Source organism: Rhodococcus sp. DN22, from assembly GCF_036669995.1.
GTDB lineage: Bacteria > Actinomycetota > Actinomycetes > Mycobacteriales > Mycobacteriaceae > Rhodococcus_F > Rhodococcus_F erythropolis.
This window is the reverse complement of the sequence record NZ_CP133326.1, coordinates 343771-459113: the sequence shown is the minus strand read 5'-3', so window position 1 is coordinate 459113 and position 115343 is coordinate 343771. Positions and strand designations below refer to the sequence as shown.

The window sequence follows — 115343 nt, the reverse complement described above, 5'->3', positions numbered from 1 at the left end:
GCGAGCCAGAGTCTCGTCGGAGGTCTTCTCACCGCGGATGATCTCCACCAGCGGCATCTTGTCGACGGGCGAGAAGAAGTGGATGCCGATGAAGTCTTCCTGACGCTTCACGCCGGTGGCGAGACCCGTGATGGGCAGCGTCGAGGTGTTCGAGCCCAGCAGCGCCTTGGGATCGACGATGTCCTCGATCTCCTGGAACACCTTGTGCTTGAGTTCCTGACTCTCGAAGACTGCTTCGATGACGAAGTCGACGCCGGCAAAATCGGCCGGGTCAGCCGTCGGGGTGATCTTGGCGAGGAGTGCGTCGGACTTCTCCTGCGTGGTCTTGCCGCGCGAGAGTGCCTTGGCCTCAATGCCTTCGGCGTACGCCTTGCCCTTGTTGGCAGCCTCGATGCTGACGTCCTTGAGGACGACGTCGAAGCCGGCCTTCGCGGAGACGTACGCGATGCCCGCGCCCATCATGCCCGCGCCGAGGACGCCGACCTTCTTGATGGTGGACTTCTCGATGCCTGCCGGACGTGAACCGCCGCCGTTGATCGACTGCAGGTCGAAGAAGAACGCCTGAATCATGTTCTTCGCGACGCGGCCGGTCACCAGCGAGGTGAAGTAGCGAGCCTCGATGAGGAGCGCGTTGTCGATGTCGACCTGCGAGCCTTCGACGGCTGCGGCCATGATGGCGCGCGGAGCCGGCATCGGAGCACCCTTGAGCTGCTTACGCAGGTTCGCGGGGAACGCCGGAAGGTTGGCAGCGAATGCCGGGGTGGACGGGGTTCCGCCAGGGATCTTGTAGCCCTTGACATCCCACGGCTGAACGCCGCCTTCGGGGTTGGCCTTGATCCACGCCTTCGCAGCCGGAACCAGTTCTTCTACCGAGCCGACGACCTCGTCGATGAGGCCGACTTCCTTGGCCTGAACGGGTCCACGCTGCTGCCCCTGGAGCAGGACGCCCATGAGCGCGTTCTGCAGACCGAGCATCCGCACGGTGCGCACGACGCCGCCGCCGCCGGGCAGCAGGCCGAGGGTGACCTCGGGCAGGCCGATCTTGACGCCCTTGACGTCTGCCGCGATGCGGTGGTGGGTCGCGAGAGCGATCTCGAGGCCGCCGCCGAGCGCCGCGCCGTTGATGGCGGCGACTACCGGCTTGCCGAGAGTTTCGAGGCGACGCAGGTCTGCCTTGATCTCGACGCTGTGGTTGTAGATCTCCTCGGCCTGCTCGGGGCCGACCTTGATCATGTTCTTGAGGTCGCCACCGGCGAAGAAGGTCTTCTTGCCTGAGGTGATGACGGCACCGGTGATGGAGTCCTTCTCGGCGACCAGACGGTCGACGGTGGCCTTCATCGACGCGATGTACGCGTCGTTCATGGTGTTTGCGCCCTGGTTGGGATCGTTGATGGTGAGCACGACGATGCCGTCGGCGTCCTGGTCCCAGTTGATGATGTTCTGATCAGTCACTTTGCTTGACTCCTGGTAAGCCTCGTTGGAAGGACGGACGCCGCGTCAGACGCGCTCGATGATGGTGGCAACGCCCATACCGCCGCCGATGCACAGGGTGATGAGGGCGCGCTTGCCGCCACGACGCTCGAGCTCGTCGACCATCGTTCCGGTGATCATCGCGCCGGTTGCACCGAGCGGGTGACCCATGGCGATCGCGCCACCGTTGACGTTGAGCTTCTCGTCCGGGATGTTCAGGTCCTTCTGGAACTTCAGGACGACGGAAGCGAATGCCTCGTTGATCTCGAAGAGGTCGATGTCGTCGACCGTCAGGCCGGCAGCTGCCAGAACCTTCTTCGACGCCGGCGTCGGGCCGGTGAGCATGATGGTGGAGTCGGCGCCGCTGGTGGCGGTGGCGACGACGCGAGCGCGCGGCGTCAGACCCATGTCCTTGCCGGCCTGCTCGCTACCGACGAGCACGAGGGCAGCGCCGTCGACGATTCCCGAGCTGTTGCCGCCGTGGTGAACGTGGTTGATCTTCTCGACCCAGTGGTACTTCTGCAGCGATACGGCGTCGAATCCGCCGATTTCACCGATCACACCGAACGCGGAAGCCAGGCCGGCAAGGTTCTCTGCCGTGGTGCCCGGACGCATGTGCTCGTCGTTGTCGAGGATGGTGATGCCGTTGATGTCCTTGACCGGCACTACCGACTTGGCGAAGTATCCGCCGGTCCACGCCTTGGCGGCGAGGTCCTGCGAGCGCACGGCGTATGCATCGACGTCGTCACGCGAGAAGCCCTCGATGGTGGCGATGAGGTCTGCGCCGACGCCCTGCGGCACGAAGTAATTGTCGTAGTTGGTGGCGGGGTCGAGCGCCCACGGTCCACCGTCGGATCCCATCGGAACGCGGGACATCGACTCGACGCCACCGGCGATCACCAGTTCGTCCCAGCCGGACCGAACCTTCTGAGCTGCCATGTTCACGGCTTCGAGTCCGGAAGCGCAGAAACGGTTGAGCTGAACGCCGCCGACGGTGTCCGGCAGTCCCGCATCGTTGACTGCAACGCGGGCGATGTCCATTCCCTGATCGCCAACGGGGGTGACGACGCCCAGGATGAGGTCGGAGATCCGATCCTCGTCGAGGTCGGGAAAGCGCACGCGCAGTTCCTGGATCAGACCCGTGACCAGCGAGATCGGCTTGACCGAGTGCAACGACCCGGTCTTCTTGCCGCGGCCTCGCGGGGTACGGATGGCTTCATAAATGAATGCCTCTGTGGTCACTGTGAGGTGTTCCTTCCGTGTAATTCGTCGAACCGGTCTGCAGATCGTCCGCGCCGCCTTCGGTGGTGGCGCATGGCCGAGGTACAGACCTCAGCCCTTTCACTGTAGAACGTGTTCCAAATTCATGGGAAGGACCGAAGCGATCCTGCTAGGTGACCGAGGTGATCCGACGCGCGAACGCCTGCCCGCTTCGGTTCATTTCGATAGCGCCCCCGGAAGCACTCACGGCACGATGCGATACGGCAACATCATGTCGTGATCTTCGTGATCGAGTAGATGGCAATGCCACACGTATCCCTGGAGCCGACCGGTGTTACTCGCGTCGTGGTTGCTCATGCCGTGATGCCCGTTTCCCTGATGCGCCTGATCACCGCCCGTCATCCCACCGCCCGTCATCACAGCGCTCGGAAGACGATCGAACATCGCGTCGGGATCGAAACCCAGCTCATCCTCGGTGGGGAATCGCACGATGATCCGGGTGACAGTGCCGCCGTCCACCCTGACGGTGTCCTTCATCCCCGCTTCCCACGGCGCCGGCGCGATCATCGGCCCCGCCTCGAACCCGTCGGGCGACGGAGTCCACTTGTTGCCGATCACCGGCTGCGGATGGCGGATCAAGTACTCCAGCGTCCGCATCGGTGTCCTGCCGAGAATCCGGAAATTCACCAGGTGCAGGTGTATCGGATGCGGGTCCGGCGTGGTGTTGACGATGTTCCACTGCTCGACGGTGCCTTGCCGCGGCCTCTCGACGTCCGTGGTGCTGAACGTCAGGTTGTTCAGCGTCATCTGAGCCGGTGGATTCCGCAGTTCCAGTTGCTGGCTCACAGTCACCGTGCGAATTACCGTCGGCTGCTCCAACGGGGCGAGAACGTCACGTTGTCGGCGCCCACCGCGCAGTTGCGACGGAACACCACCGGTGAATCCGCGCCTGGAGTCGCCGCGGAACCGGCAGAACAGCGGCATAGTCACTTCACCGATGACAGCAGCGGGCAGCGGGGGCGCCTCGTCGTTGCGAAGCTCCACCGTCGAACCCTCCGACAGTCCGGTGAAATCGACGAGGAGGTCGTACCGCTCCCCCGGTGCGCAGCGGAAGGCATTGACCGCGACGGGTGCGTCGAGCATTCCGGCGTCGTTGCCGATGACCCAGAACGTCATCATGTTCGAGAAGTGAAGATTCCACACACTTGCCGACGACGCATTGACGATGCGGAAGCGGTAAAGGCCCCGAGCCACAGACAGTTCCGGCCACACCTTGCCGTTGACCAAGCCAACGTCGCCCACCGCGCCGCCTTCCCACGATCCTTCCGGGATCAAGATGGTGGATCGGCCGTTCTGGGCGCCTGTCGGCGTGAAGATCTTCTCCTGCAGGATCAACGGGATCTCGAATTCCTCGGCCGGCAACCCCAACGGATTTCCCAGTTTGCCGGTGTCGAATTCATCCCTGATCAGATAGTTGCCGATCAGACCGGCGTAGACGTTGAGCCGGGTGATGCCCATCGCGTGATCGTGATACCAGAGGTGGGCGGCTTCCTGACCGTGCGAAAAGTGATGCATCGCAGCCTGTCCCGGCATCACCAGCAGTTCCGGGTGGCCGTCGCTCTCAGGTGAAGTGACTCCACCGTGCAAGTGCAACGACGTCGGCGGGTTCGCACGAAAGTCGGCCTGCATTCCGTGCAGCGTCATATCCATGTCCGCTGCCAACGGATGTCCGGTCAGATCGTTCTCGAACGTCAACATGATCGGCTCGCCGGAATGCGCCTCGACGGTCGGGCCCAGATAACCGCCACCGATCTCTCCGCTGCGGTACGACAGTGCCGGGGACGATGGAAAGTCCCGATGAAAGGCATGTTGCCCCACTTGCGCTGTCAGCGTGATCTCGTTTCCGGAAAGCGTCGACAACGAGGGTAGTTGGTCACAAAACGGCTCGAACTCCGGCGAATGAAAAATCAACGGCGACTCGATGTCCGCGCTCCCGGTTGGAACAGCACTTGCCTTTGTACCCAATGCAACCGCCACCGTGCCGACTGCCGACCCCTTCAGAACCGACCTTCTCGAAACCCCGATACCCATACATACCCCTCCCCATCGAAACGGGTTGCGTTCTCCGGCAAGGAAAACGCAACCCGTCTCTCCACTTCGATCTCGGAAAATCCCCCGTCTACTTTCCGTCGATCGCCTCCAGCACAGAATCGATCAGTGACTGCGGAAGTTTCGACGGCGGAGAGATTTCCAGTTCTCCCGGAGCGCCCGGCATCGTCCAGACAGTTCTGTGCCGAGCGATCGCGAGCTTCTCCCGTGATCCGTCCTGATTGACCTTGAAGTACTCGAACTCGAGGTCGATCCCCCTCTCGTAGAGGGCAGCCAAGGACATCGTGACCAGGACGTCGTCGAACGGCATGACCTCGCGCAGATGCTCAACCCTGGTGTGCACACAACGCAGTTCCCCGAGAGCGCCTCTGGCCGCCATGGCCTCACGCTGAGAACGGGCGAGGAACTTGTCCCGAACCCTCGACTGCCAGATGTAATAGTTGCCGAAGTAGATGTTGCCCACGACGTTTCCGTCGTGCATCGTCGTCGAGAACACCTCGGATTCGAGCAGGTACGGATTGCGCGGCACCATCGGAGCCGAGCGGATCAAGGAACCACGATCGACGTCCTTCGGTTGTGTGGGGACAGCGATGTTCTTCGCCCCCGTCGGAATCGTCATCGGCTCGATGAAATCGTGGAAGTACTGCGGCATCGGCCGTGCCGCCACCACACCGTGGGAGAGGATTTCCACCCACGTCGTCTGCATCGCACTCCATCCGATGTGTGTGCGCGTCTCGCCGTCGACCCGGCACCATTCGACATGCAGATTGGTGGTTGCCCGATCCGGACCGGTGAGCTCGGTGATCCAGATGGTCCCCTCGACAATGTCGTCGGTGTACAGGTTCGCATCGATGAACACCTCGGAGTTGTTGGTCACCATGCCCCAACGACCCGTCGCCATGTCCTCCACGATCTGCTTCGAGATCGGTCCGGTTCCCCTCTCTCGCAAAGCGCCCAACCACAGCGCGAAGCTCGCGAACCCCACTGATCCACCGACGTTGCACGCGTCCCGGAACCCGACGGGGAACCGGATCGACACCGCCGGATAGCCGCTTCGGGCCACCACATGCACGTCGGAGCCGTAGGCCATCGGATCGAACTGCGCGAGAGACTTCGCCGACAACGGGCCGGTGTCGAACTGTGGTGCCGGGTCCTGCGCCGGCTCTTCTGCATCCTCCTCGTCCGAAACACGCTCTTCGGCATCCGCCTCATCGGTCACGAAAGCGAGAATCCGCTCCTCGTTGTCCGTCAACAGAGCCGGAAAGGTCAGAACCACCACGCTTCCCTCTGCGCCGCCGCGGAAGGTCACTGCGTCTTCCTCCCTGGCGCCCATCGCCAGAGAAACCGACATCTGCCCCGTGGCCTTTCGGATCGCCTCGGCCGCCGCCCACAGCCTGGTTCCCGCACGATCGAGTGATTCGCCGCCTGCGATCAACTCGTCGAGCAGCGGAATCCGCGCCGAACCCAGAAGCGCCTTCCACTGCACGACGGTTCGGGAGCGAATCGGTTCGATGTCACACCCCTGAGGCCAGTCGCCGGCCGAACTGAGTGACTTGCTGCCGTCGTGCGAGAGCGAGACATCCACAGAGGGTGGAATATCACCGACAACGACGGGCTTTCCGGTTTCCTGCCATTCGATGGCAAAGGCATTACTCATTTGATCACCACATCCTCATCGAGATGAATGTTCACGGCCGCCTCGGCGATCGGTTTCTCCTGCTCGTGGCGTTCCGACTTGGTCAACTCGTGAATCCCCGGGGTGTGCGCGACCACAACCCGCGGGCTCTTCACTCCCAACGCCCGGCTGTGTTGCGCGAGCTTGTCGAGAATGATCTGTGCGTCGCGCGCAGTCGGATCCGCGATTTCCTCAGCCGTAGGACGGCTTTCGTCGTGGGAGAGAATCTGGGAGCGATATCCCTCGAGTTGCATCACCACTCGTCCGTCCTTCACCACCGCCACGTCGGCTTGCATGTGGGTCTCTGTCTGCACCTTGTCGTAGGCGTACGCGGTGAACGAACGAGCCTCGAATCGTCCGTCGTACATGTCGATTCGCGCAATGTTGACCGGAAGGCAGATCTCCCGCGGAACCATGATCTGGCCCGATTGGAGCAGGGAATCGAGGAAGTAAGGATCACCGAGGAGGTGCTGCTTACGGTCGGCTCGCGAAATAGCGCTGAAGAGAATGTGCTCGGAATCGAGGCTCGAGATCTCTTCGAGTCGGCGGAAATCGCCCTCCTGGAACAGCAACCACGAGTAGAGGTCGTCTAACGGATCGATGTCGAGCACAGGTCGCGGCAACTCCTTCTCGAACTCCGGCAGTGATTCGTCCAGCCCGAAGATGAAGTCGGCCGAGAAATGGGGCCGCCCGTACCCGGTCCGTTCGGTGCCGATCGTGACATGCACCCGCGTTCCTGCGGCATCACGATCCTGCTCCACGACGCTTGCCTTGATCTCGACTCTGGTGCCCTCGACGGTGTCGACGACGATCGGTCGATCCAGTTTGATGTCGTCGATGCGGACGCGACCCAGGGTCACGCGTCCCGTGACATACGCCGCCGCCTGCGACATCGCCTCGAGCCCGAACACCGTCGGAAGCAGCGCCGATCCCTTCCAGACATGATCGAGGACAAAGGGATCCGCCGAGGTGGACAACGTCGTCCGGGTCACCAGTTCTACCTGCGGCTCGAATGTCACGACTTGGTCGATGTAGCGCGACACCGCCGGCAGAGCCGGTGCTGCCGGCGCCCAGGTGTCGAGACCGCCGAGTCGACTGGTCACGACAATACGACTCGCCTCGGGTCCGCTGTCGACCAGGCGAAGGAAATGATCCACTCCCGCAGCCGTCGAAATCGGCATGACACCCATCTTCGCGAGGTGGTTGACACTGCCCATGCGGGCGCCCATCCCGGTCTCTCCCCACACGCTGTACGCGAGCGAGAACGTCCGAGTCTTCGGGTGCCCGGCGGCATACCGCACCACCATTTCGTCGAGAAGCTCGTTTCCGTATGCATACCAGCTGTTTCCGGGCATACCTGTGAATCCGATGATGGAAGAGAAGCCCACGAACAGCTTCAAGTCACGATCAGCGAGCGCTTCGACGAAGTTGGCTGCGCCCAGGACCTTAGGTGCAACCTCCTTGAAAGCCGCAGCGCTGTCGACTCTCTCGAACCGCCGCGGAACATTTGCCCCCGCACCGTGGACAAACCCGGTGATCGGCCCCACCTCGACCTCGATCTGGGCGACGACGCCGGCCACCGCCGCGGCATCCGTGACGTTGCAGCGATAGTAGTGAGCGCTCAAACCGGCAGACGTGAAGTCCGCAAGAGTGGAGGCGATTTCGTCGCCCGCTTGTCGCTGAGAGCTTCCGATCAGCACCAGTTCGGCGCCGGTCTTTCGACCGAGGGCCAGAGCACATTGGGCCATGATGCCTTTCGCGCCACCGGTCACGACCACGACATCCGAACTTCCCAATCCGCTTTCGCGGACGGTGTAGTCGTTGGAGGCGAGAACCCGCGGTTGCAGTGCCGTGCGTCCCATCTCGGCGTCGTAAGTCGCGAACACATAGGGTGCAACCGAATCCAACTCGGAGACGACAGTGGCTGCTACCTCCGCGTCCGCAGTCGAGCCGTCGAATCCTATGACGCGCACATCCAGTTCGGGACGCTCGTGATGCACCGAAGCGGTGAAAGCCGCCACACTCGGCACCGGCGCTGGATTGCTCAACTCGACATCGGTGAACTGAACCACTGCCAATGTGGTTCGCGCGCCTCCACTTTGCTGCGCCGGAACTATCTTGTACATGTGTTCGATCCCACGGCGCAAGCCGCTTTCGGTGACGGAATCATCGGTCACGCGCGGCATTACGGCAACCACGTGGTGTGCATTCGCAGTAGTGCTGTCGGAGAATGTGCGAATGTCGACCTGAGCGCCACGACCTCGAAGTTCGGATTCCAACCTTCCGACCAAACCGGCGTCGTCACCGATGACGACAAACGTCGTGTCCGTGAGGTCTCGGACTCCGTGCAACGCTGTCTCGCTCCGAACCTTTTCCAGGGTGTAATCGCGAACCCAGGTGAAGCTGTCGGCTGATATACCCTTTGCCTTCGCCGGCAGCGCCCGCGCAGCCGGCTGCTGCTGCCCCGACTTCTCCTTCGCGGACCGATCGAGCACTTCGATCAGTTCACCCAGGCTGACGTTGACGAGTTCGGCCGGATCCAGGTCACCCTGAACACCCAATCGTGTTGCCACCGTCGCGATTGCATCGGCGGCCTTGATCGAGTCCATGTTCAGGTCGTCCAGGAGGTGGAGATCGACGTCGAGAGACTCCACCGGAAATCCGGTGTCCTCCGCGATTACCTCGAGCAGTATTCGCGACACGTCCGACTGCGCCGAACTCGCTGCTGGAACGGCAGAACCGGGATGCGGTGATGCCGCAAGGATCAGCGATGCTGCTTCTCCGATGGTGGCGTTGGCCAACTCGGCAGGGTCGAGGTCGACAACCTCGAACTGATGTGCAACCTTCGAAATAGCCTCTGCCGCACTGATCGAGTCGAGATTCAGATCATCGAGCAGACGCAGATCCGTCGTGATCGACTCGGCGGGGAATCCCGTCGTATCGGCGAGGATCCTGATCAGCTCACTTTCCACGGACCCAGCGCCCGCGACAGCCGGCTCTTCGACTACCGGAGCCGAAACCGGCGAAGGAGCTTTCGCTGCTACAGATTCGTGGCCGTTGGTGACTGCCCGCGAAGTCGGAGCAGATGGAACAGATGGAGAAGATGGAGAAGTCGCTCCACTGCCTACATCCGCGCGAATGACGTCGACGAGGAAGGTCCCGCGTCGGCTCAGGTAATCGGCCAGCGCCGCAGCCGGATCCCCGCCGGACGTACCAAGTGCGAGCGGTTCGGGAGCAGAGGTAACCGTCAGCTTCGCCTCGGCCAGGTTCTCGATGAATACCTTCTGATCGGCAGGAACGAATTCGCGCACGAACCGGCCGTCGAAAAGTTCGTTCCAGCGGACCTGAGCGCCGTGTACGTACATCGCGGCCAGTGCGACGTTGAAGTCCTCGTCGCGTCCGGACTTGGACGCAACGGGGAAGCAGCGCACGCCGTCGGTCCCATTGATCGCCTTGGTGAGCCCGGTCAGCACACGGCCGGGTCCGACCTCGACGAGCAGGTCCACTTCCTGCGAGATCCCACTTACCGTCTTGACCCAGTCAACCGGTGAGACAACCTGTTTGGTGACCAATTCGCGAAGTGCCAGTGGCGTCTGTACGCGTTCCCCTTCGACACAGGAATACACGGGGCAAGTCAACGAATCGACTTGCTCCTCAACGGGCGCAGTGGACTTCAGCTCCCGTTCGGCCTCGTTCATCATCTCGGAGTGGAAAGCATTCGACACGGCAAGCGCCTGAGCCGACACTCCGCGGGTCTTCGCGATGGCAACCACATCGTCGACCGCGTCTTTGGTACCCGAAACCACACTCTGCGTGGGCGTATTCAGATTCGCGACGGTCGCGTAACCCTTTGCCTCCGCGATGATCGCCTCAGCCGTCGATCGGTCGCAGGTCAGGCTCGCCATTGCGCCGTTTCCACCACCACTGACAGCCATGGCCGCACCCTTCGCCGCAGCCAAGGTGACCAGCGTCTTCTGGTCGTAAGCTCCGGCCGCGTAGAGCGCAGTCAACTCCCCGAGACTGTGGCCGGCGACAGCACTGGGTGTGACACCCAATCGGCGGAGGTACTCGAACCAGAGCAGCGACGCCAAGGCGACGGCGGGCTGGGTGAACTGTGTCTGGGCGAGGTCCCGCTTCCACTTCGCCAATTCCGCAGCGTCTGCGCTCTTGACCGGGTTCCGCAGAATCCGCGGCGTGATCGCCTCCGCTCCAACTCCCTCCAACCAGCCGTCCGCCTTGGTCGCCAGTTCGCGCGCCCACTCGAAGCGCTCGATCAGCACGCGAGCCATCTCGAGTTGTTGGGATCCCTGTCCAGGGAACAGGAATCCGATGTCGTGGCGGACGCTGTTCGAAATCGAGATCTCGTTGCTCACCACCTTGACCTGGCCGGAAGCTGGAGCGGAGTTCTCGCAGATCACGGCAAGCTGACGCATGCGTTCGGCCAACTGCGCGGGACGTCCGGCCACCACTGCGGCACGGAAGGGCGCGGTCGGCGAGATCACTCGCGAGAGTTTCGCCGAAAAGTCCAGCAGCTCCGCAACACTCAACGGAACCGCCAGATCTGCAACATCCCGCGCTCGGGTCGCCAAGTCCACCGCGGAATCTGCAGAGAGTACAAATACCTCGGTGTCCTGATACGACGCCATCATCGTGCGGACGTCTTGCGAGGGTGTCAGCTTGCTGGACGGTGCATCAGCCGATTCGATCGCGACGTGGCAGTTGATACCGCCGAAACCCATGGCTTGCGCACCGGCACGCATCTTCTCCGACGGATCTCTGATCTCGCCGTTGACAAGCGGAAAGAGTGCCGGTGCTTCGGTTCCGAACGCCGGGTTCGGGTCGGTGCAACCGGCGAGCGGCGGAAGGATTCGTTGATTGACGGCCATGGTCGCCTTGATCAGCGCAAGGATGCCCGACGCCGCCTTCGTGTGCCCGATCAGCGACTTCAGTGAGGTCATGCCGATGCTACGAGCCTCGACTGGTCCGTCCGTCTGCGCGGCCTGCTGGACGCCGGCCAATTCGACAGGGTCCCCGACGGGAGTACCAGTTCCGTGTCCTTCGACAAAGGCAACCTCGCTGGCCGCGAATCCCGCTCCCGAATATGCGCGACGGATCATTTCGGCCTGAGTTTCGGCGCGGGGCTTGGTAATTCCCCCCTTGCCATCGGTAGAGATGCCCCAGCCGCGAATCGTCGCGTACACGTAGTCGCCGTCCGCCCTGGCGTCCTCGAGTCGTTTCAAGGCCACGAATCCGCAACCTTCACCCGGGATGAATCCGCTTCGGCTTGCGTCGTACACGTTCATGTCGCCGCGTGTCAGTGCACCCAAACGGGCGAATCCCACCAGTTCCAAAGGATCCAGGCTGACGTCGACTCCACCTGCCAATACGAAGTCGGCCGCGCCGGACGCCAGCTTTTCGGCTGCAGTCGCCACCGCGAGCATTCCGGACGCGCACGCACCGTCCACGACGTACCCGCCGCCGTTGAAGTCGAGGTAATTGCAGATACGGCCGGCGATCGTATTCGACAACATGCCGGCCAGAGTGTCTTCACTCGGCTCCACCAACGGGCCTTTGTAGACCTCTTCCATCGTCTCGGCGAGAGCATCGGCGACGGAACTGTCCAACTGGCGCGCTTCGGCTGCCACAGCGAGTGCGCGCTTGACGTAAGGCCAACGCAAACGCATCGACCACATCCGGGATTCTTCACCGGTGAGGGAGTTGCCGACGATTGCGGCGCTGCGTCCAGTTGGCACCGATCCTCGGCTGTAGCCCGCGTCCGCCAAAGCCCCGAGTGCTGTTTCCAGCGCCAACCAGTGTGTGAGATCTGTCGACTTGAAGGTTCGCTCCGGTATCCGGCGACCTACCCAGTCGAATTCGAAACCATCCATGAACGCGCCGCGGTCGGCGTATGTCTTGTCGACGTCGTCAGGGCTCGCGCTCCAGTAGTCGTCGAGCGACATCCGCGACTCGGGAAACTTTCGGAATTGCATCCGTCGCGCGAGGACGTTCTCCCAAAATCCTTGCAGATCATGGGCACCGGGAGACCACATGCTCATCCCGACTATCGCGATCGCGGGATTAGTTGAATCTTCAGTCATCTTACACTTCCTATTTTCGCGCGCATCCACGGGAGACTCAATCGACCGAAGACTAACCACGCGTTCAGCCGTGTGTAAAACGCAGATTCACCTCAAGGCATAAACAAATAACAAAGGTCGTTCAGCTCCGTGAACATGTGTCAGCAATTTAACAGCAATCGATAGTTAGCTGTAACTCGGAGTTACTTATTTGCTTCGTCGCCGGTCAAGCAGTGGTTTGAACATCCGTACCGGACACCGGTTTCACGGCCACCGTTTTCTCGAGATCGGCAAATGCTCAGTTGAGTGCGCACCGAAATGCCGCAATGCCGAATATGTGGCCAATTCGCCGAATGTCCCAAATTGGTCGATCACCGCAAAACAAACATCCGACAACTATCAATCTGAACATTCGTGACACACCGAGAATTAGCAACAGCACGCGAATGTCGATCAGACAACAAGAAATTCCAGATATTCTTCGGCGACCATCGTCCGAATCGATGTTTCGTTACACCGGAATTGGGCGAACGAATGTGCCAGCAAACCGGCCACACACAATTCAGCTTTGCCGGGCCGAGTCGGTGCCCTTTGGACACGTGCGCACACAAAAGGAACGGCACTTATAACAATTCGATCACACAGTGGTGCCGCGGCATTCCGACAGCCGTTTCACGCGCACGGACCGAGTCGGCAACTCAGCTTTCGAGGCGGCGTGCCCCGAGGACGTCCTTGAGGAGTTCCTTTGCAACGTCCTCGGGATCACGTCTGGCAGTCGGATCAGCGGGCTCAGCCGCCTCCGCGAACATCTCGTCCTCGTCCTCCGGCGTTGCAGGCGGAGGAGTTGCCTCGTAGTCGACCTCAGGAGCAGGGGCCGGTCCAGGGTCTTCCGGATAGTCGGGGGCCTCAGGCGGCGGAATGTCGTCCGAATCTCCGCGCTGGGGCTGCGGGGCCTTGGGCTGCTGCGCTGCACGCTCCTGACTGGGGCGCGAGAAGCGGGGCGCAGCGGCCGGGCGGCTCGCAGCTTCTGTCGCCTTCGGTGCGCTCGATGCTGCCGGCGCTGTGGGCGCACCTTCTTGATACTCGACTTGCCAAGTGCCACCGAACATCTCGGCAAGGACCTCGCAGATGACCGCCGCGTTGTGCGGTTGCGTCACACGAGCACCCAGGACCGGCGAGCCGTGAGCGATGACCACAACATGCCCACGCACGTCGTGAACCGTCGCAGCGGACAGCATGGCCGGAAGAACCTTGTTTCGTTCACCGACCTTGTTGCGCAAGGTGTTCCACGATTCACGGAGGGTCTCGACTGTGGGGCCCGCCGAGACCGGCGCAGCTTCTGCAGCCGCCGGCTCCTCGTACTCGGGCTCGGGCTCGTAGTCGGGTTCCGGCTCGGCAAGCCCGATCAGCTCTTCCGCTTCGACCGGAGCAGGAGCCGGTGGTTCAACCACAGGAGCTTCAACTATTGGAGCTTCGGCAACCGGAGCTTCAACCACTGGTGCTTCAAACACTGGTGCTTCAACCACCGGAGCTTCAACCACTGGAGCTTCCGCAACCGGCGGTTCCACGATCTCGACGGTGGGAGGCTCGACCGCGGGAACTGCCGCTACCGGAGGTTCGACGACAGGAGCCTCGACGACCGGCGGCGCCGCCGGAGCAGGGGCAGCTGGTTCCGGCCGTGCCTCAGGCTCGGCCTTGCGTTGAGAGGGCCGTTGGAACTTGGAAGCAATCTCCGGTTCGAGCGGCGGCACGGTCGGTGCCGGCGTTGCTGCCGCGCGAGGGGCAGCGGCAGCCGCGACTCCGGCAGCCGGAATACCTTGTTCCAGGCGCTCGAGCCGCTGCAACACAGCCGACTCGGTGTCGGAGGCCGAAGGAAGCAGCATTCTCGCGCACATCACTTCGAGCAGCAGCCGCGGCGCCGTCGCCCCACGCATTTCACTGAGACCAGCGTGGACGGTTTCGGCGAAACGGGTGAGCGTGGCCGGGCCGACTCGCTGAATCTGTTCACGCATCGTGACCAGCTCGGCCTCCGGCGCATCGACCAACCCTCGTTCGCTGGCATCGGAGACTGCCTGCATCAAAATGAGATCGCGTAGACGTTCGAGGAGATCGAGCGCGAATCGGCGTGGATCGTGACCGGCGTCCATCACCCGATCGACAGTGCCGAACAAGGCGGCTCCGTCACTGGCAGACAGGGCGTCTACTGCTTCGTCGATGAGCGCGACGTCGGTGACTCCGAGAAGAGAGAGCGCCCGCGGATACGTGACACCTTCTTCGCCGGCTCCCGCGAGCAACTGATCGAGGACACTCAACGAGTCGCGAGGCGAACCGCCGCCAGCCTTGATGACCAGGGGATAAACAGCAGGCTCGACCGGTACGCCTTCCTGGGCGCAGATCTTTTCCAGGAGTCCGCGCATGGTCGACGGCGCCAACAGGCGGAACGGGTAGTGGTGTGTACGAGAACGGATGGTCGGGAGAACCTTTTCCGGTTCCGTCGTCGCAAAGATGAAGATGAGGTGCTCCGGCGGCTCTTCGACGATCTTGAGCAGCGCGTTGAAGCCCGCCGCCGTCACCATGTGTGCCTCGTCGATGATGAAGACGCGGTAGCGAGAAGCGGCGGGGGCGTGGAACGCCTTGTCTCGGAGTTCTCGGGTGTCGTCGACGCCACCGTGACTTGCGGCGTCGAGTTCCGTCACGTCCAGGTTGCCTGTGCCGCCCGGGCCAAGCGAAACGCACGAGTCGCATACATCGCACGGCGTCGACGTCGGTCCCTGCTCACAGTTCAGCGAACGCGCCAGGATTCGCGCCGACGACGTCTTTCCACAGCCGCGCGGGCCGGAAAACAGATAGGCATGGTTGATGCGTCCGGTGTCGAGGGCCGTGCTGAGCGGTGCGGTGACATGCTCCTGCCCCACCACCTCGGCGAAGGACGCGGGTCGATACTTCCGGTACAGGGCCACGCGCAAAAGACTACCGGCGACCCACGACAGGTGATCCGGTGCGGGTGCAACGCCGACTTCTCCCGAAACATGTTCGCAACACAATCGCAGTGCGGAGGAAACCGCACGCACCCATCGTGGGTTCCGTGCACGCGGGCTGGTCCGCATGCGTGAGGAGAAAACTGTGCCCGCCACCATCGATGCCGGAGCAACTGCCTGGTTGCTCGTCAGTACTGCACTCGTACTTCTGATGACGCCAGGACTCGCGCTCTTCTACGGCGGCATGGTCCGCTCGACCGGCGTACTCAACATGATCATGATGAGCTTCGTCTCCATCGCACTCGTCACGGTCGCGTGGTTGTTCGTGGGCTACAGCCTCGTGTTCGGCGACGATCACGGTGGCATCATCGGCGGACTCGAACACATCGGCATGGCGGGCATCGACCCGTCGACCGTGCACGGGAATGTCCCGGAAGTGTTGTTCGCAACCTTCCAATTGACGTTCGCAATCCTTACTGCAGCACTCATCAGTGGTGCGATCGCCGACCGCGCGAAGTTCTCCGCCTGGATGATCTTCGTCCCCATCTGGTCCTTGCTCGTCTATGTCCCCGTCGCTCACTGGGTGTGGAATCCGCAGGGATGGCTCGCCCAGATGGGCGCACTCGACTACGCCGGTGGCCTCGTGGTCGAAATCGTGTCCGGAGCGTCAGGCCTGGCATTGGCACTGGTCCTCGGCCAGCGGATGGGATTCAAGGCCGAGTCGATGCGTCCGCACAATCTGCCGTTCGTCCTGCTCGGCGTCGGTCTGCTCTGGTTCGGTTGGTTCGGATTCAACGCCGGGTCGGCCCTTGCGGCCGACGGTATGGCCTCGCAGATCTTCCTCAACACACTCGTCGCCGGCTGTACCGGACTACTCGGCTGGCTGTTCGTCGAGCAGAACCGTGACGGACACCCCACGACGTTCGGCGCAGCTTCAGGCGTCGTCGCCGGTCTGGTCGCGATCACCCCGTCGTGCGGAACGGTGAACATGTTCGGTGCGCTCGTCATCGGTCTGATCGCGGGCATCGTCTGCTCGTACGCCGTGGGATGGAAGCACAAGCTCGGCTACGACGACTCCCTCGACGTCGTCGGCGTGCACCTCGTCGGCGGAATCGTCGGCTCGTTGCTGATCGGACTCCTCGCGACGGCCGTGATGACGGGCGGTCCGGAAGGTTTGTTCTTCGGCGGTGGATTCGCGCAGCTGGGCAAGCAGTTCGTCGGTGTCGTCGTGGTCGCGCTCTATGCCTTCGGTGTGACCTACGGTCTCGGAAAGCTCATCGACAAGACCTTCGGCTTCCGTATTTCGCGTGAAGACGAGGCCCGCGGAATCGACGTTGCCCTGCACGCGGAGTCCGCCTACGAGCACGGAGTCCTCGGCCACGGTCCGATCGGCGGACAGAACCCGAGCCCGTTCCTCCAGCGTCAGCGTGAGGAACGGGAGAACCGCGAGCGGGACTGACCGCCGTCACCGGTTCGCGATTTCCTCCATCAGGATCGGAACGCCGACATTGCAGGAGTGAATCCCGACGACGGTGGTCAGTTTCAGCACCTCGAGAATCTCCTTCGGGGTCACTCCCATGTCGAGCGCAGCGCGAATATGGCGTCGTACGCCGGGTGCGTACATGTGTGTGCTCGCCGCATCGACGGCTATGCACAGCAACTGGATCACCTGAGGTGACAGCACCCCACTGTTCCAGGGCTGCATCGCTGTCTTCATGTACAGCTCGGTCCACTCGGGATCCAGCTCCGAAAGTCCGTCCCACAACGGATTCCAGCCACCCGAATCCTTCATAGCCTGGGTCACGGGAAAAGCTTCACTTGCTCGAACGTCAGTCATCGATCTCCTCAGACAATCGAAAATGCTTGATTCAATTCACGTTTGAGAATCTTTCCGGTTGCCGTCATCGGTAGCGACGGCACGAACTCGATGCGGCGCGGATATTTGTAGGCGGCCATCTGTTCCCGCGACCATTCCACGAGATCCGATTCTGAGATCTCTTCACTCGGCTCTCGGATCACGTAGGCGACAATTTCTTCGCCGAGGCTCGTGTCCGGCACCCCGACGACAGCGACGAGTGAGACGGCTGGGTGGGTGAGCAGAACCTCTTCGATTTCGCGCGGGTAGACGTTGAATCCTCCCCGCACGATCATGTCCTTCGCGCGGTCGACGATGTAGTAATTTCCGTCGGTATCGACCCGTGCCAGATCCCCGGTGCGAAACCATCCGTCGCACATTACTTCCGCCGTCGCCTCGGGTCGGTTGAAATAGCCCTTCATGACGTTGTGCCCGCGAATGGCCAACTCACCCACTTCATCGGGGCCGGTGATCGTACGCCAAGAGTCATCGACAAGCCGCGCTTCGACGCCCCAGATCGGCACGCCGATCGAACCGGGCCGGGGGTCGCTCTCCGGGTCACTGAACAAGGCCAACGGAGAGGTCTCGGACAACCCGTACCCTTCGAGGATCTGAACACCGAAGCGTTCCCTGAACTGTGTCAAGATTTCGACGGGAAGCGCTGCACCACCGGAGATCGCGCACCGCATGTTCTGTGCAACGGTCTCGATATCCACCCCGAATTTCACTACCTCGTCCAGCACGCCGAGCAGTCCCCAATACATGGTCGGGACGCCCGCGAAGACCGAGATCTTTTCGCGTTCCATGATCTCGAGTGCCGCGGTCGCATCGAAGCGCGGCATCAACACCAAGGTGGCACCGACGCAGATTCCCGCATTCATGGTCACTGTCTGGCCGAACGAGTGGAACAACGGCAAAGTCAGGAGATAACGCTCATGCATGGACGGAACGCTCTCGAACAACCGGTTGGTCGACAGTGCATTCAAGACCATGTTGCAGTGAGTGAGTTCGGCGCCCTTGGGCTTTCCGGTCGTGCCGCTGGTGTAGAGAATGACCGCGGTGTCCGTCGGTTCACGAACAACCGCGGCTGCAGGCGTTTCCGTGCCGGACACGGATGCCAGTGCTTCGCCTAGAGTCTCGACTCCGAGGATCGACGACGGTGCACCCGGTTCGGCGCTGATCACGATCAGGGCCGAACAGGTCTCGCTCTGCTCGAACCCGGCGATGGCGTACTCGGCGATCGGTAATTCGGGACTTCCCTCGAAACAGAAGTACAGCTTCGCTTCCGAATCAGCCAGGTGATAGGCAATTTCGCGCCCCTTGAGCAGGATGTTCAGAGGAACGACGACGCCACCGGCCTTGAGAATGCCGTAGTAGACGATCGGGAACTCGAGAACGTTCGGGCAGGACAACGCCACCTTGTCACCTGGCTCGACACCCCGCGAGACGAGCAGATGGGCGATGCGATTCGCGTACGCGTCGAACTGCGCATACGTCAGCCTCGCTTCTCCGAGAACCAGCGCATCCCGTTCCGGGTATCGCCGGGCCGAGTCTTCCAGCAGAGCAGCAAGATCAAGCATGACTGTGTTCCTCCTGCGCATCGGAATCCGTGGCATGAGACGAGGCAGCGTGCGACACCGACTCGAGCAGTTCCCGCACCAACGATTCCGCCCGCGGCCAATACCCGTATCCGGACGCCGGATTGAGATGTCCGACCTCACCCAAATCCAGCAACCGACTCCCCCATCCTTCAGCCAAACCCACAACTCGGCGATACCCGGCGAGCGGATCGTTCCGACTCGCCGCGACCGTGCTCGGAAAAGGCAGACGCTGACGCGGTATCGGTAGCCACCCGTTCCGATCGAGCTCTTCGAGAGACGGATAGGACTCGGGTAGAGGAAGTTCGAGATCCGCCGGCGTGACCAGAAGTGCGCCGGCAACATCTCGATGATGCGCCCTCGCCCAGTGGGCAACTGTCATGACTCCGGCGCTGTGCGCGACCAGGACCACCGGGCTGGAAACACTAGTCAACACCTCGTCCAATGCCGCAACCCTGGCATCGCGACTGAGCTTGTCGGTCTCGAGGGGAGGAACCGTCAGAACGTTGTCGAGCCTGCGCGCGAGGTGAGTCTGCCAATGATCCTCGACATGATCGCGCAGGCCGGGAACTATTACTACCGTGGGTGATTCATCCATCAGGAACTCCGAACATCTGCTACTTCAGTGGCGCCGGGGATCTCGGGCCGATTCTGCAACGTAGCCAGCCGCCTCATCCCGGCGGGATAGGCACGCTTGCCGGCTACCAACGCGAGGGCCGCGACGACATAGACGAAGGGCGAAAGCTGTAGAGCGCCGAGAAGACCCAGGTGATCGGCGAGGATGCCGACCACGAAGGGACCGAGCGCCAGCCCAAGAAGGTTGTTGGCAACGGTGAGCGTTCCCATGGCCGACGCTCGAATCGAGTGATGGGTAAGGTTCGCGACCATAGCTGCCGTCGGCCCCGACGAACCGGCGGAGAAGAATGCACCGATACCGAGCAATACGAGTTGCGCTGTCCCCGTATCCAACCGGAGCCCGATACTCAGCGTCACCAACGAGATGGCGCAGTAGACGATGGCGGTGGTCCATTTCCGCGCCGAATCGTCGCGGCTGAATCTATCTGTGATGAACCCGCACACCACCATCCCACTTCCGACCAGGAGGACGAACACGGAAGCTGTGACGCCGGCCTTGTCCGGGGCCAAATCGTAGTAGCGATTGAAGAAGCTCGGCAACCACGCCAGAAGTACAGCGGCGGTGAACATCTGGAGACCACCACCGATGTAGGCGAACAACACGGCGGGATTGGTGAACAGCGAGGACACCGGCGCACGAAAACCGTCGTGTCTCACCGCTTCCCCGGCGGCATCCGGCGCGGCCTCGACGGCGTAAGCGGTGAGCTTCTTCTCGGTGACGAGGGCACGGAACAGCGCAACCAGAATCAGACCGAAGATCGCCATGGCGGCAAAAGACCACCGCCAACTGAACTGGACTGCGATGAACCCACCGATTGCCACACCGATGACCGAACCGAACGATCCACCGGCCATGAAGGCACCGGCAAGAGCTGCGTGCACGCGGGGCGCAAACACACTGAGGACCACGGCGATACCCACGCTGCCGTACGCCGCTTCACCGACACCGACCAGGAACCGGGCGCCCAACATCTGTTCGTAGGTCTGAGCGATTGCGCACAGCAACGTCGCGACACTCCACAACACCGCCATCAAGATCAAGCTCTTGACGCGGCCCCAGCGGTCCGCGAGCAGCGACAACGGGAACGTCAACAGCCCGACCATCAATGCCACCACGCTGCTCAGGGAGGCGAGGTGCGAATCGGAGAGATCCCAGTCCGCTTTCAGGATCGGGAAGACTGCACTGAGCACCTGCCTCGACATGTAGTCCGAGAGCAGAAGACCGAAAGCCAGGGCGAAAACGATCCACGGGTATAACTTTCGTCGTCCGCCGATTCCGAGCGCGGTGTCCACACGTGGCGTGGCGGGAGCTTGCAGTCCCATGACTCTCCTAGAAGTACTCGAGGTAGACGGGGGGATTCGGGGGTACGAACCGTCGCGGTTCGTACCCCCGGAACTGTTGTACGAGAGGGTGCGAACTCAGGCGTGCTGCGTGAATCCCAGCTGGCCGATCCGGCGGTTGGGCGCGTAACCCAGCTTCGCCAACGTCTCGTCGGTGTCGGCATACGTCTCACCGATCCGGTAGATGTCCCGAGCTTCCTTCGCGGTAGCCACCTCGCGGCCCAATTCGCCTGCAATGCGCACCAACTGCTCGATCTGCTGCACCGACGTCATCTTCTCGCCCTTGCGGCCCCAGATGGTGTCCTCGTTGCCGCAACGAGCGTGCAAGCCCATCGCGATGGCCATCGTGTTCACCGGCAGGACGCTACGCATCAGCGTTTCCAGCGTCAGGCACGCACCGTCGGGAACACGCTGGACGAAGTTCATCATGTTGTACGGGTTGGGGCCGTCGAAGCCGCCGCCGATTGCCACCCATGTGAGGTTGACCGGGCCGGTGTAGATGCCGCGTCGGATCAACCGCTCCACCGTTTCGAGCTGCGGGATACTGGACAACTGGAAATGCGGCTGGATTCCGGCGGCCTGCAACCGGCGCAGGTGCTCTGCCACCCACTCCGGACCGGCGGGCACAGTCATTTCCCGATACGTGTCCGCCAATTCCGGACGCTGCATCGACGTACCCGCGATGTCGTCGTCGGTCATCAGTTCCATGATGTTCATCTGGCTGGTGTTGATCGCGATCGTCACCTGATCGGGAGCCGGCTCCAATTCCGCAAGCATGTGACGCACGTCGTCGGACAACCACTTCGCATCGGCGCCTTCCCCCTCCGGGGCAAACGAAATCGAGCCGCCGACCTGCAGAATCATCTCGGGAACGGCCTCACGCAAGCGGCCGAGAAGCTCGTTGAACTTCGACAGTCGCTTCGAGCCCTTGCCGTCGAGTTCACGCACGTGGATGTGGAGAACGGTGGCACCGGCGTTGAAGCAGTCGACGGCTTGCTGGACGTGCTCGTCCATCGACAGCGGGAGGTCTTCTGCAAAATCGTCCGGCTCCCACTCCGGTCCGTAGGGAGCGACGGTGATGACAAGCTTGTCCTGGGTTTCGGGGAACAGTGAATCGTCGTGGAAATGCATAGCGTGACTCCGATCGAGTGAATGAATTATCTTCGGGGCTGGGAAGAGGGATCAGAACGGTGCGTCGCCGATGATTCCGGCGCGTTCCATCTTTCGAACCGCGGGCCAGTAGTCCTGCACCGCGTAATGCTGTGTCGAACGGTTGTCCCAGATCGCGACGCTGTTCTCGGTCCAGCGCCACCGAACCTGGTACTCGGGAATCTGAGCCTGGCTCGCCAGGTAAGTGAGCAAATTCCCGGCGCCGGGGGCGTAATCGATTCCGTAGCGGACGTTCTCGGGCGTGTGATAGTTCACGAGGTGTGTGGCGAACGAATTGACGAAAAGAATCTTCTCGCCGGTCTCCGGATGTGTTCGTACCACGGGATGTTCGGCGTCGGGAAAGCGTTCCTTCAGCTGGTGCCGCTGATCGATCGGCATCCGAGCGCCGAAGGTCGACTCGATACTGTGCCTGGCACGCAGGTCCTTGATCTGCTCCTTGACCCGCGCCGGCAGATTCTCGTAGGCGAGTGCCATGTTCACCCAAATCGTGTCGCCGCCGACCGGAGGTGTTTCCACACAACGCAATACACATCCCATGGGCGGGTTCACGCGCCAGGTGGCGTCGCAGTGATACGCATTCTCGAAATGCTCCGGCGGGCTGTCCAGGTCTTTGTAGATGCGGACCAGGCCCGGGTGGTCGGGGTCGCTGCCCAGGGCCGGATGATCCTCGAGTTCACCGAATCGCTGGGCAAGCTCTACGTGCTCGGCTTTGGAGAAGTTCTGGTCGCGAAAGAACAGAACCTTGTGTTCGAGCAGCAATCCCTTGATTTGGGCAAAGAGTGCAGCATCTCGCGCGACCTCGCCGAGATCCACCCCGGACAACTCTGCCCCGATCGAACAGGTCAATTTCTCGACGCGGATCGTGCTGGTCGACGAGGGAAGGTTTTCTGTCAACGTTGCGGTGTTGGTCATGACAATTCCTCTGGGAAGTGCTGTTTCGGTTCAGACGGAGAAGACGGAGGAACCGATACTGCGACCGGACTCCATGTCGTGGTGCGCACGCACCGCATCTTCGAGGGGGTATCGCTGGTTGATCTCGATCTTGATTCGCCCGGATTCGACGTGTGAGAACAGTTCGCCCGCCAATTCGGCACGTTCCTCGGGATCTGCGATGTAATCGGCAAGTGCCGGACGTGTGAGGAAGAGAGATCCCTTGACGGCCAACTGCATTGCCTGAATCGGCGGAGTCGGCCCGGACGCCGTTCCGAAGCACACCAGCAGCCCGCGCCTGGCAAGGCAATCGAGCGAGATGTCGAACGTGGATTGCCCGATACTGTCGTAGACAACCGGCACGCCGACGCCCCCGGTGATCTCCTTGACACGCGCTACGACGTCCTCGCGGGTGTAGATGACGACTTCATCGCACCCGTGAGCACGGGCAACGCTCGCCTTCTCGTCGCTCGACACCGTTCCGATCACTTTGATTCCCAACAGTTTTGCCCACTGGGTGAAGATCAGTCCAACCCCGCCCGCCGCAGCATGCAGCAACACGGTGTCTCCCGCTTTCAACGGGTAGATGCGACGCAGAAGGTAGGCGGCGGTCAGTCCTCGCATGGTCATGGCGGCCGCGGTGTCGAAGGCGATGCCGTCGGGTAGCGCGATCAGGTCGGACGACGCCATGATCCGCTCGGTGGCGTACGCACCCAGCGGACTGCCGGTGTAGGTCACACGGTCCCCCACTGCAAAATCGACTACTCCCTCGCCAATCTCTTCGACCACACCGGCGCCCTCAACGCCCATCCCGGCAGGCAATTGCGCAGGATAGAGGCCACTTCGAAAGTAGGTGTCGGCGAAGTTCAACCCCACCGCTTCATGACGAACCCGAACCTCTCCGGTACCCGGTCGTCCTACCTCGATCTCTTCCCAACGCATGACGGACGGTGTGCCGATCTCGTGGAACCGAATGGCGTTTGCCATCAATGCTCTCCAATTCTGTGGGCGGGCTCGACTCGATTACGGTCGAGCTGTATTCGTACGCAACAACTTCCAGAAGTCGGTGCTCAACTTCGCGGTCGTGCCGAACTGATGTGAACAAAACTATGTGAGATCCGGCTCACATGCTTAACTTGACGAGACACACAACACAACATTTCGGGACATCGAGTAAAGGGGGCCCTATGAAGCCACTCGCCCGCTACGCGTCACTGAACCGATACGTCGACCTGTGCCGAACAGTGGACGTGGACGCTGTGGCCCTCATGAGAAGTGTCGGCCTGAGCCCGGCAAGCCTGGCGAACCCCGACCAATGGGTACCGGCCGCCTCCATCGCATCGCTCCTGGAGCGATCGGCAGCGGAGTCCGGACACGAAGACTTCGGGCTTCTACTCGCCGGCCTGCGTCGACTGTCCAATCTCGGTCCCCTCAGCTTGGTCATCAGGGAAGAACCAGACGTCAGGAGCGCGCTCGACGTATTGATGCGATACGAGCACACGTACAACGAGTCATTACGCATTCGACTGAACGAGGTCAACGGACTCGCCACCCTGCGAATCTCGCTCGAGGTCGGCGAACCGGTCGACACCAGACAGAGCGTCGAACTCGCAGTCGGCGCGACGCTGCAGATCCTGCGAAGTTTCCTGGGTTCTCGATGGCATCCGGTCAGCGTGGGATTCACGCACAATGCCCCGAAAGATACGAGCACGCATCGACGAATCCTCGGCGACACCGTGGAATTCGATCACGAATTCACCGGAATCGTTTTCTTCGCCGCCGACCTGGATGCGGCAAACCAACTGTCCGACGAGTTGCTCCGGCCGTACGCTCGCCAGTTCCTCGACTCACTTCCCGCATCGGAAACCTCCGACACCCTCAGCCGCACCAAGGAATTGATCGAAGTTCTGCTTCCGACCGGCCGCTGCTCTGTCGAGCAGGTGGCACGAAGCCTCGGGTTCGACCGGCGGACACTGCACCGTCATCTCGCCGAATCCGGAGATACGTTCACGGCCGTTCTCAATTCGGTCCGAAGCACCCTCGCGGAACGATTTGTCGCCAACCCTCGCTATTCATTGACCGAAGTGGCGGTCCACCTGGGGTTTTCGACGCAGGGTAGTTTCTCGCGCTGGTTTCGCACTCAGTTCTCGACGAGCCCGAGCGCATGGCGGACTCAACGCTCGATCAGCTGACCAGCACGACTCCGACGTAGGCGATCGTCGCCACCCACACGGTGGAAATCGCGGCCAGAACGAATGGTCGTGCGCCCACTCCACGAATGACGCTCAGCCGCACCCCCAGCCCGAGAGCGAACATCGCAGCAGCCAACAGCGCCGTCTGCACGGTCTTCGCCAATCCGAGAAGCTCATTTGGCAACATTCCGGTGGAGCGCAAACCCATGCAGCCGATGAATGCCACGACGAACAACGGAATCAGCGGGGGCCGCTTGGTGGCGGTGTTGTCGACCATCGTGCGTTGCCGAATGCTCAGAAACGCCATGACCGGCGCCAACATCAATACGCGCGCAAGTTTGACCACGGTCGCGACACCCAACGCGGTGGCGCCGAGAGCGCTGCCGGCAGCCACTACTTGTGCCACTTCGTGGATCGACCCACCGGCCCACATGCCCGCCTCGATCTCGTTCATACCGAAAGCATCGGCCAGCAAGGGGATCGTCGGAATCATCAGAGTTCCGAAGATCACCACCAGCGCTACAGCGGTCAGCAACTCTTCCTCTCGCGCATTCACCACACCGTCCGCAGCAGCCACAGCGGCTGCGCCACAGATCGAGAAGCCGCAGGCAATCAGAATCCTCTGCGACCAACTCAATCCCAGAAGCTTTCCGGCATACATGGTCCCGGCGATACCGAGGAACACTATCGCCACCACAACGGCGATCACTCCCCAACCCAAACCGACGATGTCGGAGAACATCAATTGCAGCCCGAGCAGAGCGATACCCACCCGAAGTAGCCGTTTCGCCGAGAATGCCAGGCCAGGTTGGAATTTCGCCGGCAAAGAGACGGTATTCGCCAACACCGCACCCGCCACGATCGCAATCAGCAACGGACTCACGGCGGAGGTGAACTGACCGGCTATCAGCGCGACCGTGGCACCCAAGGCGCACAACGCAACTCCGGGCACCAATGCAGCGACACTCGACCACCGTCGTACTTCTGACGAAGGGGCGACTGCGGGTTTCTCGGCCACGGACTTCACATCACGGTTCACTCATCCAGCGTCCTTGAGCCACCATCGCTCCGGTAGGGCGATTTCTACCATCACGACATATCAGATCGATATGGAATAGATGCTGGGTATAGCCTGTCTGCATGACCAGAAGGTGGCCCGACCTCACCACACTCGAGCTACTCGTCGGCATCGATGATCACGGAAGCCTCAGTGCTGCAAGCCGTCTGGCTCACATCGCACAACCGAATGCCAGCCGCGCCGTCAAAGCCCTCGAGCGGCAGCTCGGGATGCCACTCATACACCGAAGGTCGACGGGGGCGACTTTGACTCCGCAGGGGACCGTCATCGTCCACTGGGCGCGCCGCGTCCTCGCCAACTCGAGGCAGCTTCTCGACGTCGCCGAAGGGATGCGGACCGAACGATCCGCGGAATTGACCGTGTGTGCCAGCATGACCGTCGCCGAACATCTGATCCCGGCCTGGCTCGGCGTCTTTCGATCACTGCATCCTGGTGTCACCGTCCACCTTCAGGTCTACAACTCGGCACGCGTACTCGAAGCCGTCGAAGTAGGAATGTGTGACCTCGGATTCGTCGAGTCACCGACCGTTCCGAAGAGCCTGCCCAGCGTCACCGTCGCGCGTGACTCGCTGGTCGTGGTCGTTCATCCGGATCATCCATGGGCGCGTCGACGAAAGCCGCTGACCGTCGCCGAACTGGCAGCGACACCGCTGCTGGTGCGTGAGCCCGGATCGGGAACCAGAACGACTCTCGACCTGGCGTTACACGAATACGAGCGCGGTGCACCGTTGTTGGAACTGGGTAGTTCGGCCGCGATTCGAACCAGCGTGCTCGGTGGCGTCGGCCCGGCGGTACTGAGCACGCTGGCCGTCGAGGACCAGGTGAAGCAGGGAGAACTTCGGGTCGTAGCCGTCGAAGGCTTGGAACTCGACCGATCCCTGCGTGCAGTGTGGCGCCCGCCGCGTCAGCTCGAGGGCCCCGCAGGCGACCTGATGAAAGTAGTGCGTGCGAGCGGGTCCCGGAAATCCTGAAAGCGGCTTACTTCTTGTCGGCCTTCGCTGCGGCCTTTGCGGCCTTCTTGAACTCGCGGACCTCGAGCAAAGACTGTTCGTCGACCACGTCTGCAATCGAGCGCCTCGAGCCCTCGAGCCCGTAGTCGCCGGCCGCTTGGCGCCAACCTTTCGGCTCGACGCCGATCTGTTTTCCGAGCAACGCCAGGAAGATCCGGGCTTTTTGATCCCCGTAACCGGGTAGGGCTTTGAGCCGCTTCAGCACTTCCTTGCCGTCGGGATTTCCCGAAGTCCAGATCGCCGCGGTGTCGCCGTCGTAGTTCTCGACGATGAACTGGCACATGAGCTGGATACGCTCGCCCATCGACTTGGGGAATCGGTGCACAGCCGGAGGCTCGGCACAGATGGCGATGAACTCGTCGGTGTCCATGTCGGCGATACGCCTGACGTCGATACCGCTGAGCCGATCCGCCAGCTTCTTCGGACCTAGGAAGGCCGTTTCCATCGGAACCTGTTGATCGAGAAGCATTCCGATCAACAACGCCAACGGGTCCTCGGCCAGGAGGGCATCCGCTTCGGGGTCACCGACAAGGTTCAGTTGAAGTGCCATGAGTCCGATACTGCCACGTCAGGCGGCAGTTGTGACCGGCGCCGACGCATCCGGAGCCGGAATCTTCCACTTCTTCCAGCCGAACAGAACCAACGTCGAGACCGCGGCAAGCGTGAAGACCCAGAGGTAGACGCCGACGGTCGGAATCCGCAGATACTCGGGCGGCACGAACATGAACAGGCCCATTCCGACAAAGCGATCCGTACCCGGAATGACCGACGGGTCCCACCAGGTGTGAGACCAGTTCAAGACTGGGAGCAGGAAAACGAACGGCGCCACCCACGCCCAGCGCTTCTTCGACACCATCGCGTAGTGCGCGGCGAGGACGACCAGCGGGACGAACCACACCCAGTGATGACCCCACGAGAACGGCGAGACAGTGGTCGCAGTCAACCCCGTCATGGTGAGGCCGAGCAATTTCTGGCCGTGCCGGTGAGCAATCCACGCGGCACCGAGTCCGAGGCATACTGCCAGCGCACTGAAGACGAGGACCAGGACCCGCGACGGCGTCGGAGTGTGAGTGAGCTGAGCAATCAGACCGGACACTGACTGGTTGCTCGGAGCATCCGTCGGTCCGACGCGTTCGCTGTCGACAAGAGTGCCGGTCCAGTACTTGTACGCATCGTTGTAGATCACGACGAAACCAATCGCGACGGTCGCCGCGAACGTCACGACGGCCGTCACCAACGCACGCCATTGACGAGTGATGAAGAGGTACGCCCAGAAGAAGGCCGGAGTGAGCTTCACGCCGGCGGCGATGCCTGCCCCGATTCCTCGGAGCCGACTCTTCTCGTCCCGACCGAGGTCCCACACGATCAAGAGCAGCAGGAAGATGTTGATCTGCCCGAGCCAGAGCGTCGTACGTATCGGTTCCATGAACAGAAAGATCGTGGTGGCCAACGCACTGACGGCGTACGCCTTCACGTCGAGCCGATAACCGAGGTACTTCCAGCACAACACGATCACTGCGAACAACGCAGCGATGTTCAAACCCGTCCACACGACAATCGCCTGTTTGAACGAGAGCACCGCCCACACCGTGAACAGCAAAGCCGCAAACGGGGTGTACGTGAACATCATCCCTTCCAGGACTGGCCCGTCGTACAACGGAAGGCCCTGAACCACAACGCTGCCGCCGTGGCGGTAGACGTCGAGATCGAGGAAATTTTCGAAGATCCCCCAGTACCGCGTATTCATCGGCACGGCGAAAAGAACCATCAGCACGGACGCGACTGCCAGAACACCGAGCACAGAGAATCCGAGAACACCGACACGGAGACTGCGTCGCGGTATGTCAGCTTCGATGACCGACTCTGATTTCGCGGTGTGCGCCTCGAAAGAGGGCCCATCCGAAGCGTTGATCGCGCCCGTCACTACAACCTCCGGGATTTACACCCTATGTCGGGAATTGATGCTCCGAACGGTACAAGACGAGACCGAAAAGTACCGACCGGGCACGCCGCTTAGAGAACTCAGATCTCGGAGAGACGCGATTCGGTGGCTGCGAGCAGGACACACGTCGCCACGCCGTCCATGGCAACTTCGAGTTCAGCCGTGGACGGGAAGCTCGGGGCCAACCGGATGTTCCGGTCATCCGGATCCGTGCTGTACGGGAAAGCCGATCCGGCAGCGGTGAGCGCGATACCCGCGTTCTTCGCCAGTTCGATGACGCGCTTGGCCGTGCCGTCGACCACGTCGAGGCTGATGAAGTATCCGCCCTTCGGCTCGGTCCAGGACGCGACCTTCGAAGCACCGAGACGATCCTCGAGGATCCGCAGTACGAGCTCGAACTTGGGTGCGAGGAACGCGCGATGCTTCTCCATGTGCGCACGAACGCCGTCGGCATTGCCGAAGAAACGCAGGTGGCGAAGCTGATTGACCTTGTCCGGTCCGATGCTCTTCTTACCCAGGAACTTCTGGTACCAGGCAAGGTTTTCCGCCGAGCTACCGAAGAAGCTCACACCAGCGCCGGCGAAAGTGATCTTGGACGTCGACGCGAACACGAGCGGACGGTTGGGGTGACCGGCCTCCGCTGCCATCGAGAGAATGTCGTAGGAAGGCGCAGTCTCGCCGACAAGTGGATGCACGGCATACGCGTTGTCCCAGTACAGGCGGAAGTCCGGCGCGGCCGTCGGCATCGACGCGAGCGTCCGGACAATTTCTTCGGAGTACACGGCACCGGTGGGGTTCGCGTAGACCGGAACCGCCCACATGCCCTTGATCTGCGGATCTGACGCAACAAGTTCGGCGATCTTGACGACATCCGGGCCGTCGTGGTTCATCGGCACCGCAATCATCTCGATGCCGAGGGACTCGGTGATCGCGAAGTGGCGGTCGTAGCCCGGTGCGGGGCAGAGAAACTTGATCTTCTCTTCCTGTGCCCACGGCCGGGCCGAATCCGGAGTGCCGTGCAGCAGTGAGAACACGACGTTGTCGTGCATGATCTCGAGGCTCGCGTTGTTGCCGGCGAGAAGGTTCGCAACGGGGATACCCAGCAGCTCACCGAAGATGGCGCGCAGTTCCGGCAGACCGGTGAGTCCACCGTAGTTGCGGCAGTCGGTGCCGCTTCCGTCACGGAAGTCACCGTCGCCGGGCAGCGTCAGCAGTGCTGAGGAAAGGTCGAGTTGTTCCGGGGAAGGCTTACCGCGGGTCAGATCGAGTGCGAGCTTCTGCGCCTGGAGCTGCGTGTACTTCGCGCTCTGGCTCTCATGCTCGGAGGTGAGTTCTTCATGGCTCATCAACCCGATCTGGGTTTGGATAGGCATCCGGAGCGGCCTTTCACCGACGAGGCGGGGTCGGGTATGTGAAAAAAATAGAGGACCCCGCGCACCCGGCAGAGCCCGTTGACCCTTGCTGCCTTCCGGCCCTGGGGGAGTTCACAGGATGCGCGCCGCGCGGGATCCAATGAACAGTGTAGACGGCTTTCGTCGGCCGCTGCACACCACCTACCGGGGTGGAGATGCAAACCCTGAGATCCACCGGTTCTTCGCAGGTCAGGTACCCGTTTAACGCTTCACGCCTGCAATTGGGTATGCTGCTCCACGGAGGATTCGCCTAGTGGCCTATGGCGCTCGCCTGGAACGCGGGTTGGGTTAACGCCCTCAGGGGTTCAAATCCCCTATCCTCCGCCAAAGGAACCCCTGTGAACTGCTGAGAAGCGGTTCGCAGGGGTTCTTTTTGCCCGGGCTCAGGCACGTCGCAAGAACGAACCGCCGTCGAAGGGTAGGTCGTCGTCGACTGACGCGCGGTCGGCTCGTTTCACCACGTGAGGTTCAGGTGCGGCCGGCGCCTGATCGAACGCGTCCACTGCATTGAAAGCATTCATTGCCCTGGCGACGCGAGGGTCACGGAGGAGTGGGGCGCGTAGTTCTTGCGCGGCAGACGCTGCTGACGCAGAAGCGGTTCGGTGGGCCGCTGCGATCGAGGCGGAGAGCGCAGCCGCGCCGGCCCGGAGACCGCTCTCGGTGAGTTGCAAGTCAGTGATCGCGCCGTACGCGTCGACCTCGACGCTGACTGCACCACCTCCAGCATCTGCGCGGGCGCGAACCTTCCCGACCTCGGCGTCGACTTGGCGAGCGAGGACAGTCAACTCGGGAAACGAGGACGCGGGCCCGGTCAAGGTTGATCGATCTGCACGGGCGCGTTCGGACGATCCGATGCATCGGGTCGGGGGAAACACGGCGACGACCCGGTCAAACTTGCTCCCCGCGCGTACTCCTCCAGAACCATTCGATATCCATCCGGCAAGATTGTCTCGGTGCTCGTCGAGTCCCCAGCGGAGTCGTACGTTCGAAACTTCCAGCCGCGCTCAGTCCACAGATTGCGAATCGGATCACCGAAACCTGGGATGTCGGCGGTTTCAGTTGAGGTGAGGAAGTACGTCACGCCGTAGTCCACGGATGTGTCCTTCGACAGATTGCTGTCATTGCACGGGACGGTGCCACCCGGATCGAGGGTGACCTTCTGGTTCAGTTCGGAATACCGCGTCAAGTAGGCGCCCGGCGGCAGTACCGTGATCGTGTCCGTCATGTATTCGATCACCTTGGCCTGTGCCTGCATGAGGGTCAGATTCAAGTTGGCTTCCATCACTTTCCCGTTCTCCGTCGTCGTACACGCCGACAGCAGGGTCGTACACGCCGACAGCAGGATTGCCACCGCGATACTGCTCATGCCGAGTGCTTTACGGCGTCGCGTTGCGTTGGTCATGGCGCTCCTAGTCCGGCGATCACGTGGCCCATCCCGGCAAGAGCCGGGTTGGTGCGTTCCCAATACTCGCTGTGTGCGACTGGGCTGGGGAGCTCGCCCAACAGACCCGCGTCGATCCCGGTTCCGGGTGCTGACTCGACGACGGTGGCACCGAATCCGATCAGCGGAAGATCATTCGCGGGGATCGCTCCGTGCGAGAGACCGCCGAACACGTCCCCGATCATCGGAACCGGATCATTTGCCGCGGCGGCGGCGTACACGTGGCCACCGACATGTTCCGGGGCTTCCCACGAAGAACAGATCATTCGCGTCCATTGATCGTCCGTCCGAGGCGCCGCAGCGCCGATCACGGTCGATCCGTAAATGTGTCCGATGACCGTGTTGCATTAATGCGTGCCGTCGTGGGATGCACGCAGTCCGTCTTGGAATCGATCCAGCGATCCCGCGCCGCCGTCGGCGTACCCGTCGAGCCCTGCTTGTGGAATCGTTTGCGGCGCTTCATATCCACACCAGGCCATCATCGAAGTCGACCCGAAAGTTCCGGCCTTTCCAACGCCTTTTGCCCCGAATCCAACCGCCGCCCGCTTGCAGTATTTCGTTCCCCACCCAAGCCCCCCGGCTTCGAATCGACATGCGAAAAGCAGCGTAGCAGCGCATCGACTGCTTCAGAACCACGAAAATTCGTTTGACAGACTCACGAACTCGAAGCCAGACTTTCCGTCCAACCCAACAATCGGGAGTACGCGTGCTTGCCGGCCAGACCAATCTGCTCGCGGATTGCAGCAGTTGCTTCGGCCTGTGCTGCGTCGCACTCCCCTTTTCCAAGTCCTCCGACTTCGCGACCAACAAGAATGCCGGCGACCCCTGCAAGAACCTGCAGCAGGATTTCCGTTGCGGCATTCACACCGGATTGCGAAAGAAGGGCTTCACCGGTTGCACCGTGTACGACTGTTTCGGTGCGGGACAGAAGGTTTCACAGCAGACCTACGACGGCATCAGCTGGCATGATGCCCCGGAGACCGCGTCAGACATGTTCGAAACGTTCCCTGTCGTACGCCAGTTGCACGAACTGCTCTGGTATCTCGCCGAAGCCCGCTCGCTGAAGCAAACCCACTCGATACGAAAGAAACTCGACGCTGCACTCGCAGAGACGGAAAGCCTGACCAACGGCACGCCTTCGCAGATTCAAGCCGTCGACGTCTCAGCACACCGAGCGACTGTCAACACACTGCTCTTGCAGACGAGTGACCTTGTGCGCTCACCTGTCTCGGGCAAGAAGGGTCGCAAACTCGACCACCGCGGCGCAGACCTCATCGGCGCCAAACTTCGTGGTTCCGACCTACGTGGGGCCAACTTTCGCGGGAGTTATCTGATCGGTGCAGACCTCCGCGGCTGCGAACTCGATCGCGCCGATCTGATCGGTGCAGACTTGCGCGGCACCGACATTCGCGGCGCAAAACTCCGCGGCAGTATCTTTCTCACTCAGTTCCAGATCAACGCGGCGGTTGGCGATTCGGCTACCACACTCCCCGATTCACTGACCCGCCCCAGCCACTGGGCCTGAGCCCGACTGTCAACTCCGTCGACTGTCAACTCCGTCGACTGTCGGCGACTGTCAACTCCGTCGACGGAGAACGACCTTGTTAGCTTCCGGATCGACGGACACCCACGGCGGGTCACCGTCGGTTCCGTCCTCACGATGCATCAACGCACTCTGCCGCTGTTCGAATTCATGATGCTTGGACCCCTGAAACAGGGCAGCAACCTCTTCGAAGCCCGCAGCCGAGACCGGACGAGTCGTGCGCCCCCTGGTCCACGGCAGGGCCCGGCCACCGGTGAGCCGGTTCCAGAGAGTCTCGGCGAACGCGAACAGGACCAGCAGCACGAGCAAGCCTGGCAGCGTCAACGCGAACAGAGTGCCCATGAAAGAAGTCTAGCGACGAACGCCCCAGGTTCCCTCAACTTTTGATCAGCCACCTTGTTGTGGCCATGCGGTGGATGATCTGCCAGAATGCAAGCTGTTACGACTAGTAACACCTTCGGGGGGAGGATTTCACGTGAGCTTGATACTTGCAGCTACCGACCGTTCGGAGCTTGCCCAGACACTCGGGGCCGAATTAGTACATTTTGGTCATCAAACACAGCTCGTCCGCACCGGGCGCCGCCTACTCGACGACCTGGACACCGACAGTTTCGATATCGCCGTGATCGATCTCTTGTTGCCGGACATCGACGGCTACGAGATTGCACGACAGATCCGCTTGCGCAGTTCGATGCCGATCATGATGTTGGTGGATACCCACGAGGACATCGACGAAGCACCACATGGCGCTGTCTCGGACTTCGTACTGAACCCGATCGATTCTCACGCGCTCGATCTTCGGGTCACCGCGATCCTTCGTGAAACCGCGCATCCCGCCGCCGGAAAACACCAACGTCACGGTGACCTGCTCCTCGATCGACGTGCGATGACGGCGACGATGGGCGGAAAGCTGCTCGTCCTCAGCCGGACCGAATGGCGGGTACTCCTGGAACTGTCGACCGAGCCTGGGCGCGTGTACTCGCGTGATCATCTGATCCGAAACGTCTGGGGTTCCGACCACGAAAAGACACGTGTGGTCGACGCGACCATTCTCAGCTTGCGGTCCAAACTCGAATCCAATCCCGCGAAACCGAAGTACATCAAAACCATCCGGGGGTTCGGATATCGCTTCGGCCCGGTCGAATGAACTCGCCTTCGTGTCGGTGGCGCTCGATAGGCTCTTGTCATGGGTTGGTACACACCACAATCGGTCGCCCCGGATCTCTCCGACATCCTGGTGTGTGGCTGGACGGCGTGCGCAGAAGGTGAACACCTGCTCGTGCCCGATGCTTGCATGGACGTGCTGTGGATACGTGGCGTCGGCATACGCGTCTGTGGCCCCGAAACCGCTGCATGGTCATTCACTCTTCCGCCCGGAACACGCTCCGTGGGTGTTCGATTCCGCCCTGGATCGGCATCGCCGATGTTGCGAACCTCGGCGTCCGAGCTTCGAGATTCTCGCGCTGACCTCAGCGCTGTAACCGACGCACGCACGGAACGAATACTGTTGAACCGCTTGGAAAATTCCGAAGACCACGAACAAGTCTCGATCCTCGAAAGCGCTGTCCGGAGTTGGGCAAGTTCGAGTTTCCGTCACGATCCGGTGATCAACCACGTCCGCACCGCACTGTCCGAACATTCGTGGAATGTCACCACTCTCGCCGACGCGGCGGCACTGACTTCGCGCCAACTCCAGCGTCGATGCAACGACGCCTTCGGATACGGCCCTGCAACCCTGCGCTCGATCCTGCGCCTCCAGCGCTTCATGGCGCTCGCTCGCAGTCGACCCGCGCTGGGCCTCGCTGAATCCGCAGCCCACTGCGGATTCAGCGATCAGGCCCACTTGACGCGTGAATGCCGCCGAATCTCTTCGCTGACCCCGGCAGCTCTACTGCGAACCCAAGCCCCCGACTGGCACGGGTCGGATACCGTTGTCGCGCTGGCAGAGGGAGACGCGGTCGCATGATCGCTACCGCGCTCCCCCGCCGTCACTTCTGACTGAAAAGCGTCCTGGCAGACCACAGCCCGCCGAGGGAGAGCACTGCGACCGTCATGTAGTAGTAGCTCGGAGCGTCGAGCGAGCCTGTTGTACTGATCAACCAGGTCAAGACCAACGGCGCGATTCCGCCGAGCAAGGTCACGCCGAGGTTGTACGACAAAGACATCCCGGTAGCCCGGATCTCCGCCGGGAACAGCGAACTCATCAAGGCAGGCAAGGGGCCGAAGGCAAACGCCATGATGACGCCCAGGGCCGAAACAACCAGGACGAGCGTCAGAGTCGAGGGGTGATCGACCATCAGTTTGAAGAGCGGCCAGGCCAGGACGATTGCCGCAACGGCGGCCCAGGTCATAACTCTCGCAGGTCCGACCCGGTCTGCAAGATGACCGATCAACGGCACGGTGATCAAGGTGACCAGTCCGGCGACGATTCCGCCGAGGTAGCCGGCAGAGGCGGATACTCCGAGGTTCTTCACGGCAAACGTCGGCATGTACAAGATGAGGTAGATCGAGATCGTCGCGACGCCGACTACTGCGGCGCCGGTCAGCACCCGGCCGAGATGCCTGGTCAGCGTCGTCTTCAGCGGTGCCTTTTCCGGGACGCTCGTCTTGAAATCGTCCGTTTCATCGAGCTTGGCGCGGATGTAGAGACCGACCGGCCCGACGATGATGCCGAAGAAGAACGGAACGCGCCAGCCCCATGAGTAAAGCGCTTCATGCGAGAGATGGGTATTGAGCACGTAACCGAACAACGACGCCAGGAAAACCGAAGCACCCTGGCTGGCAACCTGCCAGGAAGAGTAGAACGCCTTCTTGTGCGGTGCAGTTTCCACGAGGAAGGTTGTAGCAGTACCGAATTCACCGCCAGCGGAGAATCCTTGAATGAGTCGCGAAACCAGGATGACGACGCCGGCCCACGGCCCGATCATCGAGGTCGTCGGCGCCACCGCCATGATGAGCGTGCCGATCATCATCAGCATCATCGTCAACGTCAAGGCGTTCTTGCGCCCGCGACGGTCGGCATAGCTTCCGAGAACCATCCCGCCAAGCGGCCGGATGACGTACGAGATCGCGAACGTCGCGAACGTCAGTATCAAGCCGAGAGTGTTGTCGCCGCCGGGAAAGAAGTTATGGGCGATGACCACTGCAAATGATGCGTAGACGATGACGTCGAACCATTCGAGCGCAGCGCCGAGCGAACTGCTGATCACCGCCTTGCGAGCAGCGGCCAGGCGTTCCGGGGTGACTGCTCCGGAGGTTGGCGTAGTTGCCGTGGACATGGTTTTCCTTAGGGGGGTGAGGGTGGGTCAGGCGCGGGCGTGAGCGATGACGTTCCGAACGAACTGCTCGCACTGTGCCAATTGGTCAAGTGTCACGTACTCGTCAGGTGCATGCGCCTGAGTGATGCTTCCCGGCCCACACACAACAGTGGGGACACCGATACTCGCGAACATCCCGGCCTCGGTGGCGTACGCGACCTTTTCGTCCGAGGGCCGACCACCCCATTGTTCGACCAGTGCGGCCGCCGAAGCATTCGCATCCGTCTCCAGGGGAGGAACCGAGGCCGACACGTGCATCGTCACGGAGGCTGACGGGTTTTCTTCCTGCATCAGGTTTTCGATCCGATTCGCCTCGGAGGCAAAGCGTTCGAGCAAATCTGCGGTGCCAGCTGAGCTGATGCTCCTGAATTCGAAAGTGATGGAGCAATCCTCGGGGACAGTGTTCACTGCGATCCCGCCGGATACGAGATTGACCGAACACGTCGTCCAGGCCACGTCGAATGCGTCGTCGTACGGGCCGGACGCACGGAGCTCGTCGGCCGCGCTTCTGACGAATCGAATCAACTCCGCGCCGTATTCGATCGCGTTGACTCCTCGCGGAGTAAGCGACGAGTGCGCCGAAACACCATGCAGATCAACACGTATGACGTTCATCGACTTGTGTGCGCGAATGACCCGCATCTCCGACGGCTCTCCGACGACGCACACATCAGGGCGCAGGTTCCGGAAAACAACCTCCTCGACCAACCCGGCCGCACCGATGCAGCCGACTTCCTCGTCGTAGGAGAATGCAAAGTGAATCGGCTTCGCCAGCGGCCGAGCAACGATGTCGGGGATCGCCGCGACAACGATCCCGATGAACGACTTCATGTCGCACGTGCCGCGTCCGTACAGACTTCCGTCGCGAATTTCGGGAGTGAAAGGATGGCTGCTCCAGTCTTGATCGTCGACCGGCACTACATCTGTATGGCCGGAAAACATCACTCCACGGGCAGTGCTTCCGTCAGGAGGCGTGAATGTTGCCAACAGGTTCAGCTTGGACCCCTCGTCGTCGGAAACGAGTATCGGCTCGACCCCGTGGCGACGTAGTTCCGCCGCGATGAGATCGATCAACGGTCGATTGCTCACGGCACTCGTCGTATCGATTCCGATGAGGCGCTGCACCCAGTCGAGACTTCTCTCGGTTGGAACAGCGGACAACGTGGTGGACGACATCTGGGTTCTCCTTTCACAGCACGAACGCGGTGGGCACTTGCCACCGCGTTCTGCCCTTCGAGCATGAATGAAGTGATCCCAGACACAATGAAGATGCACGATACTTGCAACATGATCGAAGAAACGCAGGATTCCGCCGTGCTCGACGACGTCGACCTCGCCCTGATCAATTGCCTGCAACTCGACCCGCGAGCGTCGTGGCGCACGGTTGGTGACGCGCTCAAAGTTGATCCGGTTACCGTCGCGCGCCGCTGGCAACGGCTACAGGACTCCGGCACCGCCTGGGTCTCCGCGAGGGCAACCGGCCACGGCCGTCCGGAATCGTGTCTGGCTTTCGTGGAAGTCGACTGTACGACTTCGAACGCCTTGGCGATTGCGGAACGTCTTGCCCGCTGGCCGCAGGTTCTGAGCGTCGAACACACAAGCGGCCCAGGCGACTTGACTCTTCTCGTCGAGGTCAGAGACATGGCTTTCCTGTCGCGTTTCCTGCTTCGCTCACTCGCGTCGGTGCCCGGGATCGTCAGTTCGCGTGCACACCTCGTCACCGAGGTCTTTGCGATCGGAGATGACTGGAAATTGCAGGTACTCGATGCCACGCAGCGGGCGGTGATGACAGACCGGCCTGTGCGCTACAAATATGCTCCGACGGATCAGCGCCATCACGGGAAGACTTTCGACGCGGTCGACCGCCAATTGATATTGAAGCTGGGCGAGGACGGTCGATCCTCGATTGCAGAGCTCACGGTCGGTACCGGCCTGAGCGAAAGTACGGTCAGGCGGCGACTTGCCGAACTGACGTCGCGCAACCAAATCGTGTTCCGCTGCGACGTGTCTCTACCGCTGTCCGGCTGGCCCCTCGTGACCTGGGTGTGGGGATATGTCGATCCCACGGACCGGTCGACGATTCGTGCTCTGGTGGAGAGAGTGCCTGGAACACGAGTGTGCATGCGGATATCCGGTGGACGCGCCAACACACTGCTCGCGATCGCCGCACACTCCCTTCGCGAAACTCCCATTACCGAAGTACAACTCGCACAAGAGGCACCGGGCCTGGTGGTGCTGAACAGGTCAGTGGTGCTGCGATCGATGAAGAGGGTGGGCCGACTTCTCGATGACGAAGGCAAGAGCGCCGGGGTCGTACCGATGGACATCTGGGCGGAAGCCCCGGAGATCGAGTGAATGTCCGAAATAATCAATCATGACGCGCCGCGGTGGAGAAGGATTGCTGTCATGACTTCAACAGAGATCTCCCCCGCCCAGCGTTATCGGGATCTGGCCGCCGGATTCACGGCGCGGATCGACGCCGTACCCGCCGACCGCTGGGACAACGATTCCCCCTGCGAGGGCTGGACCGCCCGCGACGTGGTGAGACACGTGCTCGACAGCGAACGAGACATGGTCAAGGTAGTCGGCCTGGAATTGGCACCCGGTCCGTCGGTCGACGACGACCCGTCGGCAGCCTGGGCGGCCGTCCGAGATTCGATGCAGGCCATTCTGGACGATCCGGCAAAGTCCACCCTCGAATACGACGGGCACTTCGGCCGGACCAACCTCGGGGCCACGGTCGAGGGGTTCTTGTGTTTCGATCTGGTCATCCACGGTTGGGATCTCGCAGCCGCGACCGGCACCGATACGACGATGCGTGACACGGACGTGGAGTGGGTGTCGGAGATCGCCGCGGGCCTCGGCGAGTCGATCCGCATGAGCGGTGTGTGCGGCCCGGAAATACAGGTTCCGGACAACGCTGACAAAGCGACGAAACTCCTTGCCTTCCTCGGCCGGAAGGCGTGAAAAAGTACCCCTGACGTGGGCATTACTTCCATACACATGTAATGTCGCGGTATGCCGGAACGCCGAAAATCCTCCACGAGTCCAGACCTGCTTGCGGCGGCATTGTTCGATGTCGCCGCGGAATCCGGACTGGAAAATGCCAGCGTTCGCGAGGTCGCAAAACGGGCGGGTGTCTCGATCGGCGCAGTGCAACATCATTTCTCGACCAAGGACGAGATGTTCGCATTCGCACTGCGAACACTCGTCGATCGATTGTTGACCAGACTGGCCGAATCGTCCGCCGACGCGGACCCGCATACCGCCCTGTTCCAGGCGCTCTCGCAACTCCTGCCCCTCGACGAGCAACGCACGCGTGAGGCGCATGTGCTCGCCGCGTTTGCCGTGCGCGCCGCAACCAGTGAGTCACTCTCCGAAATCCGCCGGACAACCCTGTTCACAATCCGCACCGGCATCTCGACAGTTCTGATCGGGATCGGAACTCCGGAAGCGGAAACCAGAGCGGCACTTCTACTTTCAACCGTCAATGGATTGGCCCTCGACGCACTCGGAAGCCCCGCCATGTATCCGCCGCAGTACCTCGATCACGCTTTGGAAACCCAGATCCGCCTCACCCTGCACGACGCCGAGAACCCGCTCGCCTCCGTCGGGCTCGCCAGCTGACGTGGCAGGAGCAGGACGCTTCGCGCCGAGCCCGTCCGGCGATCTCCATCTGGGAAACCTCCGTACCGCCCTCTTGGCCTGGCTGTTCGCCCGCACCAGCGGGCGCGACTTCCTCATTCGCGTCGAGGATCTCGACCGTGTCCGACCCGGCTCGATGGAGCGACAACTCGACGATCTACGCAGGCTCGGCCTCACATGGGACGGCCCAGTCGTCTTACAATCGCACCGTCTTCCCTTGTACCACAACGCTATCGAACTATTACGCGAGCGCCACCTGACCTATCCCTGCTTCTGCACACGCAAGGAGATCCTGCAGGCACCGTCCGCTCCCCATGCTCCCGATGGCGCCTATCCCGGCACGTGCCGGAACCTGTCGGCGGCCGAACGCGCCGAGAAATCGGCAAGCGGCCGATCCCCCGCGCTGAGGCTACGGGCCGACATCGATTCGTTCACCGTGCACGACGAACTGTTCGGCGAGGTGACGGGGCAAGTCGACGACGTCGTCCTGCTCCGCGGAGACGGCGTACCCGCCTACAACCTCGCCGTTGTCGTCGACGACGGTGCGCAGAACATCGATCAGGTGGTCCGCGGCGACGACCTCCTGACCTCGGCGCCGCGTCAGGCGCACCTTGCTCAACTGCTCGACATCGAACCGCCGTCGTACGCCCACGTTCCTCTCGCGTTGAACGGTGAAGGCAAACGACTCGCGAAGCGCGACGGCGCAGTGACTCTGGCCGATCAACTCGAGGCCGGACGCAGTGCCGAACAGGTCCTGACAATGATCGCGTCGAGCATCGGTCTCGCTGAACCCGGCGAAGTTGTCACACCACCCCAATTGGCGGATCGATTCGACTCTCGCAAGATCCCCCGAACCCCGTGGATTTTCCCGGCGAAGTAAGTGAAGTTTCAATCGACACCTCGTCGGGACAAAAGCTCGATTGTCCGATATGACAAAGCCGTCCGCAATAGCTATTCGTTGGCAATTCTCGATTAGTGAAGTACGGTCAAGACTGGCGAAGGAAATTCAGGGCGAGTAGTCCCTGCAAAACTACGCCCGGGATCTGAACCTGGGATCCGACCGCAGTACCCACTTGCAGCATCCACGCTGACACGCACGTGCGGCACGGGCGACTCAGGACGAAAAGGAATACGCATGGTCCGCGAGCTTCGCGAGGCACTCGACGACCATCAATTCGAGGTGTTGTATCAACCCCAGGTCAATCTGAACTCGTCAGCAATTATCAGCTATGAAGCACTTCTGCGGTGGCGCCATCCGCTTCGAGGGTTGATCGAACCCCAAGATTTCATGCGCTCCGCCGAATCCTCTGGGCTCATCATTCCCATCGGGCTGCAGGCTCTGGACATGATCTGTGCCCAAACAGCGTCGTGGCCTGAGCACATGATGGTCGCGGTCAACTTTTCACCTCGCCAACTCGCTACCCCGCACGCCGCCCACGAGATCCTCGGAGCGCTGGACAGTTCAGAAACCCCACTGAGCAGAATCATCGTGGAAGTCACCGAACTCGGCGTCGTGGGTCGGCATGCCGCCGAGACCCTTCACGTCTTGCATAACGAGGGAATTCGAATCGCGCTGGATGATTTCGGGGCGGGCTTCGCGTCTTTCTCCGCGTTGTCGGAATTGCCGCTCGACATTCTCAAGATCGACCAATCCTTGACCTGGGCCGTCAGCGCAGCGGGTCGTGCTGGAGACCGGGCCTTCATGGTCATGGAGTCAATCGCCGACATCGCTCGGAAACTCGGGCTTGATTCGATCGCCGAGGGCGTCGAAACCGCGGAACACGCAGCCAACGTCTTGCAGGCCGGCTGCGACATGGGCCAGGGCTATTACTTCGGGAAGCCACTTCCTGCGTCGTCCATAGTCACTCCCGTGTGAGCGCCATTGCGATGGTAAGTATCAATAGGAAGAACCGAAGATCCCAAACCCGAGTATCACCAAGAAAAACGCAAGGAAAACCGCTCCGATCGCAATACCGGCGATAGCAAGTCCGCGGCCTTCCTGACCCGTCTGCTTGATCTGATTCAGAGCGACAATTCCCAGGATAATCCCAACTATTCCGCCGATGCTCCAGGCGCAGCCACCTACAAGCGATACAACCAGCGATGCAATGGCAAGCCCATTGGTGCCGACTGGCCGCATCGGCGGGATGTATCCACCAGCGAATTGGTTCGGTTGACCGTACGCATTCGGCGGTTGACCGTATTGAGGCTGTCCGTATTGAGCTTGTCCGTATTGTCCGGGTTGCTGATATTGATTCGGCTGATATTGATTCGGCGGTCCGAAATTCTGCGGCGGCAAGTATGGATTGGGTTCACCAATTCCACCCGGCTGAGGCGTATTACCGGTCGGGTTGTACGACGGCGGCGGATAACCCGGGTACTGCTCGTTGGGAGTGGTATATCCGGGAACTTCAGGTGAAGACTGCGTTTCGGACGGGGACACGCCGTACCCCTCAGGCGGCAGGCTCGGAAATTCTCCGTATCCAGGTTTTGCCTGGTAATCGCTCGAAGAATCGTCGTTGTTGCCCCCGGAACTCGTCATACAACGCAGCCTAAACCACAGGTGACCTCCGAATCCAAGTGAGCAGATGTCATCCACATCGCTCTTTGATGCCAGTAGGGTGATATCCACTGTCACACTCGAGCGCGATATTTACGACTGAGGGGAACACATGACAACCGGCGGGTACGACCCCAACCAGAATCCAGAAGGAGGGAAGCAATTCCCACCCCAGGATCCATATGGCCAGCAGGGAACACCTCCTCCCGGAAGTTACCCACCTCCCGCCGGCCCTCCGCAGGGGGGCAGCTACCCGCCTCCTCCGCAGGGCGGGAACTTCCCGCCGCCTCAAGGTGGTAACTACCCGCCGCCTGGTGGATACCCACCGCCACCGCAGGGCGGCAACTTTCCTCCGCCGCCACAGTTCAACGACCAGGGTGCGTACGGCGGAGGAAATCGACTGCCCTCTGGCGCCGAAGCCGGTGGGCTCGGTATTCGATTCGGCGCTCGCGTCATCGACGGCATCATCGTCGGAATCGTCGCCATCATCCTGACGATACTGGTCAGCGATGCGGGGAATGTTCTTGTCAGCGGACTCTTCTCGGGAATTCTGACCTTCGCTTACTTCGTCGCTCTGGAAGTTACTCAGGGTCGGACTCTGGGAAAGATGATCCTGGGCCTTTCTGTACACGGTCCGGGTGGCGCACCTCGCCCTTCAGTCCAGCAGTCTGCGATTCGCAACGCCTTCACGTTGCTCTCGATCATTCCGATCATCGGCGGAATCCTCGCGCTGGTCGCCTACATCGTCATCGCGGTCACCATCAACAACAGCCCCACCAAGCAGGGCAAGCATGACGAGCTCGCTGGTGGAACTCAGGTCGTCAAGGGCTGACCACTAGCTAGCGACACGCCTAGAAGGCCCTGCGGTTCCACGTGAAACCGCAGGGCCTTCGGTGTGTTCTGCGCAACTGGACGGTCGCCAACTCGCATCCGAGCGCCTTGTGGTGCTTGGATGACGGACGTGACAGCTCAGGATCAGCAAGACGAATCGACCCACGAAACCAAATTTGCGCACGTCAGCCGGGGTTATTACCCGACAATCGTCGCGCTCTTCACCGCAACGCTGCTGATCTCGAACGTGGCGGCGACCAAGGGGGTCGCCTTCTTTGCGGATTCCGACTTCTCGCTCGGTCCCTTGCAGATTCTGCCCATAATCACCGATGGTGGATTCTTCTTGTTCCCGCTTGCCTACGTCCTCGGTGACGTACTCAGCGAGGTGTACGGCTTCAAAGCGACCCGACGCGCGATCTACCTGGGCTTCGGCGCACTGATTCTTGCCGCCGCGTGCTTCTGGATCGCTGTGCAACTCCCGTCGGCAGAGTTCTACGAGAACCAGGCCGCCCTCGAAACCGTGGTCGGCGTCATTCCCCGGCTGCTGGTCGCAGGATTGGCCGCCTACCTCGTCGGCCAGCTGCTGAACTCCCTGGTCCTGGTCATGATGAAAAAGCGCATGCAGGAGAAGCACCTGTGGGCGCGCCTGATCGGCTCGACCGTCGTCGGCGAATTCGCCGACACCCTCATATTCTGTTCCATCGCAGCCGGTGTCATCGGCATCAGTACGTGGGAAGACTTCATCAACTACGTGCTGGTCGGCTTCCTGTGGAAGACGCTTGTCGAGGTTCTGGTCATGCCGATCACCTACCGCGTCATCGCCTACGTGAAGAAGCGCGAACCGACCTACGTCTGAGGTGCAGGCGTCTTCGCCGCATAGAACTTTCCGAGCATGTCCGCTTTGAAGTCGTGGAAGTATCCGCCTTCGATGCTGGCTCGGATGTCGTCGACCAACTTCACGGTGAATCGCTCGTTGTGGATGGTGCACAGCGTCGACGCGAGCATTTCCTTCGCCTTGAAGAGGTGATGGATGTACGCGCGGGTGTAATTGGCGCACGTGTAGCAGTCGCACTCGTCGTCGATAGGCGTGAAGTCACGACGGAATCGGCTGGTGTTGATGTTGAACCTGCCGGAGCGGACGTAAATCGCAGCATTGCGAGCAACACGCGACGGGTTGACGCAGTCGAAAGTGTCCGCGCCGTTCTCGATTGCGACGAAGAAGTCGTCCGGTTCACTGATGCCGAGCATATGACGCGGCTTGTTCTCGGGTAGTTCCTCGTTGCACCAGCGCACGATCGTGCCGAGGTTCTGCTTCTCCAAGGCACCGCCGATGCCGTAACCGTCGAAGCCGTATCCGTTCTCGCCTTCGATCGACTCGAGGCCACGGCAGGCCTGACGACGCAGATCCTCGTACTGCGCGCCTTGGATCACGCCGAAGAGTGCCTGGTAGGGCTTCTCGGCGCGTTCGGCGGTGAGCTTCTCGTGCTCGTTGATGCAGCGGATCGCCCACGCCTGCGTGCGCTCGACCGATCGCTCCTGATAGCCGCGGGTGTTGAGCAACGTGGTGAGCTCGTCGAACGCGAACATGATGTCGGCGCCCAGTTGATGCTGAATCTGCATCGACACCTCGGGGGTGAAGCGATGCTTGCTGCCGTCGAGGTGCGATTTGAACGTCACGCCCTCGTCGTCGACCGTCGCGAGACGCTCCTTGCCCTTTGCGATGACGTCGTCGGACTGCACGCCGACGGCTTCCATCGCGAGCACCTTCTTGAACCCGACGCCAAGGGACATCACCTGGAAGCCACCGCTGTCGGTGAAGGTGGGCCCGTCCCAATTCATGAACTTGCCCAACCCGCCGGCCTCGTCGACGATGTCGGGTCCCGGCTGCAGGTACAGGTGGTACGCATTAGCGAGCAACGACTGCGCACCGAGTTCCTTCATGGACTCGGGCAGCACGGCCTTGACCGTGGCCTTGGTTCCGACGGCCACGAACGACGGCGTCGCGATATCGCCGTGCGGTGTGTGGATGGTGCCGGTTCGTCCGAGTCGGTCCTCGAGCCTGGTCCCTATCGTGAAGATCGACTCGGGACGCTTCGAAGGAGACGCGTCAGACTGAGGCTGTACTGCAGAATTCACGTGCCAATCCTGTCATAACTGCGAATACTGCCGCCGCGGCATGCTCGCGACGAGCACCTTCGACAGTTCTACTGCGCCGCCAGAACAGTGGTGTCCGAAGGTTGTCGTCGGCCCACTCCGGTCCACGTGAGACCCGCTCGCGTCAGGACGTCTCGGTCGAGCAGATTTCGGGTGTCGATCACTCGAGGAGTGCCCATCGCTGCGGCGATCCGCGGCCAATCGAGCGTGCGGAACTCCGGCCACTCGGTCAGCACCACGGCGGCGTCGGCTTGTGCGACTGCGGCATACGCGTCGGCGACCAGTTCGATACCCTCCAGTTCCGGATACGATATCGACGTGGGGAGTGCGGGATCGAACCCGACCAACTCTGCGCCCGCCTGCCGCAGTAGAGCGGCGATCATCAAGGCTGGAGAATCACGAAGATCATTGGTGCCGGCTTTGAAGGTCAAACCGAGCAGTGCCACGCGAGTGCGGGTGAGTGAGCCGTTTCGATTGCCCGTCACAGCCAAACGAATCTTGTCCACCATCCGCTGACGTTGACGGGTATTGGTATCGATCGACGCCCGCATGAGACGGAACTCGAAATCAGCAGCATCTGCCACCTGGAGCAACGCTTGGGTGTCCTTCGGCAGACACGATCCACCCCACCCTGGGCCAGGATTGAGAAACTCACGACCGATCCTACGGTCGTAGCTCATACCTTCGGTCACATCCAGAATGTCTGCACCGAGTCGCTCGCACAGTTCAGCCACCGCGTTGACGTACGACAACTTCATCGCCAGAAATCCGTTGGCCGCGTACTTCACCAGTTCGGCACTGGCCGAATCGGTGAGCACAGTCGGCGCGCCGAGCCTGGAGTAAAGCGCCGCGACGCGTTCTGCCGCGTCCTGTGCCTCCCCACCCACGACGATTCGATCGGGGTTGAGGAAGTCGCGAACCGCGGTGCCTTCTCGCAGAAACTCTGGATTACTGGTGACCGCGACATCGGATCGACCCAACAACTCCGCAGTTCGCACGGCAGTGCCGACTGGGACGGTGGATTTGTTCACGATCACACAACCGGACGGGAGCGTATCGCGGATTTCGTCCAGTACCGCCTCCACAGCTCGCAGATCCGCAACGCCGCCGACGCCCATCGGCGTTGGCACACAGAGGAATACAACCTCGACGCCTTCCGCATGTTGTTCGACTGCGACTGCTGCGCCGACAGTGAATGCCAGACGCCCGGCAGCAAGGCCTTCCGCCACCAGGTCCGACAGGCCGGGCTCGAGGATGTCCACCTTCCCATCCTGTAACCGCCGAATCTTCTCCTCGTCGACATCGGCGCAGATCACATGATGTCCGAGTGACGCCAGGCACGCACCCGTCGTCAGCCCCACATACCCCGTACCGACGACAGCTATCCGTCGCGCAAACACTTAGCCTCCACTGAAATCGGCCATCCCCCGGACCGCAATAATGTTGCGGTCAAATTGCCCGCACGGGCCGCACTGACGCTATTCTCTAGCATACATCGAGAAGCTTTACGTCCAACCTGGTAGACAGACCAAGCATACTCAATTCAGCAATCAACCAGTGACCACAACACCGAAACCGGACATACATGAAAAAGCGGCTAGCTGGCACGCACAGCAAACTTCACGCAAGAAGGCGGCCATGACACGTCGCATCGGTTATGCACCCGGCGTCTACGACATGTTCCACATCGGGCACCTCAACATCCTCAGCCACGCAGCGAGCCAATGCGACTACCTGATTGCAGGAGTTGTATCCGATGAGATGGCACGCCTGGCCAAAGGTCGTGACCCGGTGATTCCGCTAGCCGAGCGGATCGCGATCGTGGCGAGCATCAACTGCGTCGACGAGGCTGTCGCCGAAACCAAGCCGCACAAGATCGACACCTGGCGCGACGTGGGATTCGATGCGATCTTCAAGGGGGATGACTGGCGAGGAACGCCGAAAGGCCTTGCGCTGGAGCAGGAATTTGCCGCAGTCGGCGTCGAGGTGGTCTATTTTCCCTACACGCTCGACACCTCCAGCACCTTGCTGCGCGCAGCTCTGGAAAAGTCCGTCAAATCGCGACAAACCGGGACTCGGTAGCGCATGAATCAAAGAAAACAGCACGAAGCGGGCAGCAATCGATGAGAACAGCACATGTGATTCACAAGTCCGCCTCGGCGCCTCGAATGGTCGGAGTGTCAGCACTGCTGGTGATAGCTGCGCTGACGGGGTGTTCCAGCCCAGCTTCCGATACATCGAACGGTGACAGCGTCACGCCGCCAGGCGTCACCGTGGGCACGCCACCGCCGCCGGGTATCACCGACGACCGCGCCGAGGACATCTCCACGCTGCCACCAGTGCCGGTCGACCACCCGAGCCCACTGGCCAACGGTCTCGAGGTCACCGCGGTGACTACCGAACCGCTCGAACTCACGGCCAACGGTCCAGGTGAGATCGCGGGCAGCGGCTTGAGCGTGACGCTCGACTTCGTGAACAAGTCCACCACGGACATTTCGCTGGACAGTCTGACCGTCAACGCCTACTACGGCGACCGACTGCCGGCGGCACCCGGCGCGACCGACACAGCCACGCCGGCCAGCGGACTGCTTCCTCCTGGCGACCACCAACAGGGTGTCTACGTGTTCCAGGTACCGGAGGACGGGATCGACACCGCCGTATTCGAAGTGGGCCACAGCGATTCCCAGAACGTCATCGCCGTCGCTCGCTGATGGCGGCCGAGGTGGTCGCGCATACCGCGCTGTCCAGGCGCAGCGTGTTCCGTGCTGCGACACTTCTCGGATTGGGCCTTGCGAGCGGATCGGCGACGAGTGCCTGCAGTAATTCCAGCATCTCGGCCCAATCGCCGTCTCACCAATTCCTCTCCCGCGGTAGGTATTTCATCGCGCAACGGGGGGCAAGCGACGAGGCACCCGAGCACACGCTCGCCGCATATTCGCGAATCGCCGACCGCGGCGCCGAGGCAATCAGCGTCGCCGTCCACCGCACCAGAGACGGAATCCTCGTCTGTCATGAGGACCCGACGTTGAGCCGAACAAGCGGTCAGAACATCGCAATTGCGGACGTCACTCACGACGAACTGAGCAATCATCCCGTCGATCTCACCCGCTGGGTAGGTCCGGACTGGGGGATGCACCCGATTCCCACATTCTCAGAGGTGCTCGAAAGACTCGGCAAGCGGGCTGTCCTGTTTGTCGAATCCAAGGACCCGGAAGCCACCACCGACGTGATCGGCGCTGTCACCGCGAAACAGCTGGGCGGCACCACCGTCTTCACACAACCGTTCACTGCCAGAGAAGGCGAGTCCGCTGCGCGCAAAGCAGGGCTGACCATCTGCACCTATTTCAGCTCACATGCAACCGGTGCCGAAATCGACGAGGCCGCAGACGGATCGGACGCAATCGGAATCTTCGCAGGCGTCCGCAGGGAGAACGAGCGGCAACAAACTTCGATCCAAGGCGCCGTGGCGACAGGCAAACCGGTAATCGCATGGTCGGTAAAGCGCCGCTCCCAACTCCCCTACCTTGCTGAGGCTGGGGTCCGAGGGTTTCTGTCCTCTTCGTGGAGTTATGTGGCCGGGCCCTCCGAACCTAGTCCGCACGACACCTTTTCCACTGGGCGGATCGCACCAGGCGACCTGGCGGGTAACAATTCATCGTCTGCGGCACCTGAATGGGGACCGAACGGTTCGATTCTGTTGGCAACCGGCGCATCACCCCAATCCATATCCATGGGATCGATGTGCCCGGTGCGCGCTGCCCCGTACGTCATCACCGTCGAAGCGCAGTTCGGCGCGGCGCCTCCGCTCGCCTCCGATCATCTGGCAGTCGTCATCGGACGCGACGACGATTCCGCCTATCGACTCGGCGCGGTCTCGCCCGGAACCACCCAAGGTCAGCTCGTCGTCCTGCGGTCCACCGGTGACCTGGAATTGCGCAGCATTCCGGAGGGCAACGCACTCTCCATTTTGCAGTCGTCCGTGGCCGGGAACAAACCAGTCGTCGGTCAATGGCTGACGCTACGGATCATCGTGAAACCAGATTCCGTTACTGCAGAGTGTGATTCAGGACAGGAGCCGGAGCCGACAACGGTCAGCGCGCCTCGCACAGCTTTCGGGGGTTACTTCACATTGGCACGCAACTATTCCGGTGCCAACGCCCAGGCGTCATTTCGCAACATCAGCGTCGCATACCGCTGACAAACTCCCCGAAGTACAACACCGCGCGCCTCCTGGCAGTACAGGGGCGCGCGGTGTTGTATGCACGTCTACTCCGGTCGAGCGACCTCGAAGTTGTCGAACCGGGCCACTACCGGCTCGGTGGACGATCCCGAAATGTACACCGCCAACCCCGTCGAACCCAGAGCTTGCAGTTCCGGAGTGGAATCGGTGACGGATCTGGTCCACTGCACCGGCTCTGGCATTTCCTCGTCCCACACCTTTACCTGCAGGGTAGACGGTGACGCACCGAGAACCTGGGCACGGACCCGCAGATGCTTACCTGCCGTGTACGTCAGGCCAGGCAACGTCACGACCGAACCGAGTACCGTTTCGGTACCCGCCACCACTTTGGTCAACGACACCTGTACCGAACCGTCAGCGAGAATCCTTACCCGCGAACGGTAATCGCCGGAAGCCCCACTCCGCAGCACGGTCGACAGATACCCGCCGCCGCCGGTCGGCATCACTTCGAGCCACATCGAATGCGACACGTCTACATCACCGGACGCTACCGCGGGCAACAACATCGTCGCCGAACGGCCAGCGGGTACTGTCACTTTGGCCGAACCCGACTCGACTGAAGCTTTGGCTCCACCACCGGTCACCGACCAGACGCCACCGACCTCTGCTTCGCCGAGACCCGAGACCGTTTCCCTGTCGAAATTGTCTTTGGCTACCTCGCCGTCAGCCGGGACAACCGCGTCCTTGACGGTAACCGGATGTGTTGCAGTGCTTTTCGCACCGGAATTGTCCACGACGGTCAAGGTCACGGCGTACGTACCGGCGACAGCATAACTATGGTCGATCTTCGCGTCGGCACCTGTAATAGTGGCACCTGTCGCGTCGTCACCGAAGTTCCACTCGTACGAAACGATTGTCCCGTCCGGATCTGCCGAAGTGCTGCCGTCGAAGGCGACTGCCAGATCCGTCACGGTTTCCGTGAACGCCGCGACCGGCGGCTGATTCGCTACCACGCCCTGGCCACGTTGCCAATGCGCCTGCACCGCATCCGAACTCAATGCCGAGTTGTAGACCGCGACCTCGTCGAGCGCGCCTGAAAAGTTGGAACTGAGAGGTGCCGAGGGCCAACCTCCCAGACTGTCGCCGCCGACCCGCCAATATCCCGCGGTGCGGTACTCGGCTTGAACGGTATCGGCACGTTCTGCCACCTGCTCACCGTCGACATACAGGCGCATCCCGGTCGATCCCAGTACACCGACGACGTGATGCCACTTGCCGTCGTTGTACGACCGTGGACTAGCCACCGTCCGGAATCCGTTCGCGTTCGCACCGAGTAACAGCTGACCCGAATTGCTCATGTACACATGACGATCGCTGGAGGCGCTGTTGTTGGTGTTCACGCTGCCGAAACCGATGATCTTCCCTCCCCAACGGGTGGTCGTGTTGAACCACGCCTCGGCGCTGAACGACTGAGGCCCGAACTGTGCGGACCCACCCGTCTTCGATCCGGCCGTGAACGACGTGGAAGGGTTCGGATCACCGACGATCGCACCACCGACATTGCGCTGGGCTGATTTGAGAGTCAGATCGGCATCACCGGCCCAATCCGACGCGAGAGTCCCCGATGCCTCCCCCAGACGCCAGTAATGAACGGCGCCGTCGCGGGCAACCAACTCCTGGTACACACTTGGCGGCGACGCGATTCCGGCCGGCACTGTGGCTGTCGCCGTCGGCCCGACCATGGTGTTGCCGAATGCGTCCGTGACCCGAACCCGGTATGTCTGGGTCGATCCCGGCGGCGCCGAGGTATCCGTGGCACCCATCCGGCCCCGGTTCCACCACTGTGCATCGTTGGCGGTCGTAGCCGCCACCGTCGCAGTCGAAAGTTGGGCACCTCGAAGCAATTCGTAGGTCAAGTGACTGTTGTCGCGGTCCCAAGCCGCCGTCCACGTCGCGCGGACCGCACCAGGACCGACTCCGGTCATCGCAGGCAACAACTCGTTGTAACCGTTCGGCGCTTCCTTGTTCGGCGCCTGATCCTTGATCGCGAACCGAACAAGCCCCTCCTGCGGCACACCGTTGACCTTCGGAAACTCGCCACCGAGGACGATGTAGCGATCGTTTCCGGCGATCGACCAACCCGCCTGCTTCTGGCCTGTGAACGTTCCGGGAGCCAATGTCGGCAACCAGTGCAACAACTCCGGTGCCGGTTTGCCGAGGAAGTTGCCACTCGAATTGATCGGGCCGGACGCATTCGTACGAAATGCCAACGACCACTGGTAACTCCACGGTTCGGTCTGCGGAAGGCCGCCGATTTGACTGCAGTCGTGCGGATGTCCGGCTACGTACATCACGTCGCCGATCGTGACGTTGGAATACGTGTCGCCTCGGCAGCCGCTGACCCAGCGTAGATTTCCGGTCGCGACATCGGAAGCGAAAACGCTCTCCAGGTTTCCCGACCCGTACGAATAGCCGGTCCCGTACACGGTGCCGGCATCGCTGCTGAGGCTGTAAATCGCGGAGTTGATACCGGAATTCCGCACAACTGTGTTGGTAGGAAACGAGATAGTGGCGCCAGATGTGGCATCGAGAGAGCCGACGCCGACGTTGTTCGCACCGTTGAGCGTCGTGAAGCGACCGCCGACCACTACCTTGTTGCTACCTGGTGGTGCCGTGATGGCCATTACCTCGGCGTTGGCCTTCGGCGCCCACGGCAAAGCTGCACCGGTTGCCACATTGAATGCCGCCAGCCGCTGACGCGCTTGTCCGCCAACGGTATTGAAGATTCCGCCGACGTACAGCGTGTCGCCTTGAACTTCGAGAGCGCGCACACCCGCGTCAAGTGCCGAAGTGAAGATGTTGAGCACCGTGCCGTTATCCGCGTCAACAGCAGCCAGCCGATACCGGTTGACACCACTGACATTGGTGAAATCCCCACCAACGAAGACGGTTTTGCCGTCAGCGGACGCTTCGAGGGCGCGCCCCTGACCGTTGAGTGCCGGAGCCCACGGCTTGAGTTCGCCGGTATCGAGGTCGTATGCCAGCGCGTTCGACCTCGGAACGAGATTGGTACCCGGAGCCGCACCAGCAGGCCTGGCGTTGGCGAATTTCCCCGTCACGTACACCGTGTTGCCTACGACGATCTGCGCCCAAACGACCCCGTCCACCTGAACGGTGGGTAATGCATCCGCGGACACCGTCCGCGGAATTGTGGGGACAGTCGGCGCGGTATCGGCAGTTGCTGTACCGATGCCCAGCGATCCCACCACCGCTAGAACTGTCCCCACCGAAACGAACGCGTTGACCAAACCACGCCACTTCTTCCGGTGATCCTGATATCCGTCGGCGCGCATACCGGCGATGTCGACCATTCGTACTCCTGGTTGCAATAAGGAACGCACCCGGAATCTTCCCCCCCGTTATGCGCTGAGTTCACCGACGAACACGCTGTCAGCAACCCACAGGCTACTTCGTTTTTCGGGGATTGCGAACCCGTACGAGAGCGCCGGTAGAAAGCCAAACATTCCGCGGCCAGTCACCAACGGACGTTTTGGGCGCGAGGATCGCACAATCTCGGATTCCCGACGTGCCGAACCTGTTGTTCTTGATCGTCAGACCGATCGCACCCTTCCCCTTTTCATCGACATTGATCGTGCATTGACCACCGGACAGAATGTTGTCGTTGATCTGGATGTTCACACCCCGCGCATAGTTTTGCGTGATCATCGCCGCGGCGTTGTACGCACCCTCCAAACGACTGTTGTGCACGGAGATATTGCTGCCACCCTCGATTTGCACATTGTCGTCGTGGGTTTGGTTGTCCCACTGCTTAGGCCAGGGCGAATAGTGCAAATTGTCGTGTAACCAGCTGTAACCGAAATCGACGTTGTCCCCGAAAATCACCACCGAGTCGACAACGCCCGAGATGTCGAGCCGCCTGGCGTAAAAGTTTCGACCCTTGATTCCGTCGACGTACGGTGACAGCGTCGACGGCCGCAGGGTCGTGTCCTCGATCCTGAAATTTCGATGGTCTCCGTAAGCCGCGACCAGTGATTCATTGATTTGCCCCGGATTACGTCCGCGAATGATGGACCGGCGGATCGTCACATTACTGGCCTCGATCCGGACAAAACCACGGATATCCAGATTTTCGATCACCGTACCCGGTGTCCGAATCGTCAGGTCGCCGTTGTGCACTCGTAGCGGTGTTCCTGCAGGTAATCCGAAGGTTGTCGGCACCGCAGCCTCGACTTCCGCCGGCATACCTACGTTCAAACCACCGGCCGCAAGCAGTGCGGCAAAAGCAAGACCCATTGCACGAAGGGACCGTTTAGGGCGAGCACTCCACAACATTGAAGAACTTCCATTCTCCCCCAGCGTTGCGCCATTGACGCGTTTCAGCAAACATGTAGCGCTATCATATTCCTGGTGATCAGCAGTGAACGTAACAATTCGACCATTGATTCTGTTTCCGGAAATCACGCGTCCAACCTATCGGCTGTTGTGGCCGTTTTGACATACCGACGCCCCGATGACCTGATGGAGTTGCTTCCCGAATTGCTGCACCATTGCCGTCAGGCATCCGTCGGGTACGGTATTCGACCACCAACCGTGCTTGTCGTCGACAACGATCCGGCTGGTGGTGCGCGTGAGACCGCAAACCGGTTCGGCACCGGCGTCACCTACGTACACGAACCGACTCCCGGTATCGTTGCTGCCCGCAACCGCGCTCTCGCCGAATCGGTCGACGTCGATCTCCTCGTGTTCATCGACGACGACGAACGTCCCACATCCGACTGGCTGACAGCCCTGCTCGAAACCCGCAGACGCACCGGTGCCGGCGGAGTTGTCGGCCCGGTCGTGTCGGCATTTGCGGCACCACTCGACCCCTGGATCGCCGACGGTGGTTTCTTCGATCGCCGACGCCTACCCACCGGCACCGAAGTGCGTGTGGCCGCGACAAACAACCTGCTCCTCGATCTGCGTCTGGTCCGCTCGATTTCGTTGCAGTTCGACGAAAGATTCAGCGCAAGCGGCGGATCCGACAGCTTGTTCACGCGCCGATACACCGGAGCCGGTTTTACGCTGGTGTGGTGTGACGAGGCAGTGGTGACCGATGTCGTTCCAGCAGAACGGGCCACCCGCGACTGGGTAATACGTCGACGCTATCGAATCGGAAACTCTTGGGCTCGTACGGAACTGGCACTCATTTCGGGCAGTGCGGAGACCGTTCGGTTACGCGGAGCGCTGCTACTGGCCGGGGCGACCCGAGTGGCGGGCGGAACTGCTCGCGCGACGCTCGGCGTGCTGGGTCGCAGCCCGCGTAATCGCGCACACGGGATCCGAATCGCCGCTCGGGGCGCGGGAATCGTCGCGGGCGCCTTCGGCCGGACCTACCTCGAGTACCGCCGTCCGATCGGCGCCTGAGTACCAATGAACCTCGCGGACAAGGCCGCAAGGGGCGGCGGCGTCACGCTTGCGTTCCAGGCGGTGAAATTCATCGTTCAGACCGCGTCGTTGATCCTGTTGGCCCGGCTGCTGACGCCGGAAGACTTCGGTATCGTCGCGATGGTCGTCGCCATTACGGGCGCTGCAGATCTGATCCGCGACTTCGGCCTCTCACTCGCCGCCGTGCAGGCCAAGCAGTTGAGCGACGCTGAACGGACCAACCTGTTCTGGGCTAATACCGGCATCGGGTTCGTCTGTTGCGTGGTCGTCTCGACCGCGGCGCCACTGATCGTATGGATCTACGACAAGCCCGAGCTCCTACCTATCGTCTTTGCCGTTGCCGGCGTATTCATCGTCAGCGGCGCGGCCACCCAGTTCCGCGCTGAACTCATGCGCAGTCTGCGCTTCACAGCACTGTCCACCACGGATGTTCTGGCAAATGCCATCGGAGTCGGCACAGCAGTGGTGCTTGCGCTTTCGGGCGCCGGATACTGGGCGATTGTCGCGCAGTTGATCATGGTTGCTGTTGCCACGCTGTTTCTCAGTGCCGTGATCTGTCGGTGGCGCCCGGGGCTTCCACGCCGAGGCGTATCGATCAAACGGTTCTTCCGTTTCGGTGGCGGACTACTCGGCACCCAACTGCTCGGGTATGCCACCAAGAACATCGACAGCATTGCCATCGGCGCGATGTACGGGCCAACCACGCTCGGGTTGTACAACCGCGCATACCAACTGCTGATGACTCCGCTCAACCAGATCAACGCCCCACTCACCAACGTCGCACTCCCCATCCTGTCCAAAGTTCAGGACAACCCGGTGATCTACGGGCGGTACCTGGCCAGAGCACAATTGATCGGCGGGTACTTCACCGCTTCGGTTCTCGCGGTCAGCGCCGGCGTCGCAGAGCCGCTGATCACCGTCGCCTTCGGTGAACAGTGGCCTGCCGTTGCCCCGATTTTCGCGCTCCTTGCAATCGGTGGCGTATTCCGCTCGGTCGCCCAAATCTGTTACTGGGTCTATCTGTCTCATGGACTGACCGGCGCGCAATTGCGCTTGTATCTGTTTCTCCGACCTGCGGTCATCGTGATCACGCTTGCCGGTCTCCCGTGGGGCGCTGTCGGAGTCGCGGCAGCATCGTCGATCGGCTTTCTCGTGGACTGGCTGGTCACTCTGTGGCACGTGCACCGCGTGGCCGGTGTCGACAGCATGATGTTGCTGCGGAACTCCTTGCGCGCGATCCTCCTGTTCGGCGCACCGGCCGGACTGCTCGCATTTGTCGGATCTCACCTGTTTGTCGCACCATCCGCGTCCTTGGCAGCCGGCATATTCTCCGCCCTGGTCGGAGCTACCCTCTCCGCAACGCTCTTTCCCACTGTCCGAAGCGATTTGACCACTATGCTCGACTTCGCGAGAAGAGCCGTTGGCCGTCCTCCTCGTCCTCCGAAGGAACCTGTCGACCGAAATTCACCGCTCGGCTCTGGCGGACGAGACGACCGCAGGCTCGCGTCCACAGATTCGGCGAGCACGATGACGCTGTGGAACTACCTGACTATCGTCAAGAACCGATGGCGCATTTTCATGACGGTATTGGTGATGACACTGGCTGTCGCCTTTTCCACGATAGCCTTGACGCCACACACCTACATCGCCAGATCTGAGGCAGCCCTGCAACTCGGCGTCGTCGGCACTCCGCGCCAGATAAGTGATCGCTATCCCCAAGCGCTGTCGCTCACCCGTTCCTTTGCCGCACTCGCCACGTCCACCGCCGTCCTCGAACCGGTGATCGGGCGCCTAGGGCTCGACACCTCCGCCGAATCTCTGGCCCGCGACATCGAAGTCACCATCCCGACCGATACCGTCACCATGCAATTCACAGTCCGGGCAAACACGGCCGACGGCTCGGCACAGATCGCCGACGCCGTCGCCGAGCAGCTGGCCGATCTCACCGGTCGGATGATTCAAATAGAACAGCCGGACATGCTGGGGCTCACCGTCACGCGGGCACCCGTACCTGAATTCGCGTCTACGCCGCGCCGCGGCTTGATCCTGCTGACCGGCGCCGCGACCGGGCTGATGCTCGCGGTGATCGCCGCCGTCTCGTGGGATTGGCAATTGAGTCGCCGACGCACCGGCACTGACCGGTGGCGTGCACAACTAGGCGGTTGACTCCACCCGCTGCTTCGTGTGCCCACGCCGCGAACCATGCTCGGGAAGAGGGGCAAACACGGCGAACATCAACGGAAGTACGGTCACAGCAAGAAGAAATGCTCGGTCGACGAACCCGAACGAAACTTCCAATGTGGATGAAGCGAATAGAGCCACCAACAGCGTTGCCGGTTGGAAAATGCCACGCGCACTCCATTGCGATGCCGCCCATGCGATCGTCACGAACATCGCCGCCACGAGGAACAGGAAGATCAATCCGCCCGTTGCGAGTGTGTGTACGAACTGGTTGTGCCCGTGGAACGCAAAGCCGCCGAGGCTCCCGACGTGTTGCGGCAGAACTGAATACCAATTCGATCCGGAACCGAACCAGGGCGTGTTCCCCCAGGCATCGAGACTGTGACGCCAGATTGCACCGCGGTTGGTCAACGCATCGTCTGCCGGAGTGGACAGCGGCCACCAAATCATCACCGCCCCGGTCGCTCCCACCAGCCCCCAGGACATTGGTCTGCGCAGCACAGACGGTGTGACCGTCATCAGCACCCACATGCCGCATGCGAGAGCAGCCGCGGCCAACGACGATCGCGAGGACGTCCACACGATCGCAAACAGGACGACGGCGATGCCCGCCGCACGCACCATGCGACGTGGAATCAGCATCACTGACGGCAGGCCGAGAACCAGGTACTGCCCGAGATTGTTACCGTCGGTGAAAATTCCGATCAAAATACCGAGCGGCAAAATCTCTTTCGTCGGTGCCACTGCGGTACCTGCACTCGAAATGAAAATTCCACTTTCCGGCAGGAAGACCCCCAACGCAATGCACATCACTGCCGTCAGGACAACGAGGTACCCGAGCACGGCGAGCTTCCTCAATTGTGGCCGCAGGATCCAGATCGCGACCACCAGTACCGGATAGAGCATTCCGCCGCGCGTCGGGACATGATCGATGTACAGATCTCTGACCACCACGTACACCCATGGGGCAAGCATGAGGACCAACGGCATGCGCCGATCGGTAGGCAACGCCGCTGTGCCACGGAGAATGACGAACGCACACAGGGCAAATACGAGCAGCAGTAGCAGCACTTCCAGCTTGACTGCCAACGGGTTCATCGGCAACGCGTCACCCACCGTCGCCCGCCGTTTCACTCCTGTCAGCGACTGCACCAGCCGTGGCGTCGTGTACATCGCCCACACGAGAACGATCAGCGTGACCGTGACGTCCGGCCGAAAATGCCTGGAGGTCACGAGCACTCCCGGATTTGTTCGCAGCGAACCACCAGTGCGCCCAGGGATTCACTAGGTTTAGGATACGGTCGCATGACACCTCGAATCGGCAACGACGGCCAGTCCGGCGAAGACGCGTTGAGAGTCTTGCTGTCCACTCGCGGGCCATTCAAGACGACCAACCCATACGTCGTACAACTGGCCGACTCGATTCGAACCTGCGGCGCAAGTGTCCGGTATTTCAGTTGGCAAACAGCCCTTTTCGGCAGTTACGACATCTTGCACATCCATTGGCCCGAAATAATGATTCGCCGTGACGGCGCCCTCGCGCGGGCGGCCGCCCAAGTCCGATTCATCCTGTTGATGCTGCGCCTGCGGCTCACCGGTACACCTATCGTCCGTACGGCACACAATGTTCGAGCACACGAAACCGGTAGCCGCACGGAGACCGCACTCTTGCGGTGGTGCGATCGACAGACCCGAACCTGGATAGTGCTCAACGAATTGTCCCCTGTACCAACAGGAACCGAACGGGTACTCATTCCTCACGGCGACTACTCCAACTGGTTTGCGGGATACCCGAAATCTGAACCCATTGCCGGCCGGGTCATTTCGTTCGGATTGATCCGACCATACAAAGGAACCGAGTCGCTGCTCGAGTCCTTCGCCCACGTCACCACTACCGGCGCAAGCCTGCGTATCGTCGGCAAGCCGAGCACCGACGAACTCCGCGCCGTCGTAGAATCTGCGGCGCGCAAAAGCAGCCGAATCACTGCTGCCCTCGACTATGTCGAGGACAGCACCTTGGCGTTGGAAATCACAGCAGCGCAATTGGTTGTCCTTCCGTATCAAAACATGCACAACTCGGGCGCACTGCTGCTCGCGCTTTCACTCGAACGCCCCGTGCTCGTTCCGGATACCGAAATAACCCGGGCACTGGCCGACGAGGTCGGGCCCGGCTGGATCCACCTCTATCAGGGCCCCCTCACCACGGCGACACTTGATACCGCGCTCGCCGCCCCGTCGCCTGCCGAATCCCCTGACCTGTCCGCCAGGAAATGGCCACAACTCGGCCGCGCGCATATCCGCGCCTACCGAGACGCCGGCCGAAGAACTCATCCGCCGTACGGCGGTCAACGTCTACCGTCCTGAAGTCGTTTCCTACTCCGCATCAGAACTCGCGCAAGTCCCGAGCGCCGTTGTACAAGAACAACGCCGGCGAGAATTCCTCCCGCCGATGACAGCCTGTCGACCGCCGCAGCGAGGTCACGACGCGTGGTCTGCCCACGCCGCGCCACCAAAACCGTGACCTCGGCAGCGGCGGCCAATGTTGCACCGTCCGCTACGGGTATTGCTGCACCACCAACCGCAAGGAGCATCTTGTAGCGCGTCGACTCGACCTTGAGAAAGGGTTTCAGTCGCGTACTCACCAACAACTCCGCGGCATTTCCCTCAGCTCTGCCTGCGGCGACAAAATCCAACCCGGACCTCACCTGTAGCGTCTGACCGAAGTCTGCTGACCCCACCAGGATCTCCGCGAGACCAGGAGCCGATTCGGCGCCGAGCATGCCCGCTACGGAGGCCGATCGTAAATCACCGTCGACCAACAGAATTCGATCCCGTGCCCGAGCCATGACCAACGCGAGGTCGACGGCGACTGCCCGCGCGTCGTCGCTCGCAGTCACCGGAACTACGGCGACTGACTTCACGCCCCCTCGTTTCCCACACGCCGCTGCGATGTTGGTGTGCAGCACCAAGGTCCCGGCAGCACTCTCCGATCCACGAGGGTCGACGGGTGCCACCGACCGTTTACCGTCGAATGTGATGGCTGCAAGTACCGGAGTCGACGACACGTTTTCGACGTCGGACACCGACCGAACAGGTCTGGTCACCGATTCCCAGATTCCCACGATCGCCACTGCCACAAGCAAACCGCCCAGCGCGCCGAGCAATTCGAATATCGCCCGATTTACGGTCGACTGCTTCTCTGAGGCAACCGCGGGAGATACCGACGACATTCTCATTGCGGGGTTGTCCTCTTCACCGCGGGGCGAGAGTGTGCGGACCGCTTCGTCAAGGCGTCAGATCACCGTATTGGCCGTCATCGCCGCGCGCAGACTGGACGTGTCTGTGACTGTCACGTTCATCACCGTGGTATTCGACGGCACGTCCACCTGGATCCGGCCGGCAAGGTTCCGGGCCGTTGTCTGGAGGTCAAGTTCCTCGATCACCGGATCGAGAACGATCGGTGACTTCACGATCTGAGCGAACGAAGGCATGACGCTCTGCGCGAACGAGCTTCCCGCCGTGTAGTCGCTCGCCGTCTTGGCACGGTCGACAGCAAAATAGACGACTGCAGTCGAGCGGTGATCAACCGTGATCGTTCCCGAGTAGACCGCACCACCGATCGCACCGAGCAATACACCCGCAATCAGCAGCAGCCATCTCGCACGAGCGAGATTCCATACGCTTTCCACTCATTCTTCTCTTTCTTCCGAGTTTCGGAGACCAAGTGGACATTGCCTCACGATGAAGACTAGCCTTTCCGCAACTATATGGTTACATCCGCTTTCGCGGCAGATGGCACCGACGGTCGACTCTGAGTTGGACATTCCGGGGGGAATACTTGGCTTACATCGGGGCGCCAGCCCACCGCGCGCTCGTAGCTCATCCGGGTGCCGAACTGTACGGCTCGGACCGAATAGTGCTGGAATCGGTAACTGCCCTGACAACTACGGGCTGGGACGTGACCGTGATGCTGGGGTCCCCTGGACCGTTGGCAGCACGTGTGGAGGAAGCCGGCGCCGACGCCGTGATCATGCCGATACCAGTTCTGCGCAAGTCGAAGATGTCGCCGACCGGCCTGCTCTCGCTTGCTGTGGAGGCAGCCCGCTCGACGCCGTCCATCGTGCGGACGCTGCGACGCTTCTCGCCCGACGTCGTGTACGTCAGCACTGTGACCATCCCCTGGCTGGCCGTGGTCGCGAAGCTCCTCGGCTACCCAGTGATCTTCCATGTGCACGAAGCTGAAGACACTGCATCCAAGCCGATCCGAATGGGGCTGAGCGCCCAACTGTTGTTGTCGCAGCGGGTCATCGCGAACAGCAATGCCTGCCGTGAACTGATCCTGCGTGACATCCCGACGCTGGGGCGCCGGATTCGCGTGATCTACAACGGCGTCGCCGGCCCGAGTACCGAGCCGACTGCCCCCAGGCTGAGCCTGACCGGGCCGACTCGACTCGTTTTGGTCGGGCGCATCGCCCCACGCAAGGGCACAGACGTTGCGGTCGAAGCACTCGCAATCCTCGTTCGACGCGGGGTGGATGTGACACTCGATCTGGTCGGAGGCGTCTTTGCCGGCTACGAGTGGTTCGAAGACGATCTCAGCCGTATCGCTGCTGCCTCGGATGTCAGCGACCGCATCCGATACCTCGGCGTGGTCGAACAGGTATGGGAAACAATGGATTCCGCAGATATTGCCCTGGTGCCGTCGAGAGCCGAACCGTTCGGCAATGTTGCGGTCGAAGCCCAGCTTTTTGCAAGGCCCGTGTTGGCCTCTGCAGTTCAGGGCCTCACCGAGATCATCGAAGACGGCAGAAATGGTCGCCTTGTCGAGCCAGGAAACGCTGTTGCGTTGGCGGACGCAATCCAATCGACGATCGAGAGTTGGGGCAGCACGCGCGAGCAGGCAATCGATGCGCGCACCGAAGCCTTGACCAGATTCTCGCCGGAACGGTACCGCGCCGACATCGCCGAGTCCTTTACTGCGACAATCAGGAGCAATCGAAAATGACCGTCCACCAAAATAGTTCACTACCGGAGGAGTCGTTCACCGATACCGTGCGACGACTGGCAGGAGCGCAGAAGCCACCCGCCAAGGGGTCGCCCGCATATTCCCGGTTCGTCAACAGAAAGATCGGACGCGTCATCGCAGCAGCCGCGTACCAAGTCGGCCTGACACCTAACAAAGTGACGTTCATCAGCGCCGGTTTCAGTGCCGCCGCTATCGCGGCTATCGCACTGGCACAGCCACATTGGTGGGTCGGCATCCTCATCGCCATTGGACTGCTGGTCGGTTACGCATTCGATTCGGCAGACGGTCAACTCGCACGCCTGCGCGGGGGCGGCACGCCTGCTGGTGAGTGGCTCGATCATGTGGTCGACAGCATCAAGACCACCGCACTGCATCTCGCGGTGTTGATCGGTTGGTATCGCCACTACGACGTCACAGATGTCAGATTGTTGTTGATTCCCATCGGTTTCACACTGGTGGCATCCGTCTTTTTCTTTGTCCAGATCCTGACCGACCAGTTGCGACGCGCACACCCGGATCGCGCACCTGCACCGGCAGATACCAGCACCAGTGCCACCCTCCGATCAATTCTGGTCATCCCCACCGACTACGGCGTCCTGTGCGGCATCTTCGTTCTCTTCGCCTGGCAGTCGATCTTCGCCATTTCGTACGCCTTACTCCTGATCGGCACGGCCCTGTTTCTGTGCGCCGCGCTGCCCAAGTGGTACCGGGAGATTCGGAATTTTCGAGATTAAACAGACTATTCGCCTATGAATAACCATTTGTCTCAATTCTTGTGAATAGTACGTTTTAACTGCACTAAAATATTTGCTGAAAATTGTCTGTTACTTGGATAAGGTTTCGATTTTTGATAGCCTTTTCCAAATCTCGGGATCCTCGGACTATTCAGCGCACGACATGACACGTGCATCGGACGCCGCATCCGACAATTCCCGAGCACAAACAAACAAGGGGGGGTTCGCTCATGCGAATCGCAATGATCGGGACACGGGGAGTGCCCGCACGCTACGGCGGATTCGAAACGGCTGTCGAGGAGATCGGCTCACGACTTGTCGAAGGTGGCCACGAAGTAGTGGTCTACTGCCGCGGCAAAAACAGATCACCGAGCTACCGCGGGATGGAAAGGGTACCGCTACCCGCTTTGAAACACCCCATCCTGGAGACCTTGAGCCACACAGCACTATCAGTCGGGCATCTCCTTCGTCACCGGTGCGATGCGGCGATCGTTTTCAACGCTGCCAATGCACCACTGCTACCCGTAATCCGCGCAGCTCGCATCCCGGTAGCCGTGCACGTCGACGGGTTGGAATGGAAGCGCGGAAAGTGGGGCCCTGTCGGCCGCCGGTACTACCTGGTAAATGAGCGTGTATCCGTCTGGCTTGCTGACGAATTGATCTCCGATGCCGAGGGAATTGCGGACTATTATCGCGAGCGATATGACACCCCGAGCATGTTCCTGCCTTACGGAGCGCCAATCCGTGACTCCACCGATCTGAGTCGTCTGTCGGAGCTCGATCTGACCGAGCACGGCTACCATCTGGTCGTTGCCCGCCTCGAGCCCGAGAATCAAGTGGACAGGATCATCGAGGGTTATCTACAAAGCGACGCACAGTTGCCCTTGATCGTTGTCGGCTCCGTTCCGTACGAAAGTGAACACGAGAAACGAGTCAACGAGCTCGCCGAGTCGGATCCCCGCATACGCCAACTGGGCGGCGTCTGGGATCAGGACCTCCTCGACACGCTGTACGCGGGAGCTGCAAGTTACCTACACGGGCACACGGTCGGCGGCACCAATCCGTCACTACTGCGAGCAATGGGGGCCGGTGCAAATGTCATCGCCTGGGACGTCAACTTCAACCGTGAAGTGCTGGGAGACAACGGAGTCTTCTTCAACGGACTGACCCAACTCAGCGCAGCACTCGAGGAAACTGAATCCGATCCGACCGCCGCCGCAGAACGCGGTCTCCGGGCACGGACGCATGCGGCTGCCACCTACAGGTGGGACGAAGTAACCAAGGGTTACGAACAGCTCTGCGAAGAGATGCGCGCCGGAACCCGAAGCCGCAAGCTACGCAAACAGGCCCACGGATCCCCCCAGCCCCCTCGCTCCGCCGCCCGAGTACCACAAACTTGGTAAGTCTCACTCCACCTGAAGGTCAATCTCAGGGACTCGAACGAGGAACTAGATCTCCGCTCCCACGAATTGGCTGTTGTACAGACGGAAGTACGCGCCGCGGGATTCGAGCAGAGCCTCATGGCTCCCCTGCTCCACGATCCGGCCTTCCTCCATCACCACGATCAGGTTCGCATCACGAATTGTCGAAAGACGGTGCGCGATGACAAAGCTGGTGCGGTCGTTGCGCAGAACCGCGGTGGCGCTCTGGACCAGCAGTTCGGTGCGTGTGTCCACCGAACTGGTCGCCTCGTCGAGGATCAGGATGGACGGCTGCGAGATGAAGGCGCGGGCGATAGTGATGAGCTGCTTCTCGCCTGCACTGACGTTGCTGCCTTCCTCGTCGATGACCGTGTCGTAACCCTCAGGCAGAGAGTGCACGAACTTGTCGACGTAGCTCATCTCGGCCGCACGACGAATCTCCTCGTCGGTGGCACCAGGCTTGCCGTAGGCGATGTTCTCGCGGATGGTTCCACCGAACAGCCACGCGTCCTGCAGAACCATGCCGATCCGTGAGCGCAGATCGTCTCGCGTCATGTCGGCGATGTCGATGCCGTCCAAAGTGATTCGGCCCGAATTGAGTTCGTAGAACCGCAGGATGAGGTTGACGAGGGTGGTCTTGCCGGCGCCGGTGGGTCCGACGATCGCAACCATCTGGCCCGGCTCGGCAGTCAGGGACAGGTCCTCGATCAGCGGCTGTTCCGGCTTGTAACTGAAGGTGACGTTCTCGAACTTGACGCGACCCTTGTCGACCGTGGGCGACTTCGCACTCTTCGGGTCCTCCGACTGCTCCTCTTGGTCGAGCAGCGCGAAGACCCGCTCGGCCGAAGCGACGCCGGACTGCAGCAGATTGGTCATCGACGCGATCTGCGTGAGCGGCTGGGTGAACTGCCGCGAGTACTGGATGAACGCTTGCACGTCGCCGAGGGTCATCGTTCCGGATGCGACGCGCATGCCACCCACCACTGCGATGGCGACGTAGTTGAGGTTGCCGAGGAACATCACGGCCGGCATGACCAGACCGGAGATGAACTGCGCCTTGAAACTCGACTCGTACAGATCCTCGTTCTGCTTGCGGAAGCGCTCCTCGACCTCCTGCTGGCGACCGAACACCTTGACCAACTCGTGGCCGCTGAATGCTTCCTCGACCTGCGCGTTGATTCCGCCGGTGCTCTTCCACTGCGCCACGAAGTGCTTCTGTGAACGCTTCGCGATAAACGCCGTCACCATGATCGACAGCGGAACAGTTGCCACCGCGATCAAGGCGAGCAGCGGTGAGATCCACAGCATCATCACCAGAATGCCCAGGACGGTCATCACCGACATGACCAACTGGCTGAGCGTCTGCTGCAAGCTCTGCGCGACGTTGTCGATGTCATTGGTCACGCGTGAGAGAACATCACCGCGGGCATGGGTATCGAAGTACCGCAAGGGAAGTCGGTGAATCTTCTGCTCGACGTCCTCACGCAGCCGGCGAACGGTCCGTTGCACAACGATGTTGAGCAGATACGCCTGCAGCCAACTGAACAGCGACGCGCAGACGAACAGCAGCAGCACGATCATCAAGACCTTGCCGACGGCGTCGAAATCGATTCCGGTTCCGGGCACAACGGCCATGCCGGACACCATGTCGGCGAGTTGACCCTGCCCCGAAGCGCGCAATCCTTCGACAGCCTGTTCCTTTGTCGTCCCCGGCTGGAGTTGCTTGCTGACGATGCCGTCGAAGATCAGATTGGTGGCGTTTCCCAGGATCTTCGGCGCGATCGAGGAAAGTACGACGCTTGCCGTCACCAAAGCGAAGATCAGGATGACGATCGGCTTGTCCGGGCTCAAGCGACCGAGGAGACGCTTGAGCGAAGGGCCGAAGTTCATGGCCTTCTTGGTGGGATCGCCGCCGCCGGGCGGGCCGATGGGAGGCGAGGAAGTCGATCGATTACTCATGATGCGTCCTGTACGGCTAGCTGAGAGGCGACGATTTCGCCGTAGGTGGGACAACTGACCACGAGTTCGTCGTGCGTGCCGATCCCCACGATGGCGCCGTCGTCGAGCACGATGATCTGATCGGCCTCGACGATGGTGGAGATACGCTGCGCGACAACGACGATGCAGGCGTCTTGCGTGACCGGCCGGAGCGCCGCACGCAGCCTTGCGTCGGTAGTGAGGTCGAGTGCCGAGAAGGAATCGTCGAACAGATAGATCTGCGGCTTACGCACCAACGCTCTGGCGATGGCGAGTCTCTGACGCTGACCGCCCGATACCGTCGTACCGCCTTGTGCCACCGGTGTGTCCAGGCCTTCTGGCATGGCGCGGACGAAGTCGGCAGCTTGGGCGATCTCGAGGCACTCCCACAGCCATTCGTCGGTAGCTTCGGGGTTTCCGTAGCGGAGATTGGTGGCGACAGTGCCGGAGAACAGATACGGCTTCTGCGGGACCAGACCGATCACCGAGCAGAGCAGCTCCGTGTCGATGTCGCGGACGTCGACACCGCCCACCGATACCGATCCGGAGGTGGAGTCGATCAAACGCGGAATCAGGTTGAGCAGAGTGGTCTTTCCCGAACCGGTGCCGCCGATGATCGCCGTCGTCTTGCCTGGTTCGGCGCGGAAGGTGATGTCGCGCAACACTGGCTCCTCGGCTCCGGGGAACTGGAACTGAGCCCCACGAAGCTCGACGACGCCCGGGTCCTTCAACTCCAGGACCGGATTCTCGGGCGGAATCACCGACGAATCCGTGTCGAGCACCTCGGAGATACGTTCGGCGCACACCGACGCACGCGGCAGCATCACCGCCATGAAAGTGGCCATCATGACGGCCATCAGGATCTGCATGATGTAGCTGAGCATCGCGGTGAGCGAGCCGATCTGCATCGAGCCCTCGTTGATCTGATGGCCACCGAACCAGATGACCGCGACGCTGGTGACATTGCTGATCAGCATCACGAGCGGGAACATCAGTGCCATGAGGCGGCCGACGCCGAGTGCAGTCTCCGTCAGTTCGCGGTTGGCGTCGCCGAAACGCTCTACCTCGTACGGTTCCCGTACAAACGCTCGGACGACGCGGATGCCCGTGATCTGTTCGCGAAGAACACGGTTGACGGCGTCGAGGCGGCCCTGCATGACCCGGAATCCGGGGACCATCCGGGCGATCAGGAAACCCATCGAGACTACGAGGAGCGGGACGCTGATCCCGAGGATCCAGGAAAGATTCAGGTCCTGGCGCAGAGCCATGATGATGCCGCCGATACACATGATCGGCGCCATGACGAGGATGGTGCAACTCATCACGACCATCATCTGTACTTGCTGGACGTCGTTGGTGTTGCGGGTGATCAGCGAAGGCGCACCGAAGTGCCCGACTTCCCTGGCCGAGAACGTCCCGACCTGATGCAGCACCGACGCTCGGAGGTCGCGCCCGACGCCCATGGCGACTCGTGCTCCGAAGAAGACGGCACCCACCGAGCACAGGATCTGCGTCAGCGTGACCATCAGCATCATCCCGCCGGTGGAGAGGATGTAGCCGGTGTCGCCTTTGGTCACGCCGTTGTCGATGATGTCGGCGTTGAGACTCGGAAGGTAAAGGGCCGCCATAGTCGAAATAAACTGCAGGACGACAACGCCCGTGAGTTCACCCCGGTACGGCGTCAGATAAGTGCGCAGCAGCCTGATCAGCATAGTGAGCGAAGGTTACCAATCCTGGCCGACATGTGCCGCTGGATATTTCGATACACAAAAACAGCTGTGCGCCTTTATTAACCGCGGGGGGTTAATAAAGGCGCACAGCAGAGATCAAGCAGATGCGGACTGCAACTCCGCTTCCTTCTCGTCACGGAGGGCCTTGCTGAGCTTCTCACCCTCGATGTCGACGTTCGGCAGAATCTTGTCCAGCCACTTCGGCAACCACCACGCCTTGTCGCCGAGCAGTGCCATGACGGACGGGATGATGACCATGCGCACGATGAAGGCGTCGAAGAACACCGCCGCGGCGAGCGCGAATCCGATCGACTTGATGAACGAGTTCGGTTCTGCGATGAAGGCACCGAACACGGAGATCATGATGACCGCGGCCGCACTGACCACGCGGGCACCGTGGTTGAAGCCGATTGTCACGGCCTCCTTCGCGCTCGCACCGTGGACGTACTCCTCACGCATACGCGTCACGAGGAACACCTGGTAGTCCATCGCCAACCCGAACACCACGCCGATCAGGAAGATCGGCATGAAACTCACGAGCGGTTGCGGGTTCGAGATGATGCCCAACCAACCGTGCTGGAAGATCGCCACCGTCGCACCGAATGTCGCGAGCACGCTGAGCAGGAAGCCGAGCGTCGCGGTCAGCGGAACCAGGATCGAGCGGAACACCAAGAGCAACAAGATGAATGCAAGGCCGACCACCACGGCAAGGTAGGGCACCAATGCATCCTTCAGCGTGTCCGAGACGTCGCCTTCGAGTGCGGTCTGACCGGTGATGCCGTAGCTGACGCCGATCGAATCGTTGAGCCCGCCTTCTGCTCCGCGGAGGCTGCCCACCAGATCCATCGTGGCCGGATCGGTCGGTCCGCTCTTCGGAGTGATCAGTACCTGCGCGGTGTCGCCGGCTTCGTTGACCCTCACGACCTGTGCGTTCTGGACGTCACCGAAGCTCGAGATGGTCGAGACGACCTCCGCAAAGGCCTCCCCGGCGGGGACGCTGGCGTCCTTGGCGTCGACAACGGCGATCAGCGGTCCGTTGCGGCCGTCACCGAAGCCCTCGTCGATCAGGTCGTACGCCTGACGCGCACTTGTCGCCGGGTCACCGGTGGCCTCCGACGGCAATGCCAGACTCAATCCCGTTGCGGGCAGAGCCAATGCGCCCAGAAGAACTACTCCACCGATCAGCGGCACGAGCGGACGACGAACGACGGCGGTGATGAAGCGCAGAGCCAACTTCGGCTTGCCCGAATCATCGTTTTCGGACTCCTCCGCACGCTTGCTGAGGAAGGGAATCTTGCCGGCAAAAGCCTTGCGCCCGAACATACCCAGGATCGCGGGCAGCAAGGTCAATGCGATCAGGACCGCGATCAGCACCGTGAAGGCCGCTGCCGCACCCATGTCCGAGAGGAACGGGATACCGACGACACGCAAGGCAACGAGCGCGATGATGACTGTCAAACCGGCGAATACCACTGCGGAACCGGCGGTTCCGACGGCGCGACCTGCTGCTTCGGCACGGTTGTCGGTGAGGGTGAGCTCATGCCTGAACCTGGACATGATGAACAGCGAGTAGTCGATCGCCACGGCCAGACCGATCATGATCGCCAGCGTCGGAGTCATCGAACTGAGATCCATGAAGCCGGTGGCGACGGTGATTCCGAGGCTGCCGATAGCGATACCGATGATCGCGGTCAGCAGCGGAAGCCCCGCGGCCACAAGCGAACCGAACGTGATGGCCAGAACGACAGCGGCAACGGCGATACCGATCAGCTCGGTGACACCACCGGGCATCTCCGCTTCCTGAGCAGCAGAACCACTGACCTGGACGTTGAGTCCCTCGGCCCGACCGACATCGGCTGCGGAGTTGATCGAATCACGCAACGCCTGGTCGAGATCGGCGAAGTCACCGCTGAACGGAACCTCGACGTACCCGACCGTGCCGTCGGCACTGAGCGGCGACAACGCGCGCGCGTCGTCCACGGCCTGCGTCTCGGAAGTTCCAGCCGCAGCAGCCTTTTCCTTGAACATCGCAACCATGGAGTCGTTGCCGGTAACCGGATTGACCAACGCCTTCGCGGCCTGTTCCGCAGTGGCAGTCGCCGGGTCCACCTTGGCGGAGTCGGCAACCTTGTCGATGCCACGAATACTCGCGAGCATGTCGTCCATGGCCTTGACGTTCGCCGGATCGGCCAGCGTCGTGCCCGCCGGAGCTTGCACTACGTATCGCGCGCTCAGCGAATCCATCGGGTTGGGCGCGTCGGGAAAACGCTCCGCCATCAGGTCTTGCGCCTGCTGTGCCGGGGTTCCCGGAATGGAGAACGAATCCTTGGTGGGGCCGGACAGAGTGGCAGCCCCGACGCCCATCAGGACCAGGATTATCAGCCAAACGCTGAGGACCGCGCCTTTTCGCCGGTAGGCGAACTTGCCGATCCGATAAAGATAGGTGGCCACGACGGGCTCCTTGCTGTTTCGGTGCGTGTACGTGGACAGGTATTACGTGTGGGGCTCAGAGACGGGCCATCTCAGGGACGCGACATCTCAGGGGCGGGCAATCCGGCACGAATCTGCCGAAAAGCGTCGTGGACCAACTCCTCCGGACTGGAAGCCTCCGACTTTCCGCCAGTCCAGACGTCGATCACCGATTTGCAGGCGCCGGCCACAACCCCGAGAAGAAGGGTTGGATACAGGTCCCGTTCGGCGTCCGTGCCGGTACGTTCGGCCAATGCCCGAGTGACTGCACGGTTTATTCGCTGGTGCATGTCTGCCGCATCCCGATAGAGAGCAGGACTCGAGTCCGACAACATCCAGATGTTTACTTTTTCTTCCGCACCCGGGCCCGAATCGCTCACGATTTCGACCACAAGGTTCTCGAGCACGTCGAGAATCGGTTCGTCCGCGGGCCGCGACGCAAGCGCCTCGATCCACGAGGCGATCGACTCCTCGAAGCTGGCGAGGACTGCCTCCTCCTTGCTGGAAAAGTAATTGTGAAAGGTCCTCGTCGACACTCCGGCCTCCGAGGCGATTGCATCAGCGGTGACGCATTCGATCCCCAGCGCACGAGCGAGCCGTGCTGCCGCGCCACTGAGTGCGGCACGGGTTGCTGCCTTCTTGCGGTCGCGAAGGCCTTGTTCGATGATCACCCCAACACGGTACCGAACTTGCAGACCTCTGCAACTTTGCAGAGGTCTGCAAAGTTGTGCGATCGAACACACAGCGCGGAAACTCGAGGCGTGTCTCACACGCACGCACGGCAAATGCCTGAACAGGGCGACAGAGAGCGTCGCGAGCAGCTCCACCGCGTGAGACCCCCTGCCAAGTTGACGCGTGAATCAACATGGCCTGACATACTTTGCGGTGAATTAACCGCAATTTGCTCGGCGAAGGAATTTGATGGACCCGCTCCTGCACACCTGGCCGGTTTCGTCCACGGTGATGCTGTGGGGATCGAAGTCCGGACGAGGCTCCGTTCTACGTCTCGTCCGCCTCACCATCGGATTCTGCTCACTCAATTTCTCGATCGTGGCGTTCCTGTTTCTCCTCAGCGGAGAGGGCCCGGACGGACCGTTTGCGCGCAGTTGGCTCGTCGGCATTGCGACCGTCAACCTGATCCCCACGATTCTCTGGTTCGTCGGCCGAATCAGAGGTTCGCGCATGCTCAAGCTCTACGGACTGTGGGCGGATCTCGGAACTGCCTCGATTCTCATCACCTTCACCAGCCATAACGCCGCCCTTTTCGGCGCGGCACTCTTTGTCGCCACCGGCGCCTACTTCACCTATTTTCTCGATTACCGCTGGTTGGCCTTCCATCTCGCCTTTGCCACGACATTTGTCATCGCCCTGACGGTGCTCGGCCTGACGAACGGCGACTACTCGACAACCAGCGTGATTGCACGCACGGACGTCGTACTGTGTGCCGTGATCTTCATTCCGGCCACGATTCAGTTCACTTGGCGGCAATTACTCGCGCGCGCAACGGGATCCAAAGTGGATGCACTTACCGGCCTGCTGAACCGACGAGGACTGTGGGACATGTCGGAGCGTATCTGGTCGGTCGCGTCGGCAAATCGTGCCGACATTGCTGTTGCCGTCGTCGACATCGACAAGTTCAAGGCGGTGAACGACACCTTCGGTCACGAAGTCGGTGACGCCGTCATCATCCGGACCGGAATGCGCCTGCAGGCGCATGTGAACGGTTTCGGCTACGCCGCGCGCACCGGCGGCGAGGAGTTCACCGTTGTGATGATCGGTACCCCGTACGGACTTCGCAAAAGAATCGCGACACTGCCCAAAGCCGTCGTGAACGCTTCCGACGACCCATTGGCCACCGTCAGCGTCGGAGCAGCGACGCTACCTTTCATCCCGCATCAGGAAGAGTTCGACTACAACGAGTTCTCCCGAGCAATCGTTGCGGCCGATCATCTGATGTACGACGCAAAATCCGCGGGAGGCAACACCGCGAACACTGCTCCTATGACTGTTCCGCGTCGACGGGCACACTGAAACCGGGCTGTATCAGCGCCGATTCCACGCCTCGGGATCTGCCGTCAGTTCGTGAACGAACTCGGGCAATTCTCCACCTGCAACATCGGTGAGTGTGACATTTTCGAGCACAGCACGGAGGTTGACGCGCACTGCAATCCACACCTCCTTGAGGGGCGTCGCCGGCCCCCCGTAGTCGACGTCTTCCGGTCGCTGACCTCGAATCGAAGCAAGCGGGCCTTCGACGGCTCGTATGACGTCTGCAATCGTGATCTCGTCCGCGGACCGAGCGAGCCAGTATCCCCCGTCCGGGCCTCGACGGCTGTTGACCAAGCCGCCGCGCCGCAGGTCCGAGAGCACCGCTTCCAGGAACTTGTGGGGTATGACCTGGGATTTGGCGAGAAACTCGGCCTTGGCCGGGTCAGGACCTACTGCCGCGAGCTCGACCAGAGTCCGCACGGCGTAGTCCACCTTCGCGGTGATATGCACCGGCAATTCCTACCATCCTTCTATGAATAGTCGCAACAAACCCTGCAAGATCTTCGCAGCAAAGGGTTCCCTGACGTTACATTTTGATGCATGATGTAACGATCGAAGCTAGAGAACAGGACAAATCGCGTGTGGGAAACCCTTCTCGAATCATGGAAGTCACTTCTCGAACCGCTCCATGATCCAGTCACGCTCGCAATTCCCGCGTTTGTCATCTTCCTGGCAATCGAATGGTTCGCGGCCCGCGCTCTCGAGGATCATCCCGACGACGCCGACGGACGCGCACGGCCCGCGGAAGGCGGCTATCGAAGCGTCGACGCCAGAACCAGCGTTCTGCTCGGACTCGTGTCGATCGCAACCAGCACCTTCTGGAAAGTGCTGGCGCTGATCGGCTATTCCGCAATCTGGGTGTACCTCGCTCCGTGGCACCTCTCGCCGACGGCCTGGTACACCTGGGTGATCCTGCTGCTCGGAATCGACGTCCTCTATTACGCGTATCACCGCATCGCGCACCGAGTGCGAGTCATCTGGGCCACACACCAGGCTCACCATTCGAGTGAGTACTTCAACTTCAGCACCGCACTGAGGCAGAAGTGGAACAACAGCGGTGAGATCATCATGTGGTTGCCGTTGCCGTTCCTCGGGATTCCGCCGTGGATGGTGTTCGTCGGCTTCTCCGTCAGCCTCGTCTACCAGTTCTTCGTCCACACCGAACGTGTCGGAAAACTTTGGCGGCCCATCGAATTCATCTTCAACACGCCGTCGCACCATCGCGTCCACCACGGCTCCGACGCCGAGTACCTCGACCGCAACTACGCCGGAATCCTCATCATCTGGGACCGGATGTTCGGGACCTTCGCAGCCGAAACCCACCGGCCCACCTACGGACTCACGACGCCGGTCGGAACGTACAACATCTGGAAGCTCCAAACACGCGAATACGCTGCCATCGCTCGCGACTGGAAAGCGTCGAAGTCGTGGCGCCAGCGCGCAGGCTACGTGTTCGGCCCACCCGGCTGGGCACCGAAAGCCGAGGTCACGTCAGCAGAATCCACAGCCCCGTCGCACTGAGTAGGAGCAGGGCGACCGCGAGAGCAGCACCCATACCCAAAGCAGGCGTTGCCTTTTCGGCTGAGAACTGGGCCAACCGCCTGGGCCGCGACCGACGTTCGTAGACCGTCACCGCGACGACAAGCACGGCAGCGAGGGACGGGCCGATCAGTGCTACCGAACCGAACGGCGGCAACCATCTCAAACAGGCGGCAGACAAGCCGAGGATCGACAGACTCGTCCGCACGAACGAGAGCGATGTGCGCTCGGACTGCAAGCCCTTGTCCGGAGGCTTGACACCTTCCGACGGTTCCAGCGCGGTCAATCAGTTCACGACCTCGACCACCAGGACGGTCGCGCAGATCACCAGCACGATGCCGACCACCGGCGCCATGAGCGGCACTGGCAACGAGCGCTCAGCACGCAGCGCTCGCTCGGCACTGATCCAGTGGACAAAAGAAGTGATGGCGATCAGAGCGCCGCCGACGAGCAACAACGCGGCCAAGCCGGCACGAACCGTCGGGTTGAGAATGTCGCCGCCGAACGCTTCGAGCCCGACGCCCGATGCGACAAAGGCCGTCGCCGTGCGGATCCAGGCCAGATACGTCCGCTCATTGGCGAGAGTGAACCGTGGATCGGGGTCTTCACCCGTTCGGAACGGTCTCCACCGGGGCATCACCTGTTCATTCCGTCCGGGCAGAAATCGCGCACTGCCTTCGGAACGGACAACGAGAAAGGAAGGTCATGTCCTTAATCTTCCCTGCCCGCCCCCAAGCAGCGCGAATCGGGTGGACGTAATTCAGCCCGCGGCGAGTGAGACGAGGAAGTCCACCGAGCCACTGCCGTCGACGGTGACAAAACCGAGGGACGGGGGTTCAACTCCGAAATCGGTCCAGGTAACTGGAATCGAGCCCGATGCAATCAGCGAATCACCCGAATGCAGCACGGTCATGTCGACCGACACCGGCTTGGACTGACCTTTGAGAGTCAAGGTGCCAGACACCGTGACCGTCGCAGTTGTGCCATCTGTCGGTACAGCAGCCAAGTCCACCGGCGAGTCGATCGTGAACGTCGCCGTCGGATACGTGCTGGTATCCATCACATTGCCCGTGAACTGGCCGTCGCGCCGATCCGAGTCGGTCTTGATGCTTGCCACCTGCACCGTCACTTCGCCTGACGTGAGCTTTTCACCCTCGACAACCGCGTTTCCGCTCACTTCGCCGGTGGTTCCGACGACGGTCACACTCGATCCGTTGAGAATCTCGTGCACGGTGTATCCCGCTGCCGTCTGGTTGTCCCCCTGCCCGGCGACGACGGTCCACTGCCCGTCGATCGATCCGGACGCCGCTTCTGCACCCTGAGTGGATACCACGGCCGCCGGCGCATCGTCTTCAGCGATGAATTTCCCGTACGCCCACGGCCCCACAAGCAGGGCGAGTACGACCACAACTACTGCTCCGCCGATCCACCAGATCTTTTTCATGGGTTCGACGATAGTTGCAGCTTCAACGATTGTCAGGACTTACGACCTGGGAGAACCCTGCGAAAGCACTCCACGAAGGCCGAGAACGGGGCACACCCACAACCATTAGTAATCATTTGGTAAAGTGGATTTTGCATTCCGGCCCCCAGCCTGGAGTGCCTGGGCCGTGCGCATCGAATCATGCATCGATCCCGATGCGCACGGTCTGCCCGAAACACGAATCACATCGATCGAGGGAGCTCCCAATGGCGGACCTGACGCTCCTGACCGACGACGAGTTACATGAGCGTCGCGCAAGCCTCCGTCAATCACTCACTACCGCAGCGAGTTTGGTGCCGACACCGTCGACGGCCTTCTTCGAGAAGTTGAAGCAGGACATCGATGCTGCTGCGGCAGAGTGGATCGCTCGCCGCTCCTGAACCGGCACGGGCATCGGCACCGGCACCGGCACCGGCAACAAATGCCTGTCCTACTGACCGTTGGCGAGTTCTCGCAACTTCTGGCGCGACACCTTGCCTGCCGCCGATCGCGGAAAGTCCTGGGTGAAGATGTATTCGCGCGGTCGCTTGAAGCCGGCGATCTGCTCACGTACGTGCTGGTCCAGCTTTGCGCGAAGGTCTTCGTCGCTGTCGCTGATGAATCCGGACGCCAATTGGACGACCGCCACAACTCGTTGGCCCCACTCAGGGTCGGCGATGCCGATGACTCCGACATCGGCAACGCCGGGGTGTTCGAGCAGTGCGCCCTCCACCTCGGCGGGATACACGTTCACGCCGCCGGTGAGAATCAGGTCTACGCGACGATCCAATATGTACAGGTAGCCGTCGTCGTCGAAACGCCCCACATCCCCCGACGTAGTGAATTCGCCCCACTGCGCAGCAGCGGTCTTCTCCGGATCTCCCAAGTATTCGAATGGGCTGGTCTTGAAATAGATAGTGCCCTCTTCACCGGGAGGAGCCTGCTCGCCGTCCAGCCCGCGGAGCATTACAGCGCTCGGATCCGGACGCCCGACAGTGCCCGGATGTTCGAGCCACTCGGCGGTGGAGCACACGCACACGAGCCCCTCGGTGGAGCCGAGATATTCGACCAGAACCGGACCGAACCAACCGATCATGGCGCGCTTGGTTGCCGGAGGACACGGAGCCCCGGCATGAAAAAGAACATCGACACTCGAGATATCACAGCTGTCACGAACGCCTGCCGGTAAATCGAGAAGCCGCTGAAAATGCGTGGGAACCATATGGGAGGAAGTAATGGCTTTGTCGCTGATCGTTCGAAGCACCGTTTCGGCATCGAAGCCAGGCAAGACGTACAGCGTGTGCCCAGCATGCAACAGAGACAGTGAAACACCGCCCGGCGCAGCGTGATACACGGGCGAGCACACCAAATGCCGTCCAGGTCCATGGGGTATTCCCACGTTCCCGAAGAACGGACCGGTCGCCTGGAGCGGGCTCTCGGGCGTTGCATCGATCATCGGGCGGCGGACGCCCTTAGGTCGGCCAGTTGTGCCGGAGGTGTACATCATCGCCGAGCCGAGCGAGCGGGTGGCGGGAGTTTCGTCGGCGAAGAGGGTGAAGGCTTCGTAGCTGGACCAGTCGGCCGGCGCGCTACCGATAACCACGCGGTGCGGAACTGCGTCCTCTATCCGGCCGACAACCTTGTCGGCGAGCTCTGCGTGAACAATAAGGACGGACGCGTCGCAATCGCGCACGATGTACTCGACTTCAGGTCCCGCCAGATGAGTATTGATCGGAACGAAATACAAACCACTCTGCGTGCATGCCAGAGTAATTTCGTAGAACTCGGTACCGTTCAACAGTAGACCCGCGACGACATCGCCTCTGGTCAACCCCAGATCGGCGAACTTGTTGCTGAGCTGGTTGGCCTTGCTGACAAGCTCACCGAAAGTTGTTGTCTCGCCTTCCATAACGATCGCGGGCCGACTGGGATCACGTTGGCCCAGAAGCCAGGCGCCAGGCATTGCTATGCCCGTCGGCTGTTGGCGATCCTCGCGCTCGCTGTTGACCACGGTAGACATGAATGTCCTCTTTCCTGGAGGGATATCGGTGACTATTGCGAAGTGTTCGTAATTTTTTCGGACGTGTGCGTTTGCCCACGCATTCCAAGTACCACTGGAAATCCGATGGCAACCAATGTCCAGCACTCTGTGGACATTGGTTGCCAAAGGTCGACCGCATAGCGGCTAGTGGCGCGACGGCCCCGTGATCACCTGCAGTTCGGTGAAGCTGTGAAGACCCCAAGGACCGTTTTCCACTCCGATGCCACTGGACTTGTGACCGCCGAACGGGAGATGCGGTAGGACACCCCTGCCGTGTCCGTTGATCGAGACCTGTCCGGCGTCGATCTGAGGAGCGAGCCTTGCGGCGTGTTCGGCGTCGCCCGACCACACGGACGCGGTAAGTCCGTACTCTCCGCGGTTGGCGCGGACGATGACGTCGGCCTCGTCTCGGAACGAGACGATGGGAAGCGCCGGACCGAACTGCTCTTCGTCGACGATGCGCATACCGTCGTCGACCTGGTCGAGGATGGTCGGCTGATGAAAGTAACCCTTGCGGTCGATTGGTCCACCGCCGGCGGCGGCCCTCGCACCGTTGTTCAACGCATCCGCAACCAAGCTCTTGACCAGATCGAATTGCGGCTTGTTGTTGATGGGCCCGAGCACCGTTCCGTCGACAGTGCCCTCGTCGACCTTGACGGATTTGGCAATTTCACTGAGGGCCTCGACCAGTTGAGGCTGAATACTTTCGTGTGCGTACACGCGCTTGACGGCCAGACAGATCTGCCCGTTGTTGTTGAATGCACTTTGGAACAGGCTGGGTGCGATCTTCTCGACGTCCACGTCTCCGAGAATGACGGCGGGATCGTTTCCGCCGAGTTCCAGAGTGATGCGCTTGAGGCCGTCTGCAGCCCCGAGAGCGACCTTTCGCCCGACCGAGGTCGAACCGGTGAAGCTGACTTTGCGCGGAACTGGGTGCGAAACCATGGTTGCGCCAAGCGGATCCGGCCCGGTGACCACGTTGAGTACACCATCCGGGAAGGTGCCACGAAGGACGTTGGCGAGCGCAAGCGTTGCCAGCGGTGTGTACGGAGAGGGCTTGACGACGATAGTGTTGCCCGCGCGCAGTGCCGGCGCGATCTTCCACATCGCAAGCGCGATCGGAAAGTTCCACGGGGTTATGGCACTGACGACCCCCATCGGTCGATGGGTGACCTCCTCGAAGCCCTCGGCATCGTCTCGGATGATTTCCCGAGGGATGTCGAGATCGGCGTAGTAGCGCAGCCACATCGCCGCGACGCCGAATTCCATTGCGGCATCGGTGAGCGGCTTGCCCTGCTCCATCGTCAGGATCGGGGCCAGTTCGCCGATCCGGCTCTCGATGACGTCTGCGGCTCGGCGCAATGAGTCACGCCGAAATTCGTCGTCGAACCGCCAAGATTCGTACGCGGTCGCAGCCGCGGCGAACACACCGTCGAGCTGATCCGGCGTGACGGACGGCGCCTGTGCGAATACCTCACCCGTCGCGGGATTGATCACCCCGAAGCTACCCGCGGTAGGGAGATCGCGTCCGTTCGATGTTGCTGCGGCAGACAAGAATAGCGAATCCGTTGAGGTCATTCTCGATCCATTTCGTGGTCAGTGGTGCGCCGGCGTCAGCACCGGCTTGATTGCCTTGCCGGAGAGCGAATCCTCCACGGCCTGGTTGATCTGATCGAGCGTGTAGGTCTGGACGAGCTTGTCGAATGGGAACCAACCGCGTTGCCACAGATCCACCAGCTGCGGGAGAAAGACCTGCGGGACCGAACTCCCTTCCAGCACATACGTCACTGACTTGCCTGCCAACAGAACCGGGTCGATGTCGAGCTTTCCGGAACCGCCGCCCACCAACACCGCCTTACCCGGGGTGTCGAGGATGCTGACAGCCGTTGTGATGACAGAGGTCACTGCGGTCGTTTCGAAGGAGAAGTCGAGTCCACGCCCGCCGTTCTTGATTGCCTCGACCAGATCCGGTGCATCGCCGCGCACCGTTCGGGTAGCACCAACTTCTACAGCCGTTTCGAGCCGAGAGTCGACCAGGTCGACCACGACGATGTCACGGGCACCTGCAGCCTTGGCTGCCATCACTGCCGCAAGTCCGACACCACCGGCTCCGAAAACTGCAATACTTTGTCCAGCAGCCAGTTTCATTTCGTTGAGAACCGAACCAGCGCCCGTCTGCAAGCCGCAGCCGAGAGGACCGAGAAGCTCGAGCGGCAGCGCTTTGTCGACCACGACCACATTGCGTTCAGTTGCAATGGCGTGCGTGGCAAAGGACGACTGCCCGAACCACCGGTTCGCCACCGGGTTGCCATTCCGATCGAGTGCACCGGTACTGAGATCCGCGCGGCGCCCCGTGAGGTTTCGAGACATGAATTCGTCGCAGTAGGAAGGGCTTCCGGCAAGGCAGTTGCGGCAGCGTCCGCAGGATTCGAAACTCATCAGCACGTGGTCGCCGACTTCGACGCCTCTGACCGCGCTGCCGACCGCTTCGACGACGCCGGAACCTTCGTGGCCGAGAATGATCGGCCCGGTCTGCGCCAGGAAATTGGGATCCCGTAGCAGAAGGTCGGTGTGACACAACCCGGCGCCGACCACCTTGACGAGAAGTTCGTCCGACTCCAGCGGCCCGAGCTCCACTTCCTCGAGTTCGAACTTGCCGTCGCTGTCACGCAGAACGGCGGCTATTGCGGTAGTGGTCATGATTTCTTCTCCGTGGGATTAACGAGCTCGAGCGCATCTGCCCAGACGCCTTTACCTGCGATAATGCGACGCAGCTTCATGATCTTGCGTTGTTCGTTCAGGGTGGCAGCGCCGACCAGTCGATCGCCCGAGCGGTACAGCGCCACAAATTTGTCAGTGTCCGGATCACCGGAGGCAAAGACCACTTCATCGGCGACGGCCGTGCCGACGAACTGGATGCGGCTCTGATACCAGTCGCTCCAGAAATAGGGGACGGTCTCGTACGGCTTGGCATCCTCCGGCGCAACGGCATTGATCGCAGCCTGGTGCGCCTGATCGGCAGCATTGGTCCAGTTCTCGAGCCGCACCGATAGTCCGTCGAATGCGGGGTTGGGCCAGTGGACGACATCGCCCGCCGCATAGACGTCTTCAAGCGAGGTCTGAAGGAACTCGTTTGCCATCACTCCACCATCCACCGGGTGCAGTTCGATACCCGAATCTGCCAGCCACCCCGTCGCGGGAGACGCTCCCACGCCGACGACAACAAGCTCAGCCGGCAACGAAGTGCCGGTACTCAGCCGGACCGCCTCGACGTGAGTGGTGCCGATCAGCCCTTCGACCTGAACATTGCACAGGAGTGGAATTCCGTTGCGTTCGTGAAGCTTTGCGAGCGCCTGGCCAACGGTCTCGCCGACTGCACGGACGAGTGGGATGGGGGCGGCCTCGACGATCGTCACGTCTGCGCCGCGATCTCGGGCAGACGAGGCGAGCTCGGATCCGATGAATCCGGCGCCAACTATCACGAGTTTGATTCCAGGGCGGAGTCTTTCACGAAGGGCGAGTGCATCATCGAGAGTGCGAAGCCCGACAACGCCCTCCAGATCCGGCATGTCAGGAAGAGTGCGTGGTGACGCTCCTGTCGCAATGATCAACTTCTGGTACGGAAGCCAGTCGTTGTCACCAACACGCACGCGGTGCGATGCGGGGTCCAGTCCCGTGGCCGGCGCCCCGAGGCGAAGCTTCACATCGAGGGCGGCGAGCTCCTCGGCCGAAGTGTGATAGTCGGGCGCGGCGCCGTCTTTCAGGAACTGCTTGCTCAGGGGAGGCCGGTCGTAGGGAAGATGGAACTCGTCGCCGACCAGCGTGATCGGTCCCGCGAACCCCGCTTGACGGGCGGACTCCGCAGCCCGCAGACCGGCCAGTGACGCCCCGACGACAACCAGTCCGGCTCCATGATCGATATTCGTTGCGTTCACGATCATGTCTCGTCGAGGGTCAGGGCTTTGGCCGGACATGCACGAACAGCCTCCCGGGCGAGCTTCTCGTCACCGGCATCGACCAACTCCTTGTGGAGAATCAGTGAACCGTCGTCCGCAACCTCGAAGTAGTCCTCGGCCACCGATTCGCAGATTCCGATTCCTGTGCACCGCCCGCGATCGACAATGATTTTCATAGCGTCGTTCCTGTTCTTTGCTGGAGTTGGTTACACGCGTACCGGGAGGTGCTTGATCCCGTTGATGAAGTCGCTGAAGAGGTACACCGGCTCGCCTACCTCCATGGCAGGCAGTTTGGTGAGGATTTGTGAGTACAGTGCCCGCAGTTGGGCTTTGGCGACCATGTGGCCGAGGCAGTAGTGGACCCCGCCGCCGCCGAAGGAAACATGGTTGTTAGTGAAACTGCGCTGCAAATCGAATCGATGGGGATCCTCGAAGACGTCCTCATCCCGGTTTCCCGAGCCGTAGAACATGACGACCTTGTCGCCCCTTTTGAGCTGAGTTCCACCCAGTTCGAAGTCCTGAGTGGCCGTACGCGCGAAGTTCTGGACGGGCGAAGCGTGGCGAATGAACTCCTCGATCGACTGCGCGATGCGGCCGTCGAAGTCTTCCGTCAGCCATCGCTTCTGGTCCGGATTCTTGTGCAGTGACAAGGCGGTGTGGCTGGTGGTCTGTTTGGTGGTGTCATTGCCGGCGACGCTGAGCAGGACCATCGTTGAGGCGATTTCGAGCTCGGAGAGAGGTTTGCCGTCGAACTCGGCGTTTGCCAGCGCAGTCGCGATGTCGTCGGCCGGATTCTCACGACGGAAATTGACCAAGTCATTGCCGATCTCCGACAGTCTTTCCATCTGCTGCATGGCGTACTCGGCCGGTGTCAGATCCGCTGGGCATTCGTCCGGGTCACCTGCGTTGACGAAGTTGTCGCCCGCTTTGGCGAACTCTTCGACCAGACTCTCGGGGACGCCGACAAGATCGGCGACAGTGAGCATCGGCAACTTCGACGCGACTTCTTCGACAAAGTCGAACTCGCCCGCACCGACGACTCGGCCGACGATCTGCTCGGCGCGTTCTTCGATCTTCTCGCGTAGACGCTTGACGGCCTTCGGAGTGAACGCCGAGCTGATCACCTGGCGGTATCGGGTGTGGTAGGGCGGATCCATCACGAGGAAGGTTGGGGCACCGACCGTTTCGCGGTCGATTGGCGGGAACATTACACCCCGCGCCGAGTCCTGATCGGAGCTGAAGATTTCGTGATTCTGGCTCACGAAGGCGATATCGGCACTCTTGACGAGTGCCCAGAACCCTTTCTCGCTGTCGTCGGGTTTGAAATGCGGGCGTTCCATCGGCTTGTGCCAGCTCACCGGAGCATTCTCGCGCAGCCAGGCGAATGTCTTGTCCCGCTCGGCAAATGTCCGACCCCAGAACTCGACACTTGTGACATCGACGTTCGGGGCAGTCACCGGGTGGTCGGTGAATGGAAGTGAGGTGGTCATGCAGGTACCTTTCCGTGGCTCCTGGCGGTGATTTGTTCGGTCGACGAGGTTCCTGATCGTCGCAGGTGTTGCTTTCTGGGACAGAAGATTTCCCTCACGGACGCCGATTCGAGAGAACCAAACTGCCGGCGGCGCCGAAGAAGTATCCGACTCCCTGGACGAAGCTGATTTCGACTTCGGGAGCCTGCTCGCAGGCCTCCCCGCGTAGCTGACGGACCGCCTCCTGGATGGCGAACATTCCGTACATCCCGCTGTGTGTGTACGACATTCCACCGCCGTTGGTATTCATCGGAAGTCGGCCTCCCTTTGACGTATGTCCTTCGGCGACAAAGTCTCCCGATTCACCATGACCGACAAATCCGAGATCTTCGAGCATGTAGAGCGGAACGTGAGCGAAGGCGTCGTATGCCATCAGATGGTCGACATCGTCGCGGGTGATTCCCGCGGTGGCGAAGGCATCGGCGGCGGCATGACGGAATGCACGGAACGATCCAGGGTCCTGCATCTGCGAAACCAGTGGGCCTTCGGCAGATTCACCGGAACCGAGCAAATACACATGCCGATCAGATCCAGGCATGTCTGCCGCCCGTTCGGCACTGGTCAGGATCACGGCGCCGCCACCGTCGGTGAGCACACAGCACATGTCACGGGTGAACGGGTAGGCCACCGGTGGACCGGACAGCACTTCGTCGACCGACGTCGGCTTGCGACGGAAAGCTCGCGGGTTGTCGAGGGCCCAGTTGCGCTGCGCAACAACAACCTCAGCCAGGTGCTCGCGAGTCATTCCGCGATCATGCAGAAAGCGCAGCGCCGGAACGGTAAAAGTCGAGTACGGCATATTTGCGCCGTAGACAGCCTCGAACTGACCGGTCATGGAATCCAAAGGCGTCAAGTATGGTGGAGCGCCAACGCGGGACCGCCCGGACTCGCCATGCGTCACGAGCACAACGTCAGCGGCACCGGAAGCAATGGCGGCCGCGGCGTGACGCACATGAAGCATGAAACTGCATCCCCCAACGCCTGTTCCGTCCAGCCAATGAGGCGTGATACCCAGGTGGTGACTGACTTCCATCGGAAGCAAGCCGGTGGTAGCGACGCCGTCGATGTCCGCTGGCGTGAGGCCTGCGTCGGCCATTGCGTTGCGGGCGGCATTGGCGTGGAGATCGAGGATGGACATGCCTGGCAATACACCGATTTCCGTCGTCTCCGACGCACCGACGATCACCACGTTTCCGTTGTGCATGGATGTCACATGGCTTGTTGTCATCTGGCGGACTCCTGCAGCGGCGTGAACATAGGAAGTTTCATGTCTCCACGCTCGACGAACGTGACTTCGAGCTCGAGGTCGAGTGGGAGACTCCCAGGATCAGCAGCCACCCCGATCACGTTACTCATCAGGTAGGGGCCCTCGTCGAGTTCGACCAGTGCAACGATGATCGGCGTCGTGGGATCGAACGGGGGAATCGGTCGGTGGTTGATCACGTAGGACACCAGCCGAGCTCGACCACTGACAGAAGTCCACACCACGTCATCGGAATTGCAGAAGGGACAGAAGGGTCGCGGATAGAAGTAGTGCTGTGTGCATGACTCACATCGTTGGATTGTGAGCTCCCCGCGCTGCGCACCCTCCCAATAGGGAGCGGTCGCCGGGGTCGGCACCGGTACAGGCCCTGTCATCGACAGTCCTTTCGTCGTCTAGGTCTGAAATCGACCTATGAAGGCATTCAACGGGATTCAGTCCATCACCGTTGCAAACAGAACACGTGCCGTTACTTTTCGCATAGAGAAATGCGTACCGTACGTTCGCTTAAAGGAACGCGTTCCGTTAGTTTCACCTAAACGGAACACGTTCTGCAACGACCAGAGTGATTCAGTTCATCCTGTATGTCAAGGTTTGGCTGGAAATTCGGAAAATTGACCCGCCTCCACTCGGCAGGAGACTTGCCAACCACATACGTAACGTGTTCTCTTTAGTTAGAGAACGTTGTCACGCAACACTTTCGACGCTTCCGTCAAGCCGAATCGCACTTACCGTCCGGTAACCCCGGTCCGGCCCATTAACTATCACGTGGATGAAATCGAGGTCAAACATGCCGATCGACAGCTCACTCGTCGGACTCTCCGGCACACCTGCCTGGACAAGTTGGACGTCGAAAGACGCACTGCTGTATGCGCTGGGTGTCGGAGCCGGTCAACCTGACCCCCTCGACGAGTTGGAGTTCACGACCGAAAACAGTGAGGCCACACCACAGGTCGTTCTCCCGACCTTCGCCAATGTGGCATTCGTCGGCGGCGGGCCGTCGCTGCCCGACGACGTGGACTTCACCAAGGTGCTGCACGCATCGCAAGCGCTCAGCCTGACGGGACCGCTCCCGACGGACGGTCGCGTCGAAACCACCGGCACGATCACCGGCGTCTACGACAAGGGTTCCGGGGCCTTGGTCATGACGGAAACTGTCGCCCGCGACTCTGTCGGCCAGATCGTGGGGACCCTCGAGTCGGGGTTGTTCTTGCGTGGCTATGGAGGGTTCGGGGGCGAGCGCGGGCCATCGGACTCCTGGGAATTGCCCACGGGCAAACCGGATCGCGTTGTCACGTACACGACTCGACCGGACCAGGCACTACTCTACCGACTCAGCGGCGATCGGAATCCCCTGCATTCGGATCCAGCGTTCAGCGCCCGCGGCGGCTTTCCCACTCCCATCCTGCACGGGATGTGTACATACGGTTACGCCGGCCGGGCCCTCCTGCATACCATCGCCGATTCAGACCCGAAGCGCTTTCGGGGGATGTCGGGGCGGTTCTCCAAGTCCGTGCTTCCAGGACAGACGATCACGACCTCGATCTGGGTTGACGGTACCGATGTTCGGTTCCGGACGGTCGACGAATCCGGCGACGCGGTCATCGACAAGGGCACCGCGACAATCCACTGATATGCAATCCACTCACCCCCGCTAGAGACTCGCCGCGAATCTCGTCGTGGCACTAACAGTCGTGGCACTAACAAAGGAAAGATTTCATGGGTTCACTCGAAGGTCGTGTAGCGATCATCACCGGCGGCGGCCGAGGCATCGGCGCGTCGATCAGTAAGTTGTTCGCTGCGCAGGGCGCAAAGCTTGTCATCAACGACCTCGGCGCGGCACCCGATGGTGCGGGTGGTGACCAGGGACCGGCGCGAGACATTGCTGCCGAGATTGTTGCCGGTGGTGGTGCTGCGATCGCCGACGGCGGCGACATCGCCGACGTCGCGACCGGCCAACGCCTGGTCGATCTCGCGCTGGAGAACTACGGCAAGCTGGATATTCTTGTCAATGTCGCGGGAATCCTGCGTGACAAGATGATCTTCAACCTTCCGGAAGAAGACTGGGATGCGGTCATCCGCGTGCACCTGCGTGGCCATTTCAGCACCATCAAGCCGGCAGCTGCCTACTGGCGTTCGTTGCGGAATCCCGACGGCCACTTCCGCATCATCAACTTCACTTCCGATTCGGCACTGCAGGGCTCACCGGGTCAGCCGAATTATGCAGCAGCCAAGATGGGCATTGTCGGCCTGACTGCGTCCACGGCAAATGCCCTGGCTCGATACGGCGTAACCGCCAACGCTATCGCTCCGGGTGCCGCCACCCGACTGACACAAACCATCCCCGACGAGAAGCAACTGGGATTCGAATCCGCCCCCGGCAACGACTCGCCGGACAACATTGCGCCCATCGTCACGTACCTCGCCGGTACGAGTTCCGATTGGCTGTCGGGCCGCACCCTCGGCGCCTCCGGCCTCGAGGTGAAGCTGTGGAACAACCCCGACGTCATTGCCTCCGTGTCGTCGGACGGACCATGGGACCTCGACGACTTGGCCGCCAAGGTCGAAGGGGAGTTCCGACCATTGGCAGACGGCCTGCACCCGTCCTTGTTCATGACCCAGATTCCGAGCTGACCAACGCATACTCGGTAAGAATGAGTACCGGGTGCTGAGCGTGTGAACTGGGCTTGGTGCCGGGACGATATCGTGGTGCTTGAGGCGACAGTGTCAGATTTCGGTACACGATTGGGGACAACACGGATGGCCGCAGTGAAGGTTAATGGCCGCACACCTGAGGCCAAGGCATTCCGTGTCGAGCGAGTCGTGAAAGCAACCCGTGAGTTGGCAACCGCCGGTGGCTACGAAGCCGTGCAGATGCGGGAGGTCGCTCGTGTCGCCCAAACGGCACTTTCGACGCTGTACAAGTACTACGCGTCGAAAGACGACCTCATCAATGCAGCTGTCGGTTCCGAACTGAACTCCCTGACCGAAGACGTGCTCCGTCGTCCGCCCAGACAGCGGACGGCGGAGGGTCGTGCCGGCGAAGTGTTTGTCCGGGCCTACGTGGCGATGGTCCGGGATCCGGGGTTCGCCCACGCTGCAATGTCCGCGGGCAATACGGTGCTCGAGTTCGACCTCGACCGGGTCCGACACTCGGAAGAAATCAACGTGAAATCACACTGGTCCGTCACCTTCACCCAGATTGCTGCCGTTCAAGCGTGGGGTCCCGACAATCGATGCAACCCGATACAGGCCCGCGCACTGGACATGATGGAAACCCTGTGGGTCGCCAGTGTCGTCAGTTGGCTGAACGGTGACATGTCAGCCGACGAGGTGAAACGGCGCCTACGTCTGGCGGCGAAGCGCCTGCTTGCCGTGGATTCTGCTGAACCGAACGGTAATTCAGCAGACGTAGGCTGACTGGAACCAACATTCGGAGCAACTGAACACTCGCGACTGCGGCCCCGACTTCCCCATGAAGTCGGGGCCGCAGTCTTTCCATTCCTCAGCCTCGCCATGAACCAGATCGTTTCCGCGAGTGGGCATTCAAGCCCGCAGATCCTACTCCATCTGCGTCTTGCGTCACGCAAATACGTGAAATAGTCTCCACAAGAACATATTTCGCGCCAAGTCGGACTTCGATTTATGGCGTCCGATCCGCGACCCATTCCCGCGATGAGCTGTGCACCCCCGCGGCCGAGTCGCGGGACAAATCAGCCACTCGCAATCGAGGCGCCCGTTCTCTATCCGAGGAGATACTCCATGGCCCTTCGCCGTTCGTCCATCGCGCTCTTCGTCGTCGGCCTGATGCTGACCGCGGCAGCAGCGGCGATCAAATACGTTGCCGTGCCGAATCTATCCAAGCTGCCCGCGGATACGAATGAGACCGCACTGTTCGAGAGCACACTCCGGCAACTCGACCCGACGACCTTCGGACTCGACTCCGGTACCCCGATCACGATAGACCGATCCTTGAGAGTCGTTCAGGCAGAAGGAGATTCCGCGATACTTACCAGCATGGCGATCACACACCTTCCGAGCGGCGACGCCACCGACGTCCACACCTTCGCCGTCAGTCGCGTGGATTTCACTCAGACCACCGCACCGGACGGAGTATCGGTCGAGGATCAACGCGGCGGAATGACGATGTCCTTCCCGAAAAATCCGACCACCGACGACGCACTTGTCTACGACTCGGTGACACGGACCGCGCAGCCTGTAACTTACACCGGGACAACGATGTTCGCGGGTCGCGAAGTACACGAATTCACCGGCACAACTGCCGCCCCCATCGCAGACCCCGCGGTTCTGGGCCCACTCAAAGCCGGTATCGCAATCCTCGACCCGAGCGGGGTCGGGTCGACAATGCAGCGAGAGATAGTGAAGACCTTGATTCCCGCATTGCCGGCCGACCGGATCGCTGCAGTGGAGCGAGCGCTCGAAACCGCCCCCGACGCGGTACCCCTCACTTACACCTCGACGAACCGGGTGGATCTCGCCATCGATTCCCACCTCGGCGCACCCGTCAATTTCACCCAGAACCAGACCACCGTGCTCAACATCGCGTCGGGAGATACAACAGTTCCGTTTCTCGATCTCTACCAGGTTCGGATGGAAACCTCCGATGCGTCGATCCGGATGGTGGCCGAGAAGGTCGCACGGGCGGAACGGCTGCTGAAGATTGCGGGGTTCTGGGTTCCGCTCGTGTCCGCGTTGTCTGGGGCGCTGCTTGTCGTCGTAGCGATCGTTCGGCGCAGGCCCGTTCATCACGGATGACAACCAGATCTGATCTCCGGCAGCGGCACTGAGATACAAAAAAGCTCCCCACCTGCGTGAACAGGTGGGGAGCTTTGGCGGTGGCGGAGGGATTTGAACCCTCGGACGGGGGTTACCCGTCACACGCTTTCGAGGCGTGCTCCTTAGGCCGCTCGGACACGCCACCGTTGGTGACTTTACCGGATGGAGTGCCCGTGGCTGAAATCGCCAGGTGGAGCGGTATTACGTGAGCTTGTCCTTGATGCTGGAGGCGGCGTCCTTGACCTTCTCGCCTGCATCCTTGACGGCCGATTTCACCTGGTCGCCCTTGCCTTCGTTTTCGAGGTCCCGGTCACCGGTAGCGCTGCCAGCAGCTTCCTTGGCCTTGCCCCCGAGGTCTTCGGCCTTGTTCTGAGCCTTGTCTGCGATTCCCATGAGTACTCCTCTGTGAACGCGAACGAATCGCCTTCCGACGATCCGCCGATGCCCTGACGGCATCTGCCTCCACCATGCCCTCGATTGCTGGATCCGGCTACCCGAGTGTGCGATCACTCTCGATGGGGAATACCGATTTCAGGCCCGCTGCTCGCGGAAGAAATCTTCCAAAAGCCCAGCGCATTCGTCCTCGAGGACCCCGCCGCGCACCTGCGGCCGATAGGTCAATCTTTTATCTCGAACTACGTCCCATAATGATCCGACGGCTCCGGTTTTCGGCTCCCACGCCCCGAAAACGACCCGAGAAACCCGGGCGAGGACCAGAGCGCCCGCACACATCGTGCATGGCTCGAGGGTGACGGCCAGCGTCGCACCTTCAAGGCGCCAGCCGTCGCCGTAGATTTTTGCGGCAGCACGCAACGCGAGGATTTCGGCGTGCGCGGTCGGATCGGACGACGCTTCCCTTGCATTGGAGGCCCGAGCAACTTCGACGCCGTCTGCGTCGAACACCACTGCCCCGACCGGGACGTCTGCGTCGGAGGCGGAACGTGCGGCCACGATGGCCGCACGGATCATGCGCTGATCGTCAGCGAGAGTCATCTAGCGCGGGAGCTTGTCGAGCGCTGCGCCGAACTCGGATGCGAACCCGAGTCGCTGCGCGATCATCCCCAACTGCTCGTCCGGATAAAGATCGGTCTCGGCCGCGATGACGGCGAGCACGGGTTCCGGCAGGCCCAGATCGGCCAGCACGGACAGATCGCCCTCTTCCCAGGGTTCGACATCGTCGAGGTCGTCCGGGTCGATGTCGGGGATCTCGATGTGCAAGGCGTCGAGGACGTCGGCTGCGATGTCGTAGTCGATGGCGGCGGTCGCGTCGGAAATCAGCAACTGCGTGCCGGACGGCGCCGGACGCAACACGATGAAGAACTCGTCGTCGACGTCGAGAAGACCGAAGACGGCACCCGAACTTCGCAGCTCACGCAGCTGCGTTTCGGCGGCCGAGAGCGAGGTCAACGCGTCGGGCGTCAGTGCCTTGACCGTCCAACGCCCCTCTTCACGGACCACCGCGACACCGAAGCCTTCAAGCTCCTCCGACTGGTTCGAAGAGGCGCTCTTGTTACCCGCGCGCTGTGCACCCATGGCGCAACGGTAGCCCGCCTGGTGCCAGTGAGTGAAGTCCGAGCATCGATGTGCCAACCTGAACTCGTGTCTGCGATCGATTCCGCCCCACCAGTCTGCGTTCTCGGCCTCGGATTGATCGGCGGTTCGCTACTTCGCGCCGCCGTCCGATCCGGCCGTCAGGCGTGGGGTTACAACCGTTCCAGCGAGTCCGCCGACGCGGCCCGAGCCGACGGTTTCGACGCCGACACCGATCTGGTTTCAGTGCTGCAGAGAGCGAACGAGAGCGGTGCGATCATTGTGATCGCCGTGCCGATGCCTGCCGTCGACGCCACCTTGGAGGCAATCGCCGCGCATGCGCCGAACAATCCGATCACGGACGTCGTCAGCGTCAAGGGCGAAGTAAAGGCCGCGGTCGAACGAGCGGGCTTGAGCGCCAAGTTCGTGGGCGGTCATCCGATGGCGGGGACGTCAGCTTCGGGTTGGGCGGTCGGGGATGCCGATCTGTTCGTCGACGCGGTGTGGGTCGTTGCCACCGACAACGGCGTCGACGCAGACGTGTGGTCGCAGGTCGCCGACCTTGCACTCGACTGCGGCTCGGTGGTCGTGCCGGCCGAGTCTCTCGAGCACGATCGAGCAGTTGCACGTATCTCGCACCTGCCCCACCTACTGGCGGAAACACTCGCGATCACCGGAGCTGCCGGCGGCGAACTGGCTCTTGGGCTGGCCGCCGGGTCATTTCGCGACGGCACCCGCGTAGCCGGGAGCGCTCCTGGCCTGGTGCGGGCGATGTGCGAGGGCAACCGCGACGCCCTGCTGGTCGCACTGGATGAAGCGCTCGACCTTTTGCAGGGTGCACGTACCGATCTGCTCGACAACGGCTCGACGGCACGATTTGTCGACTCGGGGTTCGCTGCGCGCGGCGCTTACGAGTCGCACGAGCGTTGGGACATCGAGGACGTTCAGGTCGGAGAACCCGACTGGATCGAGCGGATGCGGGACGCCGGTCGACGCGGTGGTGTCATCCGGCGATCCGAAACCTAGAGGTACGAAACCTAGATTCGAGTTGCCAGACCCGGGTAGTCGAGGACAAAGCCTTCGGTATCGACGGCCAGCGTCGAGCTGGACACCGGGGACAGCACACTGATTCCGTCGGTGCCGCTGCTGTAGGTGATGGTCGCACCCTCGACACGCAGGTCGAGAAGGTTGACGTAGACGACCGGGACCTCGGCGTCTTCGATGTCGTTCTGCAAGCCGACGCGGCGGATGGGCAGCGTGTTGAAGAACGGGCTGAGGATCACGTCGACATCGAGTGCGCCATCGAACGCAGAGCGCTGGTGACTGGCGCCGTTCTCGACCATCCAGGTGCCTTCTTCGTCCCGGCTGATCGACATCTGACGCTCACCGGCGGCCAGGGCGGTCCGCACCGACAGCCTGCGGGTGATGCCGGCCTCGTCGGTGACCAGGTCGTACGACGCGCTGAATGCCGGGTGCTCACTGCAGGCTCCACCGATGATCCGGCCGGAAGCCTTGATGCGATTTCCGTTCAGCTGCACACGAACAGACTCCATACGAGGAGCGTTGTGGGCCTGCCAGGTCAATACCGCGGGCCAGGACGCGTCACCGGAAGGTTGGATGCTCACCCGACCACGGTAATGGACGAACGGGCGCGGAGCACCGCTGGTTCGGGTTATTGCTTCGATCAGGGACCTTTTAGGGACTTCGATCGGCCCCGAAGATCTCGATGTAAGCCGTTTCACAACGCTTCTTCCGCCAGGAGCACCCCGCAGACCGAATAGTTGGCAAACGGTGTCGGAGTTCTCGAGTACCGTGCTTCTAGGTCGGTTCGTGAGGAAGGGTGCTGTGACGTCGTCGCGGAGCATGGTGGGTTTGTTTGCCGGTATCGGCGGGCTCGAGTTGGGGCTCTCGGAACATGGGTGGAACACCGAACTGCTGTGTGAAATCGATCCGGGCGCCCAGGCAGTTCTCCGTTCGCGTTTCGCCGACGTGCCGTTGCACGGCGACGTCACCAAACTGCGTGCGCTGCCCAGTGACATCGAATTGGTGGCCGCCGGTTTCCCCTGCCAGGACCTCTCTCAGGCCGGCAAAACGGCGGGCATCACCGGCGCACGCTCAGGCCTGGTGGACGAGGTGTTCCGTCTGGTCAAGCGCAAGAAAGGCCCGCGCTGGCTGTTGATCGAGAACGTTCCGTTCATGCTGCAACTCGGCAAGGGTGCTGCCATGCGGCACATCACCGACGCTCTCGAAGACCTCGGATACACCTGGGCATACCGGGTGGTCGACGCCCGCGCCTTCGGACTCCCCCAGCGCCGCCAGCGCGTCATCATGCTTGCCTCGCGCACGGACGATCCTCGCGAAATCCTGTTCGGCCAGGACGCCGGCGAGCGCCTGGGAGGTGATCCCGCGGACTACCCCTGCGGCTTCTACTGGACCGAAGGCACTCGCGGACTCGGATGGGCCGTCAATGCGGTGCCGACGCTCAAGGGCGGCTCGTCCGTCGGCATCCCCAGTCAGCCGGCGGTCCGGTTGCCGTCCGGCGAGATAGTCACTCCCGGCCTCGTCGACGCCGAACGCCTGCAGGGTTTCGATCCCGACTGGACGCTTCCGTCCGTCGAGGTTCCCGGCCTACGCCACAGCCACCGATGGAAGCTCGTCGGCAATGCCGTGAGCGTGCGGATGGCATCGTGGGTCGGTGGCCGGCTGAACGATCCCATCGCATACGACGCCGCGGGCGAGACGCCACTCGAACCGGGCGACGCGTGGCCGAGTGCGGCATGGGGCCGTAACCGCCAAGCCTTCCGCGTCCACACCTCGACCTGGCCGGTCCAGTACGACTACGAGGATCTGAGTGGCTTCCTCGAGGACACGCGGTTGCTGTCGGCGCGGGCCACAGCCGGCTTCCTCAAGCGCGCACGCATGGGCAATCTTCGGTTCATCCCCGGTTTCATCGAGGACGTCGAAAGCCATCTCGAGCGGATGGGCGGATACCCCGAGGCCGCGGCATGACGGAATCACTGTTCCCCGAACCTGAAACGCTATTCCCCGAACCGCTGTTTTCCGAGCCGGAACACGAACCACTGTGGAGCGCACTGCAACTCGCGGGCGACAAGCCTCCGGCCGACGCCGATCGCGGCGAGAAGAAGAACTACGCCCAGCGACTCTCCAATCAACTGGCACAGACGGTGGCCGACGCTCTGCGTCCGCTGTATCCCAACATCACCCCGACAGCGTCCGGCGAAGGCCAGGAGGCAACCGTTGATGTCGCCAAGGGCCGAAAGCGCTTGGACGTCAAGGCCCTCGACCCCACTCTCGGCCTGATCCTCTGCGTCTCCATCAAGACGTACAACTTCCAGGACTACAGTCCCCGCAGCGGAAAACTTGGACGGTGGACCAAGAACATCGTCCGCAACGACCACGAATTGCGTGGCGAGGCAATGGTTCTGCATCAGCGTCAGCCGTACAGCGTGTTGGTCGCCGTCATGTTCGAGCCGTACGCCACGTGCGACGACGGCGACCCGACCAAAACCAGTGACACCGGCAAATCCTCGTTTGCACACCACGTCACGACGCTCTCGAAGCGCTCGGGCCGGGGCAAGCGCGCGGTGGTCGGCGTTCCCGGAAAGGCCTGGGTGGATCTCGGCGCCGAGGACACCCGCTACGACCTCTTCGAGAAGGTCTACATCGGACTCTACGAACCCGACGGCGCGGTTCGGTTCTTCGACGTCGACGAGCCGCCGCCGCGCAACGGCCGGCCCACCGAAGCTCAGACGCTCTCGTTCACCGACTTCGTGACCGTCGTGCACGGTGAAGTGGAGCGTCGCAACAGGTTTGCGCCCACCTGGTCCGATCCCGAAGACAGCGACGATTCCGACGGCTGAGGGAACCACGGTGCCTGCGACGGATCCTGCCACCAGCGCTCGGATGAGCGCTCAGCGTCGGCGCGACACCAAACCTGAAATTGCACTTCGACGCGAGCTTCATCGGCGCGGACTCCGGTACTTCGTTGACCGGGCGCCTGTCAAAGGTGTTCGCCGACGCGCTGATCTGGTGTTTCCGCGCCGCAAAGTCGCGGTGTTCGTGGACGGATGCTTCTGGCACAGCTGCCCGCAGCATGCGACGTTTCCCAAGAACAACGCGCAGTGGTGGACGGACAAGTTGGCCGCCAACGTGGTTCGAGACCGCGACACCGATGCACGTCTGGCAGAGCAGGGTTGGACCGTCATCCGCATCTGGGAGCACGAAGATCCGCTGGTAGCAGCCGAACGCGTCCAGAAAGCCCTGCTCGGTCCGTAAGCTCGATTTCGTGAAGGAACGCAATGTTGCGCGGTGGGGTTTGGTGGCTGCGCTGGCTCTGGGCGGAATTGTCTACTCGTCGTGGATTCTCGAATTCTTCCTCGACACCGGCCTCGACCCGGTGACATCGTTCCTCAGCGAACTCGATGCCGAGAACCAGAAATACCGTGACGTCTTCGGCAATGCCGACGTCCTGTCCGCGATCTTGATGTTGATCTCCGGAGCGCTGGGTCTGCTGATCACGCCCAGGCGCAGGCTCTACGTCACGGGCTGGATTGCACTTGCAGTGTTCGGCATCGCCACAATCGCCGACGCGTCGTTCCCTCTCGAATGCTCGGGCGAGGGCTGCCCGTCGAGCGCACCCGACGGCCTACTTCCGCAGCTTCACCACGTTCACGCATTGACGAGCAGCGTGGCGGTGTTCGCGATCTTCACCGCGATGATCGCATTCACCGTGGGAGCGTTCAGGTATCGCGAACACCCTTCTTTGCGGACGACGGGTCTGACCATTTTGATCCTGACTTCCCTTGCGACGGTGTGGATGTTGACGACCAACAGCATCGAAGTCTCCGGCGGCGGTAATCTCGGACTGGGTATCGCTCAACGCGCACAGGTGTTGGGGATGTCGTTGTGGTTGTGCACCCTGGCATTTGCGATGTCGAGGCCGCCATCCACCGGGCTCCCGGCGTCGCCACGCTGACAGGTTTTCCGGCAACCGATTCGGGCGATCCTGGAACTACAACTGAAAATGGCTGCCCCGAACTAGCGAAGGTGTGCCCATGTCTCTCGCGTCGTCGTTCTTCGCCCATCCACACCAGGCGTTCACTGCCGGTTTCTACCGCAACGAGTCCTTCGACTTCGAGCTAAGAGTCGTTCTCGGGCAAGCCACCTACGGCGCGGCAGATACCGGCGAAGTGCTCTCGGCCATCGCTCATGTCGGCGAGAAAGACCTCGAGGGCTGGTACGAGGCCTGGTTCGACCTCGGCACACGAGTATTCGGGCAGGCCGATGAGGCAGCCGCGGCCGGGCATTCGCGAAGCGCGTCCAACGCGTACCTGCGGGCGGCGTCGTACTTCGGTGTGGCGATCAACGCCGTAGACGGTCTCAGCGACGATTCGGTTCTGGTCCCCACTTTCAAACGTCACCGACAGGCATGGGACCGCTTCGTCGACACCACCGCCCAGCCCGTCGAACGCGTCCGGATCCCTTACGAGGACACCTACTTGCCCGGGTACTTCTTCCGGCCGCCCGGCGACGTGCGACGGCCGACGTTGATCATGGTGAACGGTAGCGACGGCCCGATCAGCGGACTGTGGGGCAGCGGCGGCGCCGGGGCCCTCGAGCGGGGCTACAACGTGTTGATGTTCGACGGTCCCGGTCAGCAGTCGATGCTCTTCGAGCGCAACATCCCGTTCCGTCACGACTGGGAATCCGTCATCACGCCCGTCGTCGACTATCTCGTGGACCGGCCGGACGTCGATGCGTCGAAGCTGGCGATGTACGGGATCAGTCAGGGCGGTTACTGGGTGCCGCAGTCGTTGGCGTTCGAGCATCGGATCGCGGCAGCGATCGCCGATCCGGGGGTCGTGGACGTGGCCGCGTCGTGGCTCGCCCATATCCCCAAGAACATGCAGAAGCTGCTCGACGAGGGGAAGTCGGAGGCCTTCGACCGCGACATGGCGATGGGGATGAAGTTCTCCAAGGACACCGCCCGGATCTGGCGTTTCCGAGCGCGTCCGTACCTCGCCGACGGTTACTACAACACTCTCGCCGAGGTTCGGAAGTACCACCTCGAACACGTCGCCGGCTCGATCTCCACTCCCCTGCTGATTACCGATCCGGAAGGCGAGCAGTTCTGGCCCGGTCAATCCAAGCGGCTTGCCGCCCTATCCGGCGGACCGACGACGGTGGTTCCCTTTACCGCTGCCGAGGGCGCGAACTTCCACTGCCAGCCCATGGCGAGGCGTCTGACGGATCAGCGAATGTTCGACTGGCTCGACGAGCAGTTGGATCTCTGAATCAGGACACTTTCTCCTTTTTCGTCAAGAGAGTGGCGAGCATCGGCAGCAGTAGAACGGTGATCGCACCGGCCGCGACAAGAATCGACGCGTTGTCCGACGACATCTGATGCGCGTCGACGGCAGCGCCCGTGACCGCCACGATCATGGGCAGACCGGTAGCCCCGTACAACGCGACTTGCGCACTTTCGCGCGTGGTGAAGGGCGGCTCGACCTTCTCGAACTTGGTCACGAAGAACACCGGCACGCCGCGGACGACAACGATCAGGATCAGAAACGCAATCAGTATGCCGGGACTGGCGGCGACCGCCGAGACGTCGATTGCCATGCCTGAAGTGATGAAGAAGATCGGGATGAGGAACCCGAAGGCGATCCCGTCGAGCTTGATCTCGAGGCGCTCGTCGCCCTCTGGCATCAGTCGCCGCAGGATGAAGCCGGCGGCAAACGCGCCGAGAATGACGTCGAGTGAGAACACGGCCGACAGCACTCCGAGGCTGACCAACAACAGAACGGTGAGGCGGACCGTCGTCTGCGCCGTGGTGTCCGCTCCTGCCCGCACCAGCCGATGTGTCCACGAGCCTTCGTGAATCAGCTTGCCGGGCAGCACCGCCACGACGATGGCGATCAAGGCGAAGACGGCAAGAACGATCAGCGACAGGACGGCACCACGGGCACTCAGCAGCACCGCCATCGCGACGACCGGCCCGAGTTCGCCGACGGCCCCGTGATTGAGGACCGTCTTGCCCAAGCGTGTGTCGAGGAGTTTGTTGTCCTTGAGGATCGGCAACAGCGTGCCCAGTGCGGTCGACGTCATTGCGATGGCAACAGCGGCTTCGGCGGAGATCACGTTCCTCATGCCAAGCAGCGCGACCACCGTGAACGCCAACGCGAGGCAGAACAGCCACGTGTAGAGCGCTCGACGTCCGCCGCGCCCACTGAGTTCCTGTCGGTCGATCTCGTAGCCGGCGAGCAGGAACAGCATGCCGAGGCCGAGTTCGCGGAGGATTCCGATCGCTTCGCTGTCAGCGGCGATGTTGAGGGCGAACGGCCCGACCACGGCGCCCGCGACCAGTAGCAACACCACTTCGGGAACCAGTCGACGCGGGATCAAGCCCGCGACTATCGGCGCGATGGCCGCGATCAGCGCAATCCAGAACAGCGACGAGGCAATTGAAGGCACGGATCATTATCGGACATAGGTGACGGATCTGCGCTCAGTACAGGTACTTGCGGTACGCCTCCTGTCGAGCCGGCTCCAGATCCTCGACCAGCAGGCTGTGCTGCTCGGCCATCATGTCGCGCAGACTCGGTACGTCATCGGATGCGTGCCACGTCGACGGATCCCACAGCTTCGCCCGCAGAATCGCTCTCGCACAATGCAGATACGCCTCGTCGATCTTCACGATCACCGCAAGCTGCGCCGGCTTGCCGTTCATCGCCATCGAGTCCAACAGATCAGGATCGGTGGACAGAGTCGCCGTGCCGTTGACGCGCACGATCTCGTCGTGCCCGGGCGCGAGAAAGAGGATCCCCACGTGAGGATTTTCGATCATGTTCCGGTACGAGTCGGCGCGCCGGTTGCCCGGACGATCCGGGAGCACGAGCGTCTTCTCGTCGGGAAACAGAACCTGACTGACCAAGTCTCCGCGCGGCGAGCAATCGCAATTTCCGGCCGCATCGGATGTCGCGAGCACAAAAAACCGTGCCTGCTCGATGAATTCACGGATCAACGGAGTCGTGTAGGCGGTCTGCTTCTCCATGATCGTCGGATGGGGCTGTCCGAGAATCGCATTGAGTTGTTCCACGGATTCGATCCGCCCGCCCGTGGCGTTCGACGCCGTCACGTCAACACGTCGTCGAGAACGTGGTGGCGCCCGAGCGGCAACACCAACGGCTTACCCGAGATGGGGTCGGGGATGATTCGGCTCTCGAGACCGAAAACGGTGCGGACGTTGTCGCTCGTGAGCACCTCGGCAGGATCACCCGCCGCGTAGACCCGGCGATCGGCCATGGCGACGAGGTAGTCGGCGTAGCGGGCGGCGAGATTGAGATCGTGCAGAACCATGACAATCGTTGTACCCCGAGTCCGGTTCAGGTCGGTGAGCAGGTCCAAGACCTCAACCTGGTGGCTCACGTCCAAGAAGGTAGTCGGCTCGTCGAGAAGAAGCAGATCGGTTTGTTGGGCGAGCGCCATCGCAATCCACACACGTTGGCGCTGACCACCGGAAAGTTCGTCCACCGATCGTTCGGCCAATTCGGTTGTGTCCGTTGCCGCAAGCGCCTCGGCGACGGCTGCGTCATCCTCTCGACTCCACCTCGACAGCACCCGCTGATGTGGATGTCGGCCTCGGCCGACGAGATCGGCGACAACTATCCCTTCCGGTGCGATCGGTGACTGCGGCAGCAGACCGAGCGTGCGAGCGAGCTTCTTCGCGGGTAGGCGATGAACATCCTTGCCGTCCAACAGAACATGACCGCTTCGGGGACTGAGTAGCCGCGACATCGACCGCAGCAGCGTCGATTTGCCGCACGCGTTGGCGCCCACGATGGTCGTGATCTTTCCCGGCGGCACCGCGAGGTCGAGCGATTCGACGACGGTCCGTCCTCCGTAACCGAGTTCGAGGTTTTCGACAGTCAGAGTATGGGATTCGGTCACAGCGAACCTCCCGTTCGGTTGGAGCGAATGATGAGGTAGACGAGATACGGCGCTCCCAGCGCGCCAGTCACCACGCCAACGGGGTAGCGGGTGCCGAAGGCGTACTGTCCGCAGAAGTCGGCAACGAGCACCAGCAGCGCTCCGACCAGCGCAGACGGAATCAAAAGTGATGTTCCCGGACCGACGATGCGGGCGGCGATGGGCCCTGACAGAAATGCGACGAAGGCGATGGGCCCCGCAGCGGCAGTGGCAAAGGCGATGAGTCCGACGGCCGCAATGATCGTCAGAATGCGCGTTCGTTCCACTCTGACGCCGAGCGCTTGTGCTGCGTCGTCACCGAGCTGGATGGTCGAAAGGTTGCGCGATTGGCTCAGCAGCACCGGTCCGAGGACAACCAGCGCCAGGAGTACGGGAACCGTCGAACCCCAGTTGGCACCGTTGAGACTGCCGGTGAGCCAACGCATCGTCTCCTGCAGATCCCACGCGGCGGCGGTACTGAGCAGGTAGGCGGTGACGCTGTCGAGCATCGCGGCGATGCCGATACCGATCAGGATCAGCCGAGTGCCCGCTACACCGTCTCGGAAGGACAGAACGTAGATCAAGACTGCGACGCCCAGACCGACAGCGATGGCGAAGATCGAGACCTGCGAGCCGCCGAGCGAAAGCGAGATGATCGCGAAAGCCGCTGCAGCGCTTGCGCCCGAGCTGATCCCGATGATGTCGGGGCTCGCGAGCGGGTTGCGCAGCATCGTCTGGAACGTGATGCCACCCAAGCCGAAACAGATTCCGCCGACCACAGCGAGGACAGCGCGAGGCAACCGGAGGCGGCCGACGGTGAACGAGGCACCAGGCACGTTCTCCCCCAGCACGACCCGAAGCACATCTGACGGCGGGTAGAAGGTTTTTCCCACCATCAGAGTGACCGCGAAGGAGGCGACGGCGAGGACCGTCAGCACGGCAATCACGATGCGGCGGCGTCTACCTCGTCGGATACGGCTTGCTCCGACTGCGTCGACCTCGACTTCGGGAGTAACGAATGTAGTGGTCACAGCTCACGTATTTTCTGACGGCGGACTATGTAAATGAAGAAGGGCGCTCCGACGAGCGCGGTGATGATGCCGACGTCGATTTCGCTCGGCCGGGCGACAATTCGTCCGAGAATGTCGGCGGCGACGAGAAGGCCGGCACCTGTCAGCGCAGAAAACGGTAGTAGCCAACGGTTGTCGATCCCGATCAGCAACCGGCACAGATGCGGGACAACCAAACCGACGAAGCCGATCGGTCCGGCAATGGCAGTGGCCGCACCGCAGAGCAACACTGCACCGAGCGCTGCCACTGCACGAACCACCGCGACGCGTTCGCCGAGACCTGACGCAACCTCGTCGCCGAGCGCAAGAGAGTTGAGACTGCGCGCTGACAGCAGACAGATCACGAAGCCGACAATGAGGAAAGGCAGACCCTGCCGGATCACCTCGAAACTCGCGCCACCGACGCCGCCGATCTGCCACGAACGAATGTTGCCCGCAATATCGTTTCGCGGCAGCATGATCGCAGTGATGAACGAAGCAAACGCAGCCGATGTTGCGGCCCCGGCAAGAGCCAACTTGAGTGGCGTGGCTCCACCTCGCCCGAGTGACCCGACTACGTGGACGAACAATGCCGCCCCGGCTGCACCGAGTACGGCCACCCAGATCATGCTGGTCTGGGTCCACAATCCGAACCACGCCATTCCGATCACCACGGCGAGCGAAGCGCCCATGTTGACGCCCAGGATTCCGGGATCCGCCAAAGGGTTTCGGGTAATCCCCTGCATCACCGCGCCGGCAAGACCGAGCGCAGCACCCACGATGATCGCGAGCACCGTCCGCGGAATGCGCTTGGCAATCGCACCCTGACCGATGTTGTCGGTGGAACCGCCAAGTGCGGCAACGATGTCGGACCAATCGACCTCACGAGAGCCGATGACGATCGAGGCGCACATGAGCACGGCGAGGACCACGAGAAGGGCGATCAGCCACAGCGAATTGCCGAACGTCGGGCGCCGCGTATCGCTGGCGCCCGACGCCGAATCCTGCGAGGTTACAGTCACTCCGACTTTCCAGCAGCCCCGGCGAGCAGATCGACATAGTCGCCGAGTACCCACGAAATGGCGAGCGGAGTCGGGTTGGCCGCCGTTCCCATCGGCCCGGTTCCGTTGAGGAACACGATCGAATTGTTGGCTACAGCAGGCATCTGCGAGAGCAGCGGGTCAGCCTTGAGTGCGTCGACAAGTGCCTGGTCACCGTAGGTGACGATCAGTTCGACGTCGTCGAAGACGTCCACACGCTCGGCACTGACCTTCTTCGAGAACTCACCACCCGTCGAGGCGTCGGCAACGCTCTTCGGCGTCGAAAGTCCGAGGTCCTCGAAGAACGCGGCGCGTGTGTCGTTCGCAGTGTAGAAGCTGACCTGACTCAGGTCGGCAGTGTCGACGTGCGTCAGGAACATTGTTGCTTTGCCGGCAAGCTGCGGATGTGAGGCAACCTCGTCGGTGATCTCCTGCTCGATGGTGGAGATCAGTTCCTGCCCTTCGGATTCCATGCCGAGGCCCATGCTGTTGAACTTGATGACGTCACGCCACGACGTCGCCCACGGCCCCTCGGGATACGCCACCACCGGAGCGATCTCACTGAGAGTGTCGTAGTCCTCCTGCGTCAATCCGGAGTACGCGGCAAGAATGACGTCAGGGTTCGTATCGGAGACGGCTTCGAAGTCGATGCCGTCGGTCTCGTCGAAGAGCACCGGCGGCTTCGCGCCGAGGTCGTCGAGCTTTTCCTCGACCCACGGCAGCATTCCGTTGCCGTTGTCGTCGCCGAACGTCGCCGCTGCCATTCCGACGGGAACCACGCCGAGAGCAAGGGGCACTTCGTGATTGGCCCAGGCAACGGTGGCAACTCGCTCCGGCTTGGCGTCGATCGTCGTAGTTCCGAAAGCGTGCTCGATCGTGACGGGAAAGGAGCTGGATCCGCTTCCGGCGCTGCCGCCGTCGGCGGTCTCCGAGGAGTCGGAACTGCAAGCTGTCATGCCGAGGGCGACTGCGACCGCTGCTGCGGCCACCGCCAAGAAGCGTTTTGAACGCATGAAAACAGAACTCTCTCGAGAAGGGGTACGGCCCTCAACCCGGCTCAATCGGGCACTTAGGTGAGGTTTGCCTAAACCGTATACGGGAGGGCAATGTGGCGCAATCGCGTGTTTGGGACACCCCCTGTAGCGATCGAGACAAGGTGTGATGGCCGATCAGCTAGCCCGGAACATCCCTGGTGTGGCCCCGGTGGTGCGCCGGAATGCCGCACCGAACGCACTGGTCGAGTGGTAGCCCACGCGCTCGGCAACCTCTTGCAGATCCAAGCCGTGTGCAAGAAGCGTCACCGCCCGTTGGGCGCGCACCGCTGACACCCACTGCCCGAAACTCATCCCGGTCTCCGACCGAAATACCCGGGTGATGGTTCGCGGGCTGACGCCGAGGAGCCTTGCCCAGTCGGACAGCGTTCGCATGTCACTCGGATCGTCACCGATCGCGTCGACGATGGGTTGCAGAAGCGCCGAGTCCGGCACCAGAACCAGCAACTCGTTGGGTGACGGCGCCAGTACGTCGATCACCATCTGCTCTGTGAGCGAGCGCGAAGAGGTTCCGAGTGAATCGTCTGCCAGTCGCTCGAGGAGGTTCCGCAGCAGCGGAGTTACCTCGATCGCCACCGGCACGTCGGACAGAGACGGAACCGATGCGATGTCGAGCTGAGCGGCCCGATACCAGGTTCCGGCGGGCGCGATCGCCGAGTGCAGGACGCCGGCGGGCATCCACAGACCGACGGTCGGGGTGATCGTCCACGTGCGCGATCCCACCGTGGCGCTCGACGCTCCTCGCTCGTTCCACAACAATTCGTGGGTCGGGTGCGAGTGCGCCTCCCACCGGGTCTCGCGGGAGACAAGTTCGTCCATGCCCGCGATGACAAAGGGCACCTCGACCGCCCCGGCCGAGTAGACCGGGAGCGTCCGACTGTCGACGGTCTCCAACGGGTTCTCCTCGGTTTGCGCGGCTGCTCCGGAGAAAGCATAGGTCGCGGGGATCGGTTGTTGGTTCCTACGATCGCGAGGGTCACCGACCGAAATTCGCCGAGGTGACGTCACACACATTCAAAAATTGCGAATGCACCACAACAAAAAGAAGGTCACAGACCGGAGTCTGTGACCTTCTTACTTGTGCGCCCGAAGGGATTCGAACCCCTAACCTCTTGTTAGCAAGCGGACTAATTGCGACTGATTCGATGCCATTCGACTGCACTCGCTGAGCTGCATCAAGACTGAGATACCGACTCAAAGTCATGCCGTCACGTTCTGTTGGATGATCTTGAATTCGTGTCGTAATCGTGTCGCAAGTCAGAACTCGTGCGCATCGTTTCAACAGACCAGCCGGCCGAGAACGACAAGGCACCGAGCGCGCATATTCATTCATCTGTCTGCATGGTTTTCCAAGGTGTTGGCGCTATTGGGATTAGTTGCATCGGCGCAAGTATCTGCATGGATTGGTGTGTTGCAGTCGCAGCAGTGGAGGGTTCCGTGGTGTGCGTATTGCCAGTGGTGTTGGCATGTGGTGGTCATGAGTGTGTGTCCTGTTGTTTGGTTATGTCCGTACGTCCGCTCTCTATAGAGAAGAGAGAGCGGACGGACATACGGCGGGAGTCCGGACATAGTGCGTACATAGTTCGTACATACGTGGACTAGGCAGCTTGCGGTGGTGCTGCGGCAACTGAGGTGAGTACGTAATGTGTGCGCTTCTCGGTACCGATGTTCTTCACGGTGTTGCGTTCTACCAGTGTCTTTATCGCGTTGTAGTAGGCGGTGCGACCCATGCCTGCGTCGCTGGCGAGGGCTTGGATCGCGGATCCGGATAGGCCGTCATGGGTGAGGTTTGTTCGCAGTATGTTCAGAAGTTGGGTGGCGTTCTTGTCGGCGGCGAGGAGGTTTGTCCGCACCCCATTTGCGGACATACTGTCGGCCTGTACGAGAACCAGCGTTTGACGCTGTTGCTCGTCCACGCCTGCCATTAGGGCTGGTGAGACGGTGTGCGGGATGAGTCGGTAGTGGTAGTCCATGCCTGCGGGGACGTCTTTGTGCTTTTCGATGTGGAGTTTGGCCATGAGGTCGCCTCCTTCGAGGCGGAGGTCGGACCAGACGGCTCCGTCCCATGAGTTGCTACCTCGGCCTGCGTTGCCGGATCGGGCGCTGTGGTGGACGCTGAGGACTGCGCAGTGCGCGGCGGCTTGGATGGTTTCGAGTGAGTGGATGGCCTTGCCTTGTTCAGTGGCGGAGTTCTCTTCGAGGCCGACTGTGCAGCGTGCGCGGGTGTCGAGGACGAGTAGGTCAGCTCCGACCTCTTGCACGAGTTCGATCGCTTCGGCCACGTCGACGAACTCACCCAATTGGATAGGGCAGGGAAGGATGAATAGGCGCCCTTCGAGGACCTCGGGGTTGATGCGGCTGAGTTCGCAGTAGGCGAGGATGCGTGCGCGGAGACCTGTTGCGCCTTCTGCTGCGACGTAGACAACTTTGCCCGCTCGGGGAACTCGGTGTCCTTCCCAATTTTCACCCGCTGCGACGGCGACACTGAGACCGACTGTCGCGAAGGATTTGTAGGAGCCAGGGGCGCCGGCGAGTTGGGCGAGGGTGTCGCGGTAGATGATTCCGTCGACGAGTGGTTCGACTGCGGGGAGGGTGGCGAGGTCGGAGAGTCGGAGTAGGCGTTTGCGGAGTGGGATCCGGTGCGGTCGCTCGGGCTCGTCGAGGGTGTCGGCGGGGTGTGGTAGGTCCGTGTAGGGGTCTTCGTGGCCGGGCATTTCGGGGTTGCCTGCGCTAGAATCGTTGATGGATGCAACGGATTGGCGTCGGTTGATTCCCGGTGAAGGCTCCTCGTGTGCGGGGGGCCTTCCGCGTTCGGTGGAATGAGTCATTCTGTACCGCCTTCGTTTTCGTGTCCGTATCCGGCTGCGCGGAGTAGTTGTGTCATCTGTTCGAGGGGCATGACTGCGAGCCATTGCCCGGGGTTGCCGAGTCCGCGGCGTTTGAGGACGAGGAGCGCGTGATCGGCTCGGGCTTCGTCCTTCTGCTCGGCCAGTTGTCGGAGCCATTCAGGCCAGGCGTAGGCGGCGCGGTCTTTGACTTGGATGGTGAGTCCGGGCGCGGGGTGTAGGTCGCCAGCGTCCCTGGTGTAGCCGGCGCGGGTTCGTTCTGTGTGGGGGAAGCCGTTGGTGCGGAGGAAGTCACGCACTGCTCGTTCTGCTCGGTCGCCTTTGGTCTTGTTCGGATTCGTCATTCTGGTTTTCCTCCCAGTAGCCAGACGCTGCTATGTGCCCGTGGATTCTTGTGGATCTTCGTTCCGCCTAGGGTGGTCAGGATTTCGCCGGATCCGGTGCCGTCTTGCCATGTCCAAGCACGCGAGGGGTTGATGAAGATCCCGGCCGCTGCTTGCATGAGCGCGTCTGCGAGGTCATCGTGGCCGGCGGTCTCTGGGACGCTGATTCGCATTTGCCCTGTGGTGGTCTGCTCGTATTCGAGGCTGTGAAGCTGGCGGAGCAGGTCGGGATGTTTGGGCAGCACGAGCCGCCCCTGTTGCAGGAGCACTTTGAGGCGTCCGTATGCGTCTGCCTTGCGTCGGTTGTCGGTGGTGACGCCCCTGACCATGGTCCGCATCCGGCCGTTGCCATGGTTGTCGGCCATGCGGCTGCTGAGCATCTGGGTCGGTGCGATACCGATTCCGTTGGTCTCACTGATGTAGCGGTAGATGTCGAACATCTGTGAGAGCTCGTCGAGTCGGTCGATGAAGTCGGAGAACTGCATTCGATTGTGCTGTTCGAGGTGCGGAATGTAGTAGACCGGCTTCACAGTGCGTTGCGAGTACCTGCCAGCGAGGGTGTTCAGCTCCATGTCTGCTTGTGCTGCGAGGAAAACGACGGCGTTGGCGTCGTTGCTGAATCCCCAGTCCAGCCCACCTGCGACTGTTTGGCCGTTGTCGCGTTCGAGCGGCGCGAACTCGTAGTCCGCGACCGCGTTGTCCAGCTCGGCGGTCGTGAAGTAGGCGCCGGTGTCGTCAGTCCACTCGGCAAGGTATTCGCGGTTGAAGTAGTGAGCGGGCTCTCGGGCCTGGATCTTGTCGAGGTCGTCTTGGCTGATGTATGGCGAGCGCGACGATGGCCAGTGAAACGATGTGACATCGAGCGTGGGTGCGTCGGTTCCCTGCTTCCACAGGCGGCGGAAGAAGTGTTCGTAGTTGCCCCATGGCGAGGACAGCAGGATCACCTTGGAGCCGGGGCGGGCGATGATCGAGGGTTCTGCCGCTCGCCAGATTTCAGTGTCGACGAAGGCCGCTTCGTCGACGATGAGCAAGTCCACTGCCCAGCCTCGGATCTGCTTGGCGGACGCGGGCACTGAGATGATGCGAGAGCCATTCGAGAGCACCAGTTGCGTCTTGCTGTCATCCAGTACCGCACCCGCAAGCATCGGCGAACTGAGTGCGAGGGAAGCGCACTCTTCGAGCAGTCGGACGGATGCCACTTCGCCGGCCGAAATGAGCAGGACGAGCGATCCGGGTTTGGTGTAAGCGCGGTGAAGGGCAATGATCGCGGTGCCTCGTGACTTGCCTACCTGTCGGCCCGCGCACACGACGCGGTAGCGGGCGGGGCATTCGGCCAGTTCACGTTGGTGTTCCCAAAGCTCTTGTCCTACAAGACGTTTGGCGAACTCTGTGGGGCTAGCAAGGGAGCCTGCGAGGGCGGTGGCGTTGAGGGTCATGGTGTGGTTCCGTTCGCCTTGTCGAGTTCCGCCTGGAGTTGGGTGAACATCGTCGTGATGTCGAGTTTCGTGGAGGCGATGTCTTTGCCCAGTTTCGCTGCGCTCAGTGGGTCGAGTCCGAGTCGTGATCGGTGGTTCGCTGCCTGGGTGTCGATGCGGAGGCGGTACTTTTCTGCGCCGGATGGTTCGCCGGTGTTCTCGTCGATCGCTCCGTGGAGGTCGACGTAAGCGGTGAGCACTTCGAGTTGCGCCTCGGTGCGGGCGTAGGCGAGGACGGCAGGCTGCATCTCAGGCTTCTGAAGGTCTGGGCGCGCCTCGCATACCGCATTGGCGATTTCGGCTGCCAGCGGCGTGATGGTGCGCGGGGAATAGGCTCCATGCTTCTTCGCTACGAAGTTCGCGGCCACGAAGGGCGCCCAGCTGTACCCGCGTGCGGGGCCTTGGCTGATGGGTTCAAGAGTGTCTGTCATGGGTGTCCTTCCGAGCGGCCCAGCCGGTGAAGGCTGGGCCGCAGGGGTGGGTCAGGCTACGTCGCCGGAGGTGTTGAAGATCGTGAAGGCTCGGCTCGGATTCGAACGCACGTGCTCGACGGCCTTCTCAGGGGTCATGTCCTCGTCGTAGACAGGCGCTTCCCGGTCAGTGATCGACCCCGGCTGAATGGCGTCAGCCTGGCCGAAGATGCGTGCCTGCTTCGGCTTGCCCGAGAAAGCGCCGCTCGTGCCGGGGATGTCGACGAAGGTGTCTTCGGGGTCAGTCTGCGTGTGGATCTCGATGTTCTTACTCATGATGTTCTCCTGGGGTGTCAGTTGTCGAAGTAGTCGAGCTCGTAGATGTAGTGCTTGATGGGTCGAGCGGGGTTGTCCGTCTTCGCGCCTTCGGCGAGATTCCGTTCTCGCTTGCCGGCCTCCCACTCGGCGAAGTTGCCCACTCTTGACGGGCGACTCTCGGCAGGATCAGGGTCCGGGATGGACCCGTAAAACCTGTTCGCCATCAGGCTGCGTCGTCGGCAGGTTCGGAATCATCGGAGCCCGCATCCTGGTTCATCGCGTAGTGCAACCCGACCGAAGCTGCGAGAGGATTACCAGCACCGGTGTCGAGATGGTCGACGAACCGATTGAATGCCGGCAGTACGGCGTCGAGGGTGCTCGCCGAAGCAAGCGCCGCTGCACCTTCCGGGTCCGCGAGTTCGATGAACCGCGCAGTGATCGCCTTGGTGACAGCGGTCGTGTCGGTCTCCCGATCGTTGGCTGTCATCCGTCCGTTCTTGACTGCAAGGTCGGTGCCAGCGAGGCCGGTGGGGCCGGCGCTGTTCGCTTGTAGCCATGCGGGGGCGAAGCGTTCGGCGCCGAGTACAGCGTCAGCGTCGGCGTTGCGCAGTGCCGCTCGAAGCGATCGTCCCTTCTCCAACTGTGGGAGAACGACGTTGCGCCATGCCTGTTCGGTACGGACGAGTGCGGTCGGTGATTCAGCGTCGAACTGAGGGCGGGCCTTAGCTGCCTGAGCCTTCGTGCGCTCGGCGTACGTCTCGACCTCCGCCTTGATGGCAGCGAACTGAGGTGCGTACTGCTTGGTGAGTGCCTGACGCCAGTGCGCGATGTACTCGGCCCGCTCGCTCGGCGTCATCGAAACGTCCTTGTTGGCGTTGTCACGGTAGACAGCGAGTCGCGCCTCTCGGGCCTGCTTCAGCTCGCGAGCCTTGGTCTGCAATTCCTGGAGTGTGCTCATGATGTTGGTTCTCCTCAGTAGTTGATGTCGTAGATGCAGTTGGGGTTGGAGAGGTTGGGCCAGTCGAAGCCCTCGGGCGGGGTGGGCCAGCCGGGTCCGAGCGGAACGAGAGGCGGCAAGGGCTGCGGGTTGGCGCCGTCCTGCGGTGGGACCATCGGGGCGAGGGCTCCGTCGAGTCGGACTCGGTAGCGGCCACCGCGCACGTTGCCGTCAACGTCGGTGTAGATGCCCTCGGGTGAGAGTGTCGATCCCCCTCCGAGTTGGTAGAGGCCGGTGGTTTCGTCGTAGTGGCGGGCGTAGATGTTCTTGCCGCCGACGATGTTTCCTCGGGACTGAGCCGATGCGTGCTCTTCGTTCCATCGCGCCTGTCGAGGATCGGGTGTCTGTTCAGTCATGATTTGGTTCTCCTAGTTGAGTGTTGTTGTGGTGGTGAATGTTTCGGGCATCAGAGTCCGCCCTTCATGATTGCGATGTTCGCCATCCCAGTTCCGTTGTCGACGTTGACGCTTGCGCGGATCGGCTCGCGGTTCTTGATCGCCAACAGAATTGCTTCGAGGATTGGTGCGAGTTCGTCGGTGACTTGCCCGAACCCTTTCTCCAGCTGAGCGGAACTGTTGGCGCCTGTGTCGAATTGTCCGGTGAACTTCCCGTCCGCATCGAACCCCGACGCGAGCGCGAATGCCGCACCAACACCGAATGCCGCAGCGTTGTATGCGGCTGCTCTGCGCCCGTTGGCGGTGGTGGGTATCTTCAGTCCGGGGGCTTCTCCGACGTAGCCACCGAAGCCGCCTAGGCCGCCGTGGATTCCTCCCTCTTCGAAGGGGACGAGGTCGAATCCAAAGCCGTTGACGATCTTCTTCGTGACCGCAAGGGACTGCCGACGCTTGGCAGGATGCAGTGGGATGTAGCCCTCACCGCCTGTGCCTGGCTCGGCGAACCGTACGAGGTCGGCGCCGTCCGGGTAGATGCCAGCCTGTTCAGGTAGTCCCCGGATGCCGCCGTTCTCGAAGACTCGGACCGCGCCTTTCCAGATCAGGTTCGGATCCTTCCCAGCAGCATCCGAGGTACCACCAGCAGGCGCCGACGACGGAGCCGACTCAGGCGCCGAATACGACGATGACGATGTACCGGGCCAGTTGGTGACAAACACCCGCTGCCCATCAGTCGCCAACGCAGCACCCGAATCCGTCGTCCCAACAGTCATCTGACTGCCGTTACCGCGAGCATTCGACGCCGCGATGATCTCGTCCGCCTCAGCAGCCTTCACCGCATAATTCGAACCATCCGCAGTGCCCGACTGCTGCACCTTCTGCGCCGCCTGCGCTTCCGTCATGCTGTTGTAGTCGAAGTCGTCGAGCTTGTCGTAAAACATGCCCGCCGCACGAGTCGGATCCTTCCGGTCCTCCAACGTGCCCCAACCACCGTTATCGCGTTGCTGCATGATGCCGGCGTTATCGCCATCCATGCCGTAGTCGAGGTTCTGCAAATCGGTTTCAGCGAGGGCGGTCATGACTGCGGCCTTGATGCCCTTATCGCTGATGCCGCGGCGCTTACCTTCCGCGATCACCTGATCGGCGATCTTCTCCCGCTCCGTCCGAGTATCCGGAGCAGCAGGAGCCGCGGCTTGAGCGCTACCGGCAGGTTCACCCAACGGCTCCTTAGCCGCGACGTGCACATGGTTGGTGTGATCACCCGCACCCGCATAGAACGAGTCCGGAACGAACTCACCATCCTTGATGCACCTACCGAACCTCGGATCGATGTAGATCAGTTCAGCCAACTGCTTCTGATAGTTGTCGGCCATGTAATTCGCCATCGCCAACTGCTCATCCGTGTTCCCTGATCCGTTGGAGAAGTCCGCTGCCTGACCACTGTTGTGGTACGACGTGGACCCATCCGAGCGGTACGAGGAGAACGCATGCCCGTTCTGCAACAGATCCGGGAACTTGCGTGCAGCAATACCTTCGAGGCTTTCAACAACACCACCGTCAGCCATGGGCTTCACATCATCGAACCGGACAACGCCCATACCGAACCGGCGAGCAGTCTCAGCGAGGATCTGTTCAGCCCGAGGACGCTTAGAGGGAGCGCCGGGAATGAAAGCCTCCCAACCTGTTTCAGCTTCCGCCCATTGGTAGATCCCACGCCCGTAGCCGTTCCGTATCTTCGCCTGTCCAGGCTCGTCTATGCCGCCGTTCGCCCGCTGTCGTACACCAGAAGGTAGTTGCGCCACGCCATTGGAGTTACCGCTAGATGGCTGCCCGAAGTTCGGGCTCAGTCCAGCGCCTGAGAACTGTTGGCTGACGACTGGGTTCACGGTGACCGTCATCGAACGTGGTTGTGACATCCATGCCTGAAGGTTGCGTTGCGCCTCCTCTGTTTCAGCGGAGACGATCACCGTGCCGTCCTTCAGCACCTCTACCTTCACGCCTTCGAGCGCTCGAAGGGAGTCAATTGAGTCTTTCGTCAGTGCCTGCGTATGGATGGTCTTCGCGTCCGGGACATCGAGAACCTTCCCTCTCAAAACATCGAAGTCGGACTTCGCTTCAGGCATGCCCTCGGTGCGGACCTCAGTGGATACGAACTCGGGGGTGAGCCCGAGAGTGTTCAGGTACTTCACTGCGGCCTCATTGCTGCCGAGTGTGGCCGTGAGCTGCTGGATCAGTGCGTCGCGGTTGCCGGCGTACTGTCTCGTCAGATTCTCGACCGTGTTGCCTGCTTCGAGTCCGGTCTTGATCTGGTCCCGGAACTGACCAGACAGTCCGCGCAGTCGGGTCTCCATCTCTGCTTGCAGTGGGTTAGCCCTGTCGATCGCGCCGTTCCAGTTCTCGATCTTGATGACCGAGCCATCGACAGCGACACCGATTTCACCAATGGATTTGGTGACCTTCGCCGACTGGTCATTGAATGCCGCCGACAACTTCATGCCGTCGATCCACGTGTTCGCTCGTCCCTGCGCTTCCCCGAGAGCGGGAATCAAGTCCTCCCGGATGGTGCTTGCAGCGCCAGTGAGAACACCCTCGACACTTGCCCCACCTTCGCGAGTCTTTTCCGCGAGGTCACGAAGCTTGTCCGCCGCGCCACCCGTCGCGATACCGAGAATTTGACCGAAGCCAGGAATGGACTCACCGACCGAGAGGATGTTCGCGCCCATCTCCAGGAACGATGCGCCGGTCTCGGATGCGGACTTCGCGAACTTGCCGAGTCCGTCGAGGCCGGATGCCACGAAGTTCAGCACCGAGATTCCGAGTTCGAATGCAGCGTTGCCTGTGTCTTGAAAGAACTGGATTACTCCGACGCGGTTGTTCGAGATGTTGTCGGCCCACTCTTTGATCTGCGGTCCGAAAGCTTGCGCGAGAGCAGCTTTGAATCCGTCAGCCACCGTTGAGATGGAGTTCATCGCACCCTTGACGGACGTTGCCGTGTTACCGCCGATTTGATTTGCCAGCTTCCCGGCGGCACCTTCGAACTCGCCGAAGTCAGCAAGAGCCTTCGACGGATCCCACTGAGACAGAGCGCCAATGAAGTCACCGGACGTGTCACCAAGCAACGCCATCGCCGCAGCGTTTCGCTTCACCGGATCCTCGATTGCGCTGATCTTGTCGAAGGCCTGGTCGAAAGCGGCGTCCGCTTCAGGTCCACCCTTCTTGAACACCTCGTACATTTCGGCGCCGTTCAGGCCGATGTCGTCGAGGGCCGTGACGATCGTGTCGCCCTCTTCAGTGATGCGACGGCCAAACTCACGTAGCGAGTCACCGGCCCGGTCCGAGTTGTCCGCGCCGTTGTCCGTCGATTGCTCGATCAGTGCGAGGGCCATCTCGGCTGAAATGCCGGCGTTCTTCCAACCGGCCGAGTACTCACTGATCGTTTCGAGAAGATCGCCCTGCTTGTTGGCGCTGCCGCCGACAGCATTGGCGATCATGTCGGACGCTTCTTGCGCGCTCGCCGCAAGACCTGTGGACATCAGCGACGAGACAGCCAGGACTGATTGCGAGACCTCCCCGTCGAGAGCGGTGGAGATGGTGTCCAAGCTGGCAATGACTTTCTCGGCGTCCTGCTGTGTGGCACCGGGATCGATGACATTCGACTGCAACGCCAGGGTGAGTGTCGAGAGGTTCGCCTCGACCGACTCACCGAATGCGTCCGAATACGCTTCACCTGCTGCGAGCCCGAACTTCCGTGCCTGCGCCTCCGTCGTCTTCGTACGGGCTTGGAATAGGTCGAGGTTGGCTTCTTGCTGCATGCCGTCGTTAATTGCGGCGGCGAGGGCAGCGCCGACGCTGAGGCCGATGACTCCGACTCCGAGCAGCGCGCCAGCGATCGGACCTGTCGACGACGACAGCTTTCCGATCTTGTCTGTGAAGCCAGAGAGGAAGTTCCCACCCATGTTCCCGCCAGCATTCGACGCACCTGACGCGGCGCCGTCGAGGTCACCGCTGAGCTGATCTACCTGCCTGCTGGCTTGCGAGGCGGATGTGCTGATGCGGTCTACATCGGTAGCGGCACCGCGGGCAGCGTTGCCGAGTCGGTTCACATCCTGCGCGCTCTGTCCGACACGCGAAGCATCCCGAGCTGCATTGCCGGCGGCGGTGCCGAGCCTGCCCATGTCCTGCTGGGCGCCGGACGTGGAGGTACTGAGCCGATCAACACCTTGCGCGCTCTGCTGAAAGTGCTGCTCGATTCTGCGCGCCGCTTGCTGTACCAACGATTCGAGTCGGTCCGTCTGCTGCCCAGCGTTGCGAGTGCCCTGAATGAACCGAGAGTCGTCGAGTGTCAGATGGGCAACCAACTCACCTACGTTCAGTGGCATTACCGACCACCTCGCTTACCTGACTTTGCCTTCTGCTTCGGCTTCTTCTCGGGCTTGGCAGCGAACTTTTCAGCGATCCACTCCAGATCCACCAGCTTCCCGAGCTGAGCCAGGTGCCAGTGGGCTTCGGCCATGTCGGCGGAGAAGCCGAAGTGGAGCTGCGCGGTGCGGCCAGCATGCAAGATCATCGGCCACGTGATGTTGTCAGCAACCATCTCAGCGACAACGCCAGCGAGTTCGAGTTCGCCGGATTCCTCATCACGCTCGGCACCAAGGATTATCAGCGCGTCTTCGACCTGCTCGTTTGGCGGGATTCCCTCTAGTACGAGGCGGTCTCGCAGCGCAAGGCAGTCCTCGGCGCCAGGCGCCGGCACCGTGTACCAGTTGCCCTTGATCGGGAGATGCAGGTCCGGGTCGAAGAAGGTGTCGAGATCCTTGTAAGCCATGTCAGTTCCCTCCCTGCGAGCGGGCGAAGCGCTCAGCGCGTTCGAGGCCGATC

Annotated in this window: 104 protein-coding genes, 2 tRNA genes and 1 other RNA gene (2 of these 107 only partly in view); 36 read left to right on the top strand and 71 right to left on the bottom strand. The window is 61.5% G+C overall.

The window, feature by feature from the left end; translation table 11 throughout:
- The 6 genes from RA302_RS02090 to RA302_RS02065 form a co-directional block, all read right to left on the bottom strand.
- Nucleotides 1-1452: the 5' portion of a 3-hydroxyacyl-CoA dehydrogenase NAD-binding domain-containing protein gene (locus tag RA302_RS02090; RefSeq protein WP_003943799.1), read on the bottom strand. It extends 690 nt beyond the left edge of the window; 1452 of the gene's 2142 nt are visible here — the first part of the coding sequence; it begins with the start codon at nt 1450-1452; the stop codon falls past the left edge of the window.
- 45 nt (nt 1453-1497) lie between these two features.
- On the bottom strand, nt 1498-2712 hold the full coding sequence (locus RA302_RS02085) for an acetyl-CoA C-acetyltransferase (protein WP_003943886.1): 1215 nt from the start codon (nt 2710-2712) through the stop codon (nt 1498-1500).
- A gap of 222 nt (nt 2713-2934) precedes the next feature.
- Nucleotides 2935-4782 carry a multicopper oxidase domain-containing protein gene (locus RA302_RS02080; RefSeq protein ID WP_166501691.1) on the bottom strand — a complete coding sequence of 616 codons (1848 nt, stop codon included), beginning with the start codon at nt 4780-4782 and terminating at the stop codon, nt 2935-2937.
- Between the two features lie 88 nt (nt 4783-4870).
- On the bottom strand, nt 4871-6457 hold the full coding sequence (locus RA302_RS02075; RefSeq protein WP_238054111.1) for a hypothetical protein: 1587 nt from the start codon (nt 6455-6457) through the stop codon (nt 4871-4873).
- Entirely contained in the window at nt 6454-12573 is a 6120-nt protein-coding gene (locus RA302_RS02070; RefSeq protein WP_166501690.1) for a type I polyketide synthase, read from the bottom strand. Before RA302_RS02070 ends, RA302_RS02075 begins: the two co-directional genes overlap by 4 nt.
- A 677-nt stretch (nt 12574-13250) precedes the next feature.
- Nucleotides 13251-15512: a DNA polymerase III subunit gamma and tau gene (locus RA302_RS02065; RefSeq protein WP_166501689.1), complete on the bottom strand. Its 2262-nt coding sequence runs from the start codon at nt 15510-15512 to the stop codon at nt 13251-13253.
- A gap of 163 nt (nt 15513-15675) precedes the next feature.
- Between RA302_RS02065 and RA302_RS02060 the strand changes: the two genes are divergently transcribed.
- Nucleotides 15676-16989 carry an ammonium transporter gene (locus RA302_RS02060; protein ID WP_003943791.1) on the top strand — a complete coding sequence of 438 codons (1314 nt, stop codon included), beginning with the start codon at nt 15676-15678 and terminating at the stop codon, nt 16987-16989.
- 6 nt (nt 16990-16995) lie between these two features.
- Here RA302_RS02060 and RA302_RS02055 read toward each other — a convergent pair whose 3' ends face one another.
- The 7 genes from RA302_RS02055 to RA302_RS02025 all read right to left on the bottom strand — a co-directional run bounded on the left by RA302_RS02055 (nt 16996) and on the right by RA302_RS02025 (nt 24047).
- Nucleotides 16996-17367 carry a carboxymuconolactone decarboxylase family protein gene (locus RA302_RS02055; protein ID WP_020905896.1) on the bottom strand — a complete coding sequence of 124 codons (372 nt, stop codon included), beginning with the start codon at nt 17365-17367 and terminating at the stop codon, nt 16996-16998.
- Nucleotides 17368-17375: 8 nt separating this feature from the next.
- A complete protein-coding gene (locus RA302_RS02050) occupies nt 17376-18965 on the bottom strand; it encodes a long-chain fatty acid--CoA ligase (RefSeq protein WP_238054110.1) in 1590 nt (529 codons plus the stop codon).
- Complete coding sequence (locus tag RA302_RS02045) at nt 18958-19581, bottom strand: alpha/beta hydrolase (RefSeq protein WP_042950423.1); 624 nt, start codon at nt 19579-19581, stop codon at nt 18958-18960. The genes RA302_RS02050 and RA302_RS02045 overlap by 8 nt, the downstream gene beginning before the upstream one ends.
- Nucleotides 19581-20942, bottom strand: coding sequence for an MFS transporter (locus RA302_RS02040; protein ID WP_134998549.1), 1362 nt, complete (start codon nt 20940-20942; stop codon nt 19581-19583). Before RA302_RS02040 ends, RA302_RS02045 begins: the two co-directional genes overlap by 1 nt.
- Before the next feature lie 96 nt (nt 20943-21038).
- Nucleotides 21039-22091, bottom strand: a complete 1053-nt coding sequence (locus RA302_RS02035) for a 3-keto-5-aminohexanoate cleavage protein (RefSeq protein WP_003943988.1) — start codon at nt 22089-22091, stop codon at nt 21039-21041.
- A gap of 51 nt (nt 22092-22142) precedes the next feature.
- Nucleotides 22143-23042 carry a TauD/TfdA family dioxygenase gene (locus RA302_RS02030; protein WP_020905892.1) on the bottom strand — a complete coding sequence of 300 codons (900 nt, stop codon included), beginning with the start codon at nt 23040-23042 and terminating at the stop codon, nt 22143-22145.
- 30 nt (nt 23043-23072) lie between these two features.
- A complete protein-coding gene (locus RA302_RS02025) occupies nt 23073-24047 on the bottom strand; it encodes a quinone oxidoreductase (RefSeq protein WP_166501688.1) in 975 nt (324 codons plus the stop codon).
- A gap of 200 nt (nt 24048-24247) precedes the next feature.
- On the opposite strand from RA302_RS02025, the gene RA302_RS02020 reads away from it, so the two are divergent.
- A complete protein-coding gene (locus RA302_RS02020) occupies nt 24248-25252 on the top strand; it encodes an AraC family transcriptional regulator (RefSeq protein WP_021342611.1) in 1005 nt (334 codons plus the stop codon).
- On the opposite strand, the gene RA302_RS02015 is transcribed toward RA302_RS02020, so the two are convergent.
- Nucleotides 25245-26291, bottom strand: coding sequence for a putative sulfate exporter family transporter (locus tag RA302_RS02015; protein WP_020905890.1), 1047 nt, complete (start codon nt 26289-26291; stop codon nt 25245-25247). The two genes, RA302_RS02020 and RA302_RS02015, sit on opposite strands and share 8 nt — an antisense overlap.
- 101 nt (nt 26292-26392) lie before the next feature.
- Here RA302_RS02015 and RA302_RS02010 point away from each other — a divergent pair, with 101 nt between their 5' ends.
- Complete coding sequence (locus tag RA302_RS02010) at nt 26393-27301, top strand: LysR family transcriptional regulator (protein WP_113683499.1); 909 nt, start codon at nt 26393-26395, stop codon at nt 27299-27301.
- A 7-nt stretch (nt 27302-27308) separates the two neighbouring features.
- Here RA302_RS02010 and RA302_RS02005 read toward each other — a convergent pair whose 3' ends face one another.
- From RA302_RS02005 to ffs, 4 genes are all read right to left on the bottom strand, one after another.
- Nucleotides 27309-27890 carry an HhH-GPD-type base excision DNA repair protein gene (locus RA302_RS02005; RefSeq protein WP_019746526.1) on the bottom strand — a complete coding sequence of 194 codons (582 nt, stop codon included), beginning with the start codon at nt 27888-27890 and terminating at the stop codon, nt 27309-27311.
- 18 nt (nt 27891-27908) lie between these two features.
- Complete coding sequence (locus RA302_RS02000) at nt 27909-29264, bottom strand: glycosyltransferase 87 family protein (RefSeq protein ID WP_020968199.1); 1356 nt, start codon at nt 29262-29264, stop codon at nt 27909-27911.
- 98 nt (nt 29265-29362) lie between these two features.
- A complete protein-coding gene (locus tag RA302_RS01995; protein ID WP_133728622.1) occupies nt 29363-30655 on the bottom strand; it encodes an aminotransferase class I/II-fold pyridoxal phosphate-dependent enzyme in 1293 nt (430 codons plus the stop codon).
- Nucleotides 30656-30697: 42 nt separating this feature from the next.
- Nucleotides 30698-30797, bottom strand: an RNA gene (gene ffs, locus RA302_RS01990) — signal recognition particle sRNA small type.
- A gap of 136 nt (nt 30798-30933) precedes the next feature.
- Between ffs and RA302_RS01985 the strand changes: the two genes are divergently transcribed.
- Nucleotides 30934-31021, top strand: a tRNA-Ser gene (locus RA302_RS01985).
- A gap of 56 nt (nt 31022-31077) precedes the next feature.
- On the opposite strand, the gene RA302_RS01980 is transcribed toward RA302_RS01985, so the two are convergent.
- From RA302_RS01980 to RA302_RS01970, 3 genes are read right to left on the bottom strand one after another with little or no spacing between them, the layout of a single operon-like run.
- Nucleotides 31078-31509 (bottom strand): YbaB/EbfC family nucleoid-associated protein, encoded by a 432-nt coding sequence (locus tag RA302_RS01980; protein WP_166501687.1) that lies wholly within the window; start codon nt 31507-31509, stop codon nt 31078-31080.
- Nucleotides 31506-32096, bottom strand: coding sequence for a hypothetical protein (locus RA302_RS01975; protein ID WP_020905887.1), 591 nt, complete (start codon nt 32094-32096; stop codon nt 31506-31508). The genes RA302_RS01980 and RA302_RS01975 overlap by 4 nt, the downstream gene beginning before the upstream one ends.
- On the bottom strand, nt 32093-32446 hold the full coding sequence (locus RA302_RS01970; protein ID WP_047888060.1) for a hypothetical protein: 354 nt from the start codon (nt 32444-32446) through the stop codon (nt 32093-32095). The genes RA302_RS01975 and RA302_RS01970 overlap by 4 nt, the downstream gene beginning before the upstream one ends.
- Nucleotides 32447-32841: 395 nt before the next feature.
- Here RA302_RS01970 and RA302_RS01965 point away from each other — a divergent pair, with 395 nt between their 5' ends.
- A complete protein-coding gene (locus tag RA302_RS01965) occupies nt 32842-33660 on the top strand; it encodes a pentapeptide repeat-containing protein (RefSeq protein WP_166501686.1) in 819 nt (272 codons plus the stop codon).
- A 51-nt stretch (nt 33661-33711) separates the two neighbouring features.
- Here RA302_RS01965 and RA302_RS01960 read toward each other — a convergent pair whose 3' ends face one another.
- Nucleotides 33712-34020 carry a DUF6191 domain-containing protein gene (locus RA302_RS01960; RefSeq protein WP_007731580.1) on the bottom strand — a complete coding sequence of 103 codons (309 nt, stop codon included), beginning with the start codon at nt 34018-34020 and terminating at the stop codon, nt 33712-33714.
- 133 nt (nt 34021-34153) lie between these two features.
- Between RA302_RS01960 and RA302_RS01955 the strand changes: the two genes are divergently transcribed.
- Both RA302_RS01955 and RA302_RS01950 read left to right on the top strand, forming a co-directional pair.
- Nucleotides 34154-34825: a response regulator transcription factor gene (locus RA302_RS01955; RefSeq protein ID WP_019746521.1), complete on the top strand. Its 672-nt coding sequence runs from the start codon at nt 34154-34156 to the stop codon at nt 34823-34825.
- Between the two features lie 39 nt (nt 34826-34864).
- Nucleotides 34865-35644 carry a helix-turn-helix domain-containing protein gene (locus RA302_RS01950; RefSeq protein ID WP_166501685.1) on the top strand — a complete coding sequence of 260 codons (780 nt, stop codon included), beginning with the start codon at nt 34865-34867 and terminating at the stop codon, nt 35642-35644.
- Between the two features lie 22 nt (nt 35645-35666).
- Here RA302_RS01950 and RA302_RS01945 read toward each other — a convergent pair whose 3' ends face one another.
- Nucleotides 35667-36956, bottom strand: a complete 1290-nt coding sequence (locus RA302_RS01945) for an MFS transporter (RefSeq protein WP_020905883.1) — start codon at nt 36954-36956, stop codon at nt 35667-35669.
- Nucleotides 36957-36983: 27 nt separating this feature from the next.
- On the bottom strand, nt 36984-38171 hold the full coding sequence (argE, locus tag RA302_RS01940) for an acetylornithine deacetylase (RefSeq protein WP_166501684.1): 1188 nt from the start codon (nt 38169-38171) through the stop codon (nt 36984-36986).
- Between the two features lie 111 nt (nt 38172-38282).
- Between argE and RA302_RS01935 the strand changes: the two genes are divergently transcribed.
- The 5 genes from RA302_RS01935 (at nt 38283) to RA302_RS01915 (ending at nt 42516) form a co-directional block, all read left to right on the top strand.
- A complete protein-coding gene (locus tag RA302_RS01935; protein WP_225989443.1) occupies nt 38283-39350 on the top strand; it encodes an Lrp/AsnC family transcriptional regulator in 1068 nt (355 codons plus the stop codon).
- 51 nt (nt 39351-39401) lie between these two features.
- The gene (locus RA302_RS01930) at nt 39402-39962 is read left to right on the top strand and encodes a TIGR03086 family metal-binding protein (protein WP_020968193.1); all 561 of its coding nucleotides are present in this window, start codon (nt 39402-39404) and stop codon (nt 39960-39962) included.
- A gap of 51 nt (nt 39963-40013) precedes the next feature.
- On the top strand, nt 40014-40622 hold the full coding sequence (locus RA302_RS01925; protein WP_019746515.1) for a TetR/AcrR family transcriptional regulator: 609 nt from the start codon (nt 40014-40016) through the stop codon (nt 40620-40622).
- A gap of 1 nt (nt 40623) precedes the next feature.
- On the top strand, nt 40624-41520 hold the full coding sequence (gluQRS, locus tag RA302_RS01920) for a tRNA glutamyl-Q(34) synthetase GluQRS (RefSeq protein ID WP_084325022.1): 897 nt from the start codon (nt 40624-40626) through the stop codon (nt 41518-41520).
- 255 nt (nt 41521-41775) lie between these two features.
- Nucleotides 41776-42516 carry an EAL domain-containing protein gene (locus RA302_RS01915; RefSeq protein WP_019746513.1) on the top strand — a complete coding sequence of 247 codons (741 nt, stop codon included), beginning with the start codon at nt 41776-41778 and terminating at the stop codon, nt 42514-42516.
- 21 nt (nt 42517-42537) lie between these two features.
- Here the strand turns inward: RA302_RS01915 and RA302_RS01910 are convergent, their stop codons facing one another.
- Complete coding sequence (locus RA302_RS01910; RefSeq protein WP_166501683.1) at nt 42538-43182, bottom strand: DUF4190 domain-containing protein; 645 nt, start codon at nt 43180-43182, stop codon at nt 42538-42540.
- Between the two features lie 418 nt (nt 43183-43600).
- Between RA302_RS01910 and RA302_RS01905 the strand changes: the two genes are divergently transcribed.
- Together RA302_RS01905 and RA302_RS01900 are read left to right on the top strand one after the other, a co-directional pair.
- Entirely contained in the window at nt 43601-44032 is a 432-nt protein-coding gene (locus tag RA302_RS01905) for an RDD family protein (RefSeq protein WP_151098533.1), read from the top strand.
- 120 nt (nt 44033-44152) lie between these two features.
- Nucleotides 44153-44887, top strand: coding sequence for a queuosine precursor transporter (locus RA302_RS01900; protein ID WP_019746509.1), 735 nt, complete (start codon nt 44153-44155; stop codon nt 44885-44887).
- Here RA302_RS01900 and tgt read toward each other — a convergent pair.
- Both tgt and RA302_RS01890 read right to left on the bottom strand, forming a co-directional pair.
- A complete protein-coding gene (gene tgt / locus RA302_RS01895; RefSeq protein WP_238054109.1) occupies nt 44878-46167 on the bottom strand; it encodes a tRNA guanosine(34) transglycosylase Tgt in 1290 nt (429 codons plus the stop codon). The two genes, RA302_RS01900 and tgt, sit on opposite strands and share 10 nt — an antisense overlap.
- Nucleotides 46168-46235: 68 nt before the next feature.
- The gene (locus RA302_RS01890; protein WP_166501682.1) at nt 46236-47585 is read right to left on the bottom strand and encodes a UDP-glucose/GDP-mannose dehydrogenase family protein; all 1350 of its coding nucleotides are present in this window, start codon (nt 47583-47585) and stop codon (nt 46236-46238) included.
- A 238-nt stretch (nt 47586-47823) separates the two neighbouring features.
- Here RA302_RS01890 and RA302_RS01885 point away from each other — a divergent pair, with 238 nt between their 5' ends.
- The 3 genes from RA302_RS01885 to RA302_RS01875 are packed head-to-tail and all read left to right on the top strand — an operon-like array spanning nt 47824 to nt 50383.
- Nucleotides 47824-48267 carry an adenylyltransferase/cytidyltransferase family protein gene (locus RA302_RS01885; RefSeq protein ID WP_024488219.1) on the top strand — a complete coding sequence of 148 codons (444 nt, stop codon included), beginning with the start codon at nt 47824-47826 and terminating at the stop codon, nt 48265-48267.
- A gap of 41 nt (nt 48268-48308) precedes the next feature.
- Nucleotides 48309-48896 (top strand): hypothetical protein, encoded by a 588-nt coding sequence (locus tag RA302_RS01880; RefSeq protein ID WP_139148504.1) that lies wholly within the window; start codon nt 48309-48311, stop codon nt 48894-48896.
- An 11-nt stretch (nt 48897-48907) separates the two neighbouring features.
- Nucleotides 48908-50383 (top strand): glycerophosphodiester phosphodiesterase, encoded by a 1476-nt coding sequence (locus RA302_RS01875; RefSeq protein WP_166501681.1) that lies wholly within the window; start codon nt 48908-48910, stop codon nt 50381-50383.
- Nucleotides 50384-50451: 68 nt separating this feature from the next.
- Here the strand turns inward: RA302_RS01875 and RA302_RS01870 are convergent, their stop codons facing one another.
- Together RA302_RS01870 and RA302_RS01865 are read right to left on the bottom strand one after the other, a co-directional pair.
- Nucleotides 50452-53736: a LamG-like jellyroll fold domain-containing protein gene (locus tag RA302_RS01870; RefSeq protein ID WP_166501680.1), complete on the bottom strand. Its 3285-nt coding sequence runs from the start codon at nt 53734-53736 to the stop codon at nt 50452-50454.
- 94 nt (nt 53737-53830) lie between these two features.
- Nucleotides 53831-54847, bottom strand: coding sequence for a hypothetical protein (locus tag RA302_RS01865; RefSeq protein ID WP_205907296.1), 1017 nt, complete (start codon nt 54845-54847; stop codon nt 53831-53833).
- A 21-nt stretch (nt 54848-54868) separates the two neighbouring features.
- Between RA302_RS01865 and RA302_RS01860 the strand changes: the two genes are divergently transcribed.
- Together RA302_RS01860 and RA302_RS01855 are read left to right on the top strand one after the other, a co-directional pair.
- Nucleotides 54869-55792 (top strand): glycosyltransferase family A protein, encoded by a 924-nt coding sequence (locus RA302_RS01860; RefSeq protein WP_205907295.1) that lies wholly within the window; start codon nt 54869-54871, stop codon nt 55790-55792.
- Nucleotides 55793-55798: 6 nt separating this feature from the next.
- Entirely contained in the window at nt 55799-57979 is a 2181-nt protein-coding gene (locus RA302_RS01855) for an oligosaccharide flippase family protein (protein ID WP_166501678.1), read from the top strand.
- On the opposite strand, the gene RA302_RS01850 is transcribed toward RA302_RS01855, so the two are convergent.
- Nucleotides 57968-59227 carry an O-antigen ligase family protein gene (locus tag RA302_RS01850; protein ID WP_205907294.1) on the bottom strand — a complete coding sequence of 420 codons (1260 nt, stop codon included), beginning with the start codon at nt 59225-59227 and terminating at the stop codon, nt 57968-57970. The two genes, RA302_RS01855 and RA302_RS01850, sit on opposite strands and share 12 nt — an antisense overlap.
- 72 nt (nt 59228-59299) lie before the next feature.
- Here RA302_RS01850 and RA302_RS01845 point away from each other — a divergent pair, with 72 nt between their 5' ends.
- On the top strand, nt 59300-60358 hold the full coding sequence (locus RA302_RS01845; protein WP_166501675.1) for a glycosyltransferase: 1059 nt from the start codon (nt 59300-59302) through the stop codon (nt 60356-60358).
- Here the strand turns inward: RA302_RS01845 and RA302_RS01840 are convergent.
- Both RA302_RS01840 and RA302_RS01835 read right to left on the bottom strand, forming a co-directional pair.
- Entirely contained in the window at nt 60340-61230 is an 891-nt protein-coding gene (locus RA302_RS01840; RefSeq protein WP_338479173.1) for a hypothetical protein, read from the bottom strand. The genes RA302_RS01845 and RA302_RS01840 overlap by 19 nt on opposite strands.
- A gap of 57 nt (nt 61231-61287) precedes the next feature.
- Entirely contained in the window at nt 61288-61683 is a 396-nt protein-coding gene (locus RA302_RS01835; protein ID WP_338479172.1) for a Wzz/FepE/Etk N-terminal domain-containing protein, read from the bottom strand.
- A 149-nt stretch (nt 61684-61832) separates the two neighbouring features.
- On the opposite strand from RA302_RS01835, the gene RA302_RS01830 reads away from it, so the two are divergent.
- The 3 genes from RA302_RS01830 (at nt 61833) to RA302_RS01820 (ending at nt 65157) form a co-directional block, all read left to right on the top strand.
- On the top strand, nt 61833-62999 hold the full coding sequence (locus RA302_RS01830; RefSeq protein WP_220388535.1) for a glycosyltransferase family 4 protein: 1167 nt from the start codon (nt 61833-61835) through the stop codon (nt 62997-62999).
- Entirely contained in the window at nt 62996-63754 is a 759-nt protein-coding gene (locus RA302_RS01825) for a CDP-alcohol phosphatidyltransferase family protein (RefSeq protein ID WP_092765365.1), read from the top strand. Before RA302_RS01830 ends, RA302_RS01825 begins: the two co-directional genes overlap by 4 nt.
- 230 nt (nt 63755-63984) lie before the next feature.
- Complete coding sequence (locus RA302_RS01820; protein ID WP_238054108.1) at nt 63985-65157, top strand: DUF1972 domain-containing protein; 1173 nt, start codon at nt 63985-63987, stop codon at nt 65155-65157.
- A gap of 45 nt (nt 65158-65202) precedes the next feature.
- On the opposite strand, the gene RA302_RS01815 is transcribed toward RA302_RS01820, so the two are convergent.
- The 4 genes from RA302_RS01815 to RA302_RS01800 all read right to left on the bottom strand — a co-directional run bounded on the left by RA302_RS01815 (nt 65203) and on the right by RA302_RS01800 (nt 72022).
- Complete coding sequence (locus RA302_RS01815; protein WP_166501673.1) at nt 65203-67134, bottom strand: ABC transporter ATP-binding protein; 1932 nt, start codon at nt 67132-67134, stop codon at nt 65203-65205.
- Entirely contained in the window at nt 67131-68864 is a 1734-nt protein-coding gene (locus tag RA302_RS01810) for an ABC transporter ATP-binding protein (RefSeq protein ID WP_021332868.1), read from the bottom strand. Before RA302_RS01810 ends, RA302_RS01815 begins: the two co-directional genes overlap by 4 nt.
- A 114-nt stretch (nt 68865-68978) precedes the next feature.
- Nucleotides 68979-71333 (bottom strand): MMPL family transporter, encoded by a 2355-nt coding sequence (locus tag RA302_RS01805; protein WP_166501672.1) that lies wholly within the window; start codon nt 71331-71333, stop codon nt 68979-68981.
- Between the two features lie 71 nt (nt 71334-71404).
- A complete protein-coding gene (locus RA302_RS01800) occupies nt 71405-72022 on the bottom strand; it encodes a TetR/AcrR family transcriptional regulator (protein WP_166501671.1) in 618 nt (205 codons plus the stop codon).
- Between the two features lie 250 nt (nt 72023-72272).
- Between RA302_RS01800 and RA302_RS01795 the strand changes: the two genes are divergently transcribed.
- On the top strand, nt 72273-73382 hold the full coding sequence (locus RA302_RS01795) for a GGDEF domain-containing protein (protein ID WP_084325002.1): 1110 nt from the start codon (nt 72273-72275) through the stop codon (nt 73380-73382).
- 12 nt (nt 73383-73394) lie between these two features.
- On the opposite strand, the gene RA302_RS01790 is transcribed toward RA302_RS01795, so the two are convergent.
- Complete coding sequence (locus RA302_RS01790) at nt 73395-73850, bottom strand: Rrf2 family transcriptional regulator (protein ID WP_046377779.1); 456 nt, start codon at nt 73848-73850, stop codon at nt 73395-73397.
- 129 nt (nt 73851-73979) lie between these two features.
- On the opposite strand from RA302_RS01790, the gene RA302_RS01785 reads away from it, so the two are divergent.
- Entirely contained in the window at nt 73980-74921 is a 942-nt protein-coding gene (locus RA302_RS01785; protein ID WP_020905867.1) for a sterol desaturase family protein, read from the top strand.
- Here the strand turns inward: RA302_RS01785 and RA302_RS01780 are convergent.
- The 3 genes from RA302_RS01780 to RA302_RS01770 form a co-directional block, all read right to left on the bottom strand.
- Nucleotides 74887-75225, bottom strand: coding sequence for a DUF202 domain-containing protein (locus tag RA302_RS01780; RefSeq protein WP_041814532.1), 339 nt, complete (start codon nt 75223-75225; stop codon nt 74887-74889). The genes RA302_RS01785 and RA302_RS01780 overlap by 35 nt on opposite strands.
- Nucleotides 75226-75576: a DUF202 domain-containing protein gene (locus RA302_RS01775; protein WP_029537421.1), complete on the bottom strand. Its 351-nt coding sequence runs from the start codon at nt 75574-75576 to the stop codon at nt 75226-75228.
- A 123-nt stretch (nt 75577-75699) separates the two neighbouring features.
- On the bottom strand, nt 75700-76383 hold the full coding sequence (locus RA302_RS01770; RefSeq protein ID WP_166501670.1) for a YceI family protein: 684 nt from the start codon (nt 76381-76383) through the stop codon (nt 75700-75702).
- Between the two features lie 245 nt (nt 76384-76628).
- Here RA302_RS01770 and RA302_RS01765 point away from each other — a divergent pair, with 245 nt between their 5' ends.
- Nucleotides 76629-76802 (top strand): hypothetical protein, encoded by a 174-nt coding sequence (locus tag RA302_RS01765; protein WP_166501669.1) that lies wholly within the window; start codon nt 76629-76631, stop codon nt 76800-76802.
- A 50-nt stretch (nt 76803-76852) separates the two neighbouring features.
- Here RA302_RS01765 and RA302_RS01760 read toward each other — a convergent pair whose 3' ends face one another.
- The 8 genes from RA302_RS01760 to RA302_RS01725 form a co-directional block, all read right to left on the bottom strand.
- Nucleotides 76853-78421 (bottom strand): AMP-binding protein, encoded by a 1569-nt coding sequence (locus RA302_RS01760; protein WP_084325001.1) that lies wholly within the window; start codon nt 78419-78421, stop codon nt 76853-76855.
- A 165-nt stretch (nt 78422-78586) separates the two neighbouring features.
- Nucleotides 78587-80020: an aldehyde dehydrogenase family protein gene (locus RA302_RS01755; protein ID WP_024488212.1), complete on the bottom strand. Its 1434-nt coding sequence runs from the start codon at nt 80018-80020 to the stop codon at nt 78587-78589.
- An 18-nt stretch (nt 80021-80038) separates the two neighbouring features.
- Nucleotides 80039-81142, bottom strand: a complete 1104-nt coding sequence (locus tag RA302_RS01750) for an NAD(P)-dependent alcohol dehydrogenase (RefSeq protein WP_046377778.1) — start codon at nt 81140-81142, stop codon at nt 80039-80041.
- Nucleotides 81139-82383 carry an FAD-dependent oxidoreductase gene (locus RA302_RS01745; protein WP_084324998.1) on the bottom strand — a complete coding sequence of 415 codons (1245 nt, stop codon included), beginning with the start codon at nt 82381-82383 and terminating at the stop codon, nt 81139-81141. Before RA302_RS01745 ends, RA302_RS01750 begins: the two co-directional genes overlap by 4 nt.
- Nucleotides 82380-82574 carry a ferredoxin gene (locus tag RA302_RS01740; protein WP_024488251.1) on the bottom strand — a complete coding sequence of 65 codons (195 nt, stop codon included), beginning with the start codon at nt 82572-82574 and terminating at the stop codon, nt 82380-82382. The genes RA302_RS01745 and RA302_RS01740 overlap by 4 nt, the downstream gene beginning before the upstream one ends.
- Nucleotides 82575-82604: 30 nt before the next feature.
- Complete coding sequence (locus RA302_RS01735; RefSeq protein WP_166501666.1) at nt 82605-83888, bottom strand: cytochrome P450; 1284 nt, start codon at nt 83886-83888, stop codon at nt 82605-82607.
- A 94-nt stretch (nt 83889-83982) separates the two neighbouring features.
- On the bottom strand, nt 83983-85155 hold the full coding sequence (locus tag RA302_RS01730; RefSeq protein WP_084324996.1) for a thiolase: 1173 nt from the start codon (nt 85153-85155) through the stop codon (nt 83983-83985).
- A complete protein-coding gene (locus RA302_RS01725; protein WP_042950388.1) occupies nt 85152-85565 on the bottom strand; it encodes an OB-fold domain-containing protein in 414 nt (137 codons plus the stop codon). Before RA302_RS01725 ends, RA302_RS01730 begins: the two co-directional genes overlap by 4 nt.
- A 395-nt stretch (nt 85566-85960) precedes the next feature.
- On the opposite strand from RA302_RS01725, the gene RA302_RS01720 reads away from it, so the two are divergent.
- The 4 genes from RA302_RS01720 (at nt 85961) to RA302_RS01705 (ending at nt 89964) form a co-directional block, all read left to right on the top strand.
- Entirely contained in the window at nt 85961-86821 is an 861-nt protein-coding gene (locus tag RA302_RS01720; protein WP_225320233.1) for a MaoC/PaaZ C-terminal domain-containing protein, read from the top strand.
- Between the two features lie 86 nt (nt 86822-86907).
- On the top strand, nt 86908-87822 hold the full coding sequence (locus RA302_RS01715) for an SDR family NAD(P)-dependent oxidoreductase (protein WP_166501665.1): 915 nt from the start codon (nt 86908-86910) through the stop codon (nt 87820-87822).
- A gap of 126 nt (nt 87823-87948) precedes the next feature.
- Entirely contained in the window at nt 87949-88608 is a 660-nt protein-coding gene (locus RA302_RS01710) for a TetR/AcrR family transcriptional regulator (protein WP_084324994.1), read from the top strand.
- 342 nt (nt 88609-88950) lie between these two features.
- A complete protein-coding gene (locus RA302_RS01705; RefSeq protein ID WP_166501663.1) occupies nt 88951-89964 on the top strand; it encodes a porin PorA family protein in 1014 nt (337 codons plus the stop codon).
- A 75-nt stretch (nt 89965-90039) separates the two neighbouring features.
- Here the strand turns inward: RA302_RS01705 and RA302_RS01700 are convergent.
- The 4 genes from RA302_RS01700 to RA302_RS01685 form a co-directional block, all read right to left on the bottom strand.
- Nucleotides 90040-90130: transfer RNA gene (locus RA302_RS01700), tRNA-Ser, on the bottom strand.
- Between the two features lie 56 nt (nt 90131-90186).
- Nucleotides 90187-90378, bottom strand: coding sequence for a CsbD family protein (locus RA302_RS01695; protein ID WP_003943869.1), 192 nt, complete (start codon nt 90376-90378; stop codon nt 90187-90189).
- Nucleotides 90379-90516: 138 nt separating this feature from the next.
- Nucleotides 90517-90978 (bottom strand): nucleoside deaminase, encoded by a 462-nt coding sequence (locus tag RA302_RS01690; protein WP_047271540.1) that lies wholly within the window; start codon nt 90976-90978, stop codon nt 90517-90519.
- Nucleotides 90979-91518, bottom strand: coding sequence for a tRNA adenosine deaminase-associated protein (locus tag RA302_RS01685; protein ID WP_003943823.1), 540 nt, complete (start codon nt 91516-91518; stop codon nt 90979-90981).
- 48 nt (nt 91519-91566) lie between these two features.
- Here RA302_RS01685 and RA302_RS01680 point away from each other — a divergent pair, with 48 nt between their 5' ends.
- Entirely contained in the window at nt 91567-92541 is a 975-nt protein-coding gene (locus RA302_RS01680; RefSeq protein ID WP_166502884.1) for a prephenate dehydrogenase, read from the top strand.
- 11 nt (nt 92542-92552) lie between these two features.
- On the opposite strand, the gene RA302_RS01675 is transcribed toward RA302_RS01680, so the two are convergent.
- The gene (locus tag RA302_RS01675) at nt 92553-93140 is read right to left on the bottom strand and encodes a putative glycolipid-binding domain-containing protein (protein WP_019746484.1); all 588 of its coding nucleotides are present in this window, start codon (nt 93138-93140) and stop codon (nt 92553-92555) included.
- A 238-nt stretch (nt 93141-93378) separates the two neighbouring features.
- Here RA302_RS01675 and dcm point away from each other — a divergent pair, with 238 nt between their 5' ends.
- The 5 genes from dcm to RA302_RS01650 all read left to right on the top strand — a co-directional run bounded on the left by dcm (nt 93379) and on the right by RA302_RS01650 (nt 97829).
- Nucleotides 93379-94524 carry a DNA (cytosine-5-)-methyltransferase gene (dcm, locus tag RA302_RS01670; protein ID WP_153211133.1) on the top strand — a complete coding sequence of 382 codons (1146 nt, stop codon included), beginning with the start codon at nt 93379-93381 and terminating at the stop codon, nt 94522-94524.
- Nucleotides 94521-95396 carry a hypothetical protein gene (locus RA302_RS01665; RefSeq protein ID WP_019746482.1) on the top strand — a complete coding sequence of 292 codons (876 nt, stop codon included), beginning with the start codon at nt 94521-94523 and terminating at the stop codon, nt 95394-95396. The genes dcm and RA302_RS01665 overlap by 4 nt, the downstream gene beginning before the upstream one ends.
- A gap of 10 nt (nt 95397-95406) precedes the next feature.
- Nucleotides 95407-95811: a very short patch repair endonuclease gene (locus RA302_RS01660; protein ID WP_019746481.1), complete on the top strand. Its 405-nt coding sequence runs from the start codon at nt 95407-95409 to the stop codon at nt 95809-95811.
- A gap of 10 nt (nt 95812-95821) precedes the next feature.
- Complete coding sequence (locus RA302_RS01655) at nt 95822-96511, top strand: DUF998 domain-containing protein (RefSeq protein ID WP_007731663.1); 690 nt, start codon at nt 95822-95824, stop codon at nt 96509-96511.
- 79 nt (nt 96512-96590) lie between these two features.
- Nucleotides 96591-97829: a prolyl oligopeptidase family serine peptidase gene (locus tag RA302_RS01650; protein ID WP_166501662.1), complete on the top strand. Its 1239-nt coding sequence runs from the start codon at nt 96591-96593 to the stop codon at nt 97827-97829.
- A 1-nt stretch (nt 97830) separates the two neighbouring features.
- Here the strand turns inward: RA302_RS01650 and RA302_RS01645 are convergent, their stop codons facing one another.
- The 18 genes from RA302_RS01645 to RA302_RS01560 form a co-directional block, all read right to left on the bottom strand.
- The gene (locus RA302_RS01645; protein ID WP_019746478.1) at nt 97831-99009 is read right to left on the bottom strand and encodes a cation:proton antiporter; all 1179 of its coding nucleotides are present in this window, start codon (nt 99007-99009) and stop codon (nt 97831-97833) included.
- A 34-nt stretch (nt 99010-99043) separates the two neighbouring features.
- Nucleotides 99044-99673, bottom strand: coding sequence for a pyridoxamine 5'-phosphate oxidase family protein (locus tag RA302_RS01640; RefSeq protein ID WP_151530904.1), 630 nt, complete (start codon nt 99671-99673; stop codon nt 99044-99046).
- Nucleotides 99670-100485 (bottom strand): ABC transporter ATP-binding protein, encoded by an 816-nt coding sequence (locus RA302_RS01635; protein WP_046377768.1) that lies wholly within the window; start codon nt 100483-100485, stop codon nt 99670-99672. The genes RA302_RS01640 and RA302_RS01635 overlap by 4 nt, the downstream gene beginning before the upstream one ends.
- The gene (locus tag RA302_RS01630) at nt 100482-101534 is read right to left on the bottom strand and encodes an iron chelate uptake ABC transporter family permease subunit (protein ID WP_151530905.1); all 1053 of its coding nucleotides are present in this window, start codon (nt 101532-101534) and stop codon (nt 100482-100484) included. Before RA302_RS01630 ends, RA302_RS01635 begins: the two co-directional genes overlap by 4 nt.
- On the bottom strand, nt 101531-102574 hold the full coding sequence (locus RA302_RS01625) for an iron ABC transporter permease (RefSeq protein ID WP_166501661.1): 1044 nt from the start codon (nt 102572-102574) through the stop codon (nt 101531-101533). The genes RA302_RS01630 and RA302_RS01625 overlap by 4 nt, the downstream gene beginning before the upstream one ends.
- Entirely contained in the window at nt 102571-103605 is a 1035-nt protein-coding gene (locus RA302_RS01620) for an iron-siderophore ABC transporter substrate-binding protein (protein WP_134998571.1), read from the bottom strand. Before RA302_RS01620 ends, RA302_RS01625 begins: the two co-directional genes overlap by 4 nt.
- 156 nt (nt 103606-103761) lie before the next feature.
- On the bottom strand, nt 103762-104538 hold the full coding sequence (locus tag RA302_RS01615; protein WP_029537413.1) for an AraC family transcriptional regulator: 777 nt from the start codon (nt 104536-104538) through the stop codon (nt 103762-103764).
- Nucleotides 104539-105242: 704 nt separating this feature from the next.
- Complete coding sequence (locus RA302_RS01610) at nt 105243-106472, bottom strand: AAA family ATPase (RefSeq protein WP_338479145.1); 1230 nt, start codon at nt 106470-106472, stop codon at nt 105243-105245.
- Complete coding sequence (locus tag RA302_RS01605; RefSeq protein ID WP_161121131.1) at nt 106469-106834, bottom strand: hypothetical protein; 366 nt, start codon at nt 106832-106834, stop codon at nt 106469-106471. The genes RA302_RS01610 and RA302_RS01605 overlap by 4 nt, the downstream gene beginning before the upstream one ends.
- Nucleotides 106831-108309 carry a terminase family protein gene (locus RA302_RS01600; protein WP_338479142.1) on the bottom strand — a complete coding sequence of 493 codons (1479 nt, stop codon included), beginning with the start codon at nt 108307-108309 and terminating at the stop codon, nt 106831-106833. The genes RA302_RS01605 and RA302_RS01600 overlap by 4 nt, the downstream gene beginning before the upstream one ends.
- Nucleotides 108306-108779, bottom strand: coding sequence for a hypothetical protein (locus RA302_RS01595; RefSeq protein WP_215515592.1), 474 nt, complete (start codon nt 108777-108779; stop codon nt 108306-108308). Before RA302_RS01595 ends, RA302_RS01600 begins: the two co-directional genes overlap by 4 nt.
- Nucleotides 108780-108830: 51 nt before the next feature.
- Nucleotides 108831-109094: a hypothetical protein gene (locus RA302_RS01590; protein ID WP_338479138.1), complete on the bottom strand. Its 264-nt coding sequence runs from the start codon at nt 109092-109094 to the stop codon at nt 108831-108833.
- Between the two features lie 17 nt (nt 109095-109111).
- Entirely contained in the window at nt 109112-109300 is a 189-nt protein-coding gene (locus RA302_RS01585) for a hypothetical protein (protein ID WP_141695765.1), read from the bottom strand.
- Nucleotides 109300-110034, bottom strand: coding sequence for a hypothetical protein (locus RA302_RS01580; RefSeq protein ID WP_058227123.1), 735 nt, complete (start codon nt 110032-110034; stop codon nt 109300-109302). The genes RA302_RS01585 and RA302_RS01580 overlap by 1 nt, the downstream gene beginning before the upstream one ends.
- Nucleotides 110035-110048: 14 nt before the next feature.
- Nucleotides 110049-110429, bottom strand: coding sequence for a hypothetical protein (locus RA302_RS01575; protein ID WP_338479135.1), 381 nt, complete (start codon nt 110427-110429; stop codon nt 110049-110051).
- Nucleotides 110430-110479: 50 nt separating this feature from the next.
- On the bottom strand, nt 110480-114844 hold the full coding sequence (locus RA302_RS01570; protein WP_338479133.1) for a phage tail tape measure protein: 4365 nt from the start codon (nt 114842-114844) through the stop codon (nt 110480-110482).
- Nucleotides 114844-115290, bottom strand: coding sequence for a hypothetical protein (locus RA302_RS01565; RefSeq protein ID WP_058227126.1), 447 nt, complete (start codon nt 115288-115290; stop codon nt 114844-114846). The genes RA302_RS01570 and RA302_RS01565 overlap by 1 nt, the downstream gene beginning before the upstream one ends.
- A 1-nt stretch (nt 115291) precedes the next feature.
- On the bottom strand, nt 115292-115343 hold the end of the coding sequence (locus tag RA302_RS01560; protein WP_161121138.1) for a hypothetical protein. The gene runs 206 nt beyond the window's last position; 52 of the gene's 258 nt are visible here — the last part of the coding sequence; its start codon lies off the right edge, out of view; the stop codon is at nt 115292-115294.

Coding starts and splice junctions, on each gene's coding strand:
- RA302_RS02080 (WP_166501691.1), bottom strand. CDS start 4,782: ATGGGTATCGGGGTTTCGAGAAGGTCGGTTCTGAAGGGGTCGGCAGTC.
- RA302_RS02075 (WP_238054111.1), bottom strand. CDS start 6,457: ATGAGTAATGCCTTTGCCATCGAATGGCAGGAAACCGGAAAGCCCGTC.
- RA302_RS02070 (WP_166501690.1), bottom strand. CDS start 12,573: ATGACTGAAGATTCAACTAATCCCGCGATCGCGATAGTCGGGATGAGC.
- RA302_RS02055 (WP_020905896.1), bottom strand. CDS start 17,367: ATGACTGACGTTCGAGCAAGTGAAGCTTTTCCCGTGACCCAGGCTATG.
- RA302_RS02050 (WP_238054110.1), bottom strand. CDS start 18,965: ATGCTTGATCTTGCTGCTCTGCTGGAAGACTCGGCCCGGCGATACCCG.
- RA302_RS02045 (WP_042950423.1), bottom strand. CDS start 19,581: ATGGATGAATCACCCACGGTAGTAATAGTTCCCGGCCTGCGCGATCAT.
- RA302_RS02040 (WP_134998549.1), bottom strand. CDS start 20,942: ATGGGACTGCAAGCTCCCGCCACGCCACGTGTGGACACCGCGCTCGGA.
- RA302_RS02035 (WP_003943988.1), bottom strand. CDS start 22,091: ATGCATTTCCACGACGATTCACTGTTCCCCGAAACCCAGGACAAGCTT.
- RA302_RS02030 (WP_020905892.1), bottom strand. CDS start 23,042: ATGACCAACACCGCAACGTTGACAGAAAACCTTCCCTCGTCGACCAGC.
- RA302_RS02025 (WP_166501688.1), bottom strand. CDS start 24,047: ATGGCAAACGCCATTCGGTTCCACGAGATCGGCACACCGTCCGTCATG.
- RA302_RS02020 (WP_021342611.1), top strand. CDS start 24,248: ATGAAGCCACTCGCCCGCTACGCGTCACTGAACCGATACGTCGACCTG.
- RA302_RS02010 (WP_113683499.1), top strand. CDS start 26,393: ATGACCAGAAGGTGGCCCGACCTCACCACACTCGAGCTACTCGTCGGC.
- RA302_RS02005 (WP_019746526.1), bottom strand. CDS start 27,890: ATGGCACTTCAACTGAACCTTGTCGGTGACCCCGAAGCGGATGCCCTC.
- RA302_RS01995 (WP_133728622.1), bottom strand. CDS start 30,655: ATGCCTATCCAAACCCAGATCGGGTTGATGAGCCATGAAGAACTCACC.
- RA302_RS01975 (WP_020905887.1), bottom strand. CDS start 32,096: ATGACCAACGCAACGCGACGCCGTAAAGCACTCGGCATGAGCAGTATC.
- RA302_RS01960 (WP_007731580.1), bottom strand. CDS start 34,020: ATGGGCACTCTGTTCGCGTTGACGCTGCCAGGCTTGCTCGTGCTGCTG.
- RA302_RS01950 (WP_166501685.1), top strand. CDS start 34,865: ATGGGTTGGTACACACCACAATCGGTCGCCCCGGATCTCTCCGACATC.
- RA302_RS01945 (WP_020905883.1), bottom strand. CDS start 36,956: ATGTCCACGGCAACTACGCCAACCTCCGGAGCAGTCACCCCGGAACGC.
- argE (WP_166501684.1), bottom strand. CDS start 38,171: ATGTCGTCCACCACGTTGTCCGCTGTTCCAACCGAGAGAAGTCTCGAC.
- RA302_RS01935 (WP_225989443.1), top strand. CDS start 38,283: ATGATCGAAGAAACGCAGGATTCCGCCGTGCTCGACGACGTCGACCTC.
- RA302_RS01930 (WP_020968193.1), top strand. CDS start 39,402: ATGACTTCAACAGAGATCTCCCCCGCCCAGCGTTATCGGGATCTGGCC.
- RA302_RS01925 (WP_019746515.1), top strand. CDS start 40,014: ATGCCGGAACGCCGAAAATCCTCCACGAGTCCAGACCTGCTTGCGGCG.
- RA302_RS01915 (WP_019746513.1), top strand. CDS start 41,776: ATGGTCCGCGAGCTTCGCGAGGCACTCGACGACCATCAATTCGAGGTG.
- RA302_RS01910 (WP_166501683.1), bottom strand. CDS start 43,182: ATGACGAGTTCCGGGGGCAACAACGACGATTCTTCGAGCGATTACCAG.
- RA302_RS01900 (WP_019746509.1), top strand. CDS start 44,153: ATGACGGACGTGACAGCTCAGGATCAGCAAGACGAATCGACCCACGAA.
- RA302_RS01885 (WP_024488219.1), top strand. CDS start 47,824: ATGACACGTCGCATCGGTTATGCACCCGGCGTCTACGACATGTTCCAC.
- RA302_RS01880 (WP_139148504.1), top strand. CDS start 48,309: ATGAGAACAGCACATGTGATTCACAAGTCCGCCTCGGCGCCTCGAATG.
- RA302_RS01870 (WP_166501680.1), bottom strand. CDS start 53,736: ATGGTCGACATCGCCGGTATGCGCGCCGACGGATATCAGGATCACCGG.
- RA302_RS01855 (WP_166501678.1), top strand. CDS start 55,799: ATGAACCTCGCGGACAAGGCCGCAAGGGGCGGCGGCGTCACGCTTGCG.
- RA302_RS01845 (WP_166501675.1), top strand. CDS start 59,300: ATGACACCTCGAATCGGCAACGACGGCCAGTCCGGCGAAGACGCGTTG.
- RA302_RS01840 (WP_338479173.1), bottom strand. CDS start 61,230: ATGAGAATGTCGTCGGTATCTCCCGCGGTTGCCTCAGAGAAGCAGTCG.
- RA302_RS01825 (WP_092765365.1), top strand. CDS start 62,996: ATGACCGTCCACCAAAATAGTTCACTACCGGAGGAGTCGTTCACCGAT.
- RA302_RS01820 (WP_238054108.1), top strand. CDS start 63,985: ATGCGAATCGCAATGATCGGGACACGGGGAGTGCCCGCACGCTACGGC.
- RA302_RS01815 (WP_166501673.1), bottom strand. CDS start 67,134: ATGAGTAATCGATCGACTTCCTCGCCTCCCATCGGCCCGCCCGGCGGC.
- RA302_RS01810 (WP_021332868.1), bottom strand. CDS start 68,864: ATGCTGATCAGGCTGCTGCGCACTTATCTGACGCCGTACCGGGGTGAA.
- RA302_RS01795 (WP_084325002.1), top strand. CDS start 72,273: ATGGACCCGCTCCTGCACACCTGGCCGGTTTCGTCCACGGTGATGCTG.
- RA302_RS01775 (WP_029537421.1), bottom strand. CDS start 75,576: ATGCCCCGGTGGAGACCGTTCCGAACGGGTGAAGACCCCGATCCACGG.
- RA302_RS01770 (WP_166501670.1), bottom strand. CDS start 76,383: ATGAAAAAGATCTGGTGGATCGGCGGAGCAGTAGTTGTGGTCGTACTC.
- RA302_RS01765 (WP_166501669.1), top strand. CDS start 76,629: ATGGCGGACCTGACGCTCCTGACCGACGACGAGTTACATGAGCGTCGC.
- RA302_RS01760 (WP_084325001.1), bottom strand. CDS start 78,421: ATGTCTACCGTGGTCAACAGCGAGCGCGAGGATCGCCAACAGCCGACG.
- RA302_RS01755 (WP_024488212.1), bottom strand. CDS start 80,020: ATGACCTCAACGGATTCGCTATTCTTGTCTGCCGCAGCAACATCGAAC.
- RA302_RS01750 (WP_046377778.1), bottom strand. CDS start 81,142: ATGACCACTACCGCAATAGCCGCCGTTCTGCGTGACAGCGACGGCAAG.
- RA302_RS01745 (WP_084324998.1), bottom strand. CDS start 82,383: ATGATCGTGAACGCAACGAATATCGATCATGGAGCCGGACTGGTTGTC.
- RA302_RS01740 (WP_024488251.1), bottom strand. CDS start 82,574: ATGAAAATCATTGTCGATCGCGGGCGGTGCACAGGAATCGGAATCTGC.
- RA302_RS01735 (WP_166501666.1), bottom strand. CDS start 83,888: ATGACCACCTCACTTCCATTCACCGACCACCCGGTGACTGCCCCGAAC.
- RA302_RS01730 (WP_084324996.1), bottom strand. CDS start 85,155: ATGACAACAAGCCATGTGACATCCATGCACAACGGAAACGTGGTGATC.
- RA302_RS01725 (WP_042950388.1), bottom strand. CDS start 85,565: ATGACAGGGCCTGTACCGGTGCCGACCCCGGCGACCGCTCCCTATTGG.
- RA302_RS01720 (WP_225320233.1), top strand. CDS start 85,961: ATGAAATCGAGGTCAAACATGCCGATCGACAGCTCACTCGTCGGACTC.
- RA302_RS01715 (WP_166501665.1), top strand. CDS start 86,908: ATGGGTTCACTCGAAGGTCGTGTAGCGATCATCACCGGCGGCGGCCGA.
- RA302_RS01710 (WP_084324994.1), top strand. CDS start 87,949: ATGGCCGCAGTGAAGGTTAATGGCCGCACACCTGAGGCCAAGGCATTC.
- RA302_RS01705 (WP_166501663.1), top strand. CDS start 88,951: ATGGCCCTTCGCCGTTCGTCCATCGCGCTCTTCGTCGTCGGCCTGATG.
- RA302_RS01695 (WP_003943869.1), bottom strand. CDS start 90,378: ATGGGAATCGCAGACAAGGCTCAGAACAAGGCCGAAGACCTCGGGGGC.
- RA302_RS01690 (WP_047271540.1), bottom strand. CDS start 90,978: ATGACTCTCGCTGACGATCAGCGCATGATCCGTGCGGCCATCGTGGCC.
- RA302_RS01685 (WP_003943823.1), bottom strand. CDS start 91,518: ATGGGTGCACAGCGCGCGGGTAACAAGAGCGCCTCTTCGAACCAGTCG.
- RA302_RS01680 (WP_166502884.1), top strand. CDS start 91,567: ATGTGCCAACCTGAACTCGTGTCTGCGATCGATTCCGCCCCACCAGTC.
- dcm (WP_153211133.1), top strand. CDS start 93,379: ATGGTGGGTTTGTTTGCCGGTATCGGCGGGCTCGAGTTGGGGCTCTCG.
- RA302_RS01665 (WP_019746482.1), top strand. CDS start 94,521: ATGACGGAATCACTGTTCCCCGAACCTGAAACGCTATTCCCCGAACCG.
- RA302_RS01650 (WP_166501662.1), top strand. CDS start 96,591: ATGTCTCTCGCGTCGTCGTTCTTCGCCCATCCACACCAGGCGTTCACT.
- RA302_RS01620 (WP_134998571.1), bottom strand. CDS start 103,605: ATGCGTTCAAAACGCTTCTTGGCGGTGGCCGCAGCAGCGGTCGCAGTC.
- RA302_RS01610 (WP_338479145.1), bottom strand. CDS start 106,472: ATGACTCATTCCACCGAACGCGGAAGGCCCCCCGCACACGAGGAGCCT.
- RA302_RS01605 (WP_161121131.1), bottom strand. CDS start 106,834: ATGACGAATCCGAACAAGACCAAAGGCGACCGAGCAGAACGAGCAGTG.
- RA302_RS01600 (WP_338479142.1), bottom strand. CDS start 108,309: ATGACCCTCAACGCCACCGCCCTCGCAGGCTCCCTTGCTAGCCCCACA.
- RA302_RS01595 (WP_215515592.1), bottom strand. CDS start 108,779: ATGACAGACACTCTTGAACCCATCAGCCAAGGCCCCGCACGCGGGTAC.
- RA302_RS01590 (WP_338479138.1), bottom strand. CDS start 109,094: ATGAGTAAGAACATCGAGATCCACACGCAGACTGACCCCGAAGACACC.
- RA302_RS01585 (WP_141695765.1), bottom strand. CDS start 109,300: ATGGCGAACAGGTTTTACGGGTCCATCCCGGACCCTGATCCTGCCGAG.
- RA302_RS01580 (WP_058227123.1), bottom strand. CDS start 110,034: ATGAGCACACTCCAGGAATTGCAGACCAAGGCTCGCGAGCTGAAGCAG.
- RA302_RS01575 (WP_338479135.1), bottom strand. CDS start 110,429: ATGACTGAACAGACACCCGATCCTCGACAGGCGCGATGGAACGAAGAG.
- RA302_RS01570 (WP_338479133.1), bottom strand. CDS start 114,844: ATGCCACTGAACGTAGGTGAGTTGGTTGCCCATCTGACACTCGACGAC.
- RA302_RS01565 (WP_058227126.1), bottom strand. CDS start 115,290: ATGGCTTACAAGGATCTCGACACCTTCTTCGACCCGGACCTGCATCTC.